General features: G+C 61.5%; 111 protein-coding genes, 4 tRNA genes and 1 pseudogene (2 of these 116 only partly in view). 90 read left to right on the top strand and 26 right to left on the bottom strand.

Going from position 1 to position 112,555, the window contains the following annotated elements:
* The 5 genes from fabB to M8Q45_RS16985 all read right to left on the bottom strand — a co-directional run.
* A protein-coding gene (gene fabB, locus M8Q45_RS17005) for a beta-ketoacyl-ACP synthase I (RefSeq protein ID WP_030138343.1) crosses the window boundary here: on the bottom strand, positions 1–200 show its beginning. The gene continues 1,021 nt to the left of window position 1, outside the view; 200 of the gene's 1,221 nt are visible here — the first part of the coding sequence; its start codon is at positions 198–200; its stop codon lies off the left edge, out of view.
* 11 nt (positions 201–211) lie between these two features.
* Positions 212–727, bottom strand: a complete 516-nt coding sequence (fabA, locus tag M8Q45_RS17000; RefSeq protein ID WP_030138344.1) for a 3-hydroxyacyl-[acyl-carrier-protein] dehydratase FabA — start codon at positions 725–727, stop codon at positions 212–214.
* 250 nt (positions 728–977) lie between these two features.
* Positions 978–2,879: an ATP-binding protein gene (locus M8Q45_RS16995; RefSeq protein ID WP_249875694.1), complete on the bottom strand. Its 1,902-nt coding sequence runs from the start codon at positions 2,877–2,879 to the stop codon at positions 978–980.
* Positions 2,876–3,808: an ABC transporter substrate-binding protein gene (locus M8Q45_RS16990; protein ID WP_249875693.1), complete on the bottom strand. Its 933-nt coding sequence runs from the start codon at positions 3,806–3,808 to the stop codon at positions 2,876–2,878. Before M8Q45_RS16990 ends, M8Q45_RS16995 begins: the two co-directional genes overlap by 4 nt.
* Positions 3,809–5,968, bottom strand: coding sequence for a TonB-dependent receptor plug domain-containing protein (locus M8Q45_RS16985; protein WP_249875692.1), 2,160 nt, complete (start codon positions 5,966–5,968; stop codon positions 3,809–3,811).
* Between the two features lie 164 nt (positions 5,969–6,132).
* Between M8Q45_RS16985 and M8Q45_RS16980 the strand changes: the two genes are divergently transcribed.
* From M8Q45_RS16980 to M8Q45_RS16945, 8 genes are all read left to right on the top strand, one after another.
* Positions 6,133–7,158 (top strand): NAD(P)H-dependent glycerol-3-phosphate dehydrogenase, encoded by a 1,026-nt coding sequence (locus M8Q45_RS16980; protein ID WP_249875691.1) that lies wholly within the window; start codon positions 6,133–6,135, stop codon positions 7,156–7,158.
* Positions 7,159–7,187: 29 nt separating this feature from the next.
* Entirely contained in the window at positions 7,188–7,535 is a 348-nt protein-coding gene (locus M8Q45_RS16975) for a DUF4389 domain-containing protein (RefSeq protein WP_109754446.1), read from the top strand.
* A complete protein-coding gene (gene sixA / locus M8Q45_RS16970; RefSeq protein WP_249875690.1) occupies positions 7,532–7,984 on the top strand; it encodes a phosphohistidine phosphatase SixA in 453 nt (150 codons plus the stop codon). Before M8Q45_RS16975 ends, sixA begins: the two co-directional genes overlap by 4 nt.
* Positions 7,985–8,031: 47 nt before the next feature.
* On the top strand, positions 8,032–8,475 hold the full coding sequence (locus tag M8Q45_RS16965) for a hotdog fold thioesterase (protein WP_249875689.1): 444 nt from the start codon (positions 8,032–8,034) through the stop codon (positions 8,473–8,475).
* A 281-nt stretch (positions 8,476–8,756) separates the two neighbouring features.
* Entirely contained in the window at positions 8,757–9,551 is a 795-nt protein-coding gene (locus M8Q45_RS16960) for an alpha/beta fold hydrolase (protein WP_249875688.1), read from the top strand.
* On the top strand, positions 9,548–10,399 hold the full coding sequence (locus M8Q45_RS16955; RefSeq protein ID WP_249875687.1) for an alpha/beta hydrolase: 852 nt from the start codon (positions 9,548–9,550) through the stop codon (positions 10,397–10,399). The genes M8Q45_RS16960 and M8Q45_RS16955 overlap by 4 nt, the downstream gene beginning before the upstream one ends.
* Before the next feature lie 129 nt (positions 10,400–10,528).
* A complete protein-coding gene (locus M8Q45_RS16950) occupies positions 10,529–11,347 on the top strand; it encodes a DUF4892 domain-containing protein (protein WP_249875686.1) in 819 nt (272 codons plus the stop codon).
* 62 nt (positions 11,348–11,409) lie between these two features.
* Entirely contained in the window at positions 11,410–12,447 is a 1,038-nt protein-coding gene (locus tag M8Q45_RS16945) for an AI-2E family transporter (RefSeq protein WP_249875685.1), read from the top strand.
* 291 nt (positions 12,448–12,738) lie between these two features.
* On the opposite strand, the gene xopAW is transcribed toward M8Q45_RS16945, so the two are convergent.
* The 3 genes from xopAW to M8Q45_RS16930 all read right to left on the bottom strand — a co-directional run bounded on the left by xopAW (position 12,739) and on the right by M8Q45_RS16930 (position 15,407).
* Positions 12,739–13,464 carry a XopAW family type III secretion system calcium-binding effector gene (xopAW, locus tag M8Q45_RS16940; RefSeq protein ID WP_249875684.1) on the bottom strand — a complete coding sequence of 242 codons (726 nt, stop codon included), beginning with the start codon at positions 13,462–13,464 and terminating at the stop codon, positions 12,739–12,741.
* 147 nt (positions 13,465–13,611) lie between these two features.
* Positions 13,612–14,649, bottom strand: coding sequence for a sensor histidine kinase (locus tag M8Q45_RS16935; protein WP_249875683.1), 1,038 nt, complete (start codon positions 14,647–14,649; stop codon positions 13,612–13,614).
* On the bottom strand, positions 14,649–15,407 hold the full coding sequence (locus M8Q45_RS16930; protein ID WP_249875682.1) for a response regulator: 759 nt from the start codon (positions 15,405–15,407) through the stop codon (positions 14,649–14,651). Before M8Q45_RS16930 ends, M8Q45_RS16935 begins: the two co-directional genes overlap by 1 nt.
* A 271-nt stretch (positions 15,408–15,678) precedes the next feature.
* Between M8Q45_RS16930 and pyrF the strand changes: the two genes are divergently transcribed.
* Positions 15,679–16,377, top strand: coding sequence for an orotidine-5'-phosphate decarboxylase (pyrF, locus tag M8Q45_RS16925; protein ID WP_249875681.1), 699 nt, complete (start codon positions 15,679–15,681; stop codon positions 16,375–16,377).
* A gap of 153 nt (positions 16,378–16,530) precedes the next feature.
* Here the strand turns inward: pyrF and M8Q45_RS16920 are convergent, their stop codons facing one another.
* The gene (locus tag M8Q45_RS16920; RefSeq protein ID WP_249875680.1) at positions 16,531–17,535 is read right to left on the bottom strand and encodes an NADP-dependent oxidoreductase; all 1,005 of its coding nucleotides are present in this window, start codon (positions 17,533–17,535) and stop codon (positions 16,531–16,533) included.
* A gap of 224 nt (positions 17,536–17,759) precedes the next feature.
* On the opposite strand from M8Q45_RS16920, the gene M8Q45_RS16915 reads away from it, so the two are divergent.
* The 4 genes and pseudogenes from M8Q45_RS16915 to M8Q45_RS28655 all read left to right on the top strand — a co-directional run bounded on the left by M8Q45_RS16915 (position 17,760) and on the right by M8Q45_RS28655 (position 22,201).
* Entirely contained in the window at positions 17,760–18,521 is a 762-nt protein-coding gene (locus M8Q45_RS16915) for an SDR family oxidoreductase (protein ID WP_249875679.1), read from the top strand.
* A 208-nt stretch (positions 18,522–18,729) separates the two neighbouring features.
* On the top strand, positions 18,730–20,124 hold the full coding sequence (locus M8Q45_RS16910; protein WP_249875678.1) for an aminotransferase-like domain-containing protein: 1,395 nt from the start codon (positions 18,730–18,732) through the stop codon (positions 20,122–20,124).
* A gap of 109 nt (positions 20,125–20,233) precedes the next feature.
* Positions 20,234–21,292: pseudogene (locus M8Q45_RS28660) on the top strand (HAMP domain-containing protein); the annotation flags it as partial.
* 27 nt (positions 21,293–21,319) lie between these two features.
* Positions 21,320–22,201, top strand: coding sequence for a methyl-accepting chemotaxis protein (locus M8Q45_RS28655; RefSeq protein WP_431147395.1), 882 nt, complete (start codon positions 21,320–21,322; stop codon positions 22,199–22,201).
* Between the two features lie 283 nt (positions 22,202–22,484).
* Here M8Q45_RS28655 and M8Q45_RS16900 read toward each other — a convergent pair whose 3' ends face one another.
* Entirely contained in the window at positions 22,485–23,243 is a 759-nt protein-coding gene (locus tag M8Q45_RS16900) for a hypothetical protein (protein ID WP_030138365.1), read from the bottom strand.
* A gap of 369 nt (positions 23,244–23,612) precedes the next feature.
* Here M8Q45_RS16900 and M8Q45_RS16895 point away from each other — a divergent pair.
* The 4 genes from M8Q45_RS16895 (at position 23,613) to M8Q45_RS16880 (ending at position 24,026) form a co-directional block, all read left to right on the top strand.
* Positions 23,613–23,688 (top strand) — tRNA-Glu (locus M8Q45_RS16895).
* 2 nt (positions 23,689–23,690) lie between these two features.
* A tRNA-Gly gene (locus M8Q45_RS16890) sits at positions 23,691–23,766 on the top strand.
* A gap of 105 nt (positions 23,767–23,871) precedes the next feature.
* Positions 23,872–23,947: transfer RNA gene (locus M8Q45_RS16885), tRNA-Glu, on the top strand.
* 3 nt (positions 23,948–23,950) lie between these two features.
* Positions 23,951–24,026, top strand: a tRNA-Gly gene (locus M8Q45_RS16880).
* Positions 24,027–24,082: 56 nt separating this feature from the next.
* On the opposite strand, the gene M8Q45_RS16875 is transcribed toward M8Q45_RS16880, so the two are convergent.
* The gene (locus M8Q45_RS16875) at positions 24,083–24,943 is read right to left on the bottom strand and encodes a response regulator transcription factor (RefSeq protein ID WP_249875676.1); all 861 of its coding nucleotides are present in this window, start codon (positions 24,941–24,943) and stop codon (positions 24,083–24,085) included.
* 300 nt (positions 24,944–25,243) lie between these two features.
* Here M8Q45_RS16875 and M8Q45_RS16870 point away from each other — a divergent pair, with 300 nt between their 5' ends.
* The 12 genes from M8Q45_RS16870 (at position 25,244) to M8Q45_RS16815 (ending at position 35,504) form a co-directional block, all read left to right on the top strand.
* Positions 25,244–25,435, top strand: coding sequence for a Flp family type IVb pilin (locus M8Q45_RS16870; RefSeq protein ID WP_030138367.1), 192 nt, complete (start codon positions 25,244–25,246; stop codon positions 25,433–25,435).
* Positions 25,436–25,567: 132 nt separating this feature from the next.
* Positions 25,568–25,759: a Flp family type IVb pilin gene (locus M8Q45_RS16865; protein ID WP_030138368.1), complete on the top strand. Its 192-nt coding sequence runs from the start codon at positions 25,568–25,570 to the stop codon at positions 25,757–25,759.
* A gap of 27 nt (positions 25,760–25,786) precedes the next feature.
* Entirely contained in the window at positions 25,787–26,317 is a 531-nt protein-coding gene (locus M8Q45_RS16860) for an A24 family peptidase (protein ID WP_249875675.1), read from the top strand.
* 2 nt (positions 26,318–26,319) lie between these two features.
* Positions 26,320–27,648 (top strand): DUF8689 domain-containing protein, encoded by a 1,329-nt coding sequence (locus M8Q45_RS16855; RefSeq protein ID WP_198798365.1) that lies wholly within the window; start codon positions 26,320–26,322, stop codon positions 27,646–27,648.
* Positions 27,649–27,663: 15 nt separating this feature from the next.
* Positions 27,664–28,479, top strand: a complete 816-nt coding sequence (gene cpaB / locus M8Q45_RS16850) for a Flp pilus assembly protein CpaB (RefSeq protein ID WP_249875674.1) — start codon at positions 27,664–27,666, stop codon at positions 28,477–28,479.
* A gap of 69 nt (positions 28,480–28,548) precedes the next feature.
* A complete protein-coding gene (locus tag M8Q45_RS16845; RefSeq protein WP_249875673.1) occupies positions 28,549–29,886 on the top strand; it encodes a Tad domain-containing protein in 1,338 nt (445 codons plus the stop codon).
* A gap of 8 nt (positions 29,887–29,894) precedes the next feature.
* Positions 29,895–30,374 carry a TadE/TadG family type IV pilus assembly protein gene (locus tag M8Q45_RS16840; protein WP_030138423.1) on the top strand — a complete coding sequence of 160 codons (480 nt, stop codon included), beginning with the start codon at positions 29,895–29,897 and terminating at the stop codon, positions 30,372–30,374.
* Positions 30,374–30,868 carry a TadE family protein gene (locus M8Q45_RS16835; RefSeq protein WP_249875672.1) on the top strand — a complete coding sequence of 165 codons (495 nt, stop codon included), beginning with the start codon at positions 30,374–30,376 and terminating at the stop codon, positions 30,866–30,868. The genes M8Q45_RS16840 and M8Q45_RS16835 overlap by 1 nt, the downstream gene beginning before the upstream one ends.
* Complete coding sequence (locus M8Q45_RS16830) at positions 30,862–32,082, top strand: AAA family ATPase (RefSeq protein ID WP_249875671.1); 1,221 nt, start codon at positions 30,862–30,864, stop codon at positions 32,080–32,082. The genes M8Q45_RS16835 and M8Q45_RS16830 overlap by 7 nt, the downstream gene beginning before the upstream one ends.
* Before the next feature lie 3 nt (positions 32,083–32,085).
* The gene (locus M8Q45_RS16825; protein WP_249875670.1) at positions 32,086–33,528 is read left to right on the top strand and encodes a TadA family conjugal transfer-associated ATPase; all 1,443 of its coding nucleotides are present in this window, start codon (positions 32,086–32,088) and stop codon (positions 33,526–33,528) included.
* On the top strand, positions 33,525–34,511 hold the full coding sequence (locus M8Q45_RS16820) for a type II secretion system F family protein (protein ID WP_249875669.1): 987 nt from the start codon (positions 33,525–33,527) through the stop codon (positions 34,509–34,511). The genes M8Q45_RS16825 and M8Q45_RS16820 overlap by 4 nt, the downstream gene beginning before the upstream one ends.
* Positions 34,512–34,538: 27 nt before the next feature.
* The gene (locus M8Q45_RS16815; protein ID WP_249875668.1) at positions 34,539–35,504 is read left to right on the top strand and encodes a type II secretion system F family protein; all 966 of its coding nucleotides are present in this window, start codon (positions 34,539–34,541) and stop codon (positions 35,502–35,504) included.
* A gap of 1,430 nt (positions 35,505–36,934) precedes the next feature.
* On the opposite strand, the gene M8Q45_RS16805 is transcribed toward M8Q45_RS16815, so the two are convergent.
* The 5 genes from M8Q45_RS16805 to M8Q45_RS16785 form a co-directional block, all read right to left on the bottom strand.
* Positions 36,935–37,204, bottom strand: a complete 270-nt coding sequence (locus tag M8Q45_RS16805) for a DUF3613 domain-containing protein (protein ID WP_249875667.1) — start codon at positions 37,202–37,204, stop codon at positions 36,935–36,937.
* A gap of 22 nt (positions 37,205–37,226) precedes the next feature.
* Positions 37,227–37,940: a tetratricopeptide repeat protein gene (locus M8Q45_RS16800; RefSeq protein WP_249875666.1), complete on the bottom strand. Its 714-nt coding sequence runs from the start codon at positions 37,938–37,940 to the stop codon at positions 37,227–37,229.
* A 56-nt stretch (positions 37,941–37,996) separates the two neighbouring features.
* Complete coding sequence (locus tag M8Q45_RS16795; protein WP_249875665.1) at positions 37,997–39,220, bottom strand: type II and III secretion system protein family protein; 1,224 nt, start codon at positions 39,218–39,220, stop codon at positions 37,997–37,999.
* A 473-nt stretch (positions 39,221–39,693) separates the two neighbouring features.
* A complete protein-coding gene (locus tag M8Q45_RS16790) occupies positions 39,694–40,101 on the bottom strand; it encodes a PA2817 family protein (protein ID WP_030137683.1) in 408 nt (135 codons plus the stop codon).
* A 230-nt stretch (positions 40,102–40,331) separates the two neighbouring features.
* Entirely contained in the window at positions 40,332–42,779 is a 2,448-nt protein-coding gene (locus M8Q45_RS16785; RefSeq protein ID WP_249875664.1) for an acyl-CoA dehydrogenase, read from the bottom strand.
* A gap of 294 nt (positions 42,780–43,073) precedes the next feature.
* On the opposite strand from M8Q45_RS16785, the gene M8Q45_RS16780 reads away from it, so the two are divergent.
* The 3 genes from M8Q45_RS16780 (at position 43,074) to M8Q45_RS16770 (ending at position 45,540) form a co-directional block, all read left to right on the top strand.
* Positions 43,074–43,697, top strand: a complete 624-nt coding sequence (locus tag M8Q45_RS16780; RefSeq protein WP_249875663.1) for a glutathione S-transferase family protein — start codon at positions 43,074–43,076, stop codon at positions 43,695–43,697.
* A gap of 134 nt (positions 43,698–43,831) precedes the next feature.
* On the top strand, positions 43,832–44,764 hold the full coding sequence (locus M8Q45_RS16775) for an ABC transporter ATP-binding protein (RefSeq protein ID WP_249875662.1): 933 nt from the start codon (positions 43,832–43,834) through the stop codon (positions 44,762–44,764).
* Positions 44,761–45,540 (top strand): ABC transporter permease, encoded by a 780-nt coding sequence (locus M8Q45_RS16770; RefSeq protein WP_181289921.1) that lies wholly within the window; start codon positions 44,761–44,763, stop codon positions 45,538–45,540. Before M8Q45_RS16775 ends, M8Q45_RS16770 begins: the two co-directional genes overlap by 4 nt.
* Positions 45,541–45,703: 163 nt before the next feature.
* Here the strand turns inward: M8Q45_RS16770 and M8Q45_RS16765 are convergent, their stop codons facing one another.
* Positions 45,704–46,219: a DUF2062 domain-containing protein gene (locus tag M8Q45_RS16765; RefSeq protein WP_249875661.1), complete on the bottom strand. Its 516-nt coding sequence runs from the start codon at positions 46,217–46,219 to the stop codon at positions 45,704–45,706.
* 144 nt (positions 46,220–46,363) lie between these two features.
* Between M8Q45_RS16765 and M8Q45_RS16760 the strand changes: the two genes are divergently transcribed.
* From M8Q45_RS16760 to murB, 8 genes are all read left to right on the top strand, one after another.
* Positions 46,364–48,610 (top strand): DNA internalization-related competence protein ComEC/Rec2, encoded by a 2,247-nt coding sequence (locus M8Q45_RS16760; protein ID WP_249875660.1) that lies wholly within the window; start codon positions 46,364–46,366, stop codon positions 48,608–48,610.
* A gap of 96 nt (positions 48,611–48,706) precedes the next feature.
* Complete coding sequence (gene pocA, locus M8Q45_RS16755; RefSeq protein ID WP_249875659.1) at positions 48,707–49,342, top strand: flagellar polar localization protein PocA; 636 nt, start codon at positions 48,707–48,709, stop codon at positions 49,340–49,342.
* On the top strand, positions 49,339–49,767 hold the full coding sequence (gene pocB / locus M8Q45_RS16750; protein WP_249875658.1) for a flagellar polar localization protein PocB: 429 nt from the start codon (positions 49,339–49,341) through the stop codon (positions 49,765–49,767). Before pocA ends, pocB begins: the two co-directional genes overlap by 4 nt.
* Entirely contained in the window at positions 49,767–50,777 is a 1,011-nt protein-coding gene (gene lpxK / locus M8Q45_RS16745) for a tetraacyldisaccharide 4'-kinase (protein ID WP_249875657.1), read from the top strand. Before pocB ends, lpxK begins: the two co-directional genes overlap by 1 nt.
* A 23-nt stretch (positions 50,778–50,800) precedes the next feature.
* Positions 50,801–50,986: a Trm112 family protein gene (locus M8Q45_RS16740; RefSeq protein WP_003179363.1), complete on the top strand. Its 186-nt coding sequence runs from the start codon at positions 50,801–50,803 to the stop codon at positions 50,984–50,986.
* Positions 50,983–51,747 carry a 3-deoxy-manno-octulosonate cytidylyltransferase gene (gene kdsB, locus M8Q45_RS16735; protein WP_249875656.1) on the top strand — a complete coding sequence of 255 codons (765 nt, stop codon included), beginning with the start codon at positions 50,983–50,985 and terminating at the stop codon, positions 51,745–51,747. Before M8Q45_RS16740 ends, kdsB begins: the two co-directional genes overlap by 4 nt.
* The gene (locus M8Q45_RS16730) at positions 51,747–52,211 is read left to right on the top strand and encodes a low molecular weight protein-tyrosine-phosphatase (RefSeq protein ID WP_249875655.1); all 465 of its coding nucleotides are present in this window, start codon (positions 51,747–51,749) and stop codon (positions 52,209–52,211) included. Before kdsB ends, M8Q45_RS16730 begins: the two co-directional genes overlap by 1 nt.
* Positions 52,208–53,227: a UDP-N-acetylmuramate dehydrogenase gene (murB, locus tag M8Q45_RS16725; RefSeq protein ID WP_249875654.1), complete on the top strand. Its 1,020-nt coding sequence runs from the start codon at positions 52,208–52,210 to the stop codon at positions 53,225–53,227. Before M8Q45_RS16730 ends, murB begins: the two co-directional genes overlap by 4 nt.
* 100 nt (positions 53,228–53,327) lie before the next feature.
* On the opposite strand, the gene M8Q45_RS16720 is transcribed toward murB, so the two are convergent.
* Positions 53,328–53,828: a hypothetical protein gene (locus M8Q45_RS16720; RefSeq protein WP_249875653.1), complete on the bottom strand. Its 501-nt coding sequence runs from the start codon at positions 53,826–53,828 to the stop codon at positions 53,328–53,330.
* A gap of 8 nt (positions 53,829–53,836) precedes the next feature.
* Complete coding sequence (locus M8Q45_RS16715; RefSeq protein ID WP_249875652.1) at positions 53,837–57,181, bottom strand: type VI secretion system Vgr family protein; 3,345 nt, start codon at positions 57,179–57,181, stop codon at positions 53,837–53,839.
* 494 nt (positions 57,182–57,675) lie between these two features.
* On the opposite strand from M8Q45_RS16715, the gene M8Q45_RS16710 reads away from it, so the two are divergent.
* From M8Q45_RS16710 to M8Q45_RS16695, 4 genes are read left to right on the top strand one after another with little or no spacing between them, the layout of a single operon-like run.
* Positions 57,676–58,146: a (2Fe-2S)-binding protein gene (locus M8Q45_RS16710; RefSeq protein WP_249877340.1), complete on the top strand. Its 471-nt coding sequence runs from the start codon at positions 57,676–57,678 to the stop codon at positions 58,144–58,146.
* The gene (locus tag M8Q45_RS16705) at positions 58,143–60,458 is read left to right on the top strand and encodes a xanthine dehydrogenase family protein molybdopterin-binding subunit (RefSeq protein WP_249875651.1); all 2,316 of its coding nucleotides are present in this window, start codon (positions 58,143–58,145) and stop codon (positions 60,456–60,458) included. The genes M8Q45_RS16710 and M8Q45_RS16705 overlap by 4 nt, the downstream gene beginning before the upstream one ends.
* Positions 60,458–61,429, top strand: a complete 972-nt coding sequence (locus M8Q45_RS16700) for an XdhC family protein (protein WP_249875650.1) — start codon at positions 60,458–60,460, stop codon at positions 61,427–61,429. Before M8Q45_RS16705 ends, M8Q45_RS16700 begins: the two co-directional genes overlap by 1 nt.
* Positions 61,430–61,449: 20 nt before the next feature.
* Positions 61,450–62,040 carry a nucleotidyltransferase family protein gene (locus M8Q45_RS16695; protein WP_249875649.1) on the top strand — a complete coding sequence of 197 codons (591 nt, stop codon included), beginning with the start codon at positions 61,450–61,452 and terminating at the stop codon, positions 62,038–62,040.
* Positions 62,041–62,335: 295 nt separating this feature from the next.
* Here M8Q45_RS16695 and rne read toward each other — a convergent pair whose 3' ends face one another.
* Positions 62,336–65,551, bottom strand: coding sequence for a ribonuclease E (gene rne / locus M8Q45_RS16690; RefSeq protein ID WP_502940335.1), 3,216 nt, complete (start codon positions 65,549–65,551; stop codon positions 62,336–62,338).
* 700 nt (positions 65,552–66,251) lie between these two features.
* Here rne and rluC point away from each other — a divergent pair.
* The 3 genes from rluC to M8Q45_RS16675 are packed head-to-tail and all read left to right on the top strand — an operon-like array spanning position 66,252 to position 68,870.
* Positions 66,252–67,208 carry a 23S rRNA pseudouridine(955/2504/2580) synthase RluC gene (gene rluC, locus M8Q45_RS16685; RefSeq protein ID WP_249875647.1) on the top strand — a complete coding sequence of 319 codons (957 nt, stop codon included), beginning with the start codon at positions 66,252–66,254 and terminating at the stop codon, positions 67,206–67,208.
* Complete coding sequence (locus M8Q45_RS16680; protein ID WP_249875646.1) at positions 67,198–67,860, top strand: HAD-IA family hydrolase; 663 nt, start codon at positions 67,198–67,200, stop codon at positions 67,858–67,860. The genes rluC and M8Q45_RS16680 overlap by 11 nt, the downstream gene beginning before the upstream one ends.
* A 20-nt stretch (positions 67,861–67,880) precedes the next feature.
* Entirely contained in the window at positions 67,881–68,870 is a 990-nt protein-coding gene (locus tag M8Q45_RS16675) for a S49 family peptidase (protein WP_249875645.1), read from the top strand.
* A gap of 157 nt (positions 68,871–69,027) precedes the next feature.
* On the opposite strand, the gene M8Q45_RS16670 is transcribed toward M8Q45_RS16675, so the two are convergent.
* Positions 69,028–69,606: a Maf family protein gene (locus tag M8Q45_RS16670; protein ID WP_249875644.1), complete on the bottom strand. Its 579-nt coding sequence runs from the start codon at positions 69,604–69,606 to the stop codon at positions 69,028–69,030.
* Between the two features lie 105 nt (positions 69,607–69,711).
* On the opposite strand from M8Q45_RS16670, the gene M8Q45_RS16665 reads away from it, so the two are divergent.
* The 23 genes from M8Q45_RS16665 (at position 69,712) to araH (ending at position 90,020) form a co-directional block, all read left to right on the top strand.
* Positions 69,712–70,239, top strand: a complete 528-nt coding sequence (locus M8Q45_RS16665) for a YceD family protein (RefSeq protein WP_003204262.1) — start codon at positions 69,712–69,714, stop codon at positions 70,237–70,239.
* A gap of 13 nt (positions 70,240–70,252) precedes the next feature.
* Positions 70,253–70,435 (top strand): 50S ribosomal protein L32, encoded by a 183-nt coding sequence (gene rpmF / locus M8Q45_RS16660; protein ID WP_003179396.1) that lies wholly within the window; start codon positions 70,253–70,255, stop codon positions 70,433–70,435.
* Between the two features lie 4 nt (positions 70,436–70,439).
* The gene (plsX, locus tag M8Q45_RS16655; protein WP_249875643.1) at positions 70,440–71,450 is read left to right on the top strand and encodes a phosphate acyltransferase PlsX; all 1,011 of its coding nucleotides are present in this window, start codon (positions 70,440–70,442) and stop codon (positions 71,448–71,450) included.
* 123 nt (positions 71,451–71,573) lie between these two features.
* Positions 71,574–72,512, top strand: a complete 939-nt coding sequence (gene fabD, locus M8Q45_RS16650) for an ACP S-malonyltransferase (protein WP_249875642.1) — start codon at positions 71,574–71,576, stop codon at positions 72,510–72,512.
* Between the two features lie 15 nt (positions 72,513–72,527).
* The gene (gene fabG / locus M8Q45_RS16645; protein ID WP_249875641.1) at positions 72,528–73,271 is read left to right on the top strand and encodes a 3-oxoacyl-ACP reductase FabG; all 744 of its coding nucleotides are present in this window, start codon (positions 72,528–72,530) and stop codon (positions 73,269–73,271) included.
* 191 nt (positions 73,272–73,462) lie between these two features.
* Positions 73,463–73,699 (top strand): acyl carrier protein, encoded by a 237-nt coding sequence (gene acpP / locus M8Q45_RS16640; RefSeq protein ID WP_003175607.1) that lies wholly within the window; start codon positions 73,463–73,465, stop codon positions 73,697–73,699.
* Positions 73,700–73,807: 108 nt separating this feature from the next.
* The gene (fabF, locus tag M8Q45_RS16635) at positions 73,808–75,052 is read left to right on the top strand and encodes a beta-ketoacyl-ACP synthase II (RefSeq protein ID WP_249875640.1); all 1,245 of its coding nucleotides are present in this window, start codon (positions 73,808–73,810) and stop codon (positions 75,050–75,052) included.
* The gene (gene pabC / locus M8Q45_RS16630) at positions 75,052–75,867 is read left to right on the top strand and encodes an aminodeoxychorismate lyase (protein ID WP_249875639.1); all 816 of its coding nucleotides are present in this window, start codon (positions 75,052–75,054) and stop codon (positions 75,865–75,867) included. Before fabF ends, pabC begins: the two co-directional genes overlap by 1 nt.
* Before the next feature lie 3 nt (positions 75,868–75,870).
* Complete coding sequence (gene mltG, locus M8Q45_RS16625; protein WP_249875638.1) at positions 75,871–77,031, top strand: endolytic transglycosylase MltG; 1,161 nt, start codon at positions 75,871–75,873, stop codon at positions 77,029–77,031.
* Between the two features lie 19 nt (positions 77,032–77,050).
* The gene (tmk, locus tag M8Q45_RS16620) at positions 77,051–77,683 is read left to right on the top strand and encodes a dTMP kinase (protein WP_249875637.1); all 633 of its coding nucleotides are present in this window, start codon (positions 77,051–77,053) and stop codon (positions 77,681–77,683) included.
* Positions 77,676–78,662 (top strand): DNA polymerase III subunit delta', encoded by a 987-nt coding sequence (locus M8Q45_RS16615; RefSeq protein WP_249875636.1) that lies wholly within the window; start codon positions 77,676–77,678, stop codon positions 78,660–78,662. The genes tmk and M8Q45_RS16615 overlap by 8 nt, the downstream gene beginning before the upstream one ends.
* A 40-nt stretch (positions 78,663–78,702) precedes the next feature.
* Positions 78,703–79,059, top strand: coding sequence for a PilZ domain-containing protein (locus M8Q45_RS16610; RefSeq protein WP_030137713.1), 357 nt, complete (start codon positions 78,703–78,705; stop codon positions 79,057–79,059).
* 12 nt (positions 79,060–79,071) lie between these two features.
* On the top strand, positions 79,072–79,866 hold the full coding sequence (locus tag M8Q45_RS16605; protein WP_249875635.1) for a TatD family hydrolase: 795 nt from the start codon (positions 79,072–79,074) through the stop codon (positions 79,864–79,866).
* Between the two features lie 384 nt (positions 79,867–80,250).
* The gene (locus M8Q45_RS16600; protein ID WP_249875634.1) at positions 80,251–80,889 is read left to right on the top strand and encodes a TetR/AcrR family transcriptional regulator; all 639 of its coding nucleotides are present in this window, start codon (positions 80,251–80,253) and stop codon (positions 80,887–80,889) included.
* A gap of 138 nt (positions 80,890–81,027) precedes the next feature.
* Complete coding sequence (locus tag M8Q45_RS16595) at positions 81,028–81,996, top strand: GTP 3',8-cyclase MoaA (RefSeq protein ID WP_249875633.1); 969 nt, start codon at positions 81,028–81,030, stop codon at positions 81,994–81,996.
* A gap of 259 nt (positions 81,997–82,255) precedes the next feature.
* Positions 82,256–82,861: a DUF4823 domain-containing protein gene (locus M8Q45_RS16590; RefSeq protein ID WP_030137717.1), complete on the top strand. Its 606-nt coding sequence runs from the start codon at positions 82,256–82,258 to the stop codon at positions 82,859–82,861.
* 15 nt (positions 82,862–82,876) lie between these two features.
* Positions 82,877–83,437: a DUF1285 domain-containing protein gene (locus M8Q45_RS16585; RefSeq protein WP_249875632.1), complete on the top strand. Its 561-nt coding sequence runs from the start codon at positions 82,877–82,879 to the stop codon at positions 83,435–83,437.
* A gap of 131 nt (positions 83,438–83,568) precedes the next feature.
* Complete coding sequence (locus tag M8Q45_RS16580) at positions 83,569–84,315, top strand: FadR/GntR family transcriptional regulator (RefSeq protein ID WP_249875631.1); 747 nt, start codon at positions 83,569–83,571, stop codon at positions 84,313–84,315.
* Positions 84,312–85,187, top strand: a complete 876-nt coding sequence (locus tag M8Q45_RS16575) for an SMP-30/gluconolactonase/LRE family protein (protein ID WP_249875630.1) — start codon at positions 84,312–84,314, stop codon at positions 85,185–85,187. Before M8Q45_RS16580 ends, M8Q45_RS16575 begins: the two co-directional genes overlap by 4 nt.
* A gap of 236 nt (positions 85,188–85,423) precedes the next feature.
* Positions 85,424–86,242: an SDR family oxidoreductase gene (locus M8Q45_RS16570; protein WP_249875629.1), complete on the top strand. Its 819-nt coding sequence runs from the start codon at positions 85,424–85,426 to the stop codon at positions 86,240–86,242.
* A gap of 174 nt (positions 86,243–86,416) precedes the next feature.
* Positions 86,417–87,421, top strand: a complete 1,005-nt coding sequence (locus M8Q45_RS16565) for a substrate-binding domain-containing protein (protein ID WP_249875628.1) — start codon at positions 86,417–86,419, stop codon at positions 87,419–87,421.
* A 75-nt stretch (positions 87,422–87,496) separates the two neighbouring features.
* Positions 87,497–89,041 carry an L-arabinose ABC transporter ATP-binding protein AraG gene (gene araG / locus M8Q45_RS16560; RefSeq protein ID WP_249875627.1) on the top strand — a complete coding sequence of 515 codons (1,545 nt, stop codon included), beginning with the start codon at positions 87,497–87,499 and terminating at the stop codon, positions 89,039–89,041.
* A 10-nt stretch (positions 89,042–89,051) separates the two neighbouring features.
* Positions 89,052–90,020, top strand: a complete 969-nt coding sequence (gene araH / locus M8Q45_RS16555) for an L-arabinose ABC transporter permease AraH (RefSeq protein ID WP_030137724.1) — start codon at positions 89,052–89,054, stop codon at positions 90,018–90,020.
* Between the two features lie 269 nt (positions 90,021–90,289).
* Here the strand turns inward: araH and M8Q45_RS16550 are convergent, their stop codons facing one another.
* Together M8Q45_RS16550 and M8Q45_RS16545 are read right to left on the bottom strand one after the other, a co-directional pair.
* Entirely contained in the window at positions 90,290–90,670 is a 381-nt protein-coding gene (locus M8Q45_RS16550) for a Rho termination factor N-terminal domain-containing protein (RefSeq protein WP_030137725.1), read from the bottom strand.
* A 31-nt stretch (positions 90,671–90,701) separates the two neighbouring features.
* Positions 90,702–91,046, bottom strand: a complete 345-nt coding sequence (locus M8Q45_RS16545) for a hypothetical protein (RefSeq protein ID WP_249875626.1) — start codon at positions 91,044–91,046, stop codon at positions 90,702–90,704.
* A gap of 168 nt (positions 91,047–91,214) precedes the next feature.
* On the opposite strand from M8Q45_RS16545, the gene M8Q45_RS16540 reads away from it, so the two are divergent.
* Positions 91,215–91,697, top strand: a complete 483-nt coding sequence (locus tag M8Q45_RS16540; protein WP_030137727.1) for a GNAT family N-acetyltransferase — start codon at positions 91,215–91,217, stop codon at positions 91,695–91,697.
* Positions 91,698–91,700: 3 nt separating this feature from the next.
* On the opposite strand, the gene M8Q45_RS16535 is transcribed toward M8Q45_RS16540, so the two are convergent.
* Positions 91,701–92,333 (bottom strand): glutathione S-transferase family protein, encoded by a 633-nt coding sequence (locus tag M8Q45_RS16535; protein ID WP_249875625.1) that lies wholly within the window; start codon positions 92,331–92,333, stop codon positions 91,701–91,703.
* 189 nt (positions 92,334–92,522) lie between these two features.
* On the opposite strand from M8Q45_RS16535, the gene M8Q45_RS16530 reads away from it, so the two are divergent.
* The 5 genes from M8Q45_RS16530 (at position 92,523) to M8Q45_RS16510 (ending at position 97,783) form a co-directional block, all read left to right on the top strand.
* The gene (locus tag M8Q45_RS16530) at positions 92,523–93,506 is read left to right on the top strand and encodes a 2-dehydro-3-deoxygalactonokinase (RefSeq protein ID WP_249875624.1); all 984 of its coding nucleotides are present in this window, start codon (positions 92,523–92,525) and stop codon (positions 93,504–93,506) included.
* 18 nt (positions 93,507–93,524) lie between these two features.
* Positions 93,525–94,145, top strand: coding sequence for a 2-dehydro-3-deoxy-6-phosphogalactonate aldolase (locus tag M8Q45_RS16525; RefSeq protein ID WP_249875623.1), 621 nt, complete (start codon positions 93,525–93,527; stop codon positions 94,143–94,145).
* A 49-nt stretch (positions 94,146–94,194) separates the two neighbouring features.
* Positions 94,195–95,343, top strand: coding sequence for a galactonate dehydratase (gene dgoD / locus M8Q45_RS16520; protein ID WP_030137731.1), 1,149 nt, complete (start codon positions 94,195–94,197; stop codon positions 95,341–95,343).
* A 266-nt stretch (positions 95,344–95,609) separates the two neighbouring features.
* Positions 95,610–96,920 (top strand): MFS transporter, encoded by a 1,311-nt coding sequence (locus M8Q45_RS16515; RefSeq protein ID WP_249875622.1) that lies wholly within the window; start codon positions 95,610–95,612, stop codon positions 96,918–96,920.
* Positions 96,921–96,979: 59 nt separating this feature from the next.
* Positions 96,980–97,783 (top strand): IclR family transcriptional regulator, encoded by an 804-nt coding sequence (locus M8Q45_RS16510; protein ID WP_198797949.1) that lies wholly within the window; start codon positions 96,980–96,982, stop codon positions 97,781–97,783.
* A gap of 6 nt (positions 97,784–97,789) precedes the next feature.
* On the opposite strand, the gene M8Q45_RS16505 is transcribed toward M8Q45_RS16510, so the two are convergent.
* Positions 97,790–98,842 carry an NAD(P)-dependent alcohol dehydrogenase gene (locus M8Q45_RS16505; protein WP_249875621.1) on the bottom strand — a complete coding sequence of 351 codons (1,053 nt, stop codon included), beginning with the start codon at positions 98,840–98,842 and terminating at the stop codon, positions 97,790–97,792.
* A 179-nt stretch (positions 98,843–99,021) separates the two neighbouring features.
* Between M8Q45_RS16505 and M8Q45_RS16500 the strand changes: the two genes are divergently transcribed.
* The gene (locus M8Q45_RS16500; RefSeq protein WP_249875620.1) at positions 99,022–99,912 is read left to right on the top strand and encodes an AraC family transcriptional regulator; all 891 of its coding nucleotides are present in this window, start codon (positions 99,022–99,024) and stop codon (positions 99,910–99,912) included.
* 185 nt (positions 99,913–100,097) lie between these two features.
* On the opposite strand, the gene M8Q45_RS16495 is transcribed toward M8Q45_RS16500, so the two are convergent.
* A complete protein-coding gene (locus M8Q45_RS16495; RefSeq protein WP_249875619.1) occupies positions 100,098–101,762 on the bottom strand; it encodes an electron transfer flavoprotein-ubiquinone oxidoreductase in 1,665 nt (554 codons plus the stop codon).
* A 545-nt stretch (positions 101,763–102,307) separates the two neighbouring features.
* On the opposite strand from M8Q45_RS16495, the gene M8Q45_RS16490 reads away from it, so the two are divergent.
* The 13 genes from M8Q45_RS16490 to M8Q45_RS16430 all read left to right on the top strand — a co-directional run.
* The gene (locus M8Q45_RS16490; protein ID WP_007908338.1) at positions 102,308–103,057 is read left to right on the top strand and encodes an electron transfer flavoprotein subunit beta/FixA family protein; all 750 of its coding nucleotides are present in this window, start codon (positions 102,308–102,310) and stop codon (positions 103,055–103,057) included.
* A gap of 2 nt (positions 103,058–103,059) precedes the next feature.
* Complete coding sequence (locus M8Q45_RS16485; RefSeq protein ID WP_198797952.1) at positions 103,060–103,989, top strand: electron transfer flavoprotein subunit alpha/FixB family protein; 930 nt, start codon at positions 103,060–103,062, stop codon at positions 103,987–103,989.
* A 75-nt stretch (positions 103,990–104,064) separates the two neighbouring features.
* Complete coding sequence (locus M8Q45_RS16480) at positions 104,065–104,889, top strand: substrate-binding periplasmic protein (protein ID WP_249875618.1); 825 nt, start codon at positions 104,065–104,067, stop codon at positions 104,887–104,889.
* A gap of 9 nt (positions 104,890–104,898) precedes the next feature.
* On the top strand, positions 104,899–105,258 hold the full coding sequence (locus tag M8Q45_RS16475; protein WP_030137739.1) for a DUF4398 domain-containing protein: 360 nt from the start codon (positions 104,899–104,901) through the stop codon (positions 105,256–105,258).
* Positions 105,255–106,064, top strand: coding sequence for an OmpA family protein (locus M8Q45_RS16470; RefSeq protein ID WP_030137740.1), 810 nt, complete (start codon positions 105,255–105,257; stop codon positions 106,062–106,064). The genes M8Q45_RS16475 and M8Q45_RS16470 overlap by 4 nt, the downstream gene beginning before the upstream one ends.
* A gap of 198 nt (positions 106,065–106,262) precedes the next feature.
* Positions 106,263–107,705 (top strand): aminotransferase-like domain-containing protein, encoded by a 1,443-nt coding sequence (locus M8Q45_RS16465; RefSeq protein ID WP_181287978.1) that lies wholly within the window; start codon positions 106,263–106,265, stop codon positions 107,703–107,705.
* Positions 107,706–107,790: 85 nt separating this feature from the next.
* A complete protein-coding gene (locus tag M8Q45_RS16460) occupies positions 107,791–108,264 on the top strand; it encodes a translation initiation factor 2 (RefSeq protein WP_249875617.1) in 474 nt (157 codons plus the stop codon).
* 147 nt (positions 108,265–108,411) lie between these two features.
* Complete coding sequence (locus tag M8Q45_RS16455; protein ID WP_249875616.1) at positions 108,412–108,666, top strand: YkgJ family cysteine cluster protein; 255 nt, start codon at positions 108,412–108,414, stop codon at positions 108,664–108,666.
* Between the two features lie 55 nt (positions 108,667–108,721).
* Positions 108,722–109,330, top strand: coding sequence for an START domain-containing protein (locus tag M8Q45_RS16450; protein WP_249875615.1), 609 nt, complete (start codon positions 108,722–108,724; stop codon positions 109,328–109,330).
* Positions 109,331–109,467: 137 nt separating this feature from the next.
* Entirely contained in the window at positions 109,468–109,704 is a 237-nt protein-coding gene (locus tag M8Q45_RS16445; RefSeq protein ID WP_249875614.1) for a hypothetical protein, read from the top strand.
* A 202-nt stretch (positions 109,705–109,906) separates the two neighbouring features.
* Positions 109,907–110,248, top strand: coding sequence for a ribonuclease E inhibitor RraB (locus tag M8Q45_RS16440; RefSeq protein ID WP_249875613.1), 342 nt, complete (start codon positions 109,907–109,909; stop codon positions 110,246–110,248).
* Between the two features lie 279 nt (positions 110,249–110,527).
* Entirely contained in the window at positions 110,528–111,937 is a 1,410-nt protein-coding gene (locus M8Q45_RS16435) for a circularly permuted type 2 ATP-grasp protein (RefSeq protein ID WP_249875612.1), read from the top strand.
* Between the two features lie 10 nt (positions 111,938–111,947).
* Positions 111,948–112,555, top strand: the 5' portion of a protein-coding gene (locus tag M8Q45_RS16430; protein ID WP_249875611.1) for an alpha-E domain-containing protein. It continues 343 nt past the right edge of the window; only the first 608 of its 951 coding nucleotides appear in the window; it begins with the start codon at positions 111,948–111,950; the stop codon falls past the right edge of the window.

The following is a 112,555-nucleotide window of genomic DNA, read 5'->3' as shown; positions in this document are numbered from 1 at the left end:
AAACGGTAGATCTTGCGATCGATCAGCTCTTCGAGGTTCAGGTCAATGGAGCCGGAAACCTGGCTACGCAGACCCATTTCGGCATATTCCGGGTTGTACCGGATGCCAGGGCGACTTGCACGCAGGTTAGCGGAGACGGTCTCTTTGTCATTGCCCAGGCACGAAACGATGCCCAGACCAGTGATAACGACGCGGCGCATGCGGATAACCCTTAGAAGTTGTCAGTGGAGGTGAAAACGCCGACCCGGAGGCCTTCGGCGGTGTAGATCTCGCGACCGTCCACGGCAACCGAACCATCGGCAATGGCCATGTTCAGCTTGCCCTTGAGGACGCGTTTGATATGAATGTTATAGGTGATCTTCTTCGCGGTCGGGAGTACCTGACCGAAGAACTTCACTTCGCCCGAACCCAGGGCGCGGCCGCGGCCTGGCAGGCCCTGCCAGCCGAGGAAGAAGCCGACCAGTTGCCACATGGCGTCGAGGCCCAGGCAGCCGGGCATCACCGGGTCACCTTCGAAGTGACAGGCGAAGAACCACAGGTCCGGAGTGATATCCAGCTCGGCGACCAATTCACCTTTGCCGTACTTGCCACCCTCGTCGCTGATATGGGTGATGCGATCCACCATCAGCATGTTCGGGGCGGGCAGTTGCGCGTTACCTGGGCCGAACAGCTCACCGCGACTGCAGCGCAGCAGATCTTCCCGAGTAAAGGCGTTTTGTTTGGTCATGCGAGCTCCTCAATAGTCCCATGCGGCAGGGTGGGGCAAATCTTCCCGGCCGATCGAAGCGTTCATGCCTCGAGTCGGCAGCCTACTCATAGACTATTGCGTTGTAGTGAAAGTCACAGCACACGGGAAATGAATGTACACCTGTGCACTGAAATTGTTATTCATGTCCCGATCGAGGCGTGTCCGGGTGCTTAAGACTGCCGCACTTTCGCCTTTCACGCCAGTCACAGATAGTCCAAAGCCTCTGTATTTACCCCACCCAGCGTTGCAGAGTCTGCTGCAAGTCAATTCGTTTGAAGGGTTTGGCCAGGTAATCGTTCATGCCCGCCGCCAGGCAGGCTTCCCGGTCGCCCTGCAATGCATTGGCTGTCAGGGCGATGATGGGGACGTCGGTGCAGCCCGGCAATTGGCGGATCTGCCGGGTGGCTTCGTAGCCGTCGATCACCGGCAGCCGGCAGTCCATCAGGATCGCTTCGAAAATCAGGCTCTCTGCGCTGCGTACGGCCTGGGCGCCATCGGTCGCGACGCTGACTTTGAAACCCAGGCTGCGCAGCATGGCTTCGATCACCGTCTGGTTCACCGGGTTGTCTTCGACCAACAGGACATTGCGGCCTTCTCCATCACCGCTTCCGCCGGGCAGGCGCGGGGGCAATGGCGGGGGGGGCTGGCGCGACAGGGCCAGGGGAATCTCCAGGGTAAACACCGAGCCCTGGCCTTCCTCGCTCTGGGCGCGCAGCGTGCCACCCATGCGCTCGGCCAGGGTTCGGGCGATCGGCAAGCCCAGGCCCGTGCCGCCGTAGCGCCGGGAAATCGAACTGTCGGCCTGCTGGAAAGCGTCGAACATACGCTCCAGGCTCTCGGCCGGGATGCCGATGCCACTGTCACGCACCGTGCAGGTGAACCAGAGCAACTCGTGATCCAGCGCCTGCCATTGGCATTGCACGGTAACGCGGCCCTGATCGGTGAATTTCAGTGCGTTGCCGATCAAGTTCACCAGGATCTGTCGGATTCGCGTCGGGTCGCCTTGTACCCGCAGCGGCTTCATGTCGTCGGGGATCAGCAGGTCCAGGCCCAGCTTGCGCTGCGCGGCGCTGTGCTGGAACGATTGGGCGCAACTGCCCACCAGCTCCGCCAGGTTGAACGCAATGTGTTCCAGCTCCAGCGCGGAGCGTTCGATGCGCGAGAAATCGAGGATGTCGTTGATCACCTTCAACAGGTGCTCGGTGGACTCCGAGGCCAGCGCGGTGTACTCGTGCTGCTCATCGGTCATGTGGGTGGTTTCCAGCAGTTGCAGCATGCCCAGCACGCCGTTCATCGGCGTGCGCAGCTCATGGCTCATCATCGCCAGGAATTCGGACTTGGCGCTGTTGGCTTTTTCCGCTTCTTCCCGGGTCTTGATCAACTGGGCCATGGCCTGGTGCTGTTCACGGCTGGCCTGCTCGAGGCCATCGGCGAGGTTGTTGATGTGCCGCGACAATGCCCCCAGTTCGCCGTCGTCGACGATTGGCAGCGGGGCGTTGTAGTCGCCTTGCTGGATCGCCTTGACCGCGTCGCCGATGTCGCGGATCGGCCGCGACAGGTCGGCCGCCAGGCGCCGCGCCACCAGGAACGTGAACAGCAGGGCGAACAACGCCAGGATCGCGGCCTTGAGCAGGATTTCCTGCTGCCGCTGGCTGAAGGCGTCGCTGGACATGCCGACGATCACCCGGCCCAGGTAATCCTCGCCGGGCGTTTCGGTGGTCGGATTGTTGCCTTGCAGGAAGTCATTGTTCAGGGCAATGCGCTGCAGGCGAACCGGGGCCTGGAACACTTCCACCTGCTGTGAATGGTTGCGGGCCTGGGGCGGTTGCTCGACGTACACCAGGACCCGCTCCGTGCGGTCCTGGACTTCGAGGAAACGCACATGGGGCGTGGCCAGGGTCGCGGTGAGCAGGCTTTCCAGCACTTCGTTGTTGCCGGAAATGACGCCGTATTCCGCTGCTGGAGCCAGTTGGTTGGCGATCAATTGCCCGGTGTGGTTGAGTTCCTGGCGCAAGTCCTGGATCCGCACGAAGGTGAAGAAGCCGATCAGCAACACGGTCAACAACAAAGCCGGGCCGAGGGCGATGAGCTGGGTGCGGGTGTGGATATCCCAACGACGGCGCAAGGTCATGGGCGGTGTTCTCCTTCTGCCAACTGCGCAGCGACGGATTCGGCATCGATCGGTTCGATCCCCAGGGAGCGGGCGACCTGTTGATTGCTCAAGACTTTGAAGCGGGGCGGGTACAGGGTTCGCGGCCAGGTGGTGGCAGGGCGGTCGAGCAGATCATCGAGAATCGCCAGCCAGTCTTCCTGGTCGCTGTAGGTGCTGGCCAGGCTGCCCGCCTTGACGAAGGCCGGGCTCGGGCCGATCAGCGCGCGCTGCCGGGCATAACTGCTGAGCAACAGATTCTTCACCGTCTTGGGGTTGTACAGGTCGGGATCATCCAGACCGAGCAACACGTCGCTCTGGCCCAGCAGGTTCTGCAACGGGCGGCTGTCGCTGCTGTCGTCCCAGCGCTCGCCGACAATTTCCAGGCCCAGGGCAAGCGCCGCCTGATGAGCATCCTTGAGCAGGAACTCGCTGTGCTTGTCGAACAATATGCCGACCCGTCGCACTTGCGGCAGGACCTGGCGAATCAGGCGCAATTGTCGCGCCATCGGTGGATCGCTCCAGAGCAGGCTCAGGTGCTCGGGCGTTGCATCGCCCAGGCGATCGCGGGCTTGCTGGCGGCTGATCCGCAGCACCAGGGTGGCCGGCCCGTGGATCTTCTGCAGGCGCCAATCGAGGCTCGGCAAATCCAGCAGCACCAGGCGCAGGTCGCCGGGTAACCGGTCCGGCGCCGGCAGGCTTGCCACCGGGGCAAACCGAACATTGTCGTAGGGGCGTCGGGCCTGCAAGGCCTGGGTAAACGACTGCACGCCGGGGCTATCCTGGGCACCGGTCAGCAGGATCTCCGCAGCGCGGGCCTCGACGACGCTCAGCAGACTGGCAAACGCCACCCACAGCAACAGCCATAGGCGGCCACGGGATGGCGTCTTGCGGTGTTGGCGCCGAGACATCTAGAAGGACAACTCTGCGCTGAAATACAGGACGTGACGGGCGTCGTAGCGATTGTCGACGTAGGTGGTCGGTTGATCGTCGAGGCGCTGTTGCATCACCCCTGCCAGCTCCAGGCTGGCCTTGCCCAAGGGGATTCGCCTGGCGAGGCGGGTGTCGACTCGCTCGTAGCGGTAGCCATTGAGGGCATCGGCGGCGTAGTAGAAGACCGCGCTGTTCCAACCCTGGCCCCAATCGCGCAGCCAGCCGGCGGAACCACTGTTGCGGGCGGTCAGTTGTTCGTCGAGGGGGTTGCTCGCCAGGGCATCGACATAGGCGTACGTCAGGCGCAACCGATCGGTGAGGGTCACGCGCCAGTCGAGTTGGGTTTCGGCGCCGGTGAATTGCGATTCGTTGCTGTTGCTGGCGATGTATTGGTTGTTGCGCAGCGGTTCGCTGATCATGCCGGTGATTTCGTCATGGAACAGCTTCACATCCATTGTCAGGCCAAGGTCCATGAAATAGCCGTTGTAACCCAGCTCTCGGGAGCGCATGTGCTCTTGCTCCAGATTCCCCGGGCCGCGCGTGCGCACGAAGTAGCGTGCACTGTCCTGGCCGAAGGCGGTGGGCCGCAGATGGGTGACCTGATAGCTCCAATTGACGTTGTTTTCGAACATGTCCGGCGAACGCACTGCTTCGGAATATACCGCCCGCAGGCCGTGTCGCGGGGTGATCAGGTAGTTGACCGCCATCCGCGGCGTCAGCGAACTGTCGGTCAGGCGGGTGTCCTCGAACATCGCGCCGCCCTGCAGCAGCCAATGTTCACTGGCCCGCCATTCCAGCTGGCCGAACAAACGGTAGGTGGTGTCGTCCAGGGTACCGTTGAAGTAGGTCTGCGAGTCGGCCCGGTCGTAGCGATAATTCGCCCCGGTGACCAACCGCAGGCTGTCGGACAGGCTGAGGGTGTCTTGGATTTCCAGGTCATAGCGCGACTCGCGGGCGCTTTGGTCGATGTCACCGCACAGTGTCTGGGAAGCGCCGTTGCGCCATTGATCGAGCACCTGATTGGCCAGTGCCTGTTCCTGTGCCGTACCGGCCGGCGCGCCCGAGCCGAGGAAGCTCGGAATGTTGCGGGCCAGCTTCTCGGCATAGTTGGGGTTGAGCTGCCAGAGGTCGGTCAGTTGCGGGCTGAAGGACACTTCGGCATCGCAGGCGCGCCAGGTTTGCTGGCGATCCCAATGCTGGATCGAGCCTTGTACATAGAGGCTGTGATTGGGATTCAAGTCCAGGTTCCAGCGCAACGAACCGGCGTAATCCTTGGCGATGACGTCAGAATTATCCCCAGCCGCTGTAATCCCGGCGAACACGGGGCGATAGGTGTAGGGCCGCTGATTGGTCCCGTCCTTGGCATTCAATTGCCAATCGATGCTCTGGGATTCGTCCAGGGTTTGGCTGACGGACAGGTTGAAGCGGTCCAGTCGCCGGCTGTCGCGGTAATCGGCGCCGTTGCGGTCACTGTCGAAACCGTCGTCTTCCTGGCCGGACAGCGAGAGCCGGAAATCGCCGTTTTCCCAACCGCTGCCTTGACTGGCGTACCAGTCGCCGATCCCTCGCTGGCCCCGGGTGATCTTCAGTCGGGTGCCGTGGCTGTCGGCCGGGGCGCGGGTGATGATGTTGACCACCGCCATCAGCGCGTTGGCCCCGTAGCTGACGGTGTTCGGGCCCCGGAAGACTTCGATCCGGTCGATGTCCTCCATAGCGACCGGAATATCGCTCCAGTCCACGGTCGCCAAGCCGGCGCGATACACCGAACGGCCATCGATCAGCACCTGCATGCGCCGCGCTTCGCTGGCGTTGGTCCCGTGGTAATTCACGGTGGCCTGGTTGCCGCTGAGATTGCCGACCATCATGCCCGGCACCAGGCGCAACAGTTCGCTGATGTCCCGGGCGCCGCTGGCCTTGATCAATTCACGATCGAGCACGGTCATGCTGCCCGGCACTGCGGCGGGCGACTGTTTCAGGCGCGTGGCGGTCAACACCTGGGGCACGGCCTGGCTGTCCACGAACAAGTCGTCGGCCACCACGGGCGGACTGATGATCAGCGCCAATAGCAGTGAAGAACCTGGACGGGAGGGGCCAACGAACACGGCACAGCCTTGGGATAACGAAAGGATGGCAGGCATGTTAACCGAGCCGAACGACTTTTCCATTCACGTTGACAGCATTTTCCAAGGAATTGATGGTCAGCATCCTACGGCTATGGGTAATTGCCGACGGGGCTGGTCGCGGTCCGGCTGCTCCGTATAATGCCCCGCATTGCCACTTGGTACGGAAGAGCGGATTGCATATGACTGAACAGCGCCCGATTGCGGTCCTGGGAGGCGGGAGTTTCGGCACTGCCGTGGCTAACCTGCTGGCGGAAAACGGTCACGCGGTGCGCCAATGGATGCGTGACCCCGAGCAGGCCGAGGCCATCCGGGTCAACCGGGAGAATCCGCGTTACCTCAAAGGCATCAAGGTCCGGCCTGAAGTGGAGCCGGTCACTGACTTGCAGGCCACACTCGAAGGCAGCGACCTGTTCTTCGTGGCCTTGCCTTCCAGCGCCTTGCGCTCGGTATTGGCGCCCCATGCCGAACGCTTGAGCGGCAAATTGCTGGTGAGCCTGACCAAAGGCATCGAGGCGCAAACCTTCAAGCTGATGAGCGAGATCCTCGAAGACATCGCCCCCAAGGCGCGAATCGGCGTGATCTCCGGGCCGAACCTGGCACGCGAGATTGCCGAGCATGCCCTGACCGCCACCGTCGTCGCCAGCGAAGATGAAGCGTTGTGCCAGCGCGTCCAGGCCGCGCTGCATGGCCGCACTTTCCGCGTCTATGCCAGCGCGGATCGTTTCGGCGTCGAGTTGGGCGGGGCACTGAAAAACGTCTATGCCATCATCGCCGGCATGGCGGTGGCACTGGGCATGGGCGAGAACACCAAAAGCATGCTGATCACCCGGGCGCTGGCGGAAATGACCCGTTTCGCCGTCAGCCAGGGCGCCAATCCCATGACCTTCCTCGGGCTGGCCGGGGTGGGCGATCTGATCGTTACGTGCTCTTCGCCCAAGAGCCGCAACTACCAGGTCGGCTTCGCCCTCGGCCAAGGCTTGAGCCTGGACGAGGCCGTGTCGCGCCTGGGTGAAGTGGCCGAAGGGGTCAACACCCTCAAGGTGCTCAAGGCCAAGTCCCAGGAGGCCGGCGTGTACATGCCGCTGGTCGCCGGTTTGCATGCGATTCTCTTTGAAGGGCGCACGCTGGAACAGGTGATCGAACTGTTGATGCGTGGCGAACCCAAGACTGACGTCGATTTCATTTCCACCAGCGGTTTCAACTAAATCCCTTTGACCGCAAGCAGGAGCGAACCATGAACGATCCGCAAGGGCAGCCTCAATACGAATCCATCCTGCTGCGCGTGCTGTGGATGGTGATTTACCTGCTGGTCTGGCAGGTGGCGCAATTCATCCTCGGCGCCGTGGTGCTGGTGCAGTTGATCTACCGGCTGATCTACGGCGCACCGAGCGCCAGCCTGATGAATTTTGGCGACAGCCTGAGCCAGTTCCTCGCGCAGATCGGCCGTTTTGGCACCTTCCACAGTGACCAGAAGCCCTGGCCGTTCGCCGATTGGCCGACCCCGCGCACGCCGGAAGGCGAAGCGCCCCACACCGTGGCCCCGGCACCGCACCCGGTCCGGGACGAGGAGCCGAAACTATGAAGCTGTGGGTATTGCGTCATGGCGAGGCCGAGCCCCACGGGGCCCGTCCCGATCCGGAGCGGGTGTTGACGATCCATGGTCGCGAGGAAGTGTTGCTCAGCGCCGGTCGATTGATGGGCGAGCCATTGCGGGCCATTTATGCCAGCCCTTACGTGCGCGCCCAGCAGACCGCGCAACTGGTGCGCGAGGCCCTCGGATTCGAGCCTGAATTGATCACCGTGAACTGGTTGACGCCGGAGACCCGTCCGGCTGAAGTGTTGAAACACCTGGACGATCAGGACAACGTTCTGCTGGTCAGCCACAACCCACTGGTGGGCAGCCTGCTGGGCTTTTTGCAGCACGGTCACTTGCAGCAACCGGAACAGGTTCCAACGGCGGGCTTGGCCGAGCTGGAAGGTGATCTGCCGCTGGCCGGTGTGATGAAGCTCAAGAGCCTCAAGCGTCCCTGAAACGAACGGTCCCAAGGCAAAATAAAAATCACAAAGGAACGGCAACGATGAGTCTGTGGCGCACCACCCCGAATATTGAACAACTGAACGCCGCTGGTAAAAACACCATCAGCGAAGTGCTGGACATTCGTTTCGAGTCCTTCGACGACGAGTCCCTGACCGCGAGCATGGTTGTCGATCACCGCACCCACCAGCCGTTCGGCCTGCTGCACGGCGGCGCGTCGGTGGTGCTGGCCGAAACGGTCGGCTCCATGGCCGCCTACCTGTGCGTGGACACCAGCAAGTTCTACTGCGTGGGGCTGGAGATCAACGCCAACCATTTGCGTGGCGTGCGCAGCGGCCGGGTCACGGCCACGGCCCGCTCGATCCACCTGGGCCGCACCACCCAGGTCTGGGACATCCGCCTGGTCAATGATGACGGCAAGGTCAATTGCGTATCGCGCCTGACCATGGCGGTGGTGCCGTTGGGCGAGCAGCCGCCAGCGCGTTGATGCCTGCGGGGGCTGGAGCAGTCCGTTGTGGCGAGGGAGCTTGCTCCCGCTGGGGCGCGAAGCGGCCCTCGGTCTCGTGACTCGATCAGCCGGGCACACCGTGTTGCCCATATTCGGGTCCGCTGCGCAGGCCAGCGGGAGCAAGCTCCTTCGCCACGGGGCAGTGGGCACGAGCCCATATCCCAACCCCGACTGTCATCATTCCTGTCAGTTACGGTCATTGCCGCGCCGCCGGGTTCTGCGCAGAATCGATCGCAGTTCTCGCAATGGATCGGCCCAACATGTCGCAACAGGTGTTTTTCGCTCACGCCAATGGTTTCCCCTCGGCCACGTACGGCAAGCTGTTCGCCGCGCTGGCGCCGCAGTACCAGGTCGCGCATCTGGAATTGCACGGGCACGACCCGCGCTTCCCCGTCGATGACAACTGGAACAACCTGGTGGACGAGCTGATTCATCATCTGGAGCAGCAATCGGAACCGGTGTGGGGGGTGGGGCATTCCTTGGGGGGCGTGCTGCATCTGCACGCGGCGTTGCGCAGCCCTCGGTTGTATCGGGGCGTGGTCATGCTCGATTCTCCGGTGCTGACCCGTGTGGATCGCTGGCTGATCCTGGCCGCCAAGCGCCTGGGCTTCATCGATCGCCTGACGCCGGCGGGGCGAACCCTGGGGCGGCGGGAGGAGTTCAGCGACCTGGAATCGGCGCGGACTTATTTTGCTGGCAAGACGCTGTTTCGCGGTTTCGACCCGGAGTGCTTCGAAGCGTACCTGCAACATGGCTTGCAGCCGGTCGGCGATCGGTTGCGACTGCGCTTCGACCCGGCCACGGAAATCAGCATCTACCGAGGTGTGCCGCACACCAGCCCCGGGAGGGCTCGAAAACTCGACATCCCGCTGGCCGTGGTGCGGGGGCGGCAGAGTCGGGTGGTGATGCGTCATCACGCCCGGTCGGTGGGGCGCATGCCCTTCGGCGAGTCGCTGAGCATGCCGGGCGGCCACATGTTTCCTCTGGAGCGCCCACTGGACACCGCCAATCTGCTCAAGGACCTCTTCCAGCGCTGGGAAGGACGCCGCCCATGAGCGTCGTTGAAGAAGTCCGCCTGAGCCTGCCCCATATCGAGCTGGCGGCTCATTTGTTCGGGCCGGAAGATGGCCGACCGGTGATCGCCTTGCATGGCTGGCTGGACAACGCCAACAGTTTCGCGCGACTGGCGCCCCGGTTGCAGGGCGTGCGGGTGATCGCCCTGGACATGGCCGGTCATGGACATTCCGGGCATCGTCCGCCTGGCGCCGGCTATGCCCTGTGGGACTATGCCCACGATGTGCTGCAAGTGGCCGAGCAACTGGGATTGAAGCGTTTTGCCCTGCTGGGCCATTCCATGGGGGCTATTGTCTCTCTGGTGCTGGCCGGGTCGATGCCGGAACGTATCACGCACCTGGGCCTGATCGATGGTGTGATTCCTCCTACGGCTAAAGGCGATAATGCGGCGGAGCGCATGGGCATGGCCTTACAGGCCCAGTTGGACTTGCAGCAAAAACGCAAACCCGTCTACAAAACCCTCGACCGGGCCATCGAAGCTCGCATGAAGGGTCTGGTGGCGGTCAGCCGCGAGGCCGCCGAGTTGCTGGCCCAGCGCGGCTTGATGCCGGTGCCGGGCGGCTACACCTGGCGCACCGACAATCGCCTGACCTTGCCCTCACCGCTGCGCCTGACCGACGAACAGGCCATGGCCTTCGTGGCGCGGATCGCTTGTCCTGCTCATCTGGTGGTGGCGGCGGACGGTATGCTGGCCCACCACCCCGAATTGCTGGAACGTCTACCCTTCAGTCATGAACAGTTGCCCGGCGGCCATCATTTGCACCTGAACGATGAGTCCGGGGCGGCGCTTGTAGCAGACTGTTTCAATCGGTTCTTCAGCGTTTCTTGACTTGCGCCGGGCAAGTGTCGAGGCTGGGCGGGTTGAAAGGGAGCCAACCATGACTGATATCCGTCCACTCGCCTTGCTGCGCATTGACGAACGCCTTTGCGTCGCGCTGATCCAGGCGAAGCCGATCCAATGAAATTCTCCATCCACTCATTTGTCCTGCTGGCGCTGGCCTGTTTCGCACCGACGGTGCTGGCCGCCGATGTGCCTGGCAGCCAGGACCTGGAGCGTCTGCCTCGCATGCCCGACGCGCAAATCGTCGACTATCGGCAAACCAGCGACCTGGAGCGGATCTACCCCATGGGTTCGATCCGCAAGATCAGCGGCCAGTTGCGTTTCGACGGACAAATCGATGCCCGGGGCAACGCCACCTCGGTGACCTACGAGCTGCCGCCCGAGCATTCCGCCACACAGGCTTTCACCGCTGCCCGCGAAGCGCTGCAGAAACAGGGCGCCGAGCTGCTGTTCTGGTGCCAGGCCCGCGACTGCGGCGAAAGCAGCCTGTGGGCCAACGAAGTGTTCGGCAATGCCAAGCTCTACGGCGCCGACAACGGCCAGGCCTATCTGCTGCTGCGCCTGGCGCCGCCGACGGACAACACGCTCATCGCGCTGTATGCCATCACCCGTGGCAATCGCAAGGCCTACCTGCACGTCGAGCAGTTCGAAGCCAATGCGCCGCTGGGCGATGTCTTGCCGACCTCGGCGACCCTGCTGCGCCAGCTCAAGGACACCGGCGTGCTGGACCTGCCGCGCCTGGCCGGTGAACCGGACGATACCTGGCTGCGCCTGCTGTCCCGGGCATTGAACCTGGACACTGGGCTGCGGGTCAGCATCGCCGGGCCGCAAGCCGAGGCGTGGCGACAGGCGCTGATCGGTCAGGGTGTGCGCGCCGCTCGAATGGAGGCGGCCAGCGCAGAGGCGGCGGGCCTGCATCTTGAGTTGTTGCGATAAACCGTTGCGGGGGCGGCGCTTGAGGCGGTTGCCCCGGTATCTTTTCATTTCCGAGACCTTTCATGCTCAATAACGATCGGCTGTTGGTGCAGATCCTGCTCCTGGTGTTGTTCGGCGCAAGCCTCTGGGTAATGGCACCGTTCTGGTCGGCGCTGTTCTGGGGCGCGGTGCTGGCGTTTGCCAGTTGGCCACTGATGCGCCTGCTGACCCGTTGGGTCAACGGGCGCGAATCCCTGGCGGCGGCCTTGCTGACGGTGGGCTGGATGTTGCTGGTGGCGGTGCCGCTGGTATGGCTGGGGTTCAACCTGGCCGATCATGTGCGCGACGCCACGGCGTTCATCCGGGATGCACAGGTCGACGGCTTGCCCGAGGCGCCCGGCTGGTTGGCCGGTGTGCCACTGGTGGGCGGGCGCCTGGTCGGCATCTGGAACAGCATCGACCAGCAGGGCGCGGCGATGATGGTGTCCATCAAGCCGTACCTGGGGCAGGTCGGTAATTGGTTGCTGGCCCGCAGCGCCCAGATCGGCGGTGGCATCCTCGAGCTGACCCTGAGCATCGTATTCGTCTTCTTTTTCTACCGTGACGGCCCGCGGCTGGCCGCGTTTGTCCAAGGACTGCTGGAACGGCTGATCGGCGACCGTGCCGGTTATTACGTCGAACTGGTGGCCGGGACGGTGCAACGGGTGGTCAATGGCGTGATCGGGACCGCGGCGGCCCAGGCGGTGCTGGCGTTGATCGGCTTCCTGATCGCCGGGGTCCCCGGAGCGCTGGTGCTGGGTATCGTCACCTTCCTGCTCAGCCTGATCCCGATGGGCCCGCCACTGGCCTGGATCCCCGCCACGGCGTGGCTGGTATGGAAAGGTGAATACGGGATGGCAGTGTTCCTGGGCATTTGGGGCACCTTCATCATCAGCGGCGTGGACAACGTGCTCAAGCCCTACCTGATCAGCCGTGGCGGAAACCTGCCGCTGGTGATCGTGTTGCTGGGGGTGTTCGGCGGGTTGATCGCGTTTGGCTTCATCGGTCTGTTCATCGGCCCGACCTTGCTGGCGGTGGCGTACAGCTTGCTGACGGATTGGAGCAAGAGCCAGGCGCGATAAAGGAAAGCCGTCCATCCGCTGGGGCCTGTAGGAGCTGCCGAGCGAAGCGAGGCTGCGATCTTTTGATCTTTCGCTTGGGATTCAAGCGTCTGGGGAAAGATCGCAGCCTCGCTTCGCTCGGCAGCTCCTACGGGCTCCGAAGCCTCGGGCCGCGTTCTGACGATCTTTTGATCTTTCGCTCCGGAGTGAAAAGATCGCAGCCTCGCTTCGCTCGGCAGCTCCTACGGGTCCAGCGGGAGCAAGCTCCCTTGCCACGAAAGCTGGCCAGCCTGGCTCCGGCTGGCCGGCGAATCAGGTCGCCACGTTCAGGTGTTTGCCCACGGTGGCGACGTTATCCAGCGAATACTGCCGGCTGAGGTTGGCAATCATTTTGTCCAACGCCTGGCTGGCATCGGTGCGCTCGGAGGCGCTGTCGTTTCGGCGTCCGGCCTGCAAGGCGCTGTCCAGTTCGCTGGCGCTGATGCTGGCGTCGCCATCGGTGTCGAGCTGGCTGGACAGCGTTTCACTGGAGGGCTGCCGGGAGGGCGGCGGTGCGAGGCTGGCGGTGAGCTCGTCGAGGCTGACTGTGCCGTCTTCATTCGCGTCCAGGGCAGAGAACACCTGGTCGCTGTCGGCGCTGCTGCCGGCGCTGGCGAGGCCGCTGCTCAGCTCGTCGCTGCTGATCACGCCATCGCCATCGGCGTCCAGGGCACTGAGCAACGCGTCAGCCAGTTCGGTATCCGGCGCCTGGTCCCGTGGCGGCGGAGGAGGCGGCGCCATAGCGGCCATTTCTTCACCGCTCAGGTCACCGCTGCCGTCACTGTCCAGGTCAGCAAAGTTGTCGCTCAGGCTGACGAGAATGCCATCGTCGCTTTTTTGCGACAGGGCCGTGCTCAACTCATCTTGACCGACCGAGCCGTCGCCATTGGTGTCGAGTTTGTCGAGCAATTGTTTTTGGAACTGTTGGCTGCGGGCATTGCTGGTCACGGTATTGCTGGTGCTGCTGTAGGTCGAGTAACCGCTGATGCTGCCGATCATGGGCATGCTCCTTGAGGTGTGATGACCGGTGGGCGCACCGGTTCATGCAGCCTCGACGGGGCAGTTGTCGTGGGTGTTTCGAGTGTGTACCGAAGAACATACACAGCAATCGAGCAATGCCGAAACCCACAGGGGAATCGAAGGGACTCAGAGGCGAGGCAAGCTGATCACCGCGGTCAATCCACCTCCCGGTGTCTCTTCCAGGCCCAAGTGCCCGCCCAGGCGCTCGGCGGCTTCCCGGGCGATGGTCATGCCCAGGCCGACGCCACCGGAGTTACGGTTGCGCGAGCCCTCCAGGCGAAAGAAGGGCTCGAATACCGCTTCGCGCTTGTCCACCGCGATGCCGGGGCCATGGTCAATCACTCGGATCAGCAATTGGTGCGGCTGGTCTTCCAGGACAATCGATGCATCGCCCGCATAGCGCAGGGCGTTGTCGATGAGGTTGTTGAGGCACGAACGCAGGGCCATCGGTTGCACCTGCATCGGCGCACAGGTGCCGCTGGCCTGCACGTTGGCGCCCTGGTCCTGGGCGTTTTCGCTCAATGACTCCACCAGGGCCTGCACGTCCATCCACTGCAACGCCTCGCTGGTGCGTTGTTCGTGCAGATAGGTCAGGGTCGCATCGAGCATGCCGATCATATCGTCCAGGTCCTGGCGCATCTGATCCTGCAACCGGCTGTCGTTGATCTGCTCCAGGCGCAGCTTGAGCCGCGACAGCGGGGTGCGCAGGTCATGGGATACCGCCCCCAGCATGCGCGAGCGCTGCTGCACCTGCTCGCGGATCCGTCGTTGCATCAGGTTGAAGGTATGGGCGGCTTGCCGGGCCTCCCGGGGACCCTTCTCGGCCAGCGGCGGGCTATCAAGGTCTTCGCTCAGCCGTTCGGCGGCGTCGCTCAGGCGTTGGATCGGCCGGGTCAACAGCTTGGCGCCGTACCAGGCGGCGACAATCAGGAACACAAACTGAAACGTCAGCGGCACCACGGGGCCGCCGAACCAGGGGCGTTGGCCTGGTGGCGGGCCGGAGCGCGGGGGCCCTGCGGTTTGATGGGAGAACGCCGGGGGCGGTCCGGGAGGTGGCTTGTCGTAATGAAAGAACCAGGCAAAGGCCAACAGATGCGCCAGGATGATCGCCAGCAGCAGCACGCCGAACAGGCGGCCGAACAGGGAATCGAAGCGCAGGCGCATCAGCCGATATCCCGCGCGTCGAACAGGTAGCCTTCACCGCGCACGGTCTTGATCAATTGCGGGGCCTTCGGATCGTCACCCAGTTTCTGGCGCAAGCGCGAGACCAACAGGTCTATGCTGCGGTCGAAGGCCTCGATGGAGCGACCGCGCGCGGCGTCCAGCAATTGTTCACGGCTGAGCACTCGGCGCGGTCGCTCGATGAACACCCACAGCAGGCGGAATTCGGCGTTGGACAGGGGCACCACCAATCCATTGGGGGAGACCAGTTGGCGCAGCACGCTGTTGAGTCGCCAGTTATCGAAGCGAATGTTGGCGCGCTGCTCGCTGCGGTCATCGCGCACGCGGCGCAGGATGGTCTGGATTCGCGCCACCAGTTCCCTGGGCTCGAAGGGCTTGGCCATGTAGTCGTCGGCGCCCAGTTCCAGGCCGATGATGCGGTCGGTGGGCTCGCAGCGGGCCGTCAGCATCAGGATGGGGATATCCGACTCGGCCCGCAGCCAGCGGCACAGTTGCAGACCGTCTTCGCCTGGTAACATCAGGTCCAGCACGACCACATCGAAATGCTCGGCCTGCATCGCCTGGCGCATGGCCGCGCCATCGGTCACGCCACTGGCGCGAATGCCGAAGCGGGCGAGGTAATCGATCAGCAGTTCGCGGATCGGTACGTCGTCATCGACGATCAGGGCGCGGGTGGTCCAGCGCCGATCATCGTCAGGCACTTTCTGATCGCCAGCATTTGCAATGGGGGTGTTCTGCATGAGTGCGTCATCTGCCAGTTGGGCTGCCGCATGGAGGGCGGCGAGGGCGTGGTTTGAGCATAAGCTTCGGACGGTGGGCCGTGAAGCGCTGGAATAACCGGTTGCGGCGGCGCAGGGTAGCGTCCTGCCGTATTGTGCGCGTGTCATGAATGTATCGACCCCGACACAAACGGCAGCAGGGCCGATTGATGATTTACCGATCATCGGGTCCCGCAAGGGCGCTGGTTCCGCTACAATGCGCGCCGATTTCGACTTGCCTGAGAGCCCGCTCATGTCCGCCTGCCAGACGCCTATTATCGTCGCCCTGGATTTCCCTACCCGTGACGCCGCCCTGAAGCTGGCCGACCAGTTGGACCCCAAGCTGTGCCGGGTCAAAGTCGGCAAGGAACTGTTCACCAGTTGCGCTTCGGAAATTGTCGGGACCCTGCGCGACAAGGGGTTCGAAGTGTTCCTGGACCTTAAATTCCATGACATCCCCAACACCACCGCCATGGCCGTCAAGGCGGCTGCGGAGATGGGCGTGTGGATGGTCAACGTGCATTGTTCCGGCGGCCTGCGCATGATGGCAGCCTGCCGTGAAGTGCTGGACCAGCGCAGCGGCCCGAAACCGCTGTTGATCGGCGTGACCGTGCTGACCAGCATGGAGCGCGAGGATCTGGCGGGGATTGGCCTGGACATCGAGCCTCAGGAGCAAGTGCTGCGTCTGGCGGCGCTGGCACAAAAGGCTGGCCTGGACGGCCTGGTCTGCTCGGCGCTGGAAGCCAGTGCCCTGAAAGCGGCGCACCCATCGCTGCAACTGGTGACACCGGGGATTCGTCCGGCAGGCAGCGCCCAGGACGACCAACGGCGCATCCTGACCCCGCGCCAGGCATTGGACGCGGGCTCCGATTACCTGGTGATCGGCCGTCCGATCAGCCAGGCTGCCGACCCGGCCCAGGCGCTGGCGGCGGTCGTGGCCGAACTGGCCTGACCGAGACGCTGTAAAACGTGTGGGAGCGAGCTTGCTCGCGATAGCGGTATCTCAGTCGATTCAAACGTGACTGATGAACCGCCATCGCGAGCAAGCTCGCTCCCACAGTCGTTTTATGTCAGGCCGTGGCATCAGCACTCACAGTGATGTGTGTCAGACCTTGAGCACGAGCTTCCCGAAATTCTCCCCGCTGAACAATTTGGTCAGCGTCTCGGGGAATGTTTCCAGCCCTTCGACAATGTCTTCCTTGCTCTTGAGTTGCCCCTTGGCCATCCAGCCGGCCATCTCCTGCCCGGCAGCGGCAAATTGCGAGGCGTAGTCCATGACCACGAACCCTTCCATGCGCGCGCGGTTGACCAACAGCGACAGGTAGTTGGCCGGGCCCTTCACCGCTTCCTTGTTGTTGTATTGGCTGATGGCGCCGCAGATCACCACCCGGGCCTTGAGATTCAGGCGGCTGAGCACGGCATCGAGGATATCGCCGCCGACGTTGTCGAAATACACGTCCACGCCTTTGGGGCACTCGCGCTTCAGACCGGCGTGGACGTCTTCACTTTTGTAGTCGATGGCCCCGTCGAAGCCCAGCTCATCGATCAGGAATTTGCATTTATCGGCGCCGCCGGCGATGCCGACCACGCGGCAGCCCTTGAGCTTGGCAATCTGCCCGGCAATGCTGCCCACGGCACCGGCGGCGCCTGAAAGCACCACGGTTTCGCCAGCCTTGGGTGCGCCGACATCCAGCAGGGCGAAATAAGCGGTCATGCCGGTCATGCCCAGTGCTGACAAATAACGTGGCAGCGGCGCCAGTTTCGGATCGACCTTGTAGAAACCTCGCGGCTCGCCGAGGAAATAATCCTGCACGCCCAGGGCGCCATTGACGTAGTCCCCCACCGCAAACCCTGGGTTATTCGACGCAATGACCTGACCGACGCCCAGAGCTCGCATGACTTCGCCGATACCAACCGGGGGAATGTAGGACTTGCCTTCGTTCATCCAGCCGCGCATGGCCGGGTCGAGGGACAGGTACTCGTTCTTGACCAGGATCTGGCCCGCCGCCGGTTCGCCAACCGGGACTTGTTGATAAGTGAACGTCTCGCGGGTCGCGGCACCCACCGGGCGTTTGGCGAGCAGGAATTGGCGGTTGGTCTGGGCGGTCATGGCAGGCACTCAAGATGAATGAAGCCTTGTTGATAGACCTTCGACGCGCTCATCGCAAGGTTTGCCGATCCAGCGAATGCAGGTTGATCCAAGCCAGTGATGGTGCAGTGGGTGGTGTTATCACGGGCGCTCATGCCGCGCCAACCGGCCACTGGATAGTGCTGCCGTGCCGTTGCGGTCGGTGGCTATAGTGCGGCGGTCAGTAATTCTTCGAGGCAGTGACAATGAGCATGACGTTTTCCGGGGAGGTTGCCGTGGTGACGGGCGGCGCGGCGGGTATTGGCCGCGCCACGGCCCAGGCGTTCGCAGCGCAAGGGCTCAAGGTCGTCGTTGCCGACCTGGACGTGGCGGGCGGCGAGGGTACGGTCCAGTCGATTCGCGAGGCGGGTGGCGACGCCATGTTCGTGCGCTGCAACGTGACGCTCGACGGTGACGTGCAAAACCTGATGAGTGAAGTGATCAATGCGTACGGGCGCCTTGATTACGCCTTCAACAATGCGGGCATCGAGATCGAGAAGGGCAAGCTGCCGGACGGCACCCTTGATGAGTTCGACGCGATCATGGGGGTCAACGTCAAAGGGGTATGGCTGTGCATGAAGTACCAGCTGCCATTGTTGTTGGCCCAGGGCGGAGGTGCCATCGTCAACACGGCTTCGGTGGCGGGGCTTGGGGCGGCACCGAAGATGAGCATCTACGCAGCGTCCAAGCATGCGGTGATCGGCCTGACAAAGTCGGCGGCCATCGAATATGCCAAGAAGAAAATCCGCGTGAACGCAGTGTGTCCGGCAGTGATCGACACCGATATGTTCCGTCGGGCCTATGAAGCGGACCCGAAAAAAGCCGATTTCGCCAACGCAATGCACCCGGTTGGGCGTATCGGCAAGGTTGAGGAAATCGCCAGTGCGGTGCTGTATTTGTGCAGCGATGGCGCGGCGTTCACCACTGGGCATTCGTTGGCGGTGGATGGCGGCGTGACGGCGTTCTGACGGTAGCGGTTACGATATTTGCAGGACGAAGCCCGCATTGACTGCGGGCTTTTTTTCTTTCGCGTCTGGAAGGTTCCCTGTTTGGGCCGTCAATGTATTTCAAGGAATGAGAATGGGGCATTTTTACAGGGTTGTCTTACACCGCCCGGCGTCGGCCTGTGCTTAACTGCTTCGGATCCAAAATAAATGCTTAGGAGCTGGATTACTCATGGAGCTGAGAATCGACCGGCAGGCCCTCGTGCCTGTCGTGCAGCAAATCGTCGATGCCCTGGTCAGTTGGGTTCGACAGGACACGGTGCAACCGGGGACGCGCCTGCCATCGGTCCGGCAGTTGGCGCGGGAAAACCTGCTTAGCCAGGCCAGTGTCCACGAAGCGTGTCAGCGCTTGGTCGCCCAGGGGTTGCTGGCGTCTCGTAACGGTTCGAGCTTTTTCGTCGCCGCCGCTCTTCCACCCAGGCACGGGGCCGCCGGAAGCGGCGGGCTGCAAGGCGCCCTTTTCGATCCCGACGCGGCAGAAGGTTCGCAGCGGGAGCTGAAGCTGGGCTGTGGCGGGCTGCCCGAAAGTTGGCGAGAGAGCGACGATCTGGGGTATGCGATCCGGCAGGTTAGCCGAACCGACATGGCGGGTTTGTTCAACTACAGTACCGCCCTCGGGTTGCCGGCACTGCGTCAGCAACTGTCCAGGCGGCTTAAGCAGTTCGATATCGAGGCTGATGAAAACCGGATCCTGACCACCTCGGGGGCGACCCATGGGCTGGACTTGATCGTGCGGACACTGTTGCCGCCGGGATGCTGTGTCGTGGTGGAGAGCCCCGGTTATTCAAAACTGTTCGACCTGCTCAGGCTGCACAGGATTGAGATGGTCGAATTGCCCAGGACGCCACGGGGCCCCGACGTCGATGCTTTCCAGTGTCTGCTGACGACTCATCGCCCCTGTGCTCTTTTCGTCAACAGTGCCTGCCATAACCCAACCGGCAGCAACCTGGCTCCGACCGTGGCCCAGCGGCTGATGGAGCTGGCGAAAGAGCATGCGTTGCTCGTCATCGAAGACGATGTCTATGCGGATTTCCAGAGTCCAACACGACCCCGGCTGGCGGCGCTGGACGCCGACGTGATTTATTTGGGCAGTTTTTCGAAGACCCTGAGCAGCTCGCTGCGAGTCGGTTTCGTGGTCGCGCCGCCGCCCATCATCGCGCGCCTGAGCGAAGTCAAGGAAGTCACCAGCATGGGCGCCTCGCGCTTCTGTGAATCGGTATTGGCCAATCTTCTGGCCAATGGCGCCTATCGCAAACTGGTCCAGCGTCAGCGCCAACGTCTGAGTACTGACATGACGGTGACGCTGCAGGCGCTGGAGGATGCCGACTGGAGCGTTTTCGGTAAGCCGGCCGGCGGGCTTTTCATCTGGGCACGTCCGCCGTTGCGTGACTATGCTGGGTTGCAGCGCTTGGCAGAGCGGTGCGGCATCCGGCTGTCGTCGCGCACCGCATTCAGCCCTCTGGGCCTGGACACTGACTGGCTGAGGATCAACGTGGCCTACGCCAGTGATCCCAAAGCCCTGGCGTTCTTCCGCGCTACGGCTCTGGATCGACCTCAAGTGTCCTGAAAACGACGCGGCTGTAGCTTTTTGCCATTATTCCGACGCCAGCATCTTGTGTTGCGGGGCGTCTCGTTGCGAATCTGCAATCAACACACACTGGCAGAGGACTGGCGCAATGATTTCGGCCGTGCAAGGACGTTTTGCCAACCTCGGTATGGCAAAGAAACTGGGTATCGGGTTTGTCCTGGTGCTGCTGCTCACCGCAGTGGTGGCGGCCATTGGCGTCTGGTCCCTGCAGACCATCAGTTATCGCTTCGATGGCCTGAAGCGGATGTCGTCCCTCAACAGCGGGCTGCTCAAGGTTCGCCTGCTGGAGCAGGAATACGCCTCGCGTTCCGACCCCAAGACAGCCGATGCGTTGCGTCAAGGCGTCGATGGGTTGATTGCGTTGGCGAACGAACTCAAGGGCCAGTCGGCGGCGAATGTGCCGGTGATGAATGACGTCGATCTGGCCCTGGCGGCCTACCGCAAGGCATTCGATGAGTTCGTCGAGCTGAGCCAGAGCAAGGACCTGGCGCTGGAGATGGCCAGTTGGTCGGTTTCCAGTGTCGCCAACAACCTGGACGTGTTGCAGGCCGGGCTAGCGGATGACGGCGCCTATACCTTGAAGGACTCCGAGGGCAAGGAGGGGGCTGAATTCATCGAGCAGGCCAACCAGGTCAGCGAAGTGTCGCGACTCATGCTGCAGTCGATGAACGAAGCGCGGGTTCGCCTGGACCAGAGTCGCAAGGGCAATGACGAGGCGGCCGGGCAAGGCAATATCGAACAGGCCGAGCAGGCCATGAAACTGGCTGAAGCGCTCAAGGGCGCCGTCAAGGATCCCGGCTACCAGACCGTGCTCAACGAAGTGGCCGGACACATCGGGGGCTTCAACCAGCAACTGGCCGAATACACCGGCCTTTTGGCCAAGGAAAAGATCGTCTACCAACAATTGCACGAGCGCGCCGACCAAGTCGTGGCGCGGGTTGATCAGGCGTACACCTCCGAAGACGCCGCCATGCAGGCGGAGCTGAAGAAAAACTCGTTGATGATCATCGGCTCGTCGGCCCTGGCCCTGCTGGTGGGGCTGGTTGCAGCCTGGGTCATCACCCGGTTGATCGTCTCGCCGTTGCGCAGTGTCATCCGCGTCGCCCAGCAAATTGCCGCCGGGGACCTGAGCGCGAAAGTCGACGTGACACGTCGGGACGAGATTGGGCAACTGATGCTCGCGATGCAACAGATGGGAGCGGGCTTGAGCAGCATCGTCAGCGGTTTGCAGGCGGGCATCGAGCAGTTGGCCAGTTCGGCCCAGTCACTGTCGTCCGTGACTGAGCAGACCAACTTGGAAGTCAGCAGCCAGAAAGAGGAAACCGAGCAGGTTGCCACGGCAATGAACCAGATGACCGCTACGGTGCACGACGTGGCCCGCAATGCCGAAGAGGCGGCGCAAGCGGCCCAGACGGCCGACGACAAGGTCGAAACGGGTCAGCAAGTGGTGCGCCAGAGCATGGTGCGCATCGAGCAACTGGCCGACTCGGCCACATCGGCCAGCACCAGCATCGAGAGCCTGAGCGCCGAAATACAGAACATCGGCACTGTCTTGAGCGTGATCAAGAGCGTGGCCGAGCAAACCAACCTGCTCGCCCTCAACGCCGCGATCGAGGCGGCTCGGGCAGGTGAGCAGGGCAGGGGATTTGCAGTAGTGGCCGATGAAGTCCGCGCCTTGGCGAGACGCACGCAACAGTCCACCGAAGAAATCGAGCGACTGGTGAGTGCGCTGCGTTCAGCGGCCCAGACCTCCGTACAGCAAATCCAGGCCAGTGGCGAACTGGTGAAAATGGCCGTCAGCGATGCGCTGCAGACCGAAAGCGCACTGGGCAGCATCGCGGCGGCCGTGTCATTGATCCAACAAATGAACCAGCAAATCGCAGCGGCCGCCGAACAACAGAGCTCAGTGGCTGAAGAAATCAACCGCAGTGTCACCAGCATCCGCGCCAGTGCGGATCAATCGTCCGTGGCCATGCAAGGCAATGCCGCGTCCAGCATTGAATTGGCGCAGTTGGGCGTTGAGTTGAAAGGGATGGTGGGGCATTTCAGGTTGTGAATGGCTGGGTTGCTGCTATCGCGAGCAAGCCCGCCCACATTGGAGGAGGAGTGTGCAGAGATCCATGTGGGAGCGAGCCTGCTCGCGAAGAGGTCAGTACACTCAGCCTCTTCATCGACTGCCATAGCGCCTTCGCGAGCAGGCTCGCTCCCACTGGGGATGTGCGGTGCGCACCCGGAACCCGGTCGGCCCGGATGCGCTTCAAAAGTGACCCGCTGGAAGAGCGGAACCGCCGCTAGCCATTACCGAAGAAACGGATATTCACGCAAAACCCAAACCCAACTCAGTCGTAAACCTTCTTCTTCTTCCACTCATCGTTCGCTTCGTCTTCCTTCAACCCTTCAGTCAACTGGTTCACCTCACCCTCCACAGGCTGGGTGCTGGCCAGGACCTGGGCATTGGCCCGAGCCAGAAGCTTCTCGAGATAAGCCAACTGCTCGGCATAAACCTGCGGCTCCTGCTGCTTGCGCAGATACTGCACGCCACGCTCGAACGCCAGGCGAGCCTGCCCGGGCTGTTCCTGCTGCAAGGCCTGCTGGCCGAGGTTGTTGAAGAACTCGATGTGCAGCAACACCAGGAGATGTCGCACTTCGCGAATCCAGCGCTTGGCCTCGTTAGGCGGCAGGAACCCGTCCTGGGCGGCGCGGGTGATCTGGCCGTGCAAGGCCTCGAGCAGGAACCGCACGTCCTTGGCCTTGGCTTCGGTCTGGATCGGTGCCGGCGGGTTGTTGACCGGAATCGACTCACCCTGGGCGGCCAGCGCAGACAGTTCGTCCAGGCGTGCCTTGACGGCGGCGTTGGACTTGTCGAGATTGAGCAAGCGCTGGCAGACGTTGAGCTCAAGGCGCGTCATCAGCAACTTCAGGGCCGGGGTCATCAACTGGCCAGGGAAGGTTTCGGTGAGCTCGCCACAACGACGCAGGCGGTCGTTGAGTTCAACCTTGGTGCGGGCCTTTTCCAGCTTGTTGTTTTCCACCACATGGTTCATGTAGCCAATGGCGATCAACAGTGCGATCCCGGCTACGACGAGCAGGGTGATCATGAGTGGTGTCACCGGTAAGACCTCTTTATTGGGGTACGCATGTCATGAGTGTAGTGGCTTGGCTTTTATGCGCATAGTTCCACGCCGCGCGATTAGACGGGCGTCATGCTGTTTATGGGCGTGCAGCGCCATGGATGCACATTGCCACTATTTGCCCGCCGAGACTATAACGTCTTGGCGGGCGACAGAATATAGACGCCAAGGACCGGACGGGTAAAATCCGCAGATCCCCCCAAATCGGGGGAAGTCATTGATTTAAATAAATTTATATCTGGGGGTTGACGACCCTCCAATCCATCCATAGAATGCGCGCCACTTACAGCGTAAAGCACTCAGCCAAACGCGATAAGCAGTGAATGTTGTACGTGTGTCCCCTTCGTCTAGTGGCCTAGGACACCGCCCTTTCACGGCGGTAACAGGGGTTCGAGTCCCCTAGGGGACGCCAATGCGGGAATAGCTCAGTTGGTAGAGCACGACCTTGCCAAGGTCGGGGTCGCGAGTTCGAGTCTCGTTTCCCGCTCCAATTTTAAACAGCGTTGCTTTCGGGCAGGGCTGAGTGAAGCCAGAGCCGACATCTTCGGATGCGGATTTGGGCACTGAAATACACACCATGTGTTTCAGTTAGTGTGTCCCCTTCGTCTAGTGGCCTAGGACACCGCCCTTTCACGGCGGTAACAGGGGTTCGAGTCCCCTAGGGGACGCCATTTGCGGGAATAGCTCAGTTGGTAGAGCACGACCTTGCCAAGGTCGGGGTCGCGAGTTCGAGTCTCGTTTCCCGCTCCAAATTCAAGAAAACGCCGCTCATTCGAGCGGCGTTTTTTTATGCGCGTAAAAAACCTTTAGCCCTCCAGGCTGTGCACCAGGCTTTCCAGCGCCTCCTCATCGGCAGGCGGCGGAGCAAGGTTCGAGCAGCGCACCTGGTATGCAAGCCGGTATTCGCTGGGCGTGCAGTTGGCGTACTGCTTGAAGGCGCGGGCGAAATAGGAAGGGTCCTTGAAACCGGCCTCGTAGCCGATGCTGGTGATGGGCATCTGGCTGTTGTCGAGCAAGTCCTTGGCAAAGCTCATGCGCTTGTTCAATACGTAATCGGTAAAGCCCAGCCCGTTGGCCTCCTTGAACACCCGGCTGAAGCGAAACGTGGTCATGCCGCAACGCTTGGCGAGGTCGCGCTGGTCGATGCTGTCGCGAAAGTGCTGGTCGATGTACAGCATGATGTGGCTGAGGGCCTGGTGTTTCTGGTGCCCGGAGGTCAGGCGGATGCTGTCCGGCAGGGTCGGGGAGTGATCGATCTGCGAGGTCGAGCCACGGCTGCCGGCCTGGCGGCGCAACTCGCACAACTGCGTCACTGCGGTCAGGTAACGCTTGCGCTCGGTGGCTGCCAGGGGAAGCACCATGTATTCCCAGACGCTCGAACGCATGGCCCAGACGGCCAGTTCTTCGGAGTGTTGCACGGTGAACATGGTGATGGGGATGGCCGGCACCGTGCGCTTGATGTCCAGCAACCGCCTCAGGCCCTGCGTATCCGGGCGATCGAAATGGATGCAGATCATGTCGGCCTGCACGCCACTGAGCAGCAAGGCGTTTTTCGCCACGGCGCAGTCGCACGCTTGCTCGAACTGGCTGATGAGTTCCTGGGTGGAATGATCATGAGTCAGATCAAACCATAACAGCTTTGGCTTGCCAGTCAGATTCGACGCCATAGGACGACTACTCGGTGGTTCTTCCTGCCCGTTAGCTAGCAGTATTGCCAATGTGCTATCAGTTTGCCGAATTAATTTTTATAAGCCGCTCATCCTTTAGTGCCGGGTCTCTGTAGGCGCCGTACCTGCGGTCCAAAACGCGAGGGAATTGTCTGCCTGGACAATTTCGCGGCTGGCGCAAAAAAATCCTAGCGATGTGCAAAATCCTCCTAACGACAATACCGGCCTCCTGACTAGGGTTGCATCAGGCAGTTCGAAATGTACTGCCTCTTTGAAAACAACCCCGATGAGGTGTGCGAAATGACTCTTCAAACTATCAAGGCTTCGGTACTGAAGTTCGCCAAAGATGAAGACGGCCTGACCATTGTGGAATACGCCGTTGCCGGCGGGTTGATCACCGTGGCCGTGGCCGCGATGTTCGTTTTGCTGGGCGGCGCCGTGAACACCCGGATTACCGCACTGTGCGCCGCCGTCAAGGGCGCTGCCTGCTGATGACCGTTAGGGGTGAGGCCCATCGAGGCGCCGGTTTCAGCTTTATTCGATAAAGCTGTGCAGTACCTGCTTAGTGGGCTTCGCGTTGTTTTCCGCAAGTCGTTTTATTACCGCTGAAGTGAGGTAAATAAGATGAAACTTCAAACAGTCAGAACTTCGATAGCCAAGTTCTTAAATGATGAAGACGGCCTGACCATTGTGGAATACGCGGTGGCCGGTGGGCTGGTAACGGTGGCGGTTGCCGCGATGTTCGTTCTCTTGGGCGGTGAGGTGAACACTCGAATCACTGCCCTCTGTGCCGCGGTTAAAGGCGCTGCCTGCTAACCATAACCACCCTTAGGGAGACGCATCATGTCCATGGAATTGCTGATGTCGACGGTACTGCTGCTAGGACTGCTGGGCGTGGCGGTGGTGAGCGATTTGCGTCGCCACCGCATCCCCAACACGCTGGTCCTGTTGGGCCTGGCCCTGGGATTGGCCAGCCAGGTCTATACCGGCGGGATCGGCGGCCTGGGCGACGGCCTGTTGGGCATGCTGATCTGTTTCGCGCTGTTCCTGCCCATGTACGCCGTAGGTGGCATGGCCGCTGGTGACGTCAAGCTGATGACCATGGTCGGCAGTTTCCTGCCCTTTCATTACGCACTGTGGGCGGCGCTGTTCAGCCTGATCGCCGGCGGTGTGTGCGGTTTCCTGATTGTCCTGGCCCGCGGCCAGTTGCTCCAGACCTTGCAGCGCTACTGGTTGAGCGTCCGCGCCCAGGCTTATCTGGCGCCGGCGTCGGATGAAGTGGCCGGCAAACCCTTTCCTTACTCGATTGCGATCCTGATCGGCACTTTGAACAGCGTTTACTGGCAGTTGGTTGCCGGTGGCTGGGGAGTCTAGTCATGCACGTCATCAACGATAGCGATGCCTACCCCAGCGAACGGGAAGCCGTGCAACGCCTGGCGCCTCAACCGAGCTCGATTCGCGACACCGGCCTGACTGACAGCTTCCTCGGCGAACTGGTGTGCAAACACCTGCATGACGCCGGCGTGCTGGACATGACGCGGCTGGTGGAACGCCTGGCCCTGACCGGCGCGGTGCTCGAAGAAGTGCTGGCGTTCCTGCGCAAGGACGGGCGGGTCGAAGTCCTTGGCCAGATGGGCCAGTCGGGTGGACAAACGCTGCGCTATGGCCTCACGGAGCGCGGCCGCAGTTCCGCCCGCGACGCCTTGGCTCGCAGCGGCTACATCGGCGCCGCGCCGTTTCCGGTCAGCACCTACCGCTCGCTGATCAAGATCCAGACCATCCACCACGGCCGCATCACCGCCAAGGACATGAACCAGGCCCTGGCCGGCATGGTGCTCAGCCAAGGCATGCTCGATCAACTCGGCGTCGCGCTCAACTCCGGCCGGGCGATCATGATCTACGGCCCGGCGGGCACCGGCAAAACCTACGTCAGCAGCCGGTTGATCCGGTTGTTCGCCGAGGCCATCTGGGTGCCTCATGCGATTGTGATCAACGAATCGGTGATCGAGATCTACGACCCGCAGGTGCATCAACGCCTGGATGACAGCAGCCAAACGAACAACCTGATGCTCAACGAAGGCATCGACCGTCGACTGTTGTGCTGCAAACGCCCGATCGTCATCACCGGCGGCGAGCTGAGCATGGAACAGCTGGACGTGCGCTACGACCCGTTTACCCGGCAATACCAGGCGGCCCTGCAACTCAAGGCCAGCAACGGTCTGTTCATCATCGACGACATGGGGCGCCAGCGCATGGCCCCGGCCGAGCTGCTCAATCGCTGGATCGTGCCGATGGAAGAAAAACGCGACTTCATCAACCTGGGCGGCGGGCGCCATTGCGAGCTGCCGTTCGACCTGGTGCTGGTGTTTTCCACCAACCTCAATCCCCTCGAACTGGCGGATGAGGCCTTCCTGCGGCGCATTGGCTACAAGGTCCAGTTCGGTTATCTCAAGCCCGACGAATACGAGCGCATCTGGCGCCAGGAGTGCGAACGCCTGGGCATCCCGTATGACCCGCTGCTGGTGCGCTATGTGCTACAGCGGCTGTATGCAAGCGAAGGCATGCCGCTGGTGCCTTGCCATCCCCGCGATCTGTTGAACATGGCGCTCGACCGCCAGCGTTACCTGGGCGGTTCCGGGCCCCTGTTGCCGCAAGAGCTGGAATGGGCCTGGCACAACTACTTCGTTCAGCTCGACTTCCTTTGATCTGGAGATACCGACATGAGCTCTCGTACGCTTCCGCTGATAGGCGTTTCCCTGGTAATGGGCCTTGGTGCCGCATGGATGGCTGACTCCTGGCTGAGCGCGCGACTCAACGCGACCCCCGATGATCACTTGCGAAGCGTCGTGGTTGCGACGGTGGAAATTCCCTTCGGGCAAATGGTCGAGGCCCAGCAGGTCACGACCGTGCGCATGCCCATGGACACCATTCCAGACGATGCGTTCGACAGCAGCGACAAGGCCGTGGGCAAGATCGCCACGTTCGACATCCTGCGCGGCGACATCGTGCGCGGTGCCCGTTTGAGCGAGCACCTGGGCGGCAGCACCCTGGCCTCGCTGATCGCGCCGGACAAACGGGCGATATCGGTGCGCGTGGATGATGTGGTCGGCGTCGGCGGATTCCTGTTGCCGGGCAACCGGGTCGATGTGCTGGCGACCAAGACCACCAACGCCGGCAGCAACAACGCGACGTCTCGAACCCTCCTCGAAAATCTTCGGGTGCTGGCGGTGGACCAGACCGCGGGCACGGACAAGACACAACCGGTGGTGGTGCGGGCCGTGACACTGGAGATGTCCGCCAGCGAGGCGGAACTGCTGGTCACCGCGCAGACCGAGGGCAAGCTGCAACTGGCCCTTCGCAACCCCCTGAACCTGGAGAAAAAAGCCGTGGCCGTCGCGCCGCCAGCCCCTGCGCCGGTCATGGCGGTGGCCGCTGCCCCGGTGCCAAGGCCAATGGTGCAACGCAGTGCCAAGCCCCAGGGCGGCGCGATCACGCTGATCCGTGGCGTTGAAAGCAGCGTCATCAATGTCCGCTGAATGACTTCCCCGTGCCAGGCCCCATAGGGCAGGGCGATACCGATCCTCAACGTTGTAGATGAGGGCTCGATGATGAATGCCAAGATCCGGCAGCCGTTGACGCTGCCACGACGCCAGGGAGGGGCGGTGAGTGTACTGATGGTGATCGCCATGGCGGCCATCGCCATGACGGCGGCGTTGGCCCTGGACGGCGGGCATATGCTGCTGAACAAGACCCGCCTGCAAAACGCGGTGGATGCCGCGGCCCTGGGGGGCGCCAAGACCCTGAGCCAGGTGAAAGGCAGCATGAACATGGCCAGCACGACCCGCACGGCGGCCCTCGACACGCTGAGCAGAAATGCCGGCGCCGCGGGCAACACGGAACTGGCCACCGCCGTCGCTGGCAATCCGGGCACGTTTGCCGTGGTTGAATTGTCCAGCAGCGTCTACGGCCCATTCTCATACCCCGGCCCCAGCGACGCCAAGTACGTGCGGGTGTCGGTGGCCAACTATCAACTCAATGGTTTTTTCTGGAGCTTCGTCCAATCGATGGGCAGCGGCAGCCTGGGCAACAAAGCCGTGGCGGCCATCGCCACCGCCGGCCCTAGCCCCACGTCGCCTTGTGACGTCGCGCCGCTGATGGTCTGTGGCGATCCTGGCCAATATGACCCCTCCGCCGGGAATTTCTGGAGCTATCACTTCGGCGACCTGGTGGTGCTCAAGACCGCAGCGGGAAACACCTCCCCCATCGGGCCGGGCAATTTCCAACTCCTCGATTTCGGTTCCGGCGGCAGTTCGGTGCGTGAGGACCTGGCGGGTGGCGGTTCGGTCTGCCGTGCGGTCGGGGACAATGTCCAGACTTCCCCCGGCAACACGGTCGGCCCGGCGTCCCAAGGCTTGAACACACGCTTTGGCATCTACAACGGCCCGGTCAGTGCTTCCAACTATCCACCGGACCTGGTCACCTCTTCGAGCTCGCCAGCGATGGTCTACAACGACACGCTCTCCCAGGCTCAATACAAAGGCCAGCCCGTCACATCGAGTGGCGGCGATCTTTCGGCGGGCGGCGAGGCGATAGCGGACTACAACGATTGGCGCACGCAGGTCGCCGCCTGCGTGGGCGGGAGCGGCAGTGGCTGCCAAAGCAACGGCGTCTTCGAGCGCCGGATGCTGAAGATCGTGGTGGGCAACTGCACCGGCAAACAGGGCGGCTCAAGCACCATTCCCGTGTTGGGTTTCGGCTGCTATTTCGTCGTGCAGCCCATGAACGGCGGCGGTACCCAGTCGCAGATCTTCGGCCAGTTCGTCCACGAATGCGAAGGTGACAACGTGCCTGGCCCGACACCCAGCAGCGACGCCGGTCCGCAGATCATCCAGCTCTACAAAACCTACATCAATGGCAGCGGCACGCCGAGCACAGACTCGTAGGAGGCGTCATGAAACTTGCCCCGTTCAAATCACCCCGGGCCCAGCAAGGCGTCGCGCTGGTGGAGTTCACCCTGGTACTGCCGGTGTTGCTGCTGCTGTTGCTCGCCTTCGGCGAGTTCGGTCGCATGCTGTACCAATACAATGTGCTGTTGCAGGCCAGCCGCGATGCCGACCGCTTCGTCGCCAGCCAGGCCTGGAATTCCACCCTTGGCGCGGTTTCCCTGAGCAGCACGCTGCAGACCCAGACGAAAAACGTCGCGGTGTATGGCGTGCCCAGCGCGTCCGGGACTGCCGTGGTGTCGGGCCTGACCACGGCGAACGTACAGGTTGTCGCGGAGGGCACCAGCCATGTGCGCGTCACCATCACCTACACCTTCTGCCCGGTGATTGGCGCGGGCAGTTGCAGCGGATCGATCCCCGGCTTTTTCGGCAGCGCCATTGCGCTGGGCATCCCGCTGGTGGCGACCACCGTCATGAGGGCGCTGTGATGAATCGCAAGCAGATGCAGGGCACCTATATCGTCGAGTTCGCCTTCGTTGGCCTGCTGGTGTTCACCCTGCTGTTCGGTGTGCTGGAAATGGGCCGGTTGTATTTCACCGTCAACGCCCTGGATGAAGCCGCGCGGCGTGGAGCGCGCCTGGCGGCGGTGTGCAACATCAGCGATCCGGTGATCCTGCGCCGGGCGATTTTCAATGCCGCGACGGATTCAGGCACCAGCCAACTGATCAGCAGCCTGGCCACCTCGAACCTGGTGCTGACTTACCTGGACGTCGACGGAGCGGTGGTGGCCAACCCCGGCGATACCTCTGGCAGTACGGGCTTCCGGGCCATCCGCTACGTCCGGCTGAGCCTGCAGAATTTCGTTTTCAACCTGTTCATTCCCGGACTGGGCGTGCCCATTACCTTGCCCACCTTCAGGGCAACCTTGCCACGCGAAAGCCTAGGGCGTCATTCCGATTCAGGGGAGATCACACCATGCTGAACACCCGGGAAACTCCGCTCACAAGCGCCACCGGCAAGGTCGGGCTGCGCATATTGATCAGCAGCCGCGATGCAGCGTCCCTGCGCGACCTGCAGTGCGTCTGCCAGCGCATGCCCGGCCTTGAAGTGAGCACGCGCCTGGTCAGCAACGGCCATGTCGATCCGCTCTACGGCCTCGACCGGATGCCCGATCTGCTGCTGTTGCGGGTCAGCCATCTGTGGCGCGAGGAGCTGTCGGCGCTGCTGCAGCGTCCGGCCCATGAACGCCCGCCGATGCTGGTGTGCGGTTTGTTGGGCGAGCAGGAAGGCATGCGCCTGGCGATGCAGGCCGGTGCGCGAGACGTGCTGCCCGAACCTTTCGCCGATACCGAACTGGTGGCGGCCCTGAATCGCCTGGTGGCGGAAGTACGCCTCGGCAATGGGAACGAAGGCAAGTTGATCGCGGTGATCAGCGCCAAGGGCGGTTCCGGCGGCACGCTGGTGGCGTGCAACCTGGCCCAGCAACTCAGCGCCCGCTCAGGCAATACCTTGTTGCTGGACATGGACCTGCAGTTCGGCAGCGTGACCCATTACCTGGACGTGGCGCAGTCCCACAGCCACCTGGAAGTGCTGCAACAAGTCGAGGACATGGACAGCGTGGCATTGCGAGGCTTTTGCAGCCACTTCAGTCCGAGCCTGCACGTGCTGGGTGGCCGCGCCGGCGAATTGTGCCTGCCCCAGGATGCCCAGCCGGAACAGCTCGACGCGCTCTTGCAACTGGCCCGCACCAGCTACGACTGGGTGGTGGTGGACTTGCCCCGGCAGATCGATCACCTGACTGGTTCGGTCCTTGAGCAGGTGGACCGGGTCTACGTGGTGGTGCAACAGAGCGTCAGCCACCTGCGTGACGCCAGCGCCCTGGTGCGGATCCTTCGCGAAGACCTCGGCGTACGCGGCGACCAGTTGCAAATCGTGGTCAACCGCTACGACAAGACCGCCGCAGTCAGTCTCAAGGACATCGGCGAGGCCCTGCGTTGCCCGAACATTTCGAAACTGCCCAATGACTTCAACCTGGTCAGCCAGAGTCAGAACACTGGTGTGCCATTGGGGCTGCATGCGCCAAAGGCGGCCATCACCGCCGCGTTGCGCGATTTGACCGAAGACCTGGTCGGTCACCAGATGGCGGCAGGCAAAGGCCTGCTCAAACGCGCCTTCAACCGTTTCTTCGGGGGATGACCCATGATCAGCGACTTCCGCAACCGCTTGCGCAAACAGCCCGGCAAAACCGGTGCTTCAATGGCCGCCCAACAGGGTGACGGCCAGCCAGATTCGGCCGAAGAGTTGATGGCCTGGGAGCACGCCGTTCCCGATGTGCCTTATGAAACCCGCACCCAGGTCACGCCGGTGGAAGCCGAGTGGCGAGAAAAGATCTATCAGCAGTTGCTCAAGGTGATGGACCTGTCCTTGCTCGATGCCCTCGAACAAGCCGAGGCCACGCGGCAGATCCGCGATATTTGCCAGCGCTTGCTTGAAGAACATTCGGCGCCGGTGAGTACAGTCAGCCGGCAGTTGATCATCAAGCAGATCACCGATGAAGTGTTGGGGCTTGGCCCGTTGGAACCGCTGCTGGCCGACCACAGCGTGTCCGACATCCTGGTCAACGGTTTCGCCTCGGTCTATGTCGAACGCTTCGGCAAGCTGCAACGCACCGACGTGCGCTTCCGGGATGACCAGCATTTGCTGAACATCATCGACCGCATTGTTTCCAGCCTGGGGCGGCGCATCGATGAGTCCTCGCCGTTGGTGGACGCCCGGCTCAAGGACGGTTCGCGGGTCAACGCGATCATCCCGCCGCTGGCCATCGACGGCCCGAGCATGTCGATCCGGCGTTTTGCCGTGGACCTGCTCAACACCGACAGCCTGATCCAGGTGGGCACCATGACACCGGCCATTGCCTTGCTGCTCAAGGCCATTGTCCGCGGGCGCTTGAACGTGTTGATCTCCGGCGGCACCGGCAGCGGCAAGACCACCATGCTCAACGTGCTGTCGAGTTTCATCCCGCATAACGAACGGATCGTCACCATCGAGGATTCGGCCGAACTGCAACTGCAACAACCTCACGTGGTGCGCCTGGAAACCCGGCCCTCGAACATCGAGGGGCGCGGCGAGGTGAGCCAGCGCGAACTGGTGCGCAACAGCCTGCGGATGCGCCCGGACCGCATTGTCATCGGCGAGGTGCGTGGCGCCGAAGCGCTGGACATGCTCACGGCGATGAACACCGGCCACGACGGTTCGCTGACCACCATTCACGCCAACACCGCCCGCGATGCGTTGGGTCGTGTCGAGAATATGGTGTCGATGACCGGGGCGACCTTTCCGATCAAGGCCATGCGTCAACAAATTGCCTCGGCCATCGATGTGGTGATCCAGTTGGAGCGTCAAGAAGACGGCAAGCGTCGCGTCACCAGCATGCAAGAGATCAACGGCATGGAAGGGGAGGTCATCACCATGACCGAAATCTTCTCCTTTGCGCGCCACGGCATCGGTGAGCACGGCGAGGTTCTCGGTGAATACAAACCCAGTGGCATGATCCCGGCCTTTCGCGATGTATTGGCCAAGCGCGGCATCGAGTTGCCACTGAGTATGTTCCGGCCTGAATGGATGGAGGGCCGGCAGTCATGAAAGGGATCCCGGGCGAATTCATCCTGATTTTCCTTGGCATGGTATTCATTGCGGTGTTCCTGCTGTCCCAGGGCGTCGTGGTGCCGGTGTTCGGCGAGGCCGGGAAAATGCGCAAGCGCATTCGCGGTCGCTTGCACGTCCTGGAGAAAGCCAACCACCTGCCAAACATGCAGACCGTACTGCGGCAGAAATACCTGACGCGCCTGTCGCCCCTGGAAGCCCGGCTGGAACAGCTGCCGTTCATGGCCAACCTGACTCAGTTGATCGAGCAGGCCGGCCATGAGTACCGCGCCTATCGGGTGATGTTGCTTGGCCTGGCCATTGGCGCGGCGGTGGGTGCCTTGGTGTTGATGGTCTGGCCGATCTGGTGGGTCGCGCTGTTGGTGGCGTTTGCCGTGGCCTGGCTGCCGGTGCTGAAAATCCTGCGCGATCGCAACAAGCGTTTTGCCGCGTTCGAGGAAGGTTTGCCGGACGCCCTGGACGCCATGTGCCGGGCCTTGCGCGCCGGCCATCCCTTCAACGAAACCCTGCGCCTGGTCGCCGAGGAGCATAAGGGGCCGGTGGCCCAGGAATTCGGCATGACCTTCTCCGACATCAACTATGGCAACGACGTGCGCAGGGCCATGCTCGGCTTGCTGGAGCGCATGCCGAGCATGACCGTGATGATGCTGGTGACGTCGATCCTGATCCACCGCGAGACCGGCGGGAACCTGACCGAAGTGCTGGAACGCCTGAGCCGGTTGATTCGCGGGCGTTTCCGTTTCCAGCGCAAGGTCCGGACACTGTCGGCCGAAGGGCGCATGTCCGCCTGGGTGCTGGTGGCGATTCCTTTCGTGCTGGCGATCGCCATCGTGGTGACCAGCCCCAGTTACATGCCGGTACTGGTCAATGACCCCATCGGCCACAAGCTGATTTTCGGCGCGTTCTGCGCCATGTTGGTGGGGATTTTCTGGATCCGGAAGATCATTCGGATCCAGGTTTAAACGCTGTTGCGCCCAGAGGTATCGGTCATGGACTTTTTGCTCGGGTTGTTCAGTCGATTCACCGGGAACGAGGAGCTTGCGCGCCTGCTGTTCGTCACCGTGATTGGCGTCAGTACGGTGTTGGCGGCCGGTGCCGTGCTGTTGATGATGCTGGGCCTGCAAGACCCGGTGCAGCGTCGGCTGGCGTTGATCAAGCGCGGTTACGCCAGCGGCGCGGCGGGGCAGGAGGCGCCCGGTAACTTGCAACTGTTACTGGAACGGGTCGGCCAGCGCTTCGCCTCGGCCGACACGGCCCAGACGTCCGCGACCCAGACGTTGCTGACCCATGCCGGTTATCGATCCGCTTCGGCGGTGCAGATGTATTGGGCGGTGCGCCTGATGCTGCCCCTGGTGATGATCGGCGTTGCCTTGTTGTTGCTGCCGATGGTCAAGGTCTCACTGGCCATCGGCCTGCTGGCGGTGCTCCTTATGGCGGGTATTGGTTGGCTGGTGCCGGCGCTCTATGTCGGCAAGCGCAAGAACGCACGGCAAGGTCGGCTGCGGGCCGCATTTCCGGATGCGCTGGACTTGATGGTGGTCTGCGTCGAATCGGGCCTGGCCCTGCCAACCACCATCGAACGGGTGGCGGAAGAAATGTCCGTCAGCCAGGTCGAGCTGGCCGAGGAGCTGGCGCTGGTCAACGCGCAGATCCGCGCGGGCATCACCAGCACCGAGGCGCTCAAGCAACTGGCCGTGCGCACCGGCCTGGAGGACATCCAGGGCTTGGTCAGCCTGTTGGCGCAAAGTATCCGTTTCGGCACCAGCGTGGCCGATACCCTGCGCATCTACGCCGATGAGTTCCGCGACCGGCGTACCCAGGCCGCTGAAGAAATGGGCGCCAAAATTGGCACCAAACTGATCTTCCCACTGATCTTCTGCCTATGGCCAAGCTTCTTCCTGGTCGCCATCGGCCCCGCCATGATCGGCGTGTTCAGGGCTTTCGGGAATATGTAGCAAGGCCGGATTGCCGAATACCCTGTGGGAGCGAGCCTGCTCGCGAAAGCGGTGTGACAGTCAATGAAGATGTTGACTGTGGTTCCGCCTTCGCGAGCAAGCTCGCTCCCACAGGGTTTTGTGTTGATGCTGTGCCGCATGTCCGCCGCAGATCCAATGTGGGAGCGAGCTTGCTCGCGAAAGCGGTGGGTCAGTCAACGCAGGTGTTGGCTGTGGTTCCGCCTTCGCGAGCAGGCTCGCTCCCACAGGTTTTTGTGTTGATGCCTGTGCCGCATGTCCGCCGCGGATCCAGTGTGGGAGCGAGCTTGCTCGCGAAAGCGGTGGGTCAGTCAATGCAGGTGTTGGCTGTGATACCGCCTTCGCGAGCAAGCTCGCTCCCACAGGGTTTTGTGTTGTTGCCTGTGCCGCATGTCCGCCCCGGATCCAGTGTGGGAGCGAGCTTGCTCGCGAAAGCGGTGGGTCAGTCAATGAAGATGTTGACTGTGGTTCCGCCTTCGCGAGCAAGCTCGCTCCCACAGGGTTTTGTGTTGATGCCTGTGCCGCATGTCCGCCGCGGATCCAGTATGGGAGCGAGCCTGCTCGCGAAAGCGGTGGGTCAGTCAATGCAGGTGTTGGCTGTGGTTCCGCCTTCGCGAGCAAGCTCGCTCCCACAGGGTTTGTGTTGATGCCTGTGCCGCATATCCGCCGCGGATCCAGTGTGGGAGCGAGCTTGCTCGCGAAAGCGGTGGGTCAGTCAACGCAGGTGTTGGCTGTGGTTCCGCCTTCGCGAGCAGGCTCGCTCCCACAGGGTTTTGTGTTGTTGCATGTGCCGCATGTCCGCCCCGGATCCAGTGTGGGAGCGAGCTTGCTCGCGAAAGCGGTGGGTCAGTCAACGCAGGTGTTGGCTGTGGTTCCGCCTTCGCGAGCAAGCTCGCTCCCACAGGGTTTTGTGTTGTTGCATGTGCCGCATATCCGCCGCGGATCCAGTGTGGGAGCGAGCTTGCTCGCGAAAGCGGTGGGTCAGTCAATGCAGGTGTTGGCTGTGGTTCCGCCTTCGCGAGCAAGCTCGCTCCCACAGGGTTTGTGTTGATGCCTGTGCCGCATATCCGCCGCGGATCCAGTGTGGGAGCGAGCTTGCTCGCGAAAGCGGTGGGTCAGTCAATGAAGATGTTGGCTGTGATACCACCTTCGCGAGCAAGCTCGCTCCCACAGGGTTTTGTGTTGATGCTGTGCCGCATGTCCGCCCCGGATCCAGTGTGGGAGCGAGCTTGCTCGCGAAAACGGTGGGTCAGTCAACGCAGGTGTTGGCTGTGATGCCGCCTTCGCAAGCAGGCTCGCTTCCACCCGGCTTGCTTCAATCCGCGCCTTCAAGCCAAAAGACCGCAGCCTCCGGCAACGCCTACATCAAGCATAGGGTTGTCGGAGGCTGCGGTCTTTTGGCTTGCAACGCTTCACTCACTCTTGCTGACGTCTCCTCCCATGTCCTGGTCGAAGAACATCGGGATCGGGTAAGTAAAGCTGTTGAGCCAGCGCTGCATGGCCAGTTCGCGTTCGGCGGCCGAGGCGGTTTGCAGGTTGGTGGAGGCCACCACGCCACGGATTTGCAACTGCATCCAGCTCTCGGTCCCTTGCTGCGCCGCCGAAGACGGGCCGGGTTCGATCGCCCAGGCGGAGGTGGACAGGCAAGTCAGGCATACGATCAACAATTGTTGGGTCTTCATCTCTCGGACTCCTCGAAACGCGCTACTTGACCGCGCCGGTAGAGGCATCGACGACCTCGGTCAGGCGGTTCGATTGTGAGGTCGTTGCATTACCGGCAGAGCCGCGGATTTTTTCCGCACGGGCTTGTGCATCCGCCACCTGTTGGGGGCTCAGCTTGGCCATGCTCGCCAGTTCCGCCGCCTGCTTCCAGTTGTCCTGGTAGATCAGCAGGGGCACCATGTTGAGCGCAGCCAACGTGTTTGACTGCTGCAGTTCCATGGCCGTCATGAACTCGAAGCGGGCTTGGGGAATCCGCTTTTGATTGAGGTAGACAACCCCCAGGTCATTGCGGATTTTTCCTTCGGTGGGCGCCATCTTTGCTGCGCGTTCGAGGTGTTCCGTGGCGTTGGCGTTGTCATTCTTGGCAGCGGCCAATTGACCAAGACCATGTTCCCCGTCAGCAGCCAGACAAGTTCCAAGCAGGCTTTTGTACAAAGGCTCGGCTTCGCTGCGTCCCATCAGGCGTAGCACCCGGGCCTTGCGCAAACGCACCTGGACCAAGTCTTCGGGCAAGCGTTCGAGGTTCGCCAGGCTGGCGTACAAACGACCTTCATTGGCCATGTCATCGGCCAGGTTCAGGGCCAGTTCCTGGTCGGCGCCGGGCTTGGCGCAACTGGCCGCGCTTGAAGCCACGGTGCCATGGCTGGCACAACCGGCGAGCATCAAGGTCGCCGTTACCGCGATTATCGCTTTCATCCCATGCCCCTTGGAAACCGGTTGAATGGCTGGCGCTTCGCACTGCACGTAGCGGCTCATTGGGACAGCCCGCTGCGGTTATCGAACTCGCCATGTTCAAGGAAGTACATGCGGTAGAAATTCGGGTCGTAATTGCGCAGTTGCTCGCCCGGCAAAGTGGGCAGTTGCGCGTCGGCGGCCAGCGGTTGGACCAGGTGCGGGGTGACAATCATCAACAGCTCGCGTTCTTCGCGGTTGATGGAGTTATCACGAAAGAATGCGCCGAGAATGGGTATATCCCCCAAGCCGGGAAACTTGTTCACTTGTGAGCTGTTGCGGGTACTGATCAGGCCGCTGATGACGAAGCTTTCGCCATCGGCCAGAGCGATGCTGGTATCGGTGCGGCGCACGGTCAGGGCGGGTACCAGCGTCCCGGCGATATTCACGGCGTTGGTGAAATCCAGTTCGCTGACTTCGGGCGCGACCTTCAACGCGATGCGGTTTTTGCCGATCACGGTGGGGGTCAGGGTCAGGCGGATACCGAACTCCTTGTACTCGATGGACACGTTGTCGCTGCCGGCACTGGGCACGGGAATCGGCACTTCGCCGCCGGCCAGGAAGCTGGCGCTCTGCCCGCTGAGGGCCACCAGGCTTGGCCGCGCCAGGGTGTAGGCGAAGCCGCTGCCTTCCAGGGCGTTGATCATCAATAGCGTCTTGCCGGTGGCGAACGACAGGTTGAACATATCGTTATTGACCGGCAGGGAGGGCCGGACGATACCGCCGACGGTGGGCAAGGTCCTCGGCGAGCCAAACAGGAAATTGCCTCGTGTGCCGAGAATGGAGGTCGAGGCCTCCTTGAGTTTGGTCCGGCTGACTTCGACGAAACGGATGTCGGTCTGCACTTGGGCGAGCAGCATCGGGTCGTCCGACGGCACGCTTGCTGCGCTGGTCAGCGCGGTGGTGGCTCGGCCTGTCACGAAAACCATGCTTTGACGGGGAATTTTCGAACAGGCCGTCCACACCATCAGGCTGGTGGCGCCGGGCATGAGGCCCGTAAGAATGAAGGCATCGTTGCCGCTGGGTTGTACATCGGCGATTTTCGGATCGCCCACCGCCAGCTTCGTTACGGGGGCAAGAATACGCAGCTCGTTCTGCAGGCCCTGGCCAACCTCGAAGGTGGCGGGCAAATTGTCCAGTTGGGAACAACTATCCGCCGCAGCGTAAGCCGCATCCAGGCCGAGGCCCATCCAGAACAAACCATGAACAAGGTGTTTCAACGCGGGCACGGTACGATAGCTCATAAAATGATCCTCGACAGACAGGCCGTCCTTAGGCTAACCAGTGCCTCGGATCATTTATGGGGCCCGGGCTGCCCCCCCATTTTCATCAAATCACTCAATGTCGCCGGCAATTGGCCTGGCACATTGGACGTCCTGACTGGATGGCACGCTGTACTCAGCACATCTTGAAACGCCCTTGATAACCGGGCTGGCGAGCAGAATGACGGTTGCCAATCAGGTCGGCTATGGATCGGTTCGCCTGTTCCCTCCTCGCTTCTGATTGACAGTAGTTCAACAATGGCAAAGCGCCACGGACCGTGTGAAAAAAACGTCTAAAAAGTGACGGGGGCGAAAAGCATGGGGTGATGGGCGTCAATAATCTGTCTTTTGCTGTCATTCAGCAGGACAAATCCCAGGCGCCGCGATCAACAAAAAGCCGCAAAAAAGCCCGCAGGGTTTAAAACCGTGCGGGCCTTTGCATTGCTGTTTCGCGTTCAGTGCTTGCTGTCCTGATCCGACATTGCCAGCAATTGTTTTTCCTGGTTCCAATCGAAGGGCTCGTCGTTTTGTTCTGCTTCGAAACGACGCTCCTCCAGGGCCTGGTACAGACTGATTTCTTCGTCGGGCATGTAGTGCAGGCAATCACCGGCGAAATACCACAGCAGGTCGCGGGGGACCAGGTGGGCAATCTGGGGATAACGGACGATCACCTGGCACAGGAGATCCTGACCCAGGTACTGGCTTTCGATCGGGTCGACGGGCAGTTGCGCGCGCAGGTCATCAAAGCGCTCCAGGAACAGCGCATGGCTTTCTTCGGGAACCTGTTCGGCCTCACCCACGGCGACCAGGATGCTGCGCAAGTGGTCAAGCAAGACAAGGTGATCGGCAACGACATTGGACACGAGATAAGTCCTCAAGAGCAAAACGGGCGCAGGAGTATAAAGCGCCTGCGCCTGCTTTTACATGCTAGGCCCTGTACGAAATGTATCCGCACTCGCCCATCCTGCATTGAAACGGGGCTCGGAATGCTCATGTACTCCAGTACACTGCGCTTCCTCGCCCCGTTTCGCCTTGTCTGGCCTTCGCGCAAACACATTTCCTACAGAGCCTAGTGATCAGATCGCCGCCTGGATCACCGGACTTTGTCCTCGGCGAGCGTCAAAGCTTCCTTGTCGAAGTCATCCACGTCGATGACCTTGCGCCGTGCCGCCTCCGCCGCCCGCAGGGTCTGTGCTTCACCGGCTTGCAACACGCCTGCTTCCAGGGCTGCCTCGATGAGGTGTTCTCCGGGGGCCGGATCGAGCTGGCCCTGCTTGAGGGCGGCATGGATTTTTTTCTGCAGCGGATGGGCGGCGGCCAGCAGGTCGGCAGCGTGTTGCAGCGCGCCCACCGGATCGTCGGTTGATTGCGGGCGATAGCAGCCCTGCAGCAACTCTTCCAGGGTCGGGTCGCCCTTGGAACGTCCGATAACAGCCGCGACCTCGGCATCGAGCCTGTCGCTCGGCCCCTTGTGCCGACGACCCAAGGGGAATACCACCAGGCGCAACAGGCAGCCCAGCACCCGATTGGGAAAGTTGCCCAGCAGTTCGTCCAATGCGCGCTCCGACTGGCCCAGGCTTTCTTCCATGGCCCACTGGAACAACGGCGCCATATGATCCGGTGAGTCAAGGTCGTGGTAGCGCTTGAGCGCGGCCGATGCCAGGTAGAGGTTGCTCAGCACATCCCCCAGGCGCGCGGACAAGCGTTCGCGACGTTTGAGTTCGCCGCCCAGCAACATCATGCTCAGGTCCGCCAGCAGGGCGAATGCTGCCGCCTGCCGGTTGAGGGCGCGGAAATAGCCCTGGCTCAGGGCGTTGCCCGGCACGTTGTCGAAATGCCCGAGGCCCAGGTTCAAGACCAGCGTGCTCGCCGCATTGCTGATGGCGAAACCGATGTGCTTGAGCAGCAACCCGTCGAATTCGAGCAACGCCTGGTCCTTGTCTTCGCGGGTGGCCAGGGCCATTTCCTTGAGGACGAACGGATGGCAGCGGATGGCGCCCTGGCCGAAGATCATCAAGTTGCGCGACAGGATATTCGCGCCTTCCACGGTGATGAAAATCGGTGCGCCTTGCCAACTGCGCCCAAGATAATTGTTCGGCCCCATGATGATGCCCTTGCCGCCATGCACATCCATGGCGTGGCTGATGCATTCGCGGCCGCGTTCGGTCAGGTGATATTTGAGGATCGCCGACAGCACCGAGGGTTTTTCGCCGAGGTCCACCGCGTTGGCGGTCAGCATGCGCGCGGCGTCCATCAGCCAGGCATTGCCACCGATCCGCGCCATGGCTTCCTGGATGCCTTCGAACGCCGACAATGGCACGTTGAATTGTTCACGCACCTGGGTGTACTGGCCGGTGACCAGGCTGGTGAACTTCGCCGCGCCGGTACCGACCGCCGGCAGGGAAATCGAGCGGCCGACCGACAGGCAGTTCATCAGCATCATCCAGCCCTTGCCGAGCATGGCCTGGCCGCCGATGAGGAAATCCAGTGGAATGAAGACGTCCTTGCCCCAGTTCGGTCCGTTCATGAAGGCGGCGCCAAGGGGCAGGTGGCGACGACCGATATTCACGCCGGGCGTATCGGTGGGGATCAGCGCAAGACTGATTCCCAGGTCTTCTTCGTCGCCGAGCAAGTGGTCCGGGTCATAAGCCTTGAAGGCCAGGCCAAGGAGCGTGGCGACCGGCCCGAGGGTGATGTAGCGTTTTTCCCAGTTCAAGCGCAGGCCGAGGGTTTCCTGGCCTTGCCATTCGCCCTTGCAGATGATCCCGGTGTCTGGCATCGCCCCGGCGTCGGAACCGGCCAATGGACCGGTCAGTGCGAAGCAGGGGATGTCATCGCCACGGGCCAGTCGCGGCAGGTAGTGGTTGCGTTGTTCGTCGGTGCCGTAATGCAGGAGCAGTTCCGCCGGACCGAGGGAGTTGGGCACCATCACGGTGGAAGCCAGGTCACCGCTGCGGGTAGCCAGCTTCATGGCTACCTGGGAATGGGCATAGGCGGAAAACCCTTTGCCGCCGTATTCCTTCGGAATGATCAGGGCGAAGAAACCGTGCTCCTTGATATGTGCCCAAGCTTCTGGCGGCAGGTCCATGGCCTGGCCGATCTGCCAATCGCTGACCATCGCACAGAGCGCTTCGGTTGGGCCGTCGAGGAATGCCTGTTCTTCTTCGGTCAGTTGCACCTTGGGATAGGTCAGCAGCAGGTCCCAGTCCGGCCGGCCGCTGAACAGTTCGCCATCCCACCACACCGTGCCCGCGTCGATGGCATCGCGCTCGGTCTGAGACATGGGGGGCAGGGTCTTCTGGAACCAGTCGAACATCGGCGCGCTGAAATATTTGCGGCGCAGGTCCGGCAGCAGCAGCGGCGTCGCAATGGCGGCGAGCACCAGCCAGAGAACGAGCATCAGCCAGCCGGGCGCATGGCTGGCAATCCCCATCGCCAGCAGGTAGACCGCGACAATACCCAGCGCCGGTAGCGGGGCGGTGCGACGATGCGCCAGCCAGGCGACCCCGACGACCAGAACCAGTATCCACAACAACAGCATATGTGATCCTCCGTGAACCAAGGCAAAACCGACCTTCAGAGCTTAGACGGCCCATGCAAAACCGGCGGCAGGCGCAATGGGACTGATTTCGTGGGAAACCCGCCATGTATTGCGCCAGTCTGGTTGGCAACAGCCGTGGGAAATCGTTCGTTGCCAAAGTGAGAAAACGACATTGTTTGGCGTAAATGCCCTGTCAGCTCGGGAAGGTCTAGCGGCGCACACTTGCTCAGTGATTTGAGCCATTGCTGATCCGGCGTATGCTGCTGCGGCATTTATCCATCGAGGGAAGCCGTGATGCTGAAGATCTGGGGCCGAAAGAATTCATCGAACGTGCGCAAGGCGTTGTGGTGCGCCGAAGAACTGGGGCTCATCTATGAGTCCGTTGATGCAGGCGGCGCGTTCGGTGTGGTGGACACGCCCGAATACCGCGCGAAGAATCCCAACGGCCGGGTTCCGATGATAGAAGACGACGGCTTCGTGCTCTGGGAGTCGAACACCATCGTCCGGTATCTGGTTGCTCGCCACGCCCCGGATTCCGCCTGGTACCCCGCTGACGTGCAGGTCCGGGCCACGGCGGAAAAATGGATGGATTGGACGACGTCGAGTTTTGCCGCACCGTTTCGCACGGTGTTCTGGGGCGTCTTGCGCACCCCGGCCGAGCAGCAGGATTGGGCCGCCATCAAGGCCGCAATCAAGGAGTGCGATGACTTGCTCGCGATGGTCGACCATGCCTTGGGCGAACAGCCTTTCCTGAGCGGTGATCAAATCGGCATGGGCGATATCCCCCTGGGCAGTTTCATTTATGCCTGGTTCGAGATGCCCATCGAGCGCGCCGCGCTGCCCAATGTACAAGCCTGGTACGCACGGCTCCAGCAGCGTCCGGCCTATCGCAAAGCCGTGATGACCACGTTGACTTAATACTTACTATCGACACGCTTCACTGTACTTGTGCGGCGACGCCACGCACCATTGCCTTCGTGCGGGTGGTTGCATTGCTCGTCGCACGCCCTTATCTATTCTTCTCTTTTCCCCTTCTTGGTGCGTAATCCGATATGAGTTCCGCTCTGTCCATACGGCAGTTAACCAAAACCTACGGCAACGGTTTCCAGGCCCTGAGTGGTATCGATCTGGACGTCGCCGAAGGTGATTTCTTCGCCTTGCTTGGCCCTAACGGCGCCGGCAAGTCCACCACCATCGGTATTCTTTCCACCCTGGTGAACAAGACCAGCGGCACGGTCAACGTATTCGGCCATGATCTGGACCGCGAGCCCGCCGCGCTCAAGCGCTGCATTGGCGTGGTGCCCCAGGAATTCAATTTCAACCAGTTCGAAAAGACCTTCGATATTGTCGTGACCCAGGCCGGCTACTACGGCATTCCGCCAAAGATCGCCAACGAACGCGCCGAGCAATACCTGACCCAACTGGGGCTGTGGGACAAGCGCGACGTGCCGTCACGCTCGTTGTCCGGCGGCATGAAGCGCCGCCTGATGATCGCCCGTGCGTTGGTGCACGAACCGCGCCTGCTGATTCTCGACGAACCGACCGCGGGCGTGGACATCGAGCTGCGCCGTTCGATGTGGACCTTCCTGACCGAGCTGAACCAGAAAGGCATCACCATCATCCTCACCACGCATTACCTGGAAGAGGCCGAACAGTTGTGCCGCAATATCGGCATCATCGACCATGGCACCATCGTCGAGAACACCAGCATGCGGCAGTTGCTGAGCCAGTTGCATGTGGAGACCTTCCTGCTGGATCTCAAGCATGACCTCAGTGTCGCCCCGCAGCTCATCGGCTACCCGGCTCGGTTGCTCGACGGCCATACCCTGGAAGTCCAGGTCGACAAATCCGCCGGCATCACCGGGCTGTTCACTCAACTGGCCCTGCAAAACATCGAAGTGCTGAGCCTGCGCAACAAGACCAATCGCCTTGAGGAGTTGTTCGTGTCCCTGGTGGAAAAAAACCTGGCGAAGGTGGCGGTATGAGTTCCGAACTGCGACCCAACCTGATCGCCCTCAATACCATTGTCTACCGTGAAGTCCGGCGCTTCATGCGGATCTGGCCGCAGACCCTGCTGCCCCCGGCCATCACGATGGTTCTGTACTTCGTGATCTTCGGCAACCTGATCGGTCGGCAGATCGGCGACATGGGCGGCTTCACGTACATGGACTACATCGTGCCGGGACTGATCATGATGTCGGTGATCACCAACTCCTACGGCAACGTCGTATCGAGTTTCTTCGGCAGCAAGTTCCAGCGTTCGATCGAAGAACTGATGGTCTCGCCGGTTTCGCCCCATACAATCCTGATCGGCTTCACTTTGGGTGGTGTGTTGCGAGGGTTGGCGGTGGGCCTGATCGTGACCTTGCTGTCGCTGTTTTTCACGGACCTGCAGGTGCATCACCTGGGGGTGACGATCCTGGTGGTAGTCCTGACGGCCACGATCTTTTCGCTGCTGGGTTTCATCAATGCCGTGTTCGCGCGCAACTTCGATGACATCTCCATCATCCCGACCTTCGTGCTCACGCCGCTGACTTACCTCGGTGGCGTGTTCTATTCGATCTCGTTGCTGCCACCGTTCTGGCAGACCGTGTCCCTGGCCAACCCGGTGCTGCATATGGTCAACGCGTTTCGCTATGGGATCCTTGGGGTCTCGGACATTCGGATCAGTATTGCGATTACGTTCATGCTGGTGGCGACTGTTGTGCTTTATGTGGGGTGCGCGCGGTTGTTGGTGAGCGGCCGCGGGATGCGCACCTGACAAGACGCGGCGCCTTCTTCGCGAGCAAGCCCGTTCCCACACTGATCTATGTCGAACGCTGATCTGGCGTTCACTGACTATCGAATGTGTGGGGCTTGCTCGCGAAGAGGCCAATAAGAACACCACAAAAAAGGCCTCCATTCCCAGGAGGCCTTTATGCATCTCACATACGGCTTTTTTTGCGCCGACGCCACTGTCGCGCCACCCACCAGCGCCAGTAACTCATGGTCACGAAGTAGGCCAAGGCCCCAAGCACCAGCCCGGTCACCACCGAACCCAGCAAAAACGGCTGCCACAACGTTGACAATTGATTGGTAATCCACGCCCAGGTCAATTCGTCCGGCAGCGTACGGGCGGGTACGTCCATCAGCCAGGCGCCGGTTTGATAGGTACAGAAAAACACCGCAGGCATGGTGATGGGGTTGGTCAGCCAGACCAGGCTCACGGCAATCGGGATGTTGCCGCGAACGGCGACGGCCAATGCGGCGGCCACGAGCATCTGCAACGGTATCGGTAGAAAAGCAGCGAACAGGCCAACGGCCATCGCCCGCGCCACTGAATGGCGATTGAGGTGCCAGAGGTTGGGATCGTGCAGCAGGGTGCCAAGAAAGCGTAAGGATTTGTGTTCCCGAATGCTCGCAGGGTCAGGCATGTAGCGTTTGAATAGGCGCCGGGGCATAAGGCTTCTCGGTCGGGTCAAAGCAGTCAGGCCGCAAGTATGTCCGGATTCTACGGCCGGCAGATTCAGACTTTGTGACAATTGATAACGTTCGGGGTGCCGCAGACCGGCTAAGCCTTAGAGGGAACTCTCAAGGATGGGCTTATGCGCACAGCGATGATCGCGCTCGCACTCGGGTTGCTGGTCCCGATTTTCTTACCGGCCTTGCCGCCGCTGTGGCTGATCGTGGCGATGGCGATGGCAGCGCTGGTCATGTTGCCGTTTCGCACCCACCCGGCCAGTTTTTTTCTGCTCGGATTGGCCTGGGCCTGCGTTGGGGCGCAGCTTGCGCTGGATGACCGATTGCCCGCTGCCCTGGACGGTGAAACCCGCTGGGTCGAGGGAAACATCGTTGGTTTGCCGCAATACGGTGAGGGCATGGTGCGTTTCGAGCTGGCCGATGCCCACTCCCGACGCACGCGCTTGCCTGCATTGATGCGTCTGGCCTGGTATGGCGGGCCGCCGGTCAAGAGCGGTGAAAAGTGGCGCCTGGCAGTGAAGCTCAAGCGGCCCGTCGGGTTGCTCAACCCCCATGGTTTCGACTACGAAGCGTGGCTGCTGAGCCGCGGCATCGGCGCGACCGGCAGCGTCAAGGACGGCTTGCGGGTGCAGCCGGCCCAGGGCGCTTGGCGCGATGGGGTGCGCCAGGCGTTGGCAAAGGTCGATGCCCAAGGACGTTCCGGTGCGCTGGTGGCGCTGGTCCTTGGCGACGGGGCTGGATTGAGCCGCGAAGACTGGCAAGTGCTGCAAGACACCGGCACGGTCCATCTGCTGGTGATTTCCGGCCAGCACATCGGCTTGTTCGCTGGCCTGGTATACCTGCTGGTGGCTGGCGCGGCGCGTTATGGCGTTTGGCCGGCGCGTCTGCCGTGGTTGCCCTGGGCCTGCGCCCTGGCGTTCGCCGCAGCCCTGGGCTACGGTTTGCTCGCCGGATTTGAAGTGCCGGTGCGGCGGGCCTGCACGATGATCGGTCTGGTGTTGCTGTGGCGCTGGCGTTACCGCCAGGCCGAACCTTGGTGGGCCTGGCTGCTGGCCTTCATTGGCGTGTTGATGTTCGATCCGCTGGCGAGCCTGCGCCCCGGGTTCTGGTTGTCGTTTGCCGCCGTCGCGATATTGATGTTCACCTTCGGCGGTCGCCTGGGCCCTTGGCGCTGGTGGCAGACCTGGACCCGAGCCCAGTGGCTGATTGCGCTCGGCCTATGCCCGTTGTTATTGATCCTTGGCTTGCCGGTCAGCCTGAGCGGTCCGTTGGTCAACCTGGTGGCGGTGCCCTGGATCAGTTTGCTGGTATTACCCTCGGCACTGCTTGGCACGGCGTTGCTGCCGGTTCCGGGCGTCGGGGAAAACCTGCTGTGGGTCGCCGGTGGGTTGCTCGATCTGCTGTTCAAAGGCCTTGAACTGGTTGCAGGGCGAATGGCGGCCTGGATGCCTCCCGCTGTCCCGTTTTGGGCGCTGTGTATCGCGGGGCTCGGCGCTGTGCTGTTGTTGCTGCCCAAGGGCCTGCCACTGCGTGTCCTGGGTTGGCCGATGTTGATGCTGATCGTGTTTCCTCCTCGGGAACAGGTGCCCCACGGACGCGCTGAAATCTGGCATTTGGACGTCGGCCAGGGGCTGGCAGTCCTGGTGCGTACCCATCGGCATGCGTTGCTATATGACGCGGGGCCACGCTTTGGCGAAGCCGATGCAGGCGAGCGCGTGGTGGTTCCGACCTTGCGCAAGCTTGGTGTGGAACGGTTGGACCTGATGCTCCTCAGCCACGCCGACGCTGATCATGCCGGCGGAGCACAAGCGGTGCGCAATGGGTTGGCGACGACTCGGGTGATCAGTGGCGATCCTGATGCGCTGCCCGCTGATCTGCTGGCGGGGCCATGCGACAGCGGCGAGAGCTGGGAATGGGATGGGGTCCGGTTCGAGCTGTGGCGCTGGGCGTCAGCGGTCGAAAGCAACCAGAAGTCCTGCGTCTTGCTGATCGAAGCCGACGGCGAGCGGTTGCTGTTGACCGGAGATATCGATGCCCACGCCGAGCGAGCCATGCTCGATGGGCCGTTGGGGGCGCCGATTCATTGGCTGGCCGCGCCGCATCATGGCAGTCGCAGTTCGTCGTCGATGGCGCTGCTGGCGCATCTCAAGCCGCATTCGGTATTGATTTCCCGAGGGCGAAACAACGCATTCGGCCATCCGCATCCCTGGGTCATGCAACGCTATAGGAAATTGGGCATGGCGATCCACGACAGCGCCGAGCAGGGCGCCATTCGTCTGCAACTGGGTGCATTCGGACCCGCGCACGCCGAGGCTGGGAATCGCCGCTACTGGCGCGAGCCGCCGTCTGCTGGGCCGCCGCCCCGGCATTGACCTGCCTCAGTGTTGTGGGTTGCGTTGTTGGCTGGGCGGGCCTGCACGGCGAGTCTGTATGATAAAGTGGCGCACTTTTTCGAGGGGGCTGTCACTGTGTGGGAATTGGTCAAATCCGGCGGCTGGATGATGTTGCCGATCATTCTGAGTTCCATCGCGGCACTGGGTATCGTTGCCGAACGCCTGTGGACCCTGCGGGCCAGTCGCGTAACCCCGGAGCATTTGCTCGGGCAGGTCTGGGTCTGGATCAAGGACAAGCAACTGAACAAGGACAAGCTCAAGGAACTGCGGGCCAGTTCGCCGCTGGGAGAAATCCTTGCCGCGGGCCTGGCCAACTCCAAGCATGGTCGCGAGATCATGAAGGAATGCATCGAAGAGGCGGCGGCCCGGGTCATCCATGAACTGGAGCGCTACCTCAATGCCTTGGGCACCATCGCCGCGATGGCGCCGCTGTTGGGCCTGCTGGGTACGGTACTGGGCATGATCGATATTTTCAGCGCCTTTACCGGTAGCGGCATGACCACTAACGCCTCGGTGCTGGCCGGCGGTATTTCCAAAGCCTTGATCACCACCGCCGCCGGTTTGATGGTGGGGATCCCCTCGGTGTTTTTCCATCGTTTCCTGCAGCGCCGCGTCGACGAACTGGTGGTCGGCATGGAGCAGGAAGCCATCAAGCTGGTCGAGGTGGTTCAGGGCGACCGTGATGTGGACCTGGCCGGGGGCAAGAAGTGAAATTCCGCCGCAAACCACGGGAAAACATCGAGATCAATCTCGCGTCGCTGATCGACGTGGTATTCATCCTCCTGCTGTTTTTTGTCGTGACGACCACGTTCACCCGGGAAACCCAGCTCAAGGTCGAATTGCCGGAGGCCGTCAGTGGCTCGCCGGCTGAAGACCAGCAATTGAAGAACCTCGAAGTCACGATCAGCGCCGAAGGGACGTTCTCGGTGAACAACCATTTGCTGCCCAAAAGTGACCTCGCTAGCCTGATCGAGGCCTTGCAGAAGGAATCCGGCGGTGACACCAGCCTGCCGCTGTCCATCAGCGCCGACGGCAAGACGCCCCATCAATCGGTCATCACTGCCATGGACGCAGCCGGCAAGCTCGGCTTCAGCCATCTGCGCATGACGACGGTCGAGGCGGCACCTGCACCTTGATGGCCATGTCCGATCGATTGCTTGCCGCCTGGTATGAAGGGCATCCCGCCTTGGCGCTGCTACGACCGCTGGAATGGCTGTACCGCCGCGTCGTGGTCGGCAAGCGCGAGCGTTTCCTGGCGGGCGAGGGCGAGATCTACCAGCCGCCCGTGCCGCTGGTCGTGGTCGGCAATATCACCGTGGGCGGCACTGGCAAGACGCCGTTGATCTTGTGGATGATCGAGCATTGCCAGCGCAGTGGCCTGCGGGTCGGCGTGGTCAGCCGGGGTTACGGTGCCAAGCCGCCGCATTTGCCATGGCGAGTCGAGGCCAGCCAAGGCGCCGGCATCGCCGGTGACGAGCCATTGCTGATTGTCCAGCGCACCGGCGTGCCGTTGATGATCGATCCCGATCGCAGCCGGGCTGTCCGGGCTTTGCTGGAGGCCGAGCCGCTGGACCTGATCCTGTCGGACGACGGCATGCAGCATTATCGGCTGGCCCGCGATCTTGAACTGGTATTGATCGACAACGCCCGTGGCCTGGGGAATAGGCGTTGCCTGCCCGCCGGCCCGTTGCGCGAGCCGGTCGAGCGCCTGCAATCGGTCGATGCCGTGCTCTTCAACGGCGCCGCCGCTGATCGCGAAGACGGCTTTGCCTTCGAGTTGCGGCCCACCGCGCTGGTCAACCTGGCCAGCGGTGAACGATGCTCCCTCGACCACTTTCCAGCGGGCCAGGCCCTGCACGCCGTGGCCGGTATCGGCAATCCCCAGCGTTTCTTCAAGACCCTCGAAACGCTACACTGGCGGCCCATACCGCACGGGTTTGCCGACCATGCCGAATACAGCGCCCAGGCCTTGAGCTTCACGCCGTCGCTGCCGGTGGTGATGACGGAAAAGGACGCAGTCAAATGCCGCGCCTTCGCCGCGCCCGACTGGTGGTACCTGGCGGTGGACGCAGCTCCGTCGCCGGCCTTCGCGGCCTGGTTCGATACGCAGCTGATGCGCCTGTTGCCGGATCGACTCTTGCCTTAACACGTTTTATCCAGGGGAATTACATGGACACCAAACTGCTCGATATCCTGGCTTGCCCGGTCTGCAAAGGCCCGCTCAAGCTCAGCGCCGACAAGACCGAGCTGATCAGCAAGGGCGCCGGATTGGCCTATCCGATTCGCGACGGCATCCCGGTGATGCTCGAGAGCGAAGCCCGCACCCTGACCACTGACGAGCGCCTGGATAAATGACCACTGTCTTTACCGTTGTTATTCCGTCGCGCTTTGCCTCGACGCGTTTACCGGGCAAGCCGCTGCTGTTGATCGCCGGCAAGCCGATGATCCAGCATGTCTGGGAGCAGGCCAGCAAGAGCAGCGCCCAACGCGTGGTGGTCGCGACCGATGACGCGCGCATCGAGGAAGCCTGCAAGGGCTTCGGCGCCGAGGTGGTGATGACCCGTGAGGATCATAATTCCGGTACCGATCGCCTGGCGGAGGTGGCCGGCAAACTCGGCCTGCCGCCCGATGCCATCGTGGTCAACGTGCAAGGTGACGAGCCGTTGATTCCTCCGAGCGTGATCGATCAGGTCGCGGCCAACCTGGCGGCTCATCCCGAAGCACAGATGGCTACCCTGGCCGAGCCGATCGAGGACGTGCAGACCCTGTTCAATCCCAGCGTGGTCAAGGTTGTCAGCGACCTCAATGGCCTGGCGCTGACCTTCAGTCGGGCGACGTTGCCGTGGGCCCGGGAGGCATTCGCCAAGAACCCGGACGTGTTGCCCGAAGGCGTGCCGTACCGTCGTCACATCGGCATCTATGCCTACCGCGCCGGTTTCCTCCAGGACTTCGTGGCGTGGGGGCCGTGCTGGCTGGAAAACACCGAATCCCTGGAACAACTGCGTGCCTTGTGGCATGGCGTGCGAATCCATGTTGCCGATGCGCTGATCGCCCCGCCGACCGGTGTCGATACCATTGAAGACCTTGAGCGCATCCGTCGCCTGTTGGAGGCTTGATGCGGGTTTTGTTCGTTTGTCTGGGCAATATCTGCCGGTCGCCCACTGCCGAAGGCATCTTGCGCCACAAGTTGCGCGAGGCCGGGCTGGAGGGGCAGGTGGAAGTCGCTTCCGCCGGTACTGGCGACTGGCACGTCGGCAAGGCGCCGGACAAACGCAGCATGGCCGCGGCCCTGCGTCGCGGCTACGACTTGTCGGCCCAACGTGCCCGTCAGGTAACGCGGGCCGATTTCGCCGCCTACGACCTGATCCTGGCGATGGACAGCAGCAACCTGCGCAACCTCAAGGCCCTGCAACCGGCCAATGCCCGCGCGGAACTGGATCTGTTCCTGCGGCGTTACGAGGCCGAACTCGACGATGTACCCGACCCGTACTACGACGGTGAGCAAGGTTTCGAGCAGGTGCTGGACCTGATCGAGCGCGCCACGGATCGTCTGGTGATCGAATTGAAGGGGCGGTTATGAGCTTGCAAGTCCAGGCTGACGTCAGTCTCAAGCCGTTCAACAGCTTTGGCGTGGACGTCAACGCCCGGCTGTTCGCCGAGGCCAATAGCGATACGGATGTTCGCGAGGCCCTGGCTTACGCCGCGGGTCACGACGTTCCGCTGCTGGTCATCGGTGGTGGCAGCAATCTGCTGTTGACTGGAGACATCGATGCACTGGTGCTGCGCATGGCCAGCCAGGGAATCCGCCTGCTCAGCGATGATGGCGAGCGGGTGGTGGTCGAGGCCGAAGCGGGGGAGCCGTGGCATCCATTTGTCCAGCACACACTGGCCCAAGGTTGGGCGGGCCTGGAAAACCTCAGCCTGATTCCCGGAACGGTGGGCGCGGCGCCGATGCAAAACATCGGAGCCTACGGCGTTGAGATAAAGGACGTCTTTGCCGGCCTCACCGCGCTGGATCGCTACACCGGCGAGCTGCGCGATTTCACCCTCGATGAATGTGCTTTTGCCTACCGCGACAGCCTGTTCAAGCAGCAGGCCGATCGCTGGTTGATCCTGCGGGTGCGCTTCGCCCTCAGTCGTGTCGCTCATTTGCATCTGGAGTACGGCCCGGTGCGCCAGCGGTTGACCGAACAAGGCATCGACCAGGCAACGCCCACGGACGTCAGCCGGGCTATCTGCAGCATCCGCAGCGAAAAACTCCCAGACCCAGCCGTGCTGGGCAACGCCGGCAGCTTCTTCAAGAACCCGTTGGTGCCAGCCGCTCACGTGGCGCATCTCAAAGAGCAGTACGCCGACCTGGTGGCTTATCCACAGCCTGGCGGCCAAATGAAAATCGCTGCCGGCTGGTTGATCGAACGGGCCGGCTGGAAAGGTTTTCGTGAAGGCGACGCCGGGGTGCATAAGTTGCAGGCGCTGGTGTTGGTCAATTACGGCAATGCCACGGGACTGGAGTTGCTGGACCTGGCTCGGCGGATCCAGAAGGACATCGCGGAGCGGTTTCAGGTTAATCTTGAGATGGAGCCTAATCGGTACTGAGGGGAGCAGATCGGCAGTTGGGTTTGGGACGGTCTGCGACTCAACCGACGGGCCGGGATAACTGGGCTTATCCCGGCGCTTCTTCCGTGGGCTCTATCATTCAACAAGCAGCCTTAACAGTTCCTCCATCAGGTTCGTACCGGTTCTGCCGGTAATAAAGCGTTCCGTCGCGCCTCTGTCCCACACAGAAAACCGCATCATAGAAAAGAATGCTCTGACGAACCGGGTTGGCAACGATAAGGTTCATTCTTGCGTAATACGTGTTCCCGGGGCTCAACGACTTCGACGCCACCTGCTCGTGATATCCAGACGGCAAGAAGCCATAGGAAACACAACCTCCAGGTTCTAGATGGATAGGCGTGCCGTTTTGGTCCAGTTCAATTTCCCACATTGGCTTGCGCCTTCCATCCCGCAGGTTTTTCTCAGACACCCATATCGAATCAAGCCTTATGCTGTTCGGGGCTGCTTTTGGCACGCAAATAAGCATTTCTCCGTTATCTGAATCGATAACTGCTTCGCCGGGCATTCCCCATGGGGTAGCCGCGATTGGAGAAGAAAGTGCGCCCAATGCAACGCAAAAAAACGATAGGAAAGGCCTCATGACGTTTCTCAACTTGGCAAATGGCGTTTGTTAGAAGGATTGAGCATGAGGTCCTTCAATACTAGTGCCAATAGGCTCGGATTTTTGGTTCGATTGTTGTGATTCCAGACGGAGTTTGGTTCGCGCTCAACGCAAATCAAGTAGTAGTCCGAAACAATCTCCCCCTGTTGTTCCATGTTGTACTCCGCAAATGTGCTGTCATTGTACAAAGTATATTCGTAGGCTGCCGCCCCTCTGCTAGTCACCGTCATGCCCGATTTTTTTACGGGGAAACCCAACTGGTATTGCCACACATGCGTCATTTCATGCATGAACAGCGCTTTATCCCGGCCATTACCCGTTGCGGAAAAATCGTCTCTATAGAACATTGTACTTTGCGGGTAATACATCTCCCCATTGGGTGTAACAGCCGTATTCTGGAATCCCAGAAACAACCACCACCCACCGTGATGTACTTTGACTTTCGTATAGTTGATTGCATCCTTGAATACGGTTCTAGCCATGGCGATCTCGCCCGCAGTCAGCGCTCGTTTTTTGCCTTCAGGCAGCGGGATGTTTCGGGTGGAGGTGCCGACATTCGTGTCGTTGGTAGAAACGTCCAAGGGCCTCAAATCAATGTCCAGTGACGTCTGAGCGTTAAGTGCCGCGCAGCAGAAAGATTCCATTTTTTCAGGAGGAAAGAGCTTCAGCTGAGTGATCTGTAAGGGTTTTTCGGTTACGAGGCGCCCCGTGTAACCCTGTTCATCCGTCACGCCTTCCACGGTGCTGCCATCCACCAAGGTGACCGAATATCTGAGATTGCTTGCCAAATCACCGTTAGGACCGATCAAGCGAAGTTGTTCGTCATAAACTGCCTCAGGCAATTCAACCCGCAAATCCCCCGGCACCAAGGTATTGACACTCATGGTCCGCCCATCCCTGTCCGTTACCCCATTGAACACATCCCCCTGTTGGGTCGTAACGCGATAGCGGGCAAACGGCATCGCTGCCTGGACGTCGTCTTTGAGCGTATAGCCGGCGGCATAACCGGCTGGTATAGGGGATGCGGGTGTGTTCAGGCTGGCCCCATTGGTTTTTTCCACATGGGTGGCCTTCAAATAAATATTGCCCGGCGCACCCAATTCGATATCACCGTCTTTCAGGCGGATGTAGGCGCCACCACAGTTGAGTACCAACTCCTGTGGAGCACTGATTTCCACGCGCCCTTGAACGCTTTCGATCTTCACGTCGGTCTTCGCCAAGGCATGAAGATCGTTGCCTTGAGCATGTAGCTCGACCTTCCCTTCGGCAGCCTTGAGTTGTAGGCCGGCTGCTTTGGCCACTACGCTGATGCCGCCCTGCGCGGTGGCGGTGATATTGTGGCCTGCGCCGATATCAGCGTTGTGCGCAGCGATGATGCCAACGCTTTCGGCGCCGGAGGCCAGGCATACGGCTTCGGGGCTGACCATGCCGATCCCGCTTGGGGCGTGCAGCAGTACGCCAGGTTGCTTCAATCCGTTGAGTGCCTGGTTCAGACGTTGCTGGCTGTCGATGTCGCTTGGCGTTGCTTGAGCGCTACGGGCCGCTTCGGCCAAGGAGCGCGCCAGGGAAAGCGCGCTTTCCAACTGTTCAATGGCGGCCGTCATATCCAGCTGTTCACCCTTGGCCTTGACCTGCTCATCCGCACTGATAAACACCCCCCTGCCACCCCGGATCGCGCCCCAGCCATCGGTGCGCAACTCAAACCCTTCCCCACGTTTCTTGCGCTCGGCATCCACCAGATGCCCCAGGTTCAACTGGCTCTTGCCGCTGTGTTCGGTGCTGAGCTTGATGTGTTCCTCCCCGCGGGTGTCGTCCAGGCGCAGTTTGTTGTTGGTCGGGGTGCGCAGGACGTTGCGGCGTTCGTTGCGGGCGGTGACCGGGTCCGGGTGGCGGTCATCGTGCAGGGCGTGGGCGATGTAGGGGCGGTCGGGGTCGCCGTGTTCGAAGGCGATCGCCACTTCGGTGCCGGCCTGCAGCGGGAAGTGCAGGCCGTGGGTGTCGCCGCCGTAGGGTCGGGCCAGGCGCAGCCAGGCGCTTTCGCGGCCGGGTTGCCAGGTGTCGCGGTCGAACAGGAAGCGCACTTTGTAGCGGCCTTCGAAGTCGAGGTCGGCGTAGGGCGGGTTGACGACCGGGTGGCTGACGCGGGCGGGGAGGGTGCCGCTCATGTGCGGCTTGGGCAGCAGCGCTGGGCGAAAGCACACGGTTTCCGAGTAGGGAATGGCCTGGAAGTGGGCGACGAAGCTGCGGTCGCGGGCCGCTTCGGTGCGCAGGCTGACGATCACCGCGCCGGGCTCGAAGGCCTTCGGCGGGCCGCCGGTGATGTCGAGGCGCTGCGCCGGGGCCAGGATGGCGCTGCTGGTGGTGCCGCTGAGGCGGGTCTGGTCGTTGAGGTAGAGCTCATGGCGCAGGCGGGCGTAGAAGAAGCCGCTTTCGCTTTGCAGGTCTTCGTCCAGGGCGTAGCGCTCGCCCAGCACCGTGTAGGGTTCGCCGTAGTGATAGGCCTCGCCGTAGGTGCCCTTGGCGCCTCGGGTGTGGTCGACTTCGCCGTCCAGGAAGGCATGGGCCTCGCGGTGATGGTAGGCGCGAAAATTGATGGTTTGCTCGACCATCCGGTGGGCGGTCTGCAGGTTCCAGACGGCGTCCTGGCCATCGGCGGACAAGCCCGACGGCGGGCGACACGGCAACGTGACGCCGCGCTGGTAGTGCCGCTGGTCGTCGTGAAATTCCACCACGTCGATGTTCAGGCGATCGTCGCTGGTGACGCGGTACCAGATGCCGACCTCGGCCAGCAGGCGCTCGACGAAGGCCAGGTCGCTCTCGTCGTATTGCATGACCTGTTCGCGCCGAGGGTACTGGCGCACCAGGTTGAAATAGAACTCCTCGCCACGAAAATCGTGGCGCGTGCGCAGGATGTGCTCGACGATCTCGGGCACCGACTGCTGCTGGTAGATCCGAAACTGCTTGCCGCGCCCAAGCCGCGCGAAACGCGGTTGCAAGGTGATTTCATAGCGGGCTTCGTCGTTGGAGCCGGACAGGCGCTTGAAGCCTGAGATCACGCCATGAAAGGCGCGCAGCGGCTTGATCACCGGCGGCGTGAAGCCCTTGGGCGTCGGCGGTGGCGGCACGGCGTACAGGTTGAAATAACCCCACCGGTTGAGCACGTCGGTGGCCGCCAGGTCGCGCTCGGTGCAGGTGAATTCGATGCGGTAGAGGTAGGGACGACTCAGGTGTTCCTCGCCGGTGAAGGCGAGGACGTCGAGGTGGGCGTCGAGGCCGGAGATTCGCAGGGTGTGGCGGCTGTGGTCGAAGAAGGTCGGGAGTGGGTTAGTCATGGATGCCCCTGGAAAACCACGCTCATGGCGCGTGGTTTTTTGTTGTCGAGGGGACCAGATTGGCTCACGGCGAAGGGCAGATACCATAGGCAAACCGCCCGTTCTGAAAAATCAGAAGCGTCCTATAGAGGCGCCTTCCTATTCCTTAGGAAGTTGCCTACAGGGGAGCCGATTTCTTGCAGAAATCAGTGGATGACGGACGTACTGGCCGTGATTGTTCCGATTCAGGAAGGGCAGGATCGAGCCTGGTAAAACGCTCTGGGTGTTCTGTCGAAATTCATTCGTGCAGGATTGTGCAGGGCGTTTTGCTTGTTCCTGGGTTAATTTAATTGGCTGACGATGCGAGCATTCGCATCCACAAGGCCCGGTGCAGACGCTTGCTCGCGTGTGCACAAGAGAGCCCGATTTAGCCTGAGCCAGTCTGCGATACCGAACCGATAACCCAACGGCAGATGGCTCGACCCCCATAACTCGATAACGATGCGGGCGTGCCCATGATTACCCTGAAACTCAATGGAAAAGATCACCCACTGGATGTGACCGAGGACATGCCGCTGCTGTGGGCGATCCGAGACGTGGCCGGCTACAACGGCACCAAGTTCGGCTGCGGCATGGGCGTGTGCGGCGCGTGCACCATTCATATCGACGGCGCCCCGGCGCGCAGTTGCATCACGCCGATCGGCTCGGTGAAAGGCCAGGAGATCAGCACCATCGACGCACTTCACGTCGACCCGGTCGGGCAAGTGGTCCAGAAGGCCTGGCTGGATACCGCGGTGGCCCAGTGCGGTTACTGCCAGGGCGGGCAAATCATGTCCGCCACGGCGTTGCTCAAGACCAACCCCAACCCCAGCGACGAGCAGATCGAAGAAGCCATGGCTGGCAACATTTGCCGCTGCGGCACGTATAACCGGATCAAGACCGCGATCCGCCAGGCTTCCACCCACTTGAAGGAGGCCAAGGCATGAGCCGTCTGCCCAATGATTTCGTGCTGAGCAACCTCAGCCGCCGGGGGTTCCTCAAGGGCGCCAGCGCTACCGGCGTGCTGGTGTTGGCGGCCACCTGGGGTTTGCCGGATGCCTTCGCCGAAGAGAAGAAATACGGCGCCGAGGGGATGCCCCATGGCGCGGTCGATGACCCCAATATTTACGTAAGCATTGCCGCCGACGGCAGTGTGACGGTGATCTGCAACCGTTCGGAAATGGGCCAGGGTGTGCGCACCAGTCTGAGCATGGTGGTGGCCGACGAACTGGACGCCGACTGGGCACTCGTCAAGGTTCGGCAAGCACCGGCGGACGAGGCGCGTTTCGGGAACCAGGACACTGACGGTTCACGCAGCATGCGTCACTGGTACGAGCCGATGCGTCGCTGCGGTGCCGCCGCCCGGACCATGCTCGAACTGGCCGCCGCTGCCCAGTGGAAGGTGCCGGTGGGGGAATGCCACGCGCAGTTGCATAAAGTGGTGCACCAGCCTTCAGGTCGAGAATTGGGTTATGGCGAGTTGGCCGCCGCCGCCAGTGCCTTGCCGGTGCCGGGGCGTGACAGCCTGCGTCTCAAGCAGCCGTCGGAGTTTCGCTATATCGGCAAGGAAGCGAGCCGCGCCATCGATGGCGCGGACATCGTCAACGGTCGCGCGGTGTTCGGCGCCGACGTGCATTTTGATGGCATGCTCTACGCCGTCGTGGCGCGTCCGCCGGTCTATGGCGGCAAGGTCAAGTCCGTTGATAGCCGTGCAGCGCTGGAAGTACCGGGTGTGGTCAAAGTGGTGCAGATCGAGGGGCGTCCGTTGCCCTCCGAATTCCAGCCACTGGGCGGCGTCGCCGTGGTGGCGAAGAATACCTGGGCGGCGATCAAGGGGCGCGAAGCACTGAAGATCCAGTGGGACGATGGCCCGAATGCCGGTTATGACTCCATTGCCTACCGCAAGGAACTGGAAGCGGCCGCCCGCCAACCGGGAAAAGTCCTGCGCAGCACCGGCGACCTCGACGACGCATTGGCCAAGGCCGATTCGACGCTGGAGGCTTCGTACTACCTGCCGCACCTGTCCCAGTCGCCCATGGAACCCATGGTCGCTGTCGCCCGGTTCAAGGACGGTCAATGCGAAGCCTGGGCGCCGAGCCAGGCACCCCAGGTCACCCGCGAACGCGTGGCCGAGCGCCTGGGCATTCCTTTCGACAAGGTCACGGTCAACATCACGTTGTTGGGCGGCGGTTTCGGGCGCAAGTCAAAGCCCGACTTCGTCGTCGAAGCGGCCGTGCTGGCCAAGGAGTTCCCCGGCCAGGCGGTACGGGTGCAGTGGACCCGTGAGGACGACATCCATCATTCGTACTTCCACACCGTCTCGGCAGAATACCTGAAGGCCAGCTTGAACCAGGACGGGTTGCCCTCCGGTTGGCTGCACCGCACCGTGGCCCCGACCATCACCGCGCTGTTCGCGCCGGGCATGACCCACGAAGCGCCGTTCGAAGTGGGGATGGGCGTGACCAACATGGCCTACGCCATTCCCAACATGCGCCTGGAAAACCCTGAAGCGGTGGCCCACACGCGGGTTGGCTGGTACCGCTCGGTGTCGAACATTCCCCATGGATTCGCGATCCAGAGCTTCATCGACGAACTGGCCCACAAGGCCGGCCAGGATCCGCTGAAATATCACCTGAAGCTGCTCGGCCCGGACCGCAAGATCGATCCGAACAGCCTCAATGACAGTTGGAACTACGGTGAATCTCCCGAGCGCTATCCCATCGATACGGCGCGGATCCGCACCGTGCTGGAAACTGCCGCGAAGGCTGCCGGTTGGGGGCGAGAGTTGCCCAAGGGCCGCGGGCTGGGGCTGGCGGTGCATTACAGCTTCGTCACGTATGTCGCGGCGGCGATCGAAGTCGAGGTCAAGGACGACGGCACGGTGATCGTGCACAAGGCCGACATCGCCGTGGATTGCGGCCCGCAGATCAACCCCGAACGCATCCGTTCGCAGTTCGAAGGCGCCTGCGTCATGGGCCTGGGTAACGCGATGGTCGGCGAAATCAGTTTCAAGGACGGCAAGGTCCAGCAGGACAATTTCCACATGTACGAAGTCGCGCGCATGTCCCTGGCTCCGAAGGAAGTGGCGGTGCACCTGGTCACTCCGCCGGGCGAGGTGCCGTTGGGCGGTGTTGGCGAGCCGGGCGTGCCGCCAATTGCGCCAGCCCTGTGCAACGCGATTTTCGCCGCCACGGGCAAGCGCATCCGTGATCTGCCCGTGCGTTACCAGCTGCAAGGCTGGCAACAGGCCAAAGCCTGATGGACAGCGTGGACCTGAACGTATTGCGCAGCGTGCTGGAATGGCGCCGCGCCGGGCAGCGAGTGGTGTTGTTTACCGTGGTTCAGACCTGGGGCACCGCGCCAAGGCCTCCGGGGGCCATGTTGGCCCTGCGCGAGGATGGCGTGGTGATCGGTTCGGTGTCGGGCGGCTGTGTCGAGGATGACTTGATCGCCCGGCTGCATGACGGTCGGATTCCTGCGGAGGGGCCACCGGTGCAACTCATCACCTATGGGGTCACCCGCGAGGAGGCGGCGCGCTTTGGCCTGCCGTGTGGCGGCACCTTGCGCCTGACGGAGGAGCGGGTGGGCGATCCACACTGGGTTGCCGAGTTGCTGGAGCGTTGCGAGGCCCATGAGATCGTCGCCCGTGAGCTGACGATTGCCAGTGGTCGCGTGACGCTGGCTCCGGCGAGCAAAACGGACGCCCTGGTGTTCGATGGGCAGGTGCTGCGCGCCATTTATGGGCCGCGATGGCGACTTCTGTTGATCGGCGCCGGGCAACTGTCCCGCTACGTGGCGGAAATGGCTCGCTTGTTGGATTTCGAGGTGTTGATTTGTGATCCCCGCAAGGAATTCGTCTACGGTTGGGAAGAACAGCATGGCCGCTTCGTCTCGGGCATGCCCGACGAGGCCGTGCTGAGCATCCAGACTGACGAGCGCACCGCCATCGTGGCACTGACCCACGATCCACGCCTGGACGACATGGCGCTGCTCACTGCCTTGGACTCCAAGGCTTTTTATGTCGGAGCCCTGGGCTCGCGGGTCAATAGCCAGAAGCGGCGGGATAACCTGGCTCAGCTAGGCTTGTCCGCAGAGGCGATTGGACGCCTGCATGGGCCGATCGGCCTGCACATCGGCAGCCACACCCCGGCGGAAATCGCCTTGTCGCTGCTGGCGGAAATCGTGGCCATCAAGAATGGCGTGGAACTGCGGCAGAAAAAATCGCTGTAGGCCGTGGGCGAGGAGGGCGAATGGGAAAGTCGATAGGCGTGATTATCCTGGCGGCGGGATCGGGCAGCCGTTTCCGCCAGGTAGCCGGTGCGGACAAGGATAAGTTGCTGGCCGACTGTGCGGGCCGAGATGGCGCCGTCAGGTCGGTGATCGAGCATGTACTGGTCAACCTGCCGGCCTCGGTGGAAAAGCGTGTGCTGGTGACGAGCACGGGGCGGCCGCAAGCCATTCGCATGGCGCAGGCTTACGGGTGCGACTTCGTGGAACTGGACTCGCCCGGGTTGGGCGACAGCATTGCCGCGGGAGTCCAGGCCTGCCCGGACCTTGATGGGTGGCTGATAATCTTGGGCGATATGCCTTTTATCCTGCCGTCGAGCATCGAGCAGGTAGCGGCGGGTATACGTGAGGAGGGCATTAGCGTGCCGGTCCTGGCTGGCGAGTACGGGCATCCGGTGGGATTTGGTCGTGGGTTTGGGCCGAAACTGATGGCGCTGACTGGAGATCGTGGTGCCAAGGCATTGTTTGCCGGGGCGCAGGTGGTTGAAGTACCGGTGGACGATCCAGGCGTGACGTGGGATGTCGATGTGCCAGAGGCACTGACCTTCAAATAACAGGCGACGCAAAACCCTTTGGGAGCAAGCTCCCTCGCCACAAAACTTCCCAGCCATCACGGCACGGATTGATCAACAGTAAACATTGTGGGAGCTAGCTTGCTCGCGAAAGCGGTTTGGCATTCGATATTGATGCAGACTGAGCCGACGCCATCGCGAGCAAGCTCGCTCCCACAGTGGAACTTCGGTGGACTATAAGTCTTGTGTCCGCCCCAGTTCCCCTGTGGATAAGTCCGAAGGCATAAAAAAGCCCCGCCTGGCATCACCAGGCGGGGCTTTTTACTGGGCGATGGAATCAGGCGTGAGGTTTAGGCTCGTGCTCTTTTTCCAGGGCTTCAGTGTGACGTGGCGCGACTTCGACTTCTTCAGCGGTGTGCTGGGGTTCGTCGAGCGCCGGGGCTGGTTCGGCTGGGGTTTCAGCGACCGGGGCAGGGGCTGCCTCGACGACTTCTTCCACGGCCGGAGCCGGTTCGGCAGCAGGCGCTTGAGCGGCGGCAGCGGCAGCTTGTTCGGCTTCCTTCTGCAGGCGCTCGGCTTCACGCTTGCGGCGACGCACTTCACGTGGATCGTTCGGTGCGCGGCCATTCGCGGTCAGGGCGCTGGCAGGTGCAGGTTCTTGCGCGGGGGCGGGCGCTTCGACAGCCACCGGTGCTTCGACCACTGGAGCGGGTTCGACCACTTCTGGCTCGATCGCTTTCACGGGTTCTGGCGTTGGCTCAGGCTCGACAACAGGGGCCGGTGCGGCTGGCTCTGCGGTCCAGTTGAACGCAGTCTGCTCCTCGCGGGCAGGTTCTGGCGCCTTTTCCTCGGCCGGTGCTTCGACAACCGGTTCGGCAGCGACGATGGGCGCTTCAACAACGGGCGCAGGCTCGGCGGCGACTTCAGCTTCAGGCAGGGCTTCACGTGCCGGCGCGAGTTCCACTTCTGGCGAAGCGGTGACTTCTACCGGGGCAGTGGATTCGACGACAGGGGCTTCAACCGGCGCGTTCTCCACCGCAGCGGTGGCGCGCTCAGCCTGCTCGTTTGCCTGGGCTTCGGCCGGGGCGCTGATCGCACTGCTGGCAACGGCCGCAGTGACGGCCAGGCCGGCGGCCAAGTCAGCGGCGCTTGGCGCTTCGGCGTTCTCGGTGGACTCGGATTCTTCCGAACCTTCGATCACGTTGCCGTTGGCATCGCGCTGACGCTCACGACGGTTGCTGCGACGACGCTGGCCGCGGGAACGGCGGCGTGGACGATCGCCTTCGGCGGTGTCCTGGCCGTCTTCCTGCAACTGCTCTTCGGCGTTCAGCACTTCTTCTTCGCTGGCAGCGGCGGCTGCTTGCTCGGCGCGTGGCTGGCGCTCTTCACGTGGCGGACGCGGTGCGCGTTCTTCACGAGGCTGGCGGGCCGGACGCTCTTCAGCGGTGGCGGCAGCAGCGGCCGGGGCGGCATCCAGTGGCTCGCGCAGTTCGCGAACACGTTCTTCACGCTCGCCACGCGGCTTGCGATCTTCACGCGGTGCACGAGGCTGACGCTCTTCACGCGGCGGACGCGGTGCGCGCTCTTCGCGGGCTACGGCTGGCACTTCCTCACGGACTTCGCGAGGCTGGCGTTCTTCACGCGGCTCGCGTGGCGCGCGCTCTTCGCGCGGTGCACGTTCTTCACGCGGAGCACGTTCTTCGCGGGGCTTGCGCTCTTCGTCGCGACGACCGTTGCGGTTGCGGGTCTGCTGGCGACCATTGCGGCGTTCTTCGTTGCGGGCAGGGCGCTCGGTGGCGGCCGGCTTGGCGACGACGGCCGGGGCGGCAGGCTCTTCCTTGGTGGCGAACAGGCTGACCAGGGACTTCACCAGGCCTTTGAACAGGCTTGGCTCTGGTGCTGCGGCCGGAGTGGCAACCGGAGCGGCCACTTCGGTCGGAACCGGTGCGTTGGCGCGGGCCGGAGCGGTCTTGACCGCTGCTTCCTGACGAACCAGGGTGCGAGTGGCGGCAGCCGGCTGGACGTCTTCCACTTCGGCAGCGGCAGCAGCGATTTCGTAGCTGGACTGGTTGGTGTGGGCTTCCGGGCTGTCATCACGCAGGCGCTGCACTTCGAAGTGCGGCGTCTCGAGGTGATCGTTCGGCAGGATGACGATGCGGGCACGGGTGCGCAGTTCGATCTTGGTGATCGAGTTGCGTTTTTCGTTGAGCAGGAACGCGGCCACCGGGATCGGCACTTGGGCGCGAACTTCGGCGGTGCGGTCTTTCAGGGCTTCTTCTTCGATCAGGCGCAGGATCGCCAGGGACAGCGATTCGACGTCACGGATGATGCCGGTGCCGTTGCAACGCGGGCAAACGATGCCGCTGCTTTCGCCCAGGGATGGACGCAGGCGTTGACGGGACATTTCCAGCAGGCCGAAGCGCGAGATGCGACCGACCTGTACGCGGGCACGGTCGGCTTCCAGGCATTCACGGACCTTTTCTTCCACGGCGCGCTGGTTCTTGGCCGGGGTCATGTCGATGAAGTCGATGACGATCAGGCCGCCGATGTCACGCAGGCGCAACTGACGGGCGATCTCCTCGGCCGCTTCAAGGTTGGTCTGCAGGGCGGTTTCTTCGATGTCGCTGCCTTTGGTGGCGCGCGCCGAGTTGATGTCGATGGACACCAGGGCTTCGGTCGGATCGATGACGATGGAACCGCCGGACGGCAGCTCGACGACGCGCTGGAAAGCGGTCTCGATCTGGCTTTCGATCTGGAAGCGGTTGAACAGCGGAACGCTGTCTTCGTAGAGCTTGATCTTGCTGGCGTACTGCGGCATCACCTGGCGGATGAAGGTCAGGGCTTCGTCCTGGGCTTCGACGCTGTCGATCAGCACTTCGCCGATGTCCTGGCGCAGGTAATCGCGGATGGCGCGGATGATCACGTTGCTTTCCTGGTAGATCAGGAACGGCGCGGAGCGATCCAGCGAGGCTTCTTTGATGGCGGTCCACAGTTGCAGCAGGTAGTCGAGGTCCCACTGCATTTCTTCGCTGCTGCGGCCCAGGCCGGCAGTGCGAACGATCAGGCCCATGTCGGCGGGTGCGACCAGGCCGTTGAGGGCTTCACGCAGCTCGTTGCGCTCTTCGCCTTCGATGCGGCGGGAAATGCCGCCGGCACGCGGGTTGTTCGGCATCAGGACCAGGTAGCGGCCGGCGAGGCTGATGAAGGTGGTCAGGGCGGCGCCCTTGTTGCCACGTTCTTCTTTTTCGACCTGGACGATGACTTCCTGGCCTTCGCTCAGGACGTCCTTGATGTTGACGCGGCCTTCGGGGGCCTTCTTGAAGTATTCGCGGGAGATTTCTTTGAGGGGCAGGAAGCCGTGGCGCTCGGAGCCGAAATCGACAAAGGCAGCCTCAAGGCTTGGTTCGATGCGAGTAATCCGGCCTTTATAGATGTTGGCCTTCTTCTGCTCGCGCGCACCGGATTCGATATCCAGGTCGTAGAGGCGCTGGCCGTCTACCAGTGCAACACGCAACTCTTCGGGTTGAGTTGCGTTAATCAGCATTCTTTTCATGTAGTACCGTCGGTTTCCGGGCTGCCGGAAACGGCGTTCGGCACACACGACTTCTCACGGTCGGTGTCAGGTGCGTCCTGGAGATGGCAGTGCCATTCCAGTGTCCAGCGAGTTCGACCCAAATGGCGGCGAAGTCGCGACGGACGCGTCCTGCTTGCTGGTACTCAAGCACTCAGTCAGGAGGAGGAATCAACCGGCGCCTGTGGACGAGATGAAGCGTCTAAATATAAGCCTAGTGCTACACAGTCCGACGGTTGTACATCTCCACCCTACACGTATCCCTGATAATTCGGGTGCTGCCGCGCGCAGAATCCGCAGCGGGTTGGCATTTACCGTGAGCTCCGAAAGGGGAGGTCACGCATCATGGCTAATTTAGGCGTTGTTTCCGAAGCTCTCGCTCGGGGTCGTTTACGGGTGACTGCACTTTGTGAACTGGCCGTGAATGTGGCGCGCAAGGCGAGTCAGAACTCTGCTTTGCGGCGTATTTCAGGCCTCATGTCACCTGCGCTCGTTACACCTGCAAACTCTGCCGTTACGTAGCAAGAACCCCGTAGGACGGCCTCTCGTCCTCGTGAATTGCGTTGGTCAGGGCCGGTTTTTGACCGCTAGTCCGCTGTCCAGCCACTTTTGGCGGCGTTCGCGACTATAGCAGCAATGATTAAGTGCTTCAATTCCATAAAAAATTGTTATGATCGCCGCCATGACGACTACTGCCCCTTCGACCCCTGGCGTTCAACTGCTCGAGGTCTCGCCGGAATATGCCGGCCAACGAATCGATAATTTCCTGCTGGCCCGGCTCAAAGGCGTGCCCAAGACCTTGATTTACCGCATCTTGCGCAAAGGCGAAGTGCGGGTGAACAAAGGTCGGATCAAGCCCGAATACAAGCTGCAGGCCGGCGATGTCGTGCGCGTGCCGCCGGTTCGCGTGCCTGAGCGTGATGAGCCGGTGCCTTTGGCCCAAGGCCTGCTGCAACGCCTGGAAGCCTCCATCGTCTACGAAGACAAAGCGCTGATCGTGGTCAACAAGCCCGCGGGCATCGCGGTCCACGGCGGCAGCGGCCTGAATTTCGGCGTGATCGAAGCCTTTCGTCAGTTGCGTCCGGACGCCAAGGAACTGGAGCTGGTCCATCGCCTCGACCGCGATACTTCCGGTCTGCTGATGATCGCCAAGAAACGCAGCATGCTGCGCCATTTGCACGAGCAATTGCGCGGCGATGGCGTCGACAAGCGCTACATGGCGCTGGTGCGTGGGCGTTGGGATACCTCCGTCAAGCAGGTCCGTGCACCGTTGCTCAAGAGCAACCTGCGTTCAGGCGAGCGCATGGTGGAGGTCAACGAGGAAGGCAAGGAGGCGTTGACCGTGTTCAAGGTGCTTCGGCGTTTCGGCGACTTTGCGACCATGGTCGAGGCCAAGCCGGTCACCGGACGTACGCACCAGATCCGCGTCCACACGCTGCATGCCGGACACTGCATCGCCGGCGACAGCAAATACGGCGATGATGACTTCACCAAGGAAATCCGCGACCTGGGTGGCAAGCGCCTGTTCCTGCATGCCTACATGCTGACCGTGCCGCTGCCCGATGGCGGCGAGCTGAAATTGCAGGCTCCCGTGGATGACATGTGGACCAAGACCGTGGAGCGGTTGAGTGCATCCTGACTACAAGCTGCTGATATTCGATTGGGACGGCACTCTGGCGAACTCCATCGGTCGGATCGTGGACGCGATGCACGTTGCGTCGGATCGTACGGGGTTTGCCCGGTGCGATGATCTCGCGGTAAAGGGCATCATCGGTCTCGGCTTGCCGGAGGCGATTCGCAGCCTGTACCCGGAAATCGAGGCGGATGAGCTGACCGTTTTTCGCCAGCATTACGCCGACCACTACATTGCCTTGGAAGCCGAGCCGTCGCCGCTGTTTGACGGCGTGGTGGAAACGCTCGATGCCTTGCGCGAAGAGGGGTATCACCTGGCAGTCGCAACCGGCAAGGCCCGGCGTGGGCTGGATCGGGTATTGAAGGCCCATGGCTGGGAAGATTATTTCGATATCACCCGGGCGGCGGATGAAACCGCGAGCAAGCCACACCCGCTGATGCTTGAGCAGATCCTCGCCCATTGCGATGTATCGCCTGGGCAGGCGCTGATGGTCGGCGACTCATCGTTCGACCTGCAGATGGCCCGCAATGCTGGCATGGGTTCGGTGGCTGTCAGCTACGGCGCGCAGACGATCGAGGCGTTAAAAGCCTTCGAACCGTGCCTGGCGATTGACCATTTTCCAGAATTGCACGCCTGGTTGAGCCGGCGTGCCGATTAAGTTTTGATGGAGAGGCATGCATGACGGACGAATGGAAGGCCCCGGCCAAGGCGAATGCCGAAAGCGGTGACGATAAAAGCTGGAAATTGCTGGAAAAGACCCTGCTGGCCAGTGTGCAGGAACAGCGTCGCTCACGTCGCTGGGGTATTTTCTTCAAGTTGCTGACGTTCGTGTATCTCTTCGGCGCGCTCATGCTGTTCACGCCGCTGATGAGTATCGAAAAAAGCGCTGTGAGCGGCTCGGCCTACACTGCGTTGATCGATATCGAGGGCATGATCGCCGACAAGGAGCCGGCGAGCGCGGACAACATCGTCGGCAGCCTGCGGGCGGCGTTCGAGGACCCAAAGGTCAAGGGTGTGGTGCTGCGCATCAACAGCCCGGGCGGCAGTCCAGTGCAATCGGGTTATGTCTACGATGAGATCGTCCGGTTGCGCGGCTTGCACCCGGACATCAAGGTCTACGCGGTAATCGCCGACCTCGGCGCATCCGGCGCTTATTACATTGCCAGTGCGGCGGACCAGATCTATGCCGACAAGGCCAGCCTGGTCGGGTCCATTGGCGTGACGGCGGCCGGATACGGGTTTGTCGGGACCATGGAAAAGCTCGGCGTGGAGCGTCGGGTCTATACCTCCGGCGAGCACAAGTCGTTTCTTGATCCGTTCCAGCCGCAGAAGCCTGAGGAAACCGCATTCTGGCAAAGCGTGCTGGACACCACCCACAAGCAATTCATCGCCAGTGTGAAGAAAGGGCGGGGCGATCGTTTGAAAGACAAAGAGCACCCGGAGCTGTTTTCCGGTCTGGTCTGGTCTGGCGAGCAGGCCTTGCCCCTGGGCCTGATCGATGGCCTGGGCAGTGCCAGCTCCGTGGCGCGGGATGTGATCGGCCAGAAGGACCTGGTGGATTTCACCATCGAAGAATCGCCGTTTGATCGCTTCTCGAAGAAGCTGGGGGCTAGCATCGCCGAGCACCTGGCGATGTGGATGGGCTTCCAGGGGCCGGCGTTGCGCTGATTTTTGAAAGGCTGCGCACCTGAAGGGTGATGCGGTCCCTGTGGCGAGGGAGCTTGCTCCCGCTGGGCCGGTCCGACGCCTCGGGCGCAGCGGCCCCCAAATTTCTGCGGTCGCTGCGCAACCGAGCGGGAGCAAGCTCCCTCGCCACGGAGGCGGTTCAGGGAACCTGCACGCCCTCAGCCAGCAACATATCCACAAGACGAATCAGCGGCAGGCCAATCAGGCTGGTGGCGTCCGGGCCTTCGGTGCTCTGGAACAGGCTCACGCCGAGGCCCTCGGCCTTGAAGCTGCCGGCGCAGTCGTACGGCTGTTCGGCGCGCAGGTAGCGCTCCACGCGAGCCGGATCCAAGGTCCGCATAGTCACGGTGAACGGAACGCAGTCGACCTGGCATCGGCCTGTCTGGCTGTTGAGCAGCGCCAGGCCGGTCAGGAAGGTTACTTTGGCGCCGCTGGCGGCCATTAGCTGCTCGCGGGCATTTTCGAATGTGTGGGGCTTGCCCAGGATGCGCTCGCCGAGCACGGCGACCTGGTCCGAGCCGATGATCAGGTGCGCTGGGTGTCTGTCGGTCAATGCCAAGGCCTTTTCCCGGGCCAGGCGCTTTACCAGTTCGACCGCGGCTTCGTCGGGGTGGCGGCTTTCGTCGATGTCTGGCGAGCTGCAGACGAATGGCAGCCCCAGGCGGGCGAGCAGTTCCCGGCGATAAACCGAGCTTGAGGCTAATAATAAAGGCAGCATGGCTCTCTCCGATGGGCAGGGGAGGATTCTAGCCAGACGCGCAAGTGACGGACAGGGCTGAATTTCCTTTGACATGGCCCGGTGCATCCCTATAATGCTGCGCCTATGTTGAATGACCCGATTCCACCTCACGTTGACCCGCGCAAATTGGCTGACCGTGGCACCACCCTTCAAGGTGAACTGCTGCTGGCCGATTTGAAGAGACTCTGCGACCCGCTTTCCGACGATGTCGGGACGGTCCAGGCCAAATTCGTTTTTGAACGAGATGAACGTAAATCTGTGGTGATCCACAGCTTTATCGACACTGAAGTCAAAATGGTTTGCCAGCGTTGTCTTGAGCTGGTCACCCTGCCGATCCACAGCGAATGCAGTTACGCCGTGGTGAAGGAGGGTGCGAATACCCAGTCGTTGCCGAAAGGTTATGACGTGCTGGAACTGGGCGAAGATCCATTGGATCTGCAGTCACTGATCGAGGAGGAGCTTCTGCTCGCCTTGCCCATTGTGCCTGCTCATCATCCGGAAGAATGCCAGCAGCCGGCGGGAGCAGATGAGCCCGAACCGAGCGAGGACGAGGTAACGCGGTCCAACCCGTTCAGTGTATTGGCGCAGTTAAAGCGTGACCCAAACGTTTAGGAGTTAATCAATTATGGCTGTTCAGCAGAACAAAAAATCCCGCTCCGCCCGTGACATGCGCCGTTCGCACGACGCTCTCGAGGCTAGCACCCTGTCTGTAGAAAAAACCACTGGTGAAGTTCACCTGCGTCACCACGTATCGCCAGAAGGCGTATACCGTGGCCGTAAAGTGATCGACAAGGGCGCCGACGAGTAATCACTTGTCCGCTCAAGTCATCGCGATTGACGCAATGGGCGGGGACTTCGGTCCCCGCAGCATTGTTCAGGCCAGCCTTGCTTGCCTGAATGCTACGCCCTCGCTGCACCTGACCCTCGTCGGTCAACCCTCTCTCCTTGAAGAATTGCTCAACGGCCAGTCGGCTATCGATCGTGCGCGCCTGACAATTGCGCCAGCGTCCGAAGTCATCACCATGGACGAAAAGCCGGCACAGGCCCTGCGCGGCAAGCCCGACGCGTCGATGCGGGTAGCCCTTGAGTTGCTGCGCGACGGCAAGGTCCAGGCCTGTGTCAGTGCGGGCAATACCGGGGCGCTGATGGCGCTGTCGCGCTATGTCCTGAAGACGTTGCCGGGGATCGATCGTCCGGCAATGGTCGCGGCGATCCCGACGCAGCGGGGGTTCTGCCAATTGCTCGATTTGGGCGCTAACGTCGATTGCAGCGCCGAGCACCTTCTGCAATTCGCCGTGATGGGCTCGGTTGCCGCGCAAACCCTCGGCATTGCGCGACCTCGCGTTGCGCTGCTGAACATTGGCACCGAAGACATCAAGGGAAACCAGCAGGTCAAGCTGGCGGCGACCTTGTTGCAAAATGCGCGGGGCATCCATTACATCGGGTTCGTCGAAGGCGATGGTCTCTATCGCGGCGAGGCCGATGTGGTGGTCTGTGATGGTTTCGTTGGCAATATCCTGCTCAAGTCCAGCGAGGGGCTGGCGACCATGATTGGCCAGCGCATCGAGACATTGTTCAAGCAAAGCCTGGCTTCGCGGGTGGTGGGTGCCCTGGCGCTGCCATTGATGCGGCGGCTGCAGGCAGACCTGGCGCCGGCGCGGCACAACGGTGCGAGTTTCCTCGGCCTGCAAGGTATCGTCATCAAGAGCCATGGTTCGGCGGGCGTGCAGGGCTTTCAAAGCGCTATCAACCGGGCGGTGATCGAAGTGCAGGAAAACCTGCCGGAACGCCTGCACGGCCGTCTCGAGGATTTGTTAACTTAGGCGTTTTCGTCTGACAATGCTTAAATGTGACCGGTCGGTTCAAGCCGCCATCCAACTGTCAGTTTCCTAGCGCCCCCAGGGGCGTCAATTTTTGACGACAAGATCATTAGGGGCTTTGTTTTCATGTCTGCTTCCCTCGCATTCGTCTTTCCAGGGCAGGGCTCGCAGTCCCTCGGCATGCTGGCCGAGCTGGGCGCGCAATACCCGCTGGTCCTCGAAACATTCAAAGAAGCATCCGACGCGCTCGGCTACGACTTGTGGGCGCTGACCCAGCAAGGGCCGGAAGAGCAACTCAATCAAACCGATAAAACCCAACCGGCCATCCTCACCGCCTCGATTGCCTTGTGGCGCCTGTGGCTGGCTGAAGGCGGCGCGCGCCCGGCGTTTGTCGCCGGTCACAGCCTGGGAGAGTACAGCGCCCTCGTGGCCGCTGGCAGCCTGGGCCTGGCTGATGCGGTGAAACTGGTGGAGCGTCGTGGCCAGTTGATGCAAGAAGCCGTTCCGGCCGGGCAGGGCGGCATGGCCGCGATCCTCGGCCTGGAAGATGCCGATGTGCTGGCGGCCTGTGCCGAAGCGGCGCAAGGCGACGTGGTCAGTGCGGTCAACTTCAACTCCCCGGGCCAAGTGGTGATTGCCGGCGCCAAGGCTGCCGTCGAGCGCGCCATCGAAGGCTGCAAGGCTCGTGGCGCCAAGCGCGCCATGCCATTGCCGGTCAGCGTGCCGTCGCATTGCGAGCTGATGCGTCCAGCCGCCGAGCGTTTTGCCGAATCCATCGCCGCCATCGACTGGCAGGCTCCGCAGATTCCGGTGGTGCAGAACGTCAGCGCCAACGTGGCTGCGGACCTGGAAACCCTCAAGCGCGACCTGCTGGAACAGCTCTACAAGCCGGTTCGCTGGGTCGAATCGGTGCAGACGCTGGCTGCCAAGGGCGCGACCGAGCTGGTCGAATGCGGCCCTGGCAAGGTACTGGCGGGCCTGAACAAGCGTTGCGCCGAAGGCGTATCCACTTCCAACCTCAACACCCCAGACGCTTTCGCTGCCGCTCGCGCAGCGCAAGCCTGAACAGGAGAAGCTTGCATGAGTCTGCAAGGTAAAGTTGCACTGGTGACCGGTGCAAGCCGCGGCATCGGCCAGGCCATCGCCCTGGAACTGGGTCGTCAAGGCGCCATCGTTGTCGGCACCGCGACGTCCGCTTCGGGCGCCGAGCGTATCGCCGCGACCTTGAAGGAACACGGTATCCAGGGCACCGGGCTCGAGCTCAACGTGACCAGCGACGAATCCGTTGCCGCCGTGTTGGCAAGCATCCAGGAGCAGTTCGGTGCGCCGGCGATCCTGGTGAATAATGCCGGCATCACCCGCGATAACCTGATGATGCGCATGAAAGATGACGAGTGGTTCGACGTGGTCGACACCAACTTGAACAGCCTCTACCGGCTGTCCAAGGGCGTCTTGCGCGGCATGACCAAGGCACGTTGGGGCCGAATTATCAGTATCGGCTCGGTTGTGGGTGCCATGGGCAACGCAGGCCAAGTAAACTATGCTGCGGCGAAAGCCGGCCTGGAAGGTTTCAGCCGTGCGCTGGCACGAGAAGTCGGTTCGCGCTCGATTACGGTAAACTCGGTTGCACCGGGTTTCATCGACACCGACATGACCCGTGAACTGCCGGAAGCACAGCGTGAAGCCTTGTTGACCCAGATCCCGCTGGGTCGTCTGGGGCAAGCTCAAGAAATCGCGTCCGTGGTCGCTTTTCTTGCGTCGGACGGTGCGGCATACGTGACTGGGGCTACAATCCCGGTGAACGGCGGGATGTACATGAGTTAAATGTGACGGATTGCTTCAAAAAAATGTCATACGAGCTGTCTAAAATCCGTTATAAAGCTGCAATCTATTTATAGGCGGCGGGCCCCAGGGTTCGAGGAGTGAAGCTTTCGGTTGAAAAACCGAAAAGTCTTTCTATACACTTACCCACCGGCCAGCTGCCTGAATTTGTCCATTAGGAGTGAAAACAAGGTATGAGCACCATCGAAGAGCGCGTCAAGAAAATCGTTGCCGAGCAACTGGGCGTTAAAGAAGAAGAAGTTGTGAACACCGCTTCCTTCGTTGAAGACCTGGGTGCCGACTCCCTTGACACTGTTGAGCTGGTGATGGCTCTGGAAGAGGAATTCGAGACCGAGATTCCTGACGAAGAAGCTGAAAAGATCACTACTGTACAAGCTGCTATCGACTACGTTACCAGCCACCAGGCGTAATCGTTTTTAGTCGTCGCTAGCTGTCATGGAAAAACCGCACTGCCATCACGGCGTGCGGTTTTTTCTTTAGGCCTGATGCAAAGTCGTCATTTGAAAAAGGAGAGTGCTGTGTCGCGTAGACGCGTCGTAGTCACCGGTATGGGTATGTTGTCGCCACTGGGCACGGATGTGCCAAGCAGTTGGCAGGGCATTCTGGCTGGCCGTAGTGGCATTGGTCTGATCGAACACACCGACCTTTCTGCCTATTCCACCCGTTTTGGCGGCTCGGTAAAAGGCTTCAATGTCGAGGAATACTTGTCGGTCAAGGAAGCTCGCAAGCTTGACCTGTTCATTCAATACGGCTTGGCAGCCGGGTTCCAGGCGGTGCGTAACGCCGGGCTGGAAGTGACCGATGCCAACCGTGAACGCATCGGCGTGGCCATGGGCTCGGGTATTGGCGGCTTGACCAATATCGAAGAAACCAGCCGCACGCTGCACGATTCGGGGCCGCGACGGATTTCTCCGTTCTTCGTGCCGGGCTCGATCATCAATATGATTTCCGGTTTCCTGTCCATCCACTTGGGTGCACAGGGGCCTAACTACGCCATCGCCACGGCGTGCACCACCGGCACCCACTGCATCGGCATGGCCGCGCGCAACATCATGTACGACGAAGCCGACGTGATGATTGCTGGCGGCGCCGAAATGGCGGCCTGCGGCCTGGGCATGGGCGGTTTCGGCGCGTCCCGTGCGCTGTCGACCCGCAATGACGAGCCCGCTCGCGCGAGCCGGCCATGGGACAAGGGCCGCGACGGCTTCGTGCTGTCCGACGGTGCCGGTGCGCTGGTGCTCGAAGAGTTGGAGCACGCCAAGGCCCGCGGCGCGACCATCTATGCCGAGCTGATCGGTTTTGGTACCAGCGGCGACGCGTACCACATGACGTCGCCACCGGCCGACGGTGCCGGTGCCGCCCGTTGCATCGCCAATGCCTTGCGTGACGCGAAAATCAACGGCGACCAAGTGCAGTACATCAACGCCCACGGCACTTCGACTCCGGCGGGTGACTTGGCCGAAGCCCAGGCGATCAAGACGGTGTTCGGCGAACATGCCTACAACCTGGCGGTCAGCTCCACCAAGTCCATGACAGGCCACCTGTTGGGTGCGGCAGGGGCTGTGGAGGCGATCTTCAGCGTCTTGGCGATCAACAGCCAGACGGCGCCGCCGACCATCAACCTTGATGAGCCGGACGAAGGGTGCGACCTGGACTTCGTGCCGCATACAGCCCGTGGCATGGACATCGATGTGGTGTTGTCCAACTCCTTCGGCTTTGGCGGGACCAACGGTTCGCTGGTGTTCCGCCGGTTCGCGGGTTGATGGAGAGCTGGGTCGACGGTCAACCGGCTGACGTCCTGTCGCTGAAAGATCGCGGCCTGGCTTATGGCGATGGGTTGTTCGAGACCATCGCCGTGCGCAATGGCAGGGCACTGTTGCTGGAGCGTCACATGCAGCGCCTGGAAACAGGCTGCCAGCGATTGGCGCTCAGGGTCGACATGACGGTGGTGAGCGCCGAGCTGAGCGCTTACGCCCGGTGTCAGGGTGACGGCGTGATGAAACTGATCGTGACCCGTGGCGACAGTCAGCGTGGTTATGCCGCCGACCCCTCGGCCACCGCCCGACGCATCCTGCAAGGCAGCGCTCCTGTTGCTTATCCCACGGCCCATGCCGAGCAAGGCGTCCTCCTGTTTCCCTGTTCAGTGCGCTTGTCCGAGCAGCCTTTGCTTGCCGGCCTCAAGCACCTCAATCGCCTGGAACAGGTGCTGGCCCGTGCCGAATGGCGCGATGGGCAGTACGCTGAAGGCCTGATGCTGGATACGTCCGGGCGGGTGATCGAAGGCGTATTCAGTAACCTGTTCCTGGTGCGCGATGGCGTCTTGTTTACTGCGGACCTGAGCCGTTGCGGTGTTGCCGGGGTGATGCGCGCGGAATTATTGTTTCAAGCCAAGTCCCAAGGCATCGCCACGCAAATCGCGGACATCAGCCTTGAACAACTGCACCAGGCCGATGAGGTCTTCGTCTGCAACAGCGTATATGGCGTGTGGCCGGTACTCGGATGCGGTTCGGCACGCTGGTCGGTTGGCCCACTCACCCGTAAACTGCAAACCCTTGCCCGTGCGCTATTGGATGCCTGATTCGTGAGACGTAAATTCTTGCTGCTGCTGGAGACCGGACTGGTTCTGGCAGGGCTGTTGTTGGGCGCTTCGGCCTGGAAGATTCATTCGGCGCTGCAACAGCCGCTGAACATCACCCAGGAAGAGTTGCTGGACGTACCCAACGGGACCACCCCGACCGGAACCCTCAAGCGCCTCGAAGCCGACGGCCTGATCAAGGACGCCTTCTGGCTGCGTATCTATTGGCGCTTCAATCTTGCCGACCAGCCATTGCACTCCGGTGAGTATCGGATGGTGCCGGGCATGACCATGGAAGCCTTGATCGGCGTCTGGAAACGCGGAGAGGTGGTGCAGTACAGCGTGACGCTGGTGGAGGGCTGGAATTTCCGTCAGGTGCGCGCGGCATTGGCCAAGGACGAAAAACTCCAGCAGACCCTTGCTGGCCTGAGCGACAGCCAGGTCATGGATCGCCTTGGGCATTCGGGCGTGTTCCCCGAAGGCCGGTTCTTCCCGGATACCTACCGCTTCGTGCGGGGCACCACGGATGCCGATCTGTTGAAGAAGGCCTACGATCGGCTGGAAGACGTGCTTGCCAAGGAGTGGGCACAGCGTGCCGCCGACGTTCCGTACAGCCAACCCTATCAGGCCCTGATCATGGCCTCCCTGATAGAGAAGGAAACCGGGGTGCCCCAGGAGCGTGGCGAGATCGCAGGTGTGTTCGTGCGTCGCCTGCGCCTGGGCATGCTGTTGCAGACCGACCCTACCGTGATCTACGGCCTGGGCGAGCGCTACACCGGCAAGCTCACCCGTGCCCATCTGAAAGAAGAAAACCCCTATAACACTTATCTGATTCCGGGTTTGCCACCGACACCGATTGCGATGGTGGGGCGCGAAGCGATCCACGCGGCGTTGAACCCGGCCGACGGCAACAGTCTTTACTTCGTTGCCCGTGGCGACGGTAGCCATGTCTTTTCCGATGACCTGGAGACGCACAACAACGCCGTGCGCGAATTCCAGCTCAAGCGCCGTGCCGATTACCGCTCCAGTCCGGCCCCGGCGGCCCGGGAAGATTCGGCACCGATTCCCGCAGCGTCACCGGACACGGCGCCTGAAGCCGTGCCTCAGGTGCCGCCACAAGAGCCTGCCCCCGAACCGAATGCGAGCGAGCCGCCGAGCTCGCAATGACTTTGACTAAGGATCGCCCGTGACTGGCTTGTTTATCACACTGGAAGGCCCGGAAGGCGCCGGCAAGAGCACCAATCGCGAGTACTTGGCCGAACGCCTGCGGGCTGCCGGCATCGAGGTGGTGCTGACCCGCGAGCCGGGCGGCACGCCACTGGCCGAGCGGATTCGCGAGGTGCTGCTGGCACCGGCCGATGAAATCATGAATCCCGATACCGAATTGTTGCTGGTGTTTGCCGCGCGGGCGCAGCATTTGGCCGAGGTGATTCGCCCGGCGCTGGCTCGCGGCGCTGTCGTATTGTGCGACCGCTTTACCGATTCGACTTATGCCTATCAGGGCGGCGGGCGTGGCTTGTCCCTTGAACGCATCGCGACGCTGGAAACCTTTGTCCAGGGTGACCTGCGTCCCGACCTGACCCTGGTTTTCGACCTGCCAGTTGAAATCGGCCTGGCACGGGCAAGCGCTCGCGGCCGGCTGGACCGCTTCGAGCTCGAAGGGCAGGCGTTCTTCAACGCCGTGCGCAATGCCTTCCTGGGGCGCGCCAAGGCCGATCCGACGCGTTATCTGTTGATCGATGCCGCTCAGCCGTTGATGCAGGTCCAGCAATCGCTGGACGCACTGGTGCCGCGCTTGCTGGAGCGTGCCCGTGGCTGAAGCTTATCCCTGGCAGGACGGCCTTTGGCAGCAACTGGCCGGCCGTGCCCAGCACGCCCATGCCTACCTGCTGCATGGCCCGGTCGGAATCGGCAAGCGAGCGTTGGCCGAACGCCTGATGGCCAGCCTGTTGTGCCAGGCCCCGGCGGCCTCGAATGCCTGTGGTGAATGCAAGTCTTGCCTGCTGCTCAAGGCCGGTAGCCATCCTGACAATTACGTGCTGGAGCCGGAAGAGGCGGACAAGGCGATCAAGGTCGACCAGGTTCGGGACCTGGTCAGCTTCGTGGTCCAGACCTCGCAAATGGGCGGGCGCAAAGTGGTGCTGATCGAGCCGGTGGAGTCGATGAACATCAACGCCGCCAACGCCTTGCTCAAGAGCCTCGAAGAGCCTTCCGGCGATACCGTGCTGTTGCTGGTCAGCCATCAGCCGAGCCGTTTGCTGCCGACCATCAAGAGCCGGTGCGTTCAGCAGGCGTGCCCGCTGCCCAGCGAAGCAATGAGCCTGCAATGGCTGGGCAAGGCCTTGCCCAACAGCTCCGATGAAGAGCGCGTCGAACTGCTGACCCTGGCCGCCGGCTCGCCGCTGGCGGCGGTCAGCCTGCAGGCCCAGGGCGTGCGCGAGCAACGGGCCCTGGTCGTGGACGGCGTGAAGAAACTGCTCAAGCAGCAGCAATCGCCGACACAACTGGCCGAGGGTTGGAACGCCATCCCCTTGTTGCTGTTGTTCGACTGGTTCTGCGATTGGTCGAGCCTGATCCTGCGCTATCAGCTCACCGAGGACGAAGCCGGTCTCGGATTGCCGGATATGCGCAAGGTGATCCAGTACCTGGCGCAAAAAAGCAGCCAGGATAAAATCTTGAACATTCAGGACTGGATTCTTGCCCAACGTCAGAAGGTGCTGGGCAAGGCGAACCTCAATCGCGTGTTGCTGCTGGAGGCGCTGTTGGTGCAATGGGCGAGTTTGCCTGGTCGTACCTGACAGAGACACTAGACTCAGCTCAATCGCAGCGGAGATCAGCATGAACGAACCTGTCAGTCCCGGGCCACGCAACGGCATCCTGTCCCTGACCATCAAGGACAAGTCAGTGCTTTACGCGGCCTACATGCCGTTTATCAAGAACGGCGGCCTGTTCATTCCCACCAACAAGAATTATCGCCTGGGCGACGAGGTGTTCATGCTGTTGAGCCTGATGGACGAAGCGGAAAAGATACCGGTCGCCGGCAAGGTCATCTGGATAACCCCCAAGGGCGCCCAGGGCAATCGGGCCGCCGGCGTTGGCGTGCAGTTCAACGAGGGCGACAACTCGGCCCGCAATCAGATCGAAACCCACCTGGCCGGATCGCTCAAGTCCGACCGTCCTACCCATACGATGTAGTTCTGGCCCCTTATGCTCGTAGATTCTCATTGCCACCTCGATCGCCTCGACCTTGCCGCCCACGGCGGTTCCCTGGATGCCGCGCTGGATGCCGCGCGCCAGCGGGGCGTCGGACACTTCCTGTGCATCGGCGTCAGCGCCGACAACGCTGCCGACGTCAAGGTCCTGGCCGAACGTTATGAGGATGTCGATTGTTCGGTCGGCATCCACCCGCTGGACGTACAACCCGATGCCACGCCCGCCCTGGACTGGCTGCTGCATGAACTCGACCACCCTAGGGTCGTTGCCATCGGCGAAACCGGCCTCGATTATCACTACGAGCCGGAGGCCGCCGATGTGCAGCAGGCGTCGTTCCGCTTGCACCTGGAAGCCGCAAGACAGACCGGTAAGCCAGTGATTATCCACACCCGTGGGGCCCGGGCCGATACCTTGGCCCTGTTGCGCGACGCGGCGCTGCCCCAGGCCGGTGTGTTGCACTGCTTCACTGAAGATTGGGACATGGCCAAGGCTGCGCTGGACATGGGTTATTACATTTCCTTGTCCGGTATTGTCACGTTCCGCAATGCCGACGCCTTGCGCGACGTGGCCAGCAAGGTGCCGGCCGATCGCCTGTTGGTCGAGACCGACTCGCCTTACCTGGCGCCAATCCCGTATCGCGGCAAGCCAAACCTTCCGCAATACGTGCGGGAAGTGGCGGAGTTCCTGGCGATGTTGCGGGGGGAATCCTATGGCCGGTTCGCGGAGCAAACCACGGAAAACTTCAAGCGCCTGTTCCCATTGGCGCGCGTCTGTTCGCCGAGGGGCTGAAACCGAGGCAAAAAAAACCCGGGTTCTGGGGGGTGAATCCGGGTTAAGACCATTAGGAGTAAAACAAAGGCACGCGGTCCGTTGGCACCTTTATCGGCACGTCACTTGGGGGAGATGTCGCGCCGACAGTTCAAGTATTGATCACTATGGCAGTGCGTCCAGTTTGACCGGGTTGGTTTTTAAACAAATTTGGAATACGTTCGCTTCGGATAAGTTCTCACTGTGCCTGACGCCTGCATGGCGATAAGGCACTCGCTGAAACGGAGGAGCCGGATTTGCACGGTTTTGTTGAGATCTACGGCCCAAAACGGATGATCCGTGCATTTTTGCGTAAGTTAGGCATAATACCCGGCTTCGAATTTTGACCCTTCAGACCTTTTTCTTATGCACAAAGAACCCCGTAAGGTCCGTGAGTTTCGTCGCCGCGAGCAGGAAATTCTCGACACCGCGCTCAAGTTGTTCCTCGATCAGGGCGAAGACAGCGTCACCGTCGAGATGATTGCGGATGCCGTGGGTATCGGCAAAGGCACGATCTATAAACACTTCAAATCCAAGGCCGAGATCTATCTGCGCCTGATGCTCGATTACGAGCGCGATTTGAACGAGCTCCTGCATTCGGCCGATGTCGACAAGGACAAGGAGGCCCTGTCCCGGGCCTACTTCGAGTTCCGCATGCGCGACCCGCAACGTTATCGCTTGTTCGATCGCCTGGAAGAAAAGGTGGTCAAGGGCAACCAGGTGCCAGAGATGGTCGAGGAGCTGCACAAGATCCGCGCTTCGAACTTCGATCGCCTGACCCTCTTGATCAAGGGCCGGATCAGCGAAGGCAAGCTCGAAGACGTGCCGCCGTATTTCCACTATTGCGCTGCCTGGGCATTGGTGCATGGCGCGGTGGCGCTGTATCACTCGCCGTTCTGGAGCAACGTGCTGGAAGATCAGGAAGGTTTCTTTCAGTTCCTGATGGACATCGGCGTGCGCATGGGCAACAAGCGCAAGCGCGACCCGGAAGCCCCGAGCAGTTGAGGCATTCAGCTACCTGATTGCGCCATGTCCGCTTACATGGCGCAGTGCCCGAGGAATATACTCAGGCTTGGGTCTTGCGAAAACTTGATTTCTAGGTCAATTTTCTCGGGCTCGATTCTTCTTTCGCCGGAGTGATCCATGATCGTTGACCGTCAAGGCAGGCGTTTTCGCAATTTGCGGATCAGCCTGACTTCAGCCTGCAATTACGCCTGTACCTACTGCGTGCCAGACGGCAAGCGGTTGGTGGCTGCGCAGGATGAATTGTCGGCCGAGGCGATGGCGCGAGGCGTGGCTTATCTGATCGAGGCCGCCGGTATCGAGCGGTTGCGCATCACCGGTGGCGAGCCGCTGGTCAGCCCCAAGCTCGAAAGCTTCATGACGGCGGTGGGGCAGATGGGGCTGGAAGACATCAGCCTGACCACCAACGGTCAGTTGCTGGCGAAGAAATTGCCGTTGCTGGTAAACGCCGGTATCCGTCGCATCAATGTTTCCCTCGACACCCTCGACCCTGCTGCGTTTCGCAGCATCGCCCGTGGCGGCGACCTGGCGACCGTGCTGGACGGCATGGAACAAGCCCGGGCCGCCGGGATGAAAATCAAGGTCAACATGGTGCCGTTGCGCGGGCAGAACCTCGATCAGGTAATGCCGTTGCTGGAGTATTGCCTGGAGCGTGGGTACGAATTGCGCTTCATCGAGTTGATGCGCATGGGCCACCTGGCCAGCGATTCCAACGCGTTCCTGCAACAGTTCGTCAGCCTCCAGCAACTGCTGAGCCTGATTGGCGAGCAATACGAATATCTGCAAGCCGATGCGCCCGTCGATGCGACAGCCGTGCGTTACGAAATTCCGGGGCTAGGCCATTTTGGCGTGATCGCCAACGAGAGCGTGCCGTTCTGCCGGACCTGTTCGCGACTGCGCTTGTCGTCCACCGGCTGGCTGCATGGCTGCCTGTCGTCGAGTAACCGTCACTTCGTCGGCGATCTGCTGGACAAGCCTCGCCACCAAGCCTTGCCGGCGCTCCAGCGTCTGCTGGTCAAGGCGCTGGGGGACAAGCAGGAAGTGGCGTTCTCCGGTGGCGCAACCATCATGAAGATCATTGGCGGCTGATCGGTTTTTGGGTTGTAGGAGCTGGCGAAGCCTCGGGCCGCGTTCGGACGATCTTTTGATCTTTTGATCTTTTGATCTTTTGATCTTTCGCTCCCGACTCAATTGGCAGGGGAAAGATCGCAGCCTCGCTTCGCTCGGCAGCTCCTACAGCAGGATCAAGGTATTCCAAGGCGCAAATCCAACCACCCTTCGAGCTGGCGCAAAAGCTGCATCCCACGGCCATTCGCCGGTTTTCCGTCACCGGTTCTTGGAGGATAGGATGCGTAGCCTGTTTTTGCTGCTGACCGTTTTGACGCTTGGTGGCTGCATGAATGTCAGCGACATGGGGGAGGGCGTTCGTTATCACATGAGCGATGCCGGCCTGCTGGACCACAGCGACAGCCGCCGCGTGAACAATCTGCGCATCCAGCCGGACTCTTTTATCTATATCGCCCAGGGCGCTTTCGCTCCGCCAGGCAGCGCCTATCCTCGGCCCAACGTCGTGGCTGAAGAAGCCTTCAATGGTTTCATCGAATATTTCCCGATGGTTCGTCGTGCCCGAGTCCCGGAAGGCCTCGACCAGGCAATGGGCGAAGCGCGGGCCGCCGGTGCCCATTACCTGCTTTATACCCGCTTCGCCAAGGCCGACAACCGCATCGGCAACACCGACGAATGGCTGGATGAAGAGGCTGTGGATCGCCTGGGCGTCGATACCAGCGTGATTCAGATCATGTTGATCGAGACCAGCACCCAGTATTTGATTGATACTGCACGTATCAAGAGCCGTGGCGGTTTGCTGACGTTGCACGACAAGCAGCCACAAGACCTCATTGCTACGCCGTTGCGTGAGTACGCCCGCAGCCTGCTGGGGATGAGCGACGAATAAACAGAAGGAGGCACCATGAGCGGACCGCAAAAAGCCAATGACCTGCTGGGGCAGATCCCCAAGACCAAAGGCCTGCCGCCGGTCCACTTGTGGAACCCCGACTTCTGCGGCGACATCGACATGCGTATCGCCCGGGACGGCACCTGGTATTACCTGGGCACGCCCATCGGGCGCAAGCCGATGGTCAAGCTGTTCTCCACCATCATTCGCCGCGACGGCGATGATTATTTCCTGATTACCCCTGTGGAAAAGGTCGGCATCAAGGTCGATGACGCGCCCTTCGTGGCGGTGACTCTTGAAGTCGAAGGGCAGGGGGAAGGGCAATTGTTGCGCTTCACCACCAACGTCGAGGAAATCACCGAAGCCGGCCCGGAACATCCGATGCGCGTGGTGATCGATCCCCAGACCCAGGAACCGGCGCCCTACGTGCATGTGCGCAGCAACCTCGAAGCCTTGATCCATCGCAATGTGTTCTACCAGCTGGTGGAACTGGCTGTCAGCCGCGAGATCGACGGGCAGCGTTGGTTGGGCGTGTGGAGTGGTGGCGAGTTTTTTCCCATCGGCCTCGAACCTTGACCCTCTGAACACCGAGGCGCCGCTTTCGCGAGCAGGCTCGCTCCCACAGTGGTGATGCAAAATTCAAATTGACACCCAATCGTATGATGATTAGCGTGGGCGCCTGACAAAAAAACGCCCACGGGGTATTCATGTCCAGCAGTTTTCACGCATCGACCGTCGATTGGCTGGGGGGCTGGATTGCCGCCGGCCAGGTCAAGCCTGGGCAAACCATCAAGGTCGAAGCAGACCTTGGCGAGCAACTGGGCGTCAGCCGCACGGTGATTCGCGAGGCCATCAAGACGCTGGTTGCCAAAGGCATGCTGGAGGTCGGGCCGAAGGTCGGCACGCGGGTGCTGCCGGTGCGCCGCTGGAATCTGTTTGATCCGCAAGTGGTCGGCTGGCTGTCACGCAGCGGCCTGCCGGAAAACTTCGTCGACGACCTGTTGGACCTGCGACGCACCATCGAACCCATGGCCGTCCGATGGGCCTGCGAACGGGCGACGGCCGAGCAGGTGCAGGCGATCCGCGTGGCCTATCATGCCTTGGAGCGGGCGGTGGACAGCGGCGCGGATTACAACCGCGCCGACCAGTTCTTCCACGAATGCATCCTCGCCGCCAGCCACAATCAATTCATCGAACAAATGGTCCCGGCCTTGGGCGCGTTGCTGGCGGTTTCGTTCGAGGTGTCGGCGGCCGACCCGGACGAACTGCGCCGCACCTTGCCGATCCACAAGGATATTGCCGAGGCGATCGCCGCACGGGATGCGACGCGAGGCGTCTGGGCCTGCATGACCCTGATCGATAACGCAGACCTGGCCATCAAGCGCTTTTACCCTAATGTCATGGCCGGTCGAACAGATAACGCCGGGGCACCCGGGAACAGGAGGTTTCAATGATGTGGACGGCCTTGACAGAACACCGCGCGAAGCTGGGTGAGGGGCCATTCTGGGATGAGCCGACCCAGGCGCTGTATTGGGTCGACATCATCGGCAAGCAGGCGTTGCGGCTGATTGGCGCGAACGTACAGATCTGGCAGATGCCCGAACACGTCTCGGCGTTCATCCCGACCCAGAGCGGCGACGCGTTGGTGACGCTGAGCAGTGGTGTCTACCGGTTGGATCTCGATTCGCCAGGGTTGGAGCCGCGCCTGAAGCTGCTGTGCATGGCCGATCCCCAGCCAGGCAACCGCGCCAACGAAGCCCGCTGCGACGCGTTGGGCCAGCTCTGGCTCGGTACCATGCAGAACAACATTGGTGAACATGGCGAAGACCTGCCTGTCGAGCGGCGTTCCGGCGGCCTGTTCCGTGTCGGGACCGATGGCCGTGTGATGCCGTTGCTGCGTGGCCTGGGCATTCCCAACACGCTGTTGTGGAGCCCCGATGGCACGACGGTGTATTTCGGTGAAAGCCTGGACGGTACGCTGTACCGTCATTTCATTTATCCCGATGGCAAGCTGGCGCCGGCTGAAGTCTGGTTCGGGCCCCATTCCCGTGGCGGCCCGGACGGTTCGGCCATGGATGCGCGGGGCTATGTCTGGAACGCTCGCTGGGACGGCAGTTGCCTGCTGCGGTTGCATCCGGACGGCCATGTCGATCGGGTGATCGAATTGCCGGTCAGTCGCCCGACCAGTTGTGTATTCGGTGGGGAAGATCTCAAGACGCTTTACATCACCAGTGCGGCCAGTCCACTCGGTCATCCGCTGGACGGTGCGGTGCTGTCGATGCGCGTCGATGTGCCGGGCGTGCCTTGTACGCGGTTCGCGGGCTAAATCCCAGAATATGGGATGTAAATATATATATTGAGATTATTTGGCGGTCGGGTTTATAGTCGGCTCCATCAGCAGTACGCACTCACACTAAAAAAACAAAACAGGTGAAGCGATGCATCGATCTTTTCCCGGACGCCCTGGCGGCGTCCGCGAGCCACTCTTCGTCCAGGCGCTGTCAGGCCGGCCATCCCTGGATGTCCGGTTTTTGTCGTGCCTGCCTGCGGGAGTCATGATTCATGGCTGACGTGCTGTGCTTGCCGCCCGTGCCCGAGCCTCCCAAAGGCCAGCGACTGAAAGACAAGGTCGTACTGCTGACCGGCGCGGCCCAGGGCATCGGTGAGGCAATCGTGGCCGCGTTCGCTTCGCAACAGGCGCGACTGGTAATCAGCGACATCCAGGCTGAAAAGGTCGAGGCCGTTGCCGCCCACTGGCGCGGACAGGGTGCGGATGTGCAGGCGCTGGAGGTTGACGTTTCGAACCAGCAGGATCTGCACGCCATGGCCCGTCGGGCTGTTGAACTGCACGGTCGTATCGACGTGCTGGTGAACTGCGCTGGCGTCAATGTGTTCCGCGATCCGCTGGAAATGACCGAAGAGGACTGGCGCCGCTGCTTCGCCATCGACCTGGATGGCGCCTGGTTCGGTTGCAAGGCGGTGTTGCCGCACATGATCGAGCAGGGCGTGGGCAGCATCATCAACATTGCCTCGACCCATTCGTCCCACATCATTCCTGGCTGTTTCCCGTATCCCGTCGCCAAGCATGGTCTATTGGGCCTGACCCGCGCCCTGGGCATCGAATACGCCCCCAAGGGCGTGCGCGTGAATGCCATCGCGCCGGGCTACATCGAGACGCAACTGAACATCGATTACTGGAACGGCTTCGCCGATCCCCATGCCGAGCGCCAGCGCGCGCTGGATCTGCACCCGCCACGGCGTATCGGGCAGCCGATCGAAGTGGCGATGACGGCGGTGTTCCTGGCCAGTGACGAAGCACCGTTTATCAATGCCTCATGCATCACCATCGATGGTGGACGTTCGGTCATGTACCACGACTGAACATTCTTGGATTGCGGTAGGAAACTTCGCCTGTAATCCAATCATCATACGATATGACTATTTGGACCTATGCTGTGCAGTAACACGATTTGAGCGACCAGCCTGCGCATTTCCACCCACGTGGAGCAGATCCCTGGACGTTTGGCTTTCAATAAAAAAAACAAGGAGTCAGCTATGAAACATCGTCGTGGGATCCGTTCCCTGTGTCGCGCCGCCCTGGCGGTGACCGCGGTCAGCCTCAGCAGCCACTTGCTGGCGGCCGATGCGGTAAAAATCGGTTTCCTGGTCAAGCAGGCCGAGGAGCCCTGGTTCCAGACCGAATGGGCGTTCGCCGAGAAGGCGGCCAAAGATAAAGGCTTCGAATTGATCAAGATCGCCGTGCCCGACGGCGAGAAAACCCTCTCGGCCATCGATAGCCTGGCCGCCAACGGTGCCAAGGGCTTTGTAATCTGCCCGCCAGACGTGTCCCTCGGCCCGGCCATCATGGCCAAGGCCAAACTCAATGATCTCAAGGTGATTGCCGTCGACGACCGTTTTGTCGATTCCAAAGGCAAGTTCATGGAAGACGTGCCGTACCTGGGCATGGCCGCGTTCGAAGTGGGCCAGAAGCAGGGCGCCGCGATGGCCGCTGAAGCGAAAAAACGTAACTGGGACTGGAAGGAAACCTACGCTGTCGTCAACACCTTCAACGAGCTGGACACCGGCAAGAAGCGCACCGACGGTTCAGTCGATGCCCTGAAAAAAGCCGGAATGCCAGAAGACCATATCCTGTTCACGGCGCTCAAGACCCTCGACGTTCCCGGCAGCATGGACTCCACCAACTCGGCGCTGGTGAAGCTGCCAGGCGGCGCGAAAAACCTGATCATCGGCGGCATGAACGACAACACCGTGCTGGGCGGCGTGCGCGCCACCGAGGCCGCCGGGTTCAAGGCGGACAATGTAATCGGCATCGGTATCAATGGCACCGATGCCATCGGTGAGCTGAAGAAACCGAAAAGCGGCTTCTTCGGTTCGATGCTGCCGAGCCCGCACATCGAAGGCTACAAGACCGCGGAAATGATGTACGAGTGGATCACCACCGGCAAGGAGCCGCCGAAGTACACCGCCATGGACGAGGTGACGCTGATCACCCGGGAGAACTTCAAGCAAGAGCTGGAAAAGATCGGCCTGTGGAATTGATGGCTGGTTGATTCAAAAGCGGCCCTGGTCACACGCGTGACCGGGTCGCTTGATCTCTGTAAGTTCGAGGTGGTTATGCAAGCGCAAACAGCGACACGGCAACACAACATCGGTGGCAGCTTGCGATTCAACGGGATCGGTAAATCCTTTCCCGGCGTGCAGGCGCTGGCCAATATCAGTTTCGTCGCGCATCCGGGGCAGGTGCATGCCTTGATGGGCGAGAACGGCGCGGGCAAGTCCACCTTGCTCAAGATCCTCGGTGGCGCCTACATTCCGAGCAGCGGTGATCTGCAGATCGGCGAGCAGACGATGGCCTTCAAAGGCACCGCCGACAGCATCGCCAGTGGTGTCGCGGTGATTCACCAGGAGTTGCACCTGGTGCCGGAAATGACCGTCGCGGAGAACTTGTTCCTCGGCCATTTGCCGGCGCGTTTCGGCCTGGTCAATCGAGGCGCGCTGCGCCAGCAGGCGTTGGCACTGCTCAAAGGCCTGGCGGATGAAATCGACCCGCAGGAAAAAGTCGGTCGTCTTTCCCTGGGTCAGCGCCAATTGGTGGAAATCGCCAAGGCCTTGTCCCGAGGCGCCCACGTCATCGCCTTCGACGAGCCGACCAGCAGCCTGTCGGCCCGGGAAATAGACCGTTTGATGGCGATCATCGCCCGCCTGCGGGACGAGGGCAAAGTGGTGTTGTACGTCAGCCACCGCATGGAAGAGGTGTTCCGCATCTGTAATGCGGTGACGGTCTTCAAGGACGGTCGTTATGTCCGCACCTTCGAAAACATGAGCGAGCTGACCCATGATCAGTTGGTCACGTGCATGGTCGGTCGCGATATCGAGGACATTTATGACTACCGTCCCCGGGAGCGCGGCGATGTGGCATTGCAGGTAAAAGGCCTGCTCGGGCCGGGCTTGCGTGAGCCGGTGAGTTTCCAAGTGCACAAGGGCGAGATTCTCGGCCTGTTCGGGCTGGTCGGCGCCGGTCGCACCGAGCTGCTGCGCCTGCTCAGTGGCCTGGAGCGCCAGAGCGAGGGCAGCCTGGTGCTGCACGGCAAGGAACTGAAGCTGCGCTCACCCCGTGATGCCATCGGCGCCGGCGTGTTGCTTTGCCCGGAAGACCGCAAGAAGGAAGGCATTATCCCGTTGGGTAGCGTGGGCGAGAACATCAACATCAGCGCTCGTCCGGCTCATTCCGCGCTCGGCTGCCTGCTGCGTGGCGACTGGGAGCGGGGCAATGCCGACAAGCAGATCAAGTCGCTGAAGGTGAAGACCCCGGCGGCGAGCCAGAAAATCATGTACCTGTCCGGCGGCAACCAGCAGAAGGCGATCCTGGGTCGCTGGCTGTCGATGCCGATGAAAGTCCTGCTGCTGGACGAGCCGACTCGTGGCATCGACATTGGTGCCAAGGCCGAGATCTACCAGATTATCCACAACCTGGCGGCCGACGGTATCGCGGTGATTGTGGTGTCCAGTGACTTGATGGAAGTGATGGGCATTTCCGACCGAATCCTGGTGCTCTGCGAAGGGGCCATGCGTGGCGAGCTGCCGCGCGACCAGGCCAACGAATCCAACCTGCTGCAACTGGCGCTGCCGCGCCAACGCGTTGCCGACGCGGCGAACTGAGAGGTAAATCATGACCATTCAAAACAATGCACTGCCAACGGCACGCAAACCCCTGGACCTGCGCCGCTTCCTCGACGACTGGGTCATGCTGCTGGCGGCCATCGGCATCTTCGTGCTCTGCACCCTGATGATCGACAACTTCCTGTCGCCGTTGAACATGCGGGGCCTGGGCCTGGCGATTTCCACCACCGGCATCGCCGCGTGCACCATGTTGTATTGCCTGGCGTCCGGGCACTTCGACTTGTCGGTGGGGTCGGTCATTGCCTGTGCCGGCGTGGTTGCGGCAGTGGTGATGCGCGACACTGACAGCGTTTTCCTGGGTGTGAGCGCGGCGTTGGTGATGGGGCTGATTGTCGGCCTGATCAACGGCATCGTGATTGCGAAACTGCGGGTCAATGCGCTGATTACCACGCTGGCGACCATGCAGATCGTGCGTGGCCTGGCCTATATCTTTGCCAACGGTAAAGCGGTTGGCGTTTCCGAAGAATCTTTCTTCGTCTTCGGCAACGGCCAGTTGTTCGGCGTGCCGGTGCCGATCCTGATCACCATTGCCTGCTTCCTGTTCTTCGGCTGGCTGCTGAACTACACCACGTACGGGCGCAACACCATGGCCATCGGTGGCAACCAGGAAGCGGCGTTGTTGGCAGGGGTGAACGTTGATCGCACCAAGATCATCATCTTCGCCGTGCACGGCATTATTGGTGCGCTGGCGGGTGTGATCCTGGCCTCGCGCATGACCTCGGGCCAACCGATGATCGGCCAAGGCTTCGAGCTGACCGTGATCTCGGCCTGCGTGCTCGGTGGGGTTTCGTTGAGCGGCGGCATTGGCATGATCCGCCACGTCATTGCAGGTGTTCTGATTCTGGCGATCATCGAGAACGCGATGAACCTGAAGAACATCGACACGTTCTACCAGTACGTGATTCGCGGCTCGATCCTGCTGCTGGCGGTGGTGATTGACCGGTTGAAGCAGCGCTGAAGATTCTTTCAGCCGATACACCGCCTTCGCGAGCAGGCTCGCTCCCACAGAGTTCTGTGCCAAGTCTCAAGACTTCGGCACAGTGCAGAACCCGGGTGGGAGCGAGCCTGCTCGCGAAGGCGTCGGCACATCCAACACTTCCTTGGCTGACCCACCGCTTTCGCGAGCAAGCTCGCTCCCACAGGTTTTGTGTCAAGGCCAGGCGTCCTGAGGTGCATCACAGACCCTGTGCGAGCCTGCTCGTGAAAGTATCTTCCCTGACCCAACAATCACCCAGCCTTGCGCAACGCCTCCACCAGTTCCTGCTTGCGCATCTTCGAACGCCCGGGAATGTTTTTCGCCCGGGCTTCCTTCATCAGGCTATCCACCGTTTGGGCCTCATGGGAGGCTTTGCTGGTGCGCGGATGACCCTCGCGGGACTTGGCGGCGCGCCGGGCTGATTCCTTGCGGTCGGACTGTTTCGCTTCGGCGGGTTTTTTCTTGCCGGAGCCACCGGAGCGCTCGCCGCCGCCCGACTGCTTGTTGACGGTGGCCCAGGCCCGAGCCTCGGCCTCGCCCTCCGACACACCTTTGTGCTCATAGCTCTCTTCGATGTGCTCGGCCTTGCGTTTTTGCTTGTCGGTGTATTTGTCTTTGCTTCCACGAGGCATGGGATGTCTCCTCCTCAGTGTCCGGGTAGGCCTACTGGCTGGCGGCGCCACCTTCAGAGCCCGAGCCTCCGGTCGTGGTTTTCGAACCCACACCGGTCTCGGCGTTGTCGGGGGCGTTGGAGTCGGGGGTGTTCATGCCGCCCTGACGCCCCGTGTCGTTACCCTGGACCCGTGGATCGGTGCCCGTCGCAGGTGGCTGGCCATTGTTCAAGGTGCCGCCGGTGCCGTCGGTGTTCAATTTGGGCAAGCCTTGGGTGGCGGGCGAGTTCGGTGCCTGAACCGGGTCGGTCGGCCCGGTCCCCGAGGTCGTGGCCGCGAATGCCGCCGAGGACAACAATGCCGCGAAGGTGAATGCTGTCAGCCTTGAATTGATCATGGTGTCGCCTCCATTTTTTGGAATGCTTGCCAGATTTTTGGCCGCGCTGGAGCGGGGTTGGTGCCTGAGGGGCGACGAACGGCGCTGTGGACGTTTGTCTGCAGAAGATGTGACGAGCGCCGCCGGGCGGCTTAGTATGGCGCTTTCAATTGGCGACAAGGCCTGTACATGTCCATCGAGATCCGTCCCGCGCAACCCAGCGATGCGCCGCAAATCCTTGCGTTCATCACCGAGCTTGCCGATTACGAAAAAGCCCGTCACGAAGTCATCGCCAGCGTTGCGGACATTGAGCGCAGCCTGTTCAGCGAAGGCGCGACCGCCCACGGCTTGATCTGCCTGCGCGATGGCGTGCCGATCGGTTTCGCGGTGTTTTTCTTCAGCTATTCCACCTGGCTGGGCAGCAATTGCCTGTACCTCGAAGACTTGTACATCACACCTGAACAGCGCGGTGGCGGAGCGGGCAAGACGCTGTTGCGGCATCTGGCGAAGATCGCCTGCGACAACGATTGCGGTCGCTTCGAGTGGAGCGTACTGGACTGGAACACCCCGGCCATCGACTTCTATAAGTCCCTCGGCGCGCAACCCCAGGAAGAGTGGGTGCGCTACCGCATGGATGGCAAGGTGCTCCGGGACTTTGCTAACGGCAACTGAGGTTCATGAGTACGCGCCGGACGCGTACTCGGCAAACCCTGGCCGCTGTTCGAGCCGCTTGCAATAAGCGGCCACTGCCGGGTAATCCGGACGCTCCATGGGCGTCTGGCGCCAGCGATGTGCGGACAGGCCGATGAGCACGTCCGCCAGGGAAAAGTCCGCGCCGGCCACGTAAGCGCCGGTGTGGTTCAGCTGTTGTTCCAGCAAGCCCATCTTGTCGTTCCAGCGTTTGACGCCGGCGGCGATGAGTTGTGGATCCTGGAAATCCGGGTGCTTGCGCACCAGTCCGTAAAACGCATCGCCCCACGACGGGTTGAGCTCGGTGGCTTGCCAATCCATCCACTGCTCTACACGCGCCCGTGCGGCAGGTTCGACGGGTAGCAGATCCTCGCGCCCGTACTTGCCTACCAGGTAGCGGCAAATGGTGTTCGACTCCCAGAGCACGCCGTTCTCATCGATGATCACCGGCACCTGGGCGTTGGGGTTGAGCGCCAGGAACGCCGGGTCGTGGGTCGAGGCAAAACCGATGCCCCAGTCTTCGCGCTCATAGCCGATGTCCAGTTCCTGGCAAGTCCACAAGACTTTTCTGACGTTGATCGAGGAAGTGCGTCCGAGGATTTTCAGCGGTTGTTCCATCACTTTTTTTCCCTGAGTTGTTTGGCGTCCGGTCAGAAAACGTAGCAGGGTCTTGGCTGGATGGCGATGGTTTTGCGGTTATTACAAAATCCCAATATATGGGAGTGATATTTATATATTGAGATTCTGCTGCCCCCGGGTTTATAGTCCGCCTCACTCACTGCCCAATAAACAAAACAGGTGAAGCGGATGCAGGCGCAATTGATCGCGCTCGATTGGGGGACCACCTCATTACGGGCTTACAAACTTGCCGCGGGAGGCGAGGTGCTCGAACAGCGTTCGCTGTCGTCGGGGATCATGCAGTTGCCGTCCGGGCCGCGAACCGTGGCCGGCCAGGTCTGCACCGATGGTTTTGAGCTGGCCTTCGATGAAGCCTGCGGCGACTGGCTGGATGCGCAGCCAGGCTTGCCCGTCATTGCCTGCGGCATGGTGGGCAGCGCCCAAGGTTGGCGGGAAGCGCCTTACTGCGACACACCGGCAAACGTCGCCAATCTCGGACATTCCCTACAAGTCATTCGGAGCCTTCGTGGTGTCGATGTTCACATCGTGCCAGGAGTGATCCAACGCTCCCGGCTGCCCAACGTGATGCGCGGCGAAGAAACCCAGGTGCTCGGTGCGTTGCACAGCCTGCCGAACGAAGCGGTGCTGATCGGCTTGCCGGGCAGCCATTCGAAATGGGTGGAAGTGACCGACGGCTGCATCGTCCAGTTCGACACTTTCATGACCGGCGAGATCTTCGCCGTGCTCAGTGACCACAGCATTCTCGGCCGCACCCAACAGCGTGGCGCGGCGTTCGATGGCGTGGCTTTTGATCGCGGCGTGCAGGTGTCGCTGTCGACGGATGGGGAGATCGGTCCGTTGTCCACCGTGTTCAGCGCCCGCAGCCTGGGCCTGACCGGCGAGCTCGGCGCGAGCGCCCAGGCCGATTATCTGTCGGGCGTCCTGATCGGCCATGAGCTGACGGCCCTGGCCGCCGTGCAACGTCATCGGCGCAACAGCGTTCACCTGCCGACCGTGGTGCTGATCGGCAACGCTCAACTGTGTGCCCGTTACCAGCGGGCCCTCGACGCCTGCGGTTTCGCCCGGGTGACCCTGGCCGAACAGGCCACCGAGCGCGGTTTGTGGCAACTGGCCGTGGCGGCCGGGCTGCTCGAAACCAGCGCATCGCGTTAAACCTACTGGAGACCTGACATGCTCACACAAGCGCTGGCGCACAACGGCCTGATCGCGATCCTGCGCGGCCTGCGCCCCGAGGAAGCGGCATCTATCGGTGAAGTCCTTTATGCCGCTGGATTTCGCGTCATCGAAGTGCCGCTCAATTCCCCCGACCCGTACGAAAGTATCCGCATCCTGCGCAGTACCTTGCCCACCGATTGCCTGATCGGCGCGGGCACCGTGCTGACGCCGGAACAGGTGGAGCAGGTCAAAGCCGCGGGTGGACAAGTGATCGTCATGCCTCATAGCGATCCGAACGTCTTGCGGGCGGCGAAAGCGGCGGGGCTGTACCTGTCTCCCGGCGTTGCCACACCGACCGAAGCCTTTGCCGCGCTGGCCGAAGGCGCCCATGTGCTGAAGATGTTCCCCGCCGAGCAAATGGGCCCGGCGGTGGTCAAGGCCTGGCTCGCGGTGCTGCCGGCCGGGACGGTGCTGGTGCCGGTGGGCGGGATCACCCCGGACAACATGGCGGTGTTCGTCGAAGCCGGCGTGAAGGGTTTCGGCCTCGGTTCCGGGCTGTTCAAGCCGGGCCTGACAGCGGATGAAGTGGCGGAGCGCGCCAAGGCCTACGTGGCCGCATGGAATGCCTTGAACTGAAGACTTTTCCAGCGCCCCGCGCGCTGCATCTGACAAGAGAGACAACAAGATGAAAATCACCAAACTGACCACGTTTATCGTTCCGCCGCGCTGGTGCTTTCTCAAGGTCGAGACCGACGAGGGCGTGACTGGCTGGGGCGAACCCGTTGTCGAAGGCCGTGCCCATACAGTGGCGGCCGCCGTTGAAGAACTGTCCGATTACCTGATCGGCAAAGACCCACGCAACATCGAAGACATCTGGACCGTGCTCTATCGCGGCGGCTTCTACCGTGGCGGCGCCGTGCACATGAGCGCCCTGGCTGGTATCGACCAGGCATTGTGGGACATCAAGGGCAAGGCCTTGGGCGTGTCGGTCAGCGACCTGCTGGGCGGCCAGGTGCGGGACAAGATTCGTGTGTATTCCTGGATCGGCGGCGACCGTCCGGCGGACACCGCCCGGGCGGCGAAAGAGGCGGTAGGGCGGGGCTTCACCGCAGTGAAGATGAACGGTACCGAAGAGCTGCAGTTCCTCGATACCTTTGAAAAAGTCGATCTCGCCCTCGCCAACGTGGCGGCGGTGCGCGATGCGGTCGGGCCGAACGTCGGCATTGGCGTGGATTTCCACGGCCGTGTGCACAAGCCGATGGCCAAGGTGCTGATGAAGGAACTCGACCCCTACAAGTTGATGTTCATCGAAGAACCGGTGCTCAGCGAAAACTACGAAGCCCTCAAGGAATTGGCGCCGTTGACCAGCACCCCGATTGCATTGGGCGAGCGGTTGTTCTCGCGTTGGGATTTCAAGCGGGTGCTCAGCGAAGGCTACGTCGACATCATCCAGCCGGATGCGTCCCACGCCGGCGGTATCACCGAGACCCGCAAGATCGCCAACATGGCCGAGGCCTACGACGTGGCGCTGGCGCTGCACTGCCCGTTGGGCCCGATCGCACTCGCAGCGTGCCTGCAACTGGACGCGGCTTGCTACAACGCTTTCATCCAGGAGCAGAGCCTGGGTATCCATTACAACGAGAGCAACGACCTGCTGGATTACATCAAGGATCCGCAGGTGTTCGACTATGACAAAGGCTTCGTGAAAATCCCCAATGGCCCGGGCCTTGGCATTGAGATCAACGAGGAATACGTCATCGAGCGAGCGGCCATCGGCCACCGCTGGCGCAACCCGATCTGGCGCCATGCCGATGGCAGTTTTGCCGAGTGGTGATTGCCTAGGCAACTCACATTCCATGTTGGCGAGGGAGCTTGCTCCCGCTCGACTGCGTTGTAGGCGCTGTGTAGGAGCTGCCGAGCGAAGCGAGGCTGCGATCTTTACCCCAGACGCTTGAGTCTCAAGCGAAAGATCAAAAGATCAAAAGATCGCAGGCTCCGCCAGCGCCTACAGAGCCCCGCGGGAGCAAGCTCCCTCGCCACGTGGTTGACGTGACCGCTCATTAGCTTCGTCCTCGATAAACATAAAAAGAGGCACCTCACATGCAAGCGCACACCCTGAGCGCGCAGGCGTCGTTGGTGACGCCCAGCCGCAAGCGTTTTTTCATCATGGTCCTGCTGTTCATCACCGTGGTGATCAACTACCTGGACCGCAGTAACCTCTCGATCGCCGCCCCCGCATTGACCAGCGACCTGGGCATTGATCCGATCCACGTCGGCCTGATCTTCTCGGCGTTCGGCTGGACCTATGCCGCCATGCAGATCCCCGGCGGCTGGCTGGTGGACCGGGTGCCGCCGCGTATCCTTTATAGCGTGGCGTTGCTGTTATGGTCGGTCGCCACGGTAATGCTCGGTTTCGCCGCCAGTTTCATCGCCTTGTTCGTGCTGCGCATGGCCGTCGGCGCCCTGGAAGCGCCGGCCTACCCGATCAACAGTCGCGTGGTGACGACTTGGTTTCCCGAGCGCGAACGGGCCACCGCCATCGGCTTCTACACCTCTGGGCAGTTCGTCGGCCTGGCATTCCTGACGCCTGTGCTGGCGTGGCTGCAACACGCGTTTGGTTGGCACATGGTGTTTGTCGCCACGGGCGCGGTGGGCATTCTCTGGGCGGTGATCTGGTACGCGGTGTATCGCGAGCCACGGGATTTCAAAGGCGCCAACGCTGCTGAGATCGAGCTGATCCGCGAGGGCGGCGGACTGGTGGATATCCAGGCCGAGACTGCCAAGGCCAAGGCTAAATTCAACTGGAGCGACCTCGGCATCGTCCTGACCCAACGCAAGTTGTGGGGCATTTACCTGGGCCAGTTTTGCCTCAATTCCACGCTGTGGTTTTTCCTGACGTGGTTCCCGACTTACCTGGTGAAATATCGCGGCATGGACTTCATCAAGTCCGGCCTGCTGGCGTCGTTGCCGTTCCTCGCAGCGTTTATTGGCGTGCTGTGTTCCGGGTTTTTCTCCGACTGGCTGATCCGTCGCGGCGCCACGGTGGGGTTCGCGCGCAAGCTGCCGATCATTGGTGGCTTGCTGATTTCCACCTCGATCATCGGCGCCAACTTCGTCGAGTCGACGCCACTGGTGATCGCATTCCTGGCCCTGGCATTCTTTGGCAATGGCCTGGCGTCCATCACCTGGTCGCTGGTATCGACCCTGGCGCCGGCGCGGCTGCTCGGCTTGACCGGCGGGGTGTTCAATCTCATCGGTAACCTGGCGGCCATCGCCACGCCGATCGTCATTGGTTTCCTCGCCAGTGGCGACTCGTTTGCCCCGGCCATCACCTATATCGCCGTGCTGGCCTTGATGGGCGCGCTGTCCTACATCCTGCTGGTCGGGAAAGTCGAGCGCATCGAGTTGTAGTCCGACGGGGCGGGCGACCATAATGCCGCCCGTTCCCCGCTCACTGTTGAAGGCCGGCTATGCAGCAAGACGATCCAAAAATCATCAAGGATGCCGCCCCTACCGGTACGCAGACATTGCTGCGCGGCCTGGGCGTGGTCCAGGCGGTCGCCAGCGGTGCCCGCGACTTGAAGGAAATCGCCCGGCTGATCGGCACCACCCGCAGCACCACCCATCGCCTGGCCAGTTGCCTGGTGGACGAACGTTACCTGCGCGTGGTGCCGCAAGTGGGCTACCTGCTGGGGCCGAAGTTGATCGAGCTGGGTTTCCAGGCCCGGGAAGAATTGCCATTGGTGAGCCTGGCGGGGCCGTACCTGGACGAGCTGTCGGCGCTGACCGGGGACACCGTTCACTTGGCGATTCGCGAGGGCGACGAAGTCTTGTACCTGCTGAAGAATCCGGGGCGTAACGGTCCGGAAATGCGCTCGCGCGTGGGCCATCGCATGCCGCTGGCGCGGACCGGGATCGGCAAGGCGCTGATGCTTGATGACTCCCAGGAACAATGGAAGCGGCTGTATGAAATCAGCTTGCCGGCGGGTGGGAAGAATCAGTTCTGGCCCCAGCATCAAGAGCAATCCTGGGAACAGTTCCAGCAACGGATGGTGGAGTATGTGGCGGGGGGCTATGCCTTCGACCTGGAGGACAACGAACCGTCGATCCGATGTGTGGCGGCGCCGATCCGCGACGCTGGCAAGCGCATCGTTGCCGGTATCAGCATCGCCAGCACCGTGCCGTACATGCCGCTGGAAAAGATGGCCGAGCTGATTCCCCTGGTCAAAGGGGTCACAGCCCGGCTGTCGGCGGAGCTGGGTGCCAAGGTCTGACGAGCGTCAGGCCTTGAGCGTCGCCATGTCGATGACGAAGCGGTATTTCACATCCCCGGCGATCATGCGGCTGTAGGCCTCGTTGATCTGGCGGATGTCGAGCATTTCAATGTCGCAGCTGATGTTGTGCTCGGCGCAGAAGTCCAGCATCTCCTGGGTTTCTGCGATACCGCCGATCAGCGAGCCGGCGAGCACTCGGCGACCCAGGATCAGTTTTGCCGCGTGTACCGGTGGGTCGACCGGCTCGACCAAGCCCACGATGATGTGCACGCCGTTGAAATGCAGCGTGTCGAGGTAGGGGTTGAGGTCGTGCTGCACCGGAATGGTGTCCAGCAGGAAGTTGAAACGTCCTGCCGCCGCGGCCATCTGTTCGGCGTCGGTGGACACGATCACATGGTCCGCGCCCTGGCGACGGGCTTCTTCCGCCTTGCTCGCGGAGCGGGTGAACAGTGTCACTTCCGCGCCCATGGCCTTGGCGAACTTGATGCCCATGTGGCCCAGGCCGCCCATGCCCAGCACACCGACCTTGTCACCGGCCTTCACGCCGTAGTGCTTGAGCGGCGAGTAAGTGGTGATACCGGCGCAGAGCAGCGGTGCGGCGCTGGCCGGGTCAAGCGTTTGCGGGATGCGCAGTACAAAGTGCTCGCTGACCACGATGCTGTCGGAATAGCCGCCCATGGTGTGGCCGCCACTGATGCGGTCCGGGCTGGCGTAGGTCTGGGTCATGCCTTCCAGGCAGTATTGCTCCAAGTCAGCCCGGCAAGCTTCGCACTGGCGGCAGGAGTCGACCATGCAGCCCACGCCTACCAGGTCGCCGACTTTATGGCCGGTGACATTCGCACCGACGGCGGTGACTTTTCCGATGATTTCATGGCCGGGCATCAACGGGTAAACGGCGATGCCCCATTCATTGCGAGCCTGGTGGATGTCGGAGTGACAGACGCCGCAGTAGAGAATGTCGATCGCCACGTCGTCGGCGCGCGGGCTGCGACGCTCGAATTTCATTGGGGCGAGGGGAGTGGTGGCCGATTGGGCGGCGTATCCGATGGCTGTGTACATGATGGACCTCGCTAAGCAGTGAACGGTGAGGGTTCCATTTTGGGAGTCCTGGCGGCAGGCGGCGATGGCGATTCCTACGCCTGTCATGCCTAATCCTCCGGCGTTGGCCAGGATTTGATTTCTTGTGACGCAAGACCTGCGATGATGGTTTCATCCCTTTTTTCGTGAAGTTTTCGCCTATGTTGTTGACCCGCCATCTCGATGCGAACGCGACGCTGGTTTCACTGATAGAACCCTTGGCGACCCGTGACGGTTTCGTCCCTACGCGACTGCCTGGCGTGCACGCGCTGCGTGCCAGCCAGGATGTTGCTCGTGGCCCGCAGCTCTACGAGCCGAGCCTGGTGATCATTGCCCAAGGCAGCAAACTGGCCTACCTGGGGCCACGCACAATGGAATATGGCGCCGGGCATTATCTGATCCAGGCGTTGCCGGTGCCGTTCGAATGCGAAACCTACGCCATGCCCAATGCTCCGCTGTATGGCGTTTCCGTTGCGATCGATCGGGCGATGCTGGGGGAGCTGGTGCTGGCCATGGGATTGATGCCCGGCCGGAACCTGCCGCCGCAGACACCGGAATCGATGACCAGCGCGGTGCTCGATGACGCCATGCGTGGGGCTGTCGAGCGGTTGTTGCGCTGCTTGCACGATCCATTGGAGTGTCAGGTCATGGGCCAGGTGCGGCTGCGGGAATTGCTCTTCGTCGCGTTGCGCGGGCCCCAGGCCGATGTGTTGCGGGCGCTGGTGGAACAGCAAGGCCAGTTCGCGCGGATTGCCGTGGCCCTGAGCCATTTGCATGCGCATTTCACCGAGCCGCTGAACGTCGAGACGCTGGCCAGTTGCGCGAACATGAGCGCTTCGACCTTTCATGAGCATTTCAAGCGCAGCACATTGTTGTCGCCGGTGCAGTATCTCAAGCGCTTGCGCCTGCTCAAGGCCCAGCGGCTGCTGCTCATTGAGGGCATGGGCGTGGCCCAGGTCGCGCATCAGGTGGGGTACCAGAGTCCGTCGCAGTTCAGCCGGGAGTACAAGCGTTACTTCGAGCGCAATCCTGGGGAAGAGCGCGTCGCTTGATCCACTGATATCCCCCCCGGTGGGAGCGAGCTTGCTCGCGATAGCGGTGTGTCAGCCGACATCTGTATTGAATGAAGAATCGCTATCGCGAGCAAGCTCGCTCCCACATCGGGCTGTGGTACTGCTTGGATGGCAGGCAACAAAAAGGCCCCCATTGTGGGAGCCTCGATGTCCAGCGTGTCGGCTTACATGTTCGGGTAGGTCGGCCCGCCAGCGCCTTCCGGCGTGACCCAGGTGATGTTCTGTGCAGGGTCCTTGATGTCGCAGGTCTTGCAGTGAACGCAGTTCTGGGCGTTGATCTGGAAGCGCTTCTCGCCGTCTTCCTTGGTAATCACCTCGTACACGCCGGCCGGGCAGTAGCGCTGGGCGGGTTCGTCGTACAGCGGCAGGTTCTTGGTGATCGGGATGCTCGGGTCAGTCAGCTTCAGGTGGCAAGGCTGTTCTTCTTCGTGGTTGGTACCGGAGATGAACACCGAGCTGAGTTTGTCGAAGCTGAGCTTGCCGTCCGGTTTCGGGTAGTCGATCTTCTTGCATTCGGCCGCCGGCTTGAGGCAAACGTAATCCGGCGTGGTGTCGCGCAGGGTGAACGGGATCTTGCCGCCGAAGATGTTCTGGTCGAGCCAGTTGAAACCGCCGCCGACGATCGCGCCGTACTTGTGGATTGCTGCACCGAAGTTGCGGCTGGCGAACAGCTCTTCGTACAGCCAGCTGTTCTTGAAGCTGTCGACGTAGGCGGTCAGTTCATCACCGCCTTCGGACTCGGCGAACAGGCGATCGGCCACGGCCTCCGCGGCGAGCATGCCGGACTTCATGGCGGTGTGGCTGCCCTTGATCTTGGCGAAGTTCAGGGTACCGAGGTCGCAACCAATCAGCGCGCCGCCCTTGAAGACCATTTTCGGCAGCGAGTTCAGGCCGCCCTTGGCGATTGCGCGGGCGCCGTAACTGACGCGCTTACCGCCTTCGAGGTACTGCTTGAGCACCGGGTGATGCTTGAGGCGCTGGAATTCGTCAAACGGCGACAGGAAGGTGTTGCTATAGGACAAGTCGACGATCAGGCCGACCACCACCTGGTTGTTTTCCAGGTGATAAAGGAAAGAGCCGCCGGTGTTCTCGGTGCCCATGATGTCCAGCGGCCAACCGGCGGTGTGGACCACCAGGCCTGGTTGATGCTTGGCCGGATCGATTTCCCAGATTTCCTTCAGGCCGATGCCGTAGTGCTGGGCGTCGGCGTCGCTGTCCAGGTTGAAGCGCTTGATCAGTTGCTTGCCGATGTGGCCGCGGCAGCCTTCGGCGAACAGCGTGTATTTGCCACGCAATTCCATGCCAGGTGTATAGAGGCCTTCCTTCGGGTGGCCTTCGCGGTCGACACCCAGGTCGCCGGTGATGATCCCGCGAACCACGCCGTTTTCGTCGAACAGCGCTTCCTGGGCGGCGAAGCCCGGGTAGATTTCCACGCCCAGGTTCTCGGCCTGCTGGGCCAGCCAGCGGCACAGGTTGCCCAGGGAAATAATATAGTTGCCTTCGTTGTGCATGGTCTTGGGCACAAAGAAGTCAGGGATTTTGCTCGCGGCCTCGGCGTTCCTCAGGACATAAATGTCATCGCGCACAACGGGCGTGTTCAATGGCGCGCCGAGTTCTTTCCAGTCCGGGAACAGTTCGTTCAAGGCGCGGGGCTCGAACACCGCGCCGGAGAGGATGTGCGCACCGACTTCGGAACCTTTTTCGACCACGCAGACGCTGATTTCCTTACCGGCTTCGGCGGCCTTCTGTTTCAGTCGGCAGGCGGCAGACAGGCCAGCGGGGCCGGCACCGACGATGACCACGTCGAATTCCATGTATTCGCGTTCCACAGGCTATCTCCTACTCAAGGCTCACAGTTTTTTCTAATTGGAGGTTTGGCGTTGCATCCGTTGTTTCCTTCGCGAAGCGACGAAAGCGACAATGGATGAGACGCGGCTCTCTCTCTAAGCGGCGCATTATATCTACACCACTCCCAGGGTCCAATACAAACGTTTGTTTGAAATCGTCGCAGCCCAGATAAATCACTGACGTACGGCTTATGACTGGCCATTTTGCCGTATTGACCGGAATAGGCGTTCCGGTCAAGATACGGGCGGTTTTGCGCTCGCCGTAGGCTGACTGTTGGTTTCAAGAGCACCTCTAAAGACAGGGCGAAGGCAGCACAAAGTGACGAATTGCGAGGTTTGGACGCGCAGTTTACACGCCGCGATAATGAATGACTCATCGGTCATCACTGACGAATGGTCTTCACTCCCGTGAGCAAGGTCATGTGTGGTTCATGCCGGCGTTTTTAGAGGTGCCCTTGCGCCCATGATCATCAACCGCCAGGTTCGCCCGGGCGACTTTCTTTTCACCGGAGAGTAACGAGGAATCCATGAAGGTTCTTGTAGCTGTCAAACGAGTGGTCGACTATAACGTCAAGGTTCGCGTCAAGGCGGACAACTCCGGCGTCGACCTCGCCAATGTCAAGATGTCGATGAACCCTTTCTGCGAAATCGCCGTAGAAGAAGCCGTACGCCTGAAAGAGAAAGGCGTGGCGACTGAGATCGTCGTCGTTTCCATCGGCCCGACCACTGCCCAGGAGCAACTGCGCACTGCGCTGGCGCTGGGTGCCGATCGCGCCATCCTCGTCGAGTCCGCCGAAGACCTGACCTCCCTGGCCGTTGCCAAGCTGTTGAAAGCTGTTGTCGACAAGGAACAGCCACAGCTGGTGATCCTCGGCAAGCAGGCCATCGACAGCGACAACAACCAGACCGGCCAGATGCTCGCTGCGTTGAGCGGCTACGGCCAGGGCACCTTCGCTTCGAAAGTCGAAGTGTCCGGCGACAGCGTTGCCGTGACCCGCGAAATCGACGGCGGCGCGCAGACTGTTTCCCTGAAACTGCCGGCCATCGTCACCACCGACCTGCGTTTGAACGAGCCGCGCTACGCGTCCCTGCCAAACATCATGAAAGCCAAGAAGAAGCCGCTTGAAGTGCTGACTCCTGACGCTTTGGGCGTTTCCACCGCCTCCACCAACAAGACCCTGAAAGTCGAAGCGCCGGCTGCACGCAGCGCGGGCATCAAGGTCAAGTCGGTGGCTGAACTGGTCGAGAAACTGAAAAACGAAGCGAAGGTAATCTAAAAATGACTATCTTGGTAATCGCCGAACACGATAACAAAGCGCTGGCTCCGGCCACGCTGAACACCGTTGCTGCCGCTGCCAAAATCGGTGGCGATGTCCACGTCCTGGTGGCCGGGCAGGGCGCTGGCGCCGTTGCCGAAGCCGCTGCGAAAATCGCGGGCGTGAGCAAAGTCCTGAACGCCGACAACGCCGCCTACGCGCACCAGTTGCCGGAAAACGTTGCTCCATTGGTAGCCGAGTTGGGCAAGGGCTACAGCCACATCCTGGCCGCCGCGACTTCCAACGGAAAGAACATCCTGCCACGCGTCGCCGCCGCACTGGACGTCGACCAGATCTCCGAGATCATCTCGGTCGAAAGCGCCGACACCTTCAAGCGTCCGATCTATGCCGGCAACGCCATTGCCACCGTGCAATCGACTGCCTCGGTCAAGGTCATCACCGTTCGCGCCACCGGTTTCGACCCGGTTGCCGCCGAAGGTGGCTCGGCTGCCATTGAAGCCGTAGGCGCCGCCCACGACGCCGGCATCTCCAGCTTCGTCAACGAAGAACTGGCCAAGTCCGATCGTCCTGAGCTGACCGCTGCCAAGATCGTCGTTTCCGGCGGCCGTGGCATGCAGAACGGTGACAACTTCAAGCACCTGTACGCCTTGGCCGACAAGCTGGGCGCTGCCGTTGGCGCATCCCGCGCGGCGGTTGACGCAGGCTTCGTGCCCAACGACATGCAGGTCGGCCAGACCGGCAAGATCGTTGCGCCACAGCTGTACATCGCCGTCGGTATCTCCGGCGCGATCCAGCACCTGGCCGGCATGAAAGACTCCAAAGTGATCGTTGCGATCAACAAGGACGAAGAAGCGCCAATCTTCCAGGTGGCCGACTACGGCCTGGTCGCGGACTTGTTCGAAGCCGTACCTGAGCTGGAGAAGCTGGTCTAATCCGGCGTCTTCACTTATAAAGAGCCCGGCCCTTTGGCCGGGCTTTTTATTTTCTGCGGACGGGAGTGTGGTGCGATGGATCTTCGCCGTTTGGCTGGCTGGTCGTTGCTGTTGGCGCTGGGGGGCGCGCCAGGCCTGTCGGTCGCCGCTGGCAAATGCGAGCGCCTGATCGCCACCGGCAGCCCCGATGCGCCGCCGTATCTATGGCAAGACCCCCAGGATCCCAAGCATTTGATTGGTGCCGGCGCCGATCTGCTGGAGCAAGTGGCGAAAGCGCTGGGCATCAAGATTGAAATTCTATACGCCGGCAAGCGCGCCCAGGCGCTGGACGAAGTGCGCAGCGGACGCATGGACCTGCTCACCGACGCCCCGTTGACCACGACTGGCCTGGAAGTGCTGGACTACGTGCATCCGCCGCTGCTGGAGAATGATTACCTGGTCTGGACCCGCAAGGATTCGACATGGGTGATCGAGCGGCCAGAGGATCTTCACGGGCATTCCGGCGCGTTGTCGGAAAAGGCTCGAATGACACAGGGATTTGGCGTCTTCGCCGAGCAGAATCTAACCCTGACCCGTACGCCCAACCTGACCCAGGCCTTTCAGAAATTGCTCCTGGGTGAAGTGGAATATGTACTGGCGGGGCGCTACTCGGGCCTGGCGATGGCGCAGACCTTGGGAATGGCGAATGACCTGCAAGCTGCGCCGCAACCGGTGGACAAGCCGGGCCTGTTCCTCGCGGTTTCCCATAACTCCGCCTGCAACGACCCATGGTTACGCGGACAGCTGGCGCAAAAGATGACAGAATTGGCCGCGTCCGGCCTGGCAGAGGCTGTGTTGCAGCGCAATCTGGAGCGTTGGCGAACACAGTTGCAACCAACTGTCAGTGCCCCAAAACAGTAGGGAACATTAGTGACTATTCGACCTCTTTTCGCTGCCCTGGCCGTTCTGGCTCTGGCGGGTTGTGCAGCCGATCCGGCGCCGAATGAACAGATCCGCCTGACTGAGCAGGCCATCGAGCAAGCCCACGCAGTAGGCGCCACCGCCGATGAAGTGCCTGAATTGAAACTCGCCGAGGAAAAGTTTGCCCGCGCCAAAGGCAACATGGCCGACGAATCCTACAAGAAGGCGCGCATGCGGGCCGAACAGGCCGAACTGGATGCACGCCTGGCCGAAGCGAAGGTGCTGACTCTCAAGAGCCAGGAGAAACTGAACGTGCTCGATACGCGCATCAAGCGCTTGCGCAAGCAGTTGAGGGAGGATGCCCAATGAAGCCCTCCCATGTATTTGGCGGTCTGGTTCTCGCAGGACTGGCCAGTTTGTACGGCTGCGCGGGCCAGCGTAGCGAAGCGACGCTGGAACAGGCGAGCGCCGATTTCCAGAAGGTCAAGGAAGATTCCAATGTATTGCGTGCCGCCCCCAAGGACGTGATTCGCGCCGGCGAGTCCCTGGCCCGTGCCGACCGCTTGTCCACGTATTGGGGCAGTGGCGAGGACGTGCAGCATTACGCCTACCTGAGCCAGCGCTACAGCCAGATCGCTCGTGAACACAGCAACCAGGTGCTCAACGAGGAGCGTGCGTTGAAACTCGAGCTGGAACGTCAGCGCCTGCAACTGGCCTTGCGCGAATCCAAGCTGCAAAGCGTCCAGCAGCAGGGCAAGTTGCTGGAAGAACAGATCCTGGCGATGGCCACCACCCAGACTGACCGGGGCCTGGTGATGACCCTCGGTGACGTTCTGTTCGATACCGGCGAGGCAGAGTTGAAGAACTCGGCCAACCGTGTGGTGCTCAAGATCGTGCAGTTCCTGCAGCTCAATCCCAAGCGCGTGGTGCGTATCGAAGGCTACACCGACAGCACCGGCGGCAAGCAGGAGAACCTCAAGCTGTCCCGCGATCGCGCGCAGGCCGTGGCGGACGTGCTGGTGGACCTTGGCATCGACGAGAAGCGCATCCAGGTCGAAGGCTACGGCGATCAGTACCCGGTAGACGTCAATGCAACCGAGCGCGGCCGGGCACAGAACCGGCGTGTTGAGATCGTGTTCTCCGACGAAAAAGGCCAGCTCGGCGCCGCCCGCTGAGGGCTGCGTCGCTGGAAAACCCGGCCCCTCAAAGGCGCCGGGTTTTTTATTGCCTGGTGATTGGCGGCGAATGAGTACAGTTGGGCTGTCACTGCACTGTACTGTCGGGTAATCTGGCAACTGTCCCAGTACACTTCTAAACTGTTCCGGTAAAGTTTCCGACAAGAATAAAATGCCCGTGAAATCGAGTGCTGCGTCATGACCAACCTCCTGCTCTATCAACGTATTGCTCAACAACTGGCCGAAGACATCCGGCGCGGTGTGTATCAACCCGGTGAACGGGTGCCTTCGGTGCGCAAGATGAGCTCGCAGCTCAACGTCAGCCATGCCACGGTGCTGCAGGCGTACGCCAATCTTGAAGACCAGGGGTTGATTCGCGCGCGGCCGCAATCGGGCTATTACGTGCACCAGACGCCAGCCCTGACCGCGCCGACGCCGGACATCGCCCGGGTCGAGCGCCCCGGGCTGGTCACGCGCAGCAGCATTATCCAGCAGGTATTGGTCGAGTCGCGCCGCGAAGGTGTGTTTCCGCTGGGGGCAGCGGTTCCCAGCGTCGACTACCTGCCTGTCCGGGCGCTGCATCAGCAACTGGCCAAGGTCACGCGTTTCCACAGCCCGCGGGCGTTCAGCTACATGTTCAGCCCCGGTTTCGAGCCGTTGCGCCGCCAGGTGGCGATTCGCATGCGTGACGCCGGTGTCGTGGTGGACCCTTCCGAAGTGGTGATCACTCACGGCTGCGTGGATGCGCTGCAAATGTCCTTGCGCGTGCTGACCCGGCCAGGGGACCTGATCGCTGCGGAGTCGCCCACTTATTACGGTTTGCTGCAGTTGGCAGATCTGCTGGGCCTCAAGGTCATCGAGATTCCCAGCGACCCGGTCACCGGCATGAGCCTCGAGGCCCTGCAGTTGGCGGCCAACCAATGGTCGATCAAGGCGCTGGTGCTGACCACGCGCCTGAGCAACCCCCTTGGCGGCACCATGCCGGAGGAGCGGCAAAAGCAACTGCTGCGCCTGGCATCGGACTTCGATATCCAGATCGTCGAGGACGATATCTATGGTGAGTTGATGTTCGAGCAGGGCCGCACCAAGGCGTTGAAAGCCTATGATCGGCTGGACCGGGTGATCTACTGTTCGAGCTTTTCCAAGACCTTGTCCCCAGGGGTACGCATCGGTTGGATGATCGCGGGCAAGTTCCAGCAGGAAATCCAGCGGCTCCAGACGTTCAGCACTCATTCGGCCTGCAGCGTCACGCAGATGGGCATCGCGGCGTATCTGGAGAACGGAGGCTACGATCGGCACTTGCGCTACATCCGTCAGGAGTACCGCAAGAACCTCAGCGCATTCCAACTGGCGGTCCAGCAATATTTCCCGGAAGGCACGCAAATGAGCCGTCCCACCGGCGGCTTCATCCTGTGGGTCAGCCTGCCGGGGCGGGTCAATACCCAGGAATTGCATGTACAGGCGTTGCAGCAAGGCATCAGTATTGCGCCGGGGTTGATCTTCAGTAATACCGAACAGTTCAACCATTGCATTCGTCTGAACTGCGGCACACCCTGGAACCGTGAGGCGGAACGGGCCCTGATGACGCTGGGGCTGTTGGCCAAGCAGTTATGCCAAGAGACCGCCAACGGATATCTGTAGCAACCCGTGTGTCGCTTCGATGTGCTTGTCAGCGCCTCATTATCAGGCCAGCATTAGGGTCTCTGCCGTAAGTGCCGTTGTGTTTATGAAAACCATTGTTCCTGCTGTCTGGGTTTTGATCGGCCTGTTGAGCGCCTTCCACATGGGAAGCGTTGCCGTGGCGGCTTCAGCGCAGGAGAAGCCGGCCGCCAGTATTAACAAGGACACGCCGAAGAACGCAGCGGTCAAGAAGGCTCCCGCCAAGAAAACAGCACCTGCGAAAAAAAAGCGCGCGCCTATCGCTTCAAAGAGCAAATCCGCCCACGAAGTCGCCAAGACGCCACTGCCTCCGGCCAAGCTGGACCTGAGCCTTCCCCATGGTATGGTCGAGGAGCTGCAACCTCCGGGCACGGTGCCGTTACCCAAGCGCGAGCCGCTGCTGCCGGCGATGTTCGGAGAGAAGCCCGGGCCGTTCCAACTCAACGGCCGCCTGTTGAGCAACGAGATGCAATTGCCGCTGCGCAATCAGGAGCGCAATGAGGTGGAAGGCGCAGCGCTCGAGTTTGAATTCAAGCAATAAGCCGGGCGCAGTCCTGCTGTTCGTCGCTGACTGCCCAGTCATCGCACCTTCTGCGAAAAAACACGGGGACGGTAATTTAAAACACCTGTTTTAGCCGTTACTCTGTGGTTGTTACCAATCATTACCTGTCGTGAGGTATTCCTCGTCATGAAGTGCCGTGAGGGCTGTGGCGCCTGTTGCATCGCCCCTTCCATCAGTTCGCCCATCCCGGGCATGCCCCAGGGCAAGCCGGCGGGAGAACGTTGCGTACAGTTGTCGGTCGATAATCTGTGCCAGATCTTCGGCCAACCGGAACGCCCGGCGGTGTGCTCGGCGTTTGAAGCCGACATCGAGGTCTGCGGCAGCAGCAGCGACGAAGCCATTCGGTTGATCGGATGGTGGGAGCTGGTCACGGCAGCGTAGTGAGGCAATCGTCAAGACTGACATGAACGAACTTGGACAATAAGGAAAACAACCTATGGGTTCGCTGCATCGTATGGCTGTGTTGTGTGGTTTGACCGTGTTGTTGGCGACGGCTACCGCCCAGGCAGAGGACTGGCAGGTCGTCAAGGACAAGGAAGGTATCCAGGTGTCACTCAGTGAAGTGACCGGTTCCAAATACAAGGCCTACCGTGGCGTGACCGTCATGAAGACCACCATGGCGAAATTGCGAGCCCTGCAGGAAGACGTGCCTGGTGCCTGCGCCTGGATTCATGAATGCAAGAGCCAGAAGTTGCTCAAGCATGAGGGCAACAAGAGCTGGACCTACACCCAGTTCAATACGCCGTGGCCGGTGACGTCCCGTGATTCCGTATTGGAAGTCACCACCGAGGAGGGCGCCGATGGCAGCCTGACTCGCAAGCTCAAGGGCGTGCCGACTTACGTGCCGGAGGAGAAGGGCTTTGTGCGCGTGGCACAAGTCGACGGCTTCTGGACATTCACCCCCAAGGGTGCGGACCGGATCGAAGTGACCTACCAGGTCCACACCGAACCGGGCGGCGACGTGCCGTCCTGGCTGGCTAACAAGTTCGTGGTGGACGCGCCGTTCAACACGCTGAAAGCGTTGAAAGAGCGCGCCGAAAAATAACGGCGACCGCCACATGAAGAAACCGCCCTCGAGGCGGTTTTTTCATCTGTGCCGTTGGCAACTCAGCGGAACGATTGTTTCGCCGTCAATGTCGAGATGCAGGTAAGTCCTGCCATGTATTGATCAAGGAGACACCGATGCCAAAGTGGGAAATCACTTTCGTTGACGATCACGGCGAAGCCATCGCCGAGCAGTTCGATTACGACCAGAAGCCCGCCATGGAGCAGGCTGCCCAGTTGATCCGGCAGAAGCTGCTGCCAGTCCCCGCCAAGCTTGACCTCAACGACCTGGAAGGTCGCACCGAAGACCCTACGCTCAAAAGTCTCAAAACCCAAAACAGCATTGAAATCATCAGCATTAAACCGATTTCATGAAAATCCTTGTCTGGTCCCGCTTGGCAGCGGCGATGACTTGAAGCTACTCTGCAATCGAGATCAGCGAAAGGATCGCCAAGGTCCGGTCTTGTCAGCTACATGCTTGTGTCCCGACGGTCAGTTGATGCCGTACTGCTTGTAACCGCAGGTTGCACGCACGGGAAGACGGAAAGTCTATCCATCGGTCTGAGGAGGACGTTTCATGAGCACAGCCTATCAAGAAGACATCAGCACCAGCGTGCTGCGCCGCATGAAAGAGGGCGGTTTCGATTTCTCCCAATTCCATCCCATCGAGTTCTACGCCATTTTCCCCGACGAGGAGCGGGCGCGCAGGGCGGCAGGTCAATTTCGCGGCGAATCGTTGAATGCGCAGATCAGTGCTCGCGAAGACGGAGCCTGGTCATTGGAGCTGAGCCGTGTGATGTACGCCACCTATGATGACATCGGCGATTTCGAGCTGAACTTCGAAGCCGTGGTGGAGCCCTTGGGCGGCATTATCGAAGGATGGGGCGTCAAGCAGGAGATCCGGCGCCTGCAAGCCTGACCTTTTCTTCCTGCCTCACAGCAACGGCTGACCCTTGTGTCGGCCGTTTTCATGTCTGCCACCTCGTGGCGACACAGCCAACCTCCGTCATCGCGTCGACTATGCTCAGGAGACGCGGCGTTTGCGCCGCGATGAAGCGAGTATGTCAGGACGGGGACAGTGGCTGCACCACGACGGTGCTCGGCTTGTCTGTGGGTTATCCAACCCGTTGATAATAAAGCGTTTATGCCGATGGCACGGGCCTTGCGACGCCTAAGCCGGGGTGACAAGGAGTACGGCATGATCCGCACTGGTTACGATGAAATGTACGATGCCGGCGGCCAGGTCCGCCCACATTATCGAGCGTTCGCCCGGTGGCTGGCCGAAACGCCCGACGAGCTCCTGGCACAACGGCGACGCGAGGCAGACCTGCTGTTTCACCGTGCTGGCATCACGTTCACGCTTTACGGCGATGAGCAGGGAACGGAGCGCCTGATCCCCTTCGATACCATTGCGCGCAGCATTCCCGCCAGTGAATGGCGAATGGTCGAACGTGGATGCATCCAGCGGGTCAAGGCGCTGAACATGTTCCTCGCCGACCTCTATCACGAACAGCGGATCATCCGCGCCGGCATCATCCCGGCCGAGCAGGTCCTGGCCAACGATCAATATCAACTGGCGATGCAGGGGCTGGATCTGCATCGCGATGTCTATGCCCACATTTGCGGTGTCGATCTGGTGCGCGATGGTGACGGCACGTACTACGTGCTCGAGGACAATCTGCGTACGCCCAGCGGCGTCAGCTACATGCTCGAAGATCGCAAGATGATGATGCGCCTGTTCCCCGAGCTGTTCGCCGCGCAGCGCATCGCACCGATCGACCATTACCCGAACTTGCTGCTCGACACGCTGAAAAGCGCCAGCCCCCTGGACGACCCAAGCGTCGTGGTCCTGACGCCCGGGCGTTTCAACAGTGCGTTTTTCGAACACGCCTTCCTCGCCCGTGAGATGGGCGTCGAGCTGGTGGAGGGCGCGGATCTGTTCGTACGTGACGACAAGGTCTTCATGCGCACCACGGACGGACCGAAAGCCGTGGACGTGATCTACCGTCGCCTCGATGACGCCTTCCTCGATCCGCTGGCCTTCAATCCGCAGTCGATGCTCGGCGTGCCGGGGCTACTGTCCTCCTACCGTTCGGGTAATGTGGTGCTGGCCAACGCCATCGGCACGGGGGTGGCGGATGACAAATCGGTGTATCCGTTTGTCACCGACATGATCCGGTTCTACCTGGACGAGGAGCCGATCCTGAACAACGTGCCCACCTGGCAATGTCGCAACCCCGCTGAGCTTTCCCATGTGCTGGCGAACCTTGCGGACCTGGTGGTCAAGGAAACCCAGGGCTCCGGCGGTTACGGCATGCTGGTGGGGCCTGCCTCGACGACGGCGCAGATCGACGCGTTCCGCGAGCGGATCAAGGCCAAGCCGCATGCCTACATCGCGCAACCCACGTTGTCGTTGTCCACGTGCCCGACCTTTGTCGAAAACGGCATCGCGCCGCGCCATATCGATTTGCGTCCGTTTGTCCTGGCGGGGCGAGAAACCCGCGTGGTACCGGGTGGCCTGACCCGCGTGGCGCTGCGCGAAGGTTCCCTGGTGGTGAATTCGTCCCAGGGCGGCGGCACCAAGGACACTTGGGTGGTCGAGGAATGAAGGAGCTGCCATGTTAAGCAGGACCGCCTCGGACTTGTATTGGATGTCGCGTTATCTGGAGCGGGTGGAAAACCTCGCGCGGATGCTCGACGTCAGTTATTCGCTGTCATTGATGCCCCAGGATGGGCGCGGCGACGGCTTGCATGAATTGGCCATGCCATTGCTCATTACCGGCACGCTGGATGACTACCGGGACAGGCACGGTGACCTGCACGCCGAGCGCCTGCTGCATTTTTTCGCCCTGGAGGCGGCCAACCCCGCCAGTATCTACAGTTGCCTGGGTTCCGCACGTGCCAGTGCCCATGCGGTGCGTGGCCGAATCACCGCCGACATGTGGGAAAACGTGAACGCCACCTGGCTGGAAATTCGCCAGATCGCCGAGCAAGGCCTGGGTCGCTACGGCATGAGCCGTTTCTGCGAATGGATCAAGGAGCGGTCCCACCTGTTTCGCGGTGCCACCTACGGCACCATCATGCGCAACGATGCGTTCAGGTTCATACGCCTGGGAACGTTCATCGAAAGGGCCGACAACACCTTGCGCCTGCTCGACGCCCGCTACGAAATGGCCGGCGACCAGGCCCATGCCGTCAACGACGGCACGGCCCATGCCTACTATCA

The sequence above is a fragment of the Pseudomonas sp. T1.Ur genome (genome assembly GCF_023516725.1).
GTDB lineage: Bacteria > Pseudomonadota > Gammaproteobacteria > Pseudomonadales > Pseudomonadaceae > Aquipseudomonas > Aquipseudomonas alvandae.
This window is presented reverse-complemented; position numbering and strand designations above follow the sequence as displayed.

Bases quoted from the DNA above. Each gene is read 5' to 3' on its own strand.
- fabA (WP_030138344.1), bottom strand. From the start codon at position 727: ATGACCAAACAAAACGCCTTTACTCGGGAAGATCTGCTGCGCTGCAGT.
- M8Q45_RS16995 (WP_249875694.1), bottom strand. From the start codon at position 2,879: ATGACCTTGCGCCGTCGTTGGGATATCCACACCCGCACCCAGCTCATC.
- M8Q45_RS16990 (WP_249875693.1), bottom strand. From the start codon at position 3,808: ATGTCTCGGCGCCAACACCGCAAGACGCCATCCCGTGGCCGCCTATGG.
- M8Q45_RS16985 (WP_249875692.1), bottom strand. From the start codon at position 5,968: ATGCCTGCCATCCTTTCGTTATCCCAAGGCTGTGCCGTGTTCGTTGGC.
- M8Q45_RS16980 (WP_249875691.1), top strand. From the start codon at position 6,133: ATGACTGAACAGCGCCCGATTGCGGTCCTGGGAGGCGGGAGTTTCGGC.
- M8Q45_RS16975 (WP_109754446.1), top strand. From the start codon at position 7,188: ATGAACGATCCGCAAGGGCAGCCTCAATACGAATCCATCCTGCTGCGC.
- sixA (WP_249875690.1), top strand. From the start codon at position 7,532: ATGAAGCTGTGGGTATTGCGTCATGGCGAGGCCGAGCCCCACGGGGCC.
- M8Q45_RS16965 (WP_249875689.1), top strand. From the start codon at position 8,032: ATGAGTCTGTGGCGCACCACCCCGAATATTGAACAACTGAACGCCGCT.
- M8Q45_RS16960 (WP_249875688.1), top strand. From the start codon at position 8,757: ATGTCGCAACAGGTGTTTTTCGCTCACGCCAATGGTTTCCCCTCGGCC.
- M8Q45_RS16955 (WP_249875687.1), top strand. From the start codon at position 9,548: ATGAGCGTCGTTGAAGAAGTCCGCCTGAGCCTGCCCCATATCGAGCTG.
- M8Q45_RS16950 (WP_249875686.1), top strand. From the start codon at position 10,529: ATGAAATTCTCCATCCACTCATTTGTCCTGCTGGCGCTGGCCTGTTTC.
- M8Q45_RS16945 (WP_249875685.1), top strand. From the start codon at position 11,410: ATGCTCAATAACGATCGGCTGTTGGTGCAGATCCTGCTCCTGGTGTTG.
- xopAW (WP_249875684.1), bottom strand. From the start codon at position 13,464: ATGATCGGCAGCATCAGCGGTTACTCGACCTACAGCAGCACCAGCAAT.
- M8Q45_RS16935 (WP_249875683.1), bottom strand. From the start codon at position 14,649: ATGCGCCTGCGCTTCGATTCCCTGTTCGGCCGCCTGTTCGGCGTGCTG.
- M8Q45_RS16930 (WP_249875682.1), bottom strand. From the start codon at position 15,407: ATGCAGAACACCCCCATTGCAAATGCTGGCGATCAGAAAGTGCCTGAC.
- pyrF (WP_249875681.1), top strand. From the start codon at position 15,679: ATGTCCGCCTGCCAGACGCCTATTATCGTCGCCCTGGATTTCCCTACC.
- M8Q45_RS16920 (WP_249875680.1), bottom strand. From the start codon at position 17,535: ATGACCGCCCAGACCAACCGCCAATTCCTGCTCGCCAAACGCCCGGTG.
- M8Q45_RS16915 (WP_249875679.1), top strand. From the start codon at position 17,760: ATGAGCATGACGTTTTCCGGGGAGGTTGCCGTGGTGACGGGCGGCGCG.
- M8Q45_RS16910 (WP_249875678.1), top strand. From the start codon at position 18,730: ATGGAGCTGAGAATCGACCGGCAGGCCCTCGTGCCTGTCGTGCAGCAA.
- M8Q45_RS28655 (WP_431147395.1), top strand. From the start codon at position 21,320: ATGCTCGCGATGCAACAGATGGGAGCGGGCTTGAGCAGCATCGTCAGC.
- M8Q45_RS16900 (WP_030138365.1), bottom strand. From the start codon at position 23,243: ATGATCACCCTGCTCGTCGTAGCCGGGATCGCACTGTTGATCGCCATT.
- M8Q45_RS16875 (WP_249875676.1), bottom strand. From the start codon at position 24,943: ATGGCGTCGAATCTGACTGGCAAGCCAAAGCTGTTATGGTTTGATCTG.
- M8Q45_RS16870 (WP_030138367.1), top strand. From the start codon at position 25,244: ATGACTCTTCAAACTATCAAGGCTTCGGTACTGAAGTTCGCCAAAGAT.
- M8Q45_RS16865 (WP_030138368.1), top strand. From the start codon at position 25,568: ATGAAACTTCAAACAGTCAGAACTTCGATAGCCAAGTTCTTAAATGAT.
- M8Q45_RS16860 (WP_249875675.1), top strand. From the start codon at position 25,787: ATGTCCATGGAATTGCTGATGTCGACGGTACTGCTGCTAGGACTGCTG.
- M8Q45_RS16855 (WP_198798365.1), top strand. From the start codon at position 26,320: ATGCACGTCATCAACGATAGCGATGCCTACCCCAGCGAACGGGAAGCC.
- cpaB (WP_249875674.1), top strand. From the start codon at position 27,664: ATGAGCTCTCGTACGCTTCCGCTGATAGGCGTTTCCCTGGTAATGGGC.
- M8Q45_RS16845 (WP_249875673.1), top strand. From the start codon at position 28,549: ATGATGAATGCCAAGATCCGGCAGCCGTTGACGCTGCCACGACGCCAG.
- M8Q45_RS16840 (WP_030138423.1), top strand. From the start codon at position 29,895: ATGAAACTTGCCCCGTTCAAATCACCCCGGGCCCAGCAAGGCGTCGCG.
- M8Q45_RS16835 (WP_249875672.1), top strand. From the start codon at position 30,374: ATGAATCGCAAGCAGATGCAGGGCACCTATATCGTCGAGTTCGCCTTC.
- M8Q45_RS16830 (WP_249875671.1), top strand. From the start codon at position 30,862: ATGCTGAACACCCGGGAAACTCCGCTCACAAGCGCCACCGGCAAGGTC.
- M8Q45_RS16825 (WP_249875670.1), top strand. From the start codon at position 32,086: ATGATCAGCGACTTCCGCAACCGCTTGCGCAAACAGCCCGGCAAAACC.
- M8Q45_RS16820 (WP_249875669.1), top strand. From the start codon at position 33,525: ATGAAAGGGATCCCGGGCGAATTCATCCTGATTTTCCTTGGCATGGTA.
- M8Q45_RS16815 (WP_249875668.1), top strand. From the start codon at position 34,539: ATGGACTTTTTGCTCGGGTTGTTCAGTCGATTCACCGGGAACGAGGAG.
- M8Q45_RS16805 (WP_249875667.1), bottom strand. From the start codon at position 37,204: ATGAAGACCCAACAATTGTTGATCGTATGCCTGACTTGCCTGTCCACC.
- M8Q45_RS16800 (WP_249875666.1), bottom strand. From the start codon at position 37,940: ATGAAAGCGATAATCGCGGTAACGGCGACCTTGATGCTCGCCGGTTGT.
- M8Q45_RS16795 (WP_249875665.1), bottom strand. From the start codon at position 39,220: ATGAGCTATCGTACCGTGCCCGCGTTGAAACACCTTGTTCATGGTTTG.
- M8Q45_RS16785 (WP_249875664.1), bottom strand. From the start codon at position 42,779: ATGCTGTTGTTGTGGATACTGGTTCTGGTCGTCGGGGTCGCCTGGCTG.
- M8Q45_RS16780 (WP_249875663.1), top strand. From the start codon at position 43,074: ATGCTGAAGATCTGGGGCCGAAAGAATTCATCGAACGTGCGCAAGGCG.
- M8Q45_RS16775 (WP_249875662.1), top strand. From the start codon at position 43,832: ATGAGTTCCGCTCTGTCCATACGGCAGTTAACCAAAACCTACGGCAAC.
- M8Q45_RS16770 (WP_181289921.1), top strand. From the start codon at position 44,761: ATGAGTTCCGAACTGCGACCCAACCTGATCGCCCTCAATACCATTGTC.
- M8Q45_RS16765 (WP_249875661.1), bottom strand. From the start codon at position 46,219: ATGCCCCGGCGCCTATTCAAACGCTACATGCCTGACCCTGCGAGCATT.
- M8Q45_RS16760 (WP_249875660.1), top strand. From the start codon at position 46,364: ATGCGCACAGCGATGATCGCGCTCGCACTCGGGTTGCTGGTCCCGATT.
- lpxK (WP_249875657.1), top strand. From the start codon at position 49,767: ATGGCCATGTCCGATCGATTGCTTGCCGCCTGGTATGAAGGGCATCCC.
- M8Q45_RS16740 (WP_003179363.1), top strand. From the start codon at position 50,801: ATGGACACCAAACTGCTCGATATCCTGGCTTGCCCGGTCTGCAAAGGC.
- kdsB (WP_249875656.1), top strand. From the start codon at position 50,983: ATGACCACTGTCTTTACCGTTGTTATTCCGTCGCGCTTTGCCTCGACG.
- M8Q45_RS16730 (WP_249875655.1), top strand. From the start codon at position 51,747: ATGCGGGTTTTGTTCGTTTGTCTGGGCAATATCTGCCGGTCGCCCACT.
- murB (WP_249875654.1), top strand. From the start codon at position 52,208: ATGAGCTTGCAAGTCCAGGCTGACGTCAGTCTCAAGCCGTTCAACAGC.
- M8Q45_RS16720 (WP_249875653.1), bottom strand. From the start codon at position 53,828: ATGAGGCCTTTCCTATCGTTTTTTTGCGTTGCATTGGGCGCACTTTCT.
- M8Q45_RS16715 (WP_249875652.1), bottom strand. From the start codon at position 57,181: ATGACTAACCCACTCCCGACCTTCTTCGACCACAGCCGCCACACCCTG.
- M8Q45_RS16710 (WP_249877340.1), top strand. From the start codon at position 57,676: ATGATTACCCTGAAACTCAATGGAAAAGATCACCCACTGGATGTGACC.
- M8Q45_RS16705 (WP_249875651.1), top strand. From the start codon at position 58,143: ATGAGCCGTCTGCCCAATGATTTCGTGCTGAGCAACCTCAGCCGCCGG.
- M8Q45_RS16700 (WP_249875650.1), top strand. From the start codon at position 60,458: ATGGACAGCGTGGACCTGAACGTATTGCGCAGCGTGCTGGAATGGCGC.
- M8Q45_RS16695 (WP_249875649.1), top strand. From the start codon at position 61,450: ATGGGAAAGTCGATAGGCGTGATTATCCTGGCGGCGGGATCGGGCAGC.
- rne (WP_502940335.1), bottom strand. From the start codon at position 65,551: ATGAAAAGAATGCTGATTAACGCAACTCAACCCGAAGAGTTGCGTGTT.
- rluC (WP_249875647.1), top strand. From the start codon at position 66,252: ATGACGACTACTGCCCCTTCGACCCCTGGCGTTCAACTGCTCGAGGTC.
- M8Q45_RS16675 (WP_249875645.1), top strand. From the start codon at position 67,881: ATGACGGACGAATGGAAGGCCCCGGCCAAGGCGAATGCCGAAAGCGGT.
- M8Q45_RS16670 (WP_249875644.1), bottom strand. From the start codon at position 69,606: ATGCTGCCTTTATTATTAGCCTCAAGCTCGGTTTATCGCCGGGAACTG.
- M8Q45_RS16665 (WP_003204262.1), top strand. From the start codon at position 69,712: ATGTTGAATGACCCGATTCCACCTCACGTTGACCCGCGCAAATTGGCT.
- rpmF (WP_003179396.1), top strand. From the start codon at position 70,253: ATGGCTGTTCAGCAGAACAAAAAATCCCGCTCCGCCCGTGACATGCGC.
- fabD (WP_249875642.1), top strand. From the start codon at position 71,574: ATGTCTGCTTCCCTCGCATTCGTCTTTCCAGGGCAGGGCTCGCAGTCC.
- fabG (WP_249875641.1), top strand. From the start codon at position 72,528: ATGAGTCTGCAAGGTAAAGTTGCACTGGTGACCGGTGCAAGCCGCGGC.
- acpP (WP_003175607.1), top strand. From the start codon at position 73,463: ATGAGCACCATCGAAGAGCGCGTCAAGAAAATCGTTGCCGAGCAACTG.
- pabC (WP_249875639.1), top strand. From the start codon at position 75,052: ATGGAGAGCTGGGTCGACGGTCAACCGGCTGACGTCCTGTCGCTGAAA.
- M8Q45_RS16610 (WP_030137713.1), top strand. From the start codon at position 78,703: ATGAACGAACCTGTCAGTCCCGGGCCACGCAACGGCATCCTGTCCCTG.
- M8Q45_RS16605 (WP_249875635.1), top strand. From the start codon at position 79,072: ATGCTCGTAGATTCTCATTGCCACCTCGATCGCCTCGACCTTGCCGCC.
- M8Q45_RS16600 (WP_249875634.1), top strand. From the start codon at position 80,251: ATGCACAAAGAACCCCGTAAGGTCCGTGAGTTTCGTCGCCGCGAGCAG.
- M8Q45_RS16595 (WP_249875633.1), top strand. From the start codon at position 81,028: ATGATCGTTGACCGTCAAGGCAGGCGTTTTCGCAATTTGCGGATCAGC.
- M8Q45_RS16590 (WP_030137717.1), top strand. From the start codon at position 82,256: ATGCGTAGCCTGTTTTTGCTGCTGACCGTTTTGACGCTTGGTGGCTGC.
- M8Q45_RS16585 (WP_249875632.1), top strand. From the start codon at position 82,877: ATGAGCGGACCGCAAAAAGCCAATGACCTGCTGGGGCAGATCCCCAAG.
- M8Q45_RS16580 (WP_249875631.1), top strand. From the start codon at position 83,569: ATGTCCAGCAGTTTTCACGCATCGACCGTCGATTGGCTGGGGGGCTGG.
- M8Q45_RS16575 (WP_249875630.1), top strand. From the start codon at position 84,312: ATGATGTGGACGGCCTTGACAGAACACCGCGCGAAGCTGGGTGAGGGG.
- M8Q45_RS16570 (WP_249875629.1), top strand. From the start codon at position 85,424: ATGGCTGACGTGCTGTGCTTGCCGCCCGTGCCCGAGCCTCCCAAAGGC.
- M8Q45_RS16565 (WP_249875628.1), top strand. From the start codon at position 86,417: ATGAAACATCGTCGTGGGATCCGTTCCCTGTGTCGCGCCGCCCTGGCG.
- araG (WP_249875627.1), top strand. From the start codon at position 87,497: ATGCAAGCGCAAACAGCGACACGGCAACACAACATCGGTGGCAGCTTG.
- araH (WP_030137724.1), top strand. From the start codon at position 89,052: ATGACCATTCAAAACAATGCACTGCCAACGGCACGCAAACCCCTGGAC.
- M8Q45_RS16550 (WP_030137725.1), bottom strand. From the start codon at position 90,670: ATGCCTCGTGGAAGCAAAGACAAATACACCGACAAGCAAAAACGCAAG.
- M8Q45_RS16545 (WP_249875626.1), bottom strand. From the start codon at position 91,046: ATGATCAATTCAAGGCTGACAGCATTCACCTTCGCGGCATTGTTGTCC.
- M8Q45_RS16540 (WP_030137727.1), top strand. From the start codon at position 91,215: ATGTCCATCGAGATCCGTCCCGCGCAACCCAGCGATGCGCCGCAAATC.
- M8Q45_RS16535 (WP_249875625.1), bottom strand. From the start codon at position 92,333: ATGGAACAACCGCTGAAAATCCTCGGACGCACTTCCTCGATCAACGTC.
- M8Q45_RS16530 (WP_249875624.1), top strand. From the start codon at position 92,523: ATGCAGGCGCAATTGATCGCGCTCGATTGGGGGACCACCTCATTACGG.
- M8Q45_RS16525 (WP_249875623.1), top strand. From the start codon at position 93,525: ATGCTCACACAAGCGCTGGCGCACAACGGCCTGATCGCGATCCTGCGC.
- dgoD (WP_030137731.1), top strand. From the start codon at position 94,195: ATGAAAATCACCAAACTGACCACGTTTATCGTTCCGCCGCGCTGGTGC.
- M8Q45_RS16515 (WP_249875622.1), top strand. From the start codon at position 95,610: ATGCAAGCGCACACCCTGAGCGCGCAGGCGTCGTTGGTGACGCCCAGC.
- M8Q45_RS16510 (WP_198797949.1), top strand. From the start codon at position 96,980: ATGCAGCAAGACGATCCAAAAATCATCAAGGATGCCGCCCCTACCGGT.
- M8Q45_RS16505 (WP_249875621.1), bottom strand. From the start codon at position 98,842: ATGTACACAGCCATCGGATACGCCGCCCAATCGGCCACCACTCCCCTC.
- M8Q45_RS16500 (WP_249875620.1), top strand. From the start codon at position 99,022: ATGTTGTTGACCCGCCATCTCGATGCGAACGCGACGCTGGTTTCACTG.
- M8Q45_RS16490 (WP_007908338.1), top strand. From the start codon at position 102,308: ATGAAGGTTCTTGTAGCTGTCAAACGAGTGGTCGACTATAACGTCAAG.
- M8Q45_RS16485 (WP_198797952.1), top strand. From the start codon at position 103,060: ATGACTATCTTGGTAATCGCCGAACACGATAACAAAGCGCTGGCTCCG.
- M8Q45_RS16480 (WP_249875618.1), top strand. From the start codon at position 104,065: ATGGATCTTCGCCGTTTGGCTGGCTGGTCGTTGCTGTTGGCGCTGGGG.
- M8Q45_RS16470 (WP_030137740.1), top strand. From the start codon at position 105,255: ATGAAGCCCTCCCATGTATTTGGCGGTCTGGTTCTCGCAGGACTGGCC.
- M8Q45_RS16465 (WP_181287978.1), top strand. From the start codon at position 106,263: ATGACCAACCTCCTGCTCTATCAACGTATTGCTCAACAACTGGCCGAA.
- M8Q45_RS16460 (WP_249875617.1), top strand. From the start codon at position 107,791: ATGAAAACCATTGTTCCTGCTGTCTGGGTTTTGATCGGCCTGTTGAGC.
- M8Q45_RS16455 (WP_249875616.1), top strand. From the start codon at position 108,412: ATGAAGTGCCGTGAGGGCTGTGGCGCCTGTTGCATCGCCCCTTCCATC.
- M8Q45_RS16450 (WP_249875615.1), top strand. From the start codon at position 108,722: ATGGGTTCGCTGCATCGTATGGCTGTGTTGTGTGGTTTGACCGTGTTG.
- M8Q45_RS16445 (WP_249875614.1), top strand. From the start codon at position 109,468: ATGCCAAAGTGGGAAATCACTTTCGTTGACGATCACGGCGAAGCCATC.
- M8Q45_RS16440 (WP_249875613.1), top strand. From the start codon at position 109,907: ATGAGCACAGCCTATCAAGAAGACATCAGCACCAGCGTGCTGCGCCGC.
- M8Q45_RS16435 (WP_249875612.1), top strand. From the start codon at position 110,528: ATGATCCGCACTGGTTACGATGAAATGTACGATGCCGGCGGCCAGGTC.